Origin of the sequence: Streptomyces sp. NPDC087844 (genome assembly GCF_044742785.1) — a bacterium.
In the GTDB taxonomy this organism is placed as follows: Bacteria; Actinomycetota; Actinomycetes; order Streptomycetales; family Streptomycetaceae; genus Streptomyces.
This window is the reverse complement of record NZ_JBIUVD010000005.1, coordinates 1-115343: the sequence shown is the minus strand read 5'-3', so window position 1 is coordinate 115343 and position 115343 is coordinate 1. Positions and strand designations below refer to the sequence as shown.

Below are 115343 nucleotides of genomic sequence, written 5' to 3'. Positions count from 1 at the left end.
CCCACCGGCACGGCCACCGATCCGCTACGACCTCGCGCCAGGCCTGCCCGACCTGCGGGCGTTTCCCCGCCGTCGCTGGGCGGACGCCGTCCGGACGGTCACCGGCTCGGCCGTCCACTACGACCTCGGCCTGCCCGACCCCGCCGGACACGCGGAACTGCGTACCACCGTCGCGCAGTACCTGCGGCGCTCGCGCGGCGCGGACGCGCACGACGGGTCGGTGTCGGTGTGCGCGAGCGTCACCGACGGTCTGGTACGCACCTGTCGGGCCCTGCGCGCCGAGGGTATCGAGGACCTGGCCGTGGAGGACCCGGGCTGGGGGCGGTTGCGGGACGCCGCGACGAGCGCCGGTCTACGCGTACACCCGGTGCCCGTGGACCATGACGGCCTCCGTGTCGCCGACCTCGCGCGTACGCCCGCCCGGGCCGTCGTCGTCGGCGCGGCACACCAGTTCCCCACCGGGACGGTGCTGTCCCCGGCACGCCGGGCACGTCTGGTGCGCTGGGCCCGCGCGGTGGACGGGTTCGTCGTCGAAGACGACTACGACGCCGAGTTCCGCTACGACCGCCATCCGGTCGCCGTCATGCAGGGGATGGATCCGAGCCGGGTCTTCCTCCTCGGCTCGGTCAGCAAGACGCTGTCGCCGGCCCTCGGCCTGGGCTGGTTGGTCGCGCCCGCCGCGATGACCCCGGTACTCCGGGCGGCGAACCCCGTCGCCGCCGCGCCGCCCGTGCTCGATCAGCTCGCGCTCGCCACCTTCATCGACCGCGGGTGGTACGACGCCCATCTGCGCGCGGCGCGGCGGCGGTTCCGGACCCGCCGCGACCTGCTGGTGCGGACGCTCGGCGAACAGGTGCCGCAGGGCCGGGTCGCAGGCACGGCCGCCGGGCTGCACATCCTGCTGCACCTGCCGGACGACACCGACACCCGCGGGGCGGTCCGGGCCGCCGCCGCCGTGGGACTGCGCCTGGCGGACCTCGACGACTACCGCACGAACCGGCCGGTGGAACGGGCGCTCGTCCTCGGGTACGGCAACATCGGTGACACGGAGATTCCACCGGCCGTCACTCTCCTGCGCGAAGCGCTGCGTGCGCCTACGGCGTCGCGTGCGGGCGCAGGACCATGAGCGAGTCCTCCGAGGCCGCCACCATGGCGAAGGGGAACCGGTCGAGCTCAAGACAGAGCGCGACGTCATCGGGATGGACTCCCTGACGGATGCCCTCCGCCAGTTCGACGGCGGCGCGCGAGGCGGCGGCGCGGCGGAGGAACTCCGCGGGATCCGTCCCGGCCCCGGTGGCCCGTCGGGCGATGTACTGAGCACACGCCAGGTCCTCCTCGGCCCGCCCGTCCTCGCCGGTGACCACGAACGTGACACCGGCGGTGTCGTGCGTCCGCAGGAACTGAGCCGTCGCCTCCGCCACCACGAAGCCGGCGCACAGCACCAGCCGCGCCCCCTTGACCGCGAGGGCGCCGACCGTCCCTGCCGTGGTCTTCTGCACAACGGTCCGTCCGTCGAGGTCGATGGAGCGCAGCAGCCCCGGCGAGTTCACGGCGTCGAACCCGGGCGCGGGCGGGCCGTCCTTGAGCGCCACCCGGTCCGGGTGACGAGCCTTGAGCGCCAGGGCCTCGTCCAGCGACTCGGCGAGGATGATCCTTTCCGCACCCTGGGCGAAGGCCCAGGCGGCCACGGTGTACGCACGCATGACGTCGACCACGACCGCCACGGACGGGGTTTCGACCAGGTCCGCGATGCCGGAGAAACGAGTGTCCATTCCGAGCATGATCGTGCACGCCCGACGCGGAGCCGCCGGAGAGTGAGGGGCATCACATCGACAGCCCGGGGGCCCGGGGAGTCCGGGGCCATGGTGCGGTGACGCTGTCCGGGCTAAGGGCTGTCCCGTAATCCCCGGTGGATCAGCGCGCGGCGTCAGATGCGGTGCATCGCAAGGCGGAGGGTCGTCCTCATACTGGGCGTATTCGGGCGATCCGACAACGCAGCGAGGTGCCGTAGCTGTCGTCGTGCGCCCGCCGGGGATTACGGGACAGCCCTTAGGTGCGCCGGCGCTCCGTGCCCTCTCCCGCTGTCGAGGCCTCGGCCGTTCCCGCGGACTTCGTGATCGTCTCGGAGCGGGGGCCGCCCCGGTCCATGAGGCCTCCGGTGAAGGCGAGCCCCAGGCCCGCCACGGCGAGGGCCGCGCCGATGAGGTTGGGCGAGGCCCAGCCCCAGCCGGCCGAGATGACCAGGCCGCCGAGCCAGGCGCCGCCCGCGTTGGCCAGATTGAAAGCGGAGTGGTTGGAGGCCGCCGCCATGGTCGGAGCGTTCTTCGCCTTGGCCATGAGGAGCATCTGGACGGGTGTGGTGATCAGTGAACCCATCGCGCCGATGAAGGTGATCGTGATCAGGGCGGGCACGGTGCTGTGGACGGTGAAGTAGAACGTCACCAGCGCCGCGGCGAGAAGAGCGAGTCCCCCGTACAGCGTCGGCCGCAGCGCACGGTCCGTGAGTGGGCCCGCGAGCAGTGTGCCGCCGGTCATGCCGACACCGTAGAGCGCGAGAACCAGCGTGGTCGAAGTGTCGGATATGCCCGTCAGGTGCGTGAGCATCGGCACCAGGTAGCTGTAGACGGCGAAGAACCCGCCGAATCCGACGACAGCCGTGGCGAGCCCGATCGCGACCTGCCGGTTGCCCATCGCCCGCAGCTCGTGCCGGATGCCGGACAGCTGCCCGCGTGGCTGGTGAGGGACGAAGAGGGCCAGCGCGACCAGGGCCAGGAGGCCGATGACGGCGACCGTCCAGTAGGCGGAGCGCCAGCCCAACTGCTGCCCGAGGGCCGTGCTGGCCGGTACGCCGACGATGTTCGCGACGGTCAGCCCGAGGAACATCTTCGAGACGGCGCGTGCCGCCCGGTCGGGAGCGACGAGCCGTGAGGCGACAACCGCTCCCACGCCGAACAGAGCTCCGTGCGGCAGGCCCGACAGGAAGCGCGCGGCGAAGAGCAGGCCGAAGTTCGGGGCGAGCGCGGACGCGGCGTTGCCTATCACGAACAATCCGGTCAGGAGCAGCAGCAGCCGTTTGTGGGGGACGCGCGCGCCGATGCCCGTGAGGACGGGGGCGCCGACGACGACCCCGAGCGCGTAGGCGGAGACGAGATTGCCGGCCTGCGGCACGGACACGCCGACCCCGTCGGCGATCTGGGGCAGCAATCCCATGGTGGCGAACTCGGTGGTGCCGATGCCGAACGCGACAACGGCAAGGGCCAGCAGGGCCAGGGGCATGGTGCGGGAGACCTTTCACAGACAGGGTCCGGTGATGGGAGGCGAGGTCGGGCCCGGAGACGTTTCCCCGCTCCCGTGGCCCGTCGCGCTGAGCACCATTGCCCGGCAGCCCCAGAACCGGGCAAGCCTATAAGAAGGTGACAGGGCATCTGACCTAGGCGTTCGGTGCCCTGGGGTGCTCCCCGTGACCCGCCGTTTACGCACTGTTGACTGCCGTGACACCCCGTATCCCAACGTGATCGGGCGTAACCGGATGTGACCGGCGTTGTCCGAACGCGACCGGCGCCAGGGCTAGACTGCAGCAACCGAATGGCCCCTGCCCTGCGTGTAGTTGATAGCTGAGCGCACCTGGGGTGGTGCGGGGTGCCGATCGGGCAGAACATGTCCGGGCGCTCATTCGTTCATTCATGCCCGAAAACAAGGGAGATCGGCCCCGATGGACCATGAGGACGCAGTGTCCCCGGACGCGAGTCCGGAGCGGCTGGTCGCTGATCGCTACCGTCTGCTGTCCACCCTCGGCGAGGGCGGCATGGGAACCGTGTGGCGCGCTCGCGACGAGGTGCTGCGCCGCGAGGTCGCCATCAAGGAGGTGCGCGCCCCCTCCGGGCTGTCCACCGAGAAGATCCAGCGCATGTACACCCGCCTGGAGCGGGAGGCGTGGGCCGCGGCGCGTATCACCGCTCCCAACGTGATCACCGTCCACGACGTGGTCACCGACGGCGACCGCCCGTGGATCGTGATGGAGCTGGTCCGTGGCCGCTCGCTCGCGGAACTGATCAGTACGCAGGGCGCGTTGACCCCGCAGGAGACCGCGCGGATCGGCGTCGAGGTACTGAGCGCGCTGCGTGCCGCACACGCCGCCGATGTGCTGCACCGCGATGTGAAACCGGCCAACGTCCTGCTGGCCGACGACGACAGGGTGATCCTCACCGACTTCGGTATCGCCATGGTGGTCGGCGACACCGCGCTCACCATGACCGGCGAGGTCGTCGGTTCCCCCGAGTACCTCGCGCCGGAACAGGCCCTGGGCCGCGCCCTCGGCCCCGCCACGGACCTGTGGTCCCTCGGCGTCCTGCTCCACACCGCCGTGCAGGGACGTTCGCCCTTCCGGCAGACCAGCGCCCTGGGGACCCTGCGCGCCGTCGTCGACGACGAGCCCCCGTCCCCGCACCGGGCCGGCCCCTTGACCTCTGTCATCGACGGTCTCCTGCGCAAGGACCCCGCCGAGCGGGCCTCCGCCGAACAGACGGCGCGGGACCTGCGGCTGATAGCGGCCGGCGGCACGCCCGACGCCGACGTCACGGCGACGGAATCCACACCGACGGTGACAGTCGCCGCCCAGACCGGTACCGCGCAGACCGTCGCCGTCCAGGCCGGTACCGCGCAGACCGGCGGGGTGAGCCCCGCGGCGCAGTCCTCCTCGACGGACGCCACCTCGGACGCCACCCTCGACGCGCCCACCGAGGACCCCCGCCTCGCGACGCGGGCTCCGTCCTCGGACGTCACAGCGACGCGAGCCGCAGCCACGGAAGCCGCGGCAGCACGAACCGCGGTGACGCACGCCGCGGCGGCGCAGGCCGCGGCGACCGAAGCCACGTCGGCCGCGACCGTCTTCGCGCAGACCGGAGACGTACACACCACGGCGCGGTCCGCCTCCGCGGGCAGCACGTCGGAGACCGTCGTCGACGCGCCCGCCGGGCAGACGCACAGCGCACCGCAGGCCGCGCCCTTCGGTGAGACGACGACGGGCACCACCGGCGCGGCCAGTACAACCGGCACCTTTGGGCCCGCCCATCCGGCAGCGTCGCTCGCACCCCCGCAGGCTCCGCCGGCGTACTCGCTCCCGACGGAGAGCGGCCCGGTCACCGTGGAGACACCCGCCCCGGCCCAGCCGGGGCGCACCCGGCGCACGGGGTACCTGTTGGCGGCGCTGGCGACCGTGTCCGCCCTGCTGCTGGGAGGGCTGGGCTACGCCCTGACGCGTGACGACGAGGACCGGGCGGACGACAAGAGCCCCGGCGCGGAGACGAGTTCCTCCGCGCAGCAGGCACAGAACGGTTCCCCCTCCGCGGAAGGGGACGGCTCGGGCGCCGTGGCGCAGCCGCCGGTGACGGTGGCGGTCACGGGAACGAACACCACGTACACGGGAGCCTGCCCGCCACCGCAGGGGGAGGCTCCCGCGTTCACGGCCACCTTCGAAGTGACGGAGCTGCCCGTGCGGTTCACCTACCGATGGGTCTCGGCCGAAGGGAAGGTGGTCGACAAGACGTGGCGCGCGCTGACCTTCTCGGAAGGCGGCCCTCGCACCCACCAGGAGACGATACGTGTGACGACGTACGCGCACGAGGGGACGCTGGCGAGCGCGATGGGCGTGGAGATCAAGTCGTCGCAGCAGACCGTCTCCGACACGGTGCCGTTCACGCTGACATGCGAGTGACGGCCCGGGCGGCGGCCGTGCACCCTCGGCGCACCGCCGCCCGCTGACCGGACCGGTGCGGCCTGATCGCACCGGGGTTCCCTGCTTGTGATGGTCCAGTTGGCCCTCGTGCCGGACCGGCCGCCCGGTGCGGTCCCGCCCGGCATCGGGGCATGTCTGCAAGGAGTTTGAGTGTCGTCGGTCATCGTGGGACGCACGGGTCCCTTCAGCGGTCAGAGCGTGGTGCTGGGCACCGCCGCCCTGCGGTTCGGTCGCAAGAGCGACAACGATGTGATCATCGTCAGCACGAGCGCCTCCCGGCTGCACGCCGAGATCCTCGTGGAGGACGACACGTTCGTCCTCCACGACCGCAACAGCAGGAACGGCACCTACGTCAACGAACAGCGCGTCACCCGGCACCCGCTGGCCCCGGGTGACGTCATCCGGATCGGCGACGAGACCTTCCTGTTCGAGACGCAGGAGGCGCTGGAGACGGTCATGGACCTCTCCCGGCTCGACGTGCCGCGCCCCACGGCCCTGGCCAACCCCAGCGCGCTGCGCGTCACGATCGCCGGCGGGGGCCCGGTCGGGCTCGCCTTCGCCCTGCTGCTGGAAAACGCCCTGCAGGGACGGGTGTTCATCACCGTCTACGAGGGACGCTGGGTCAAGAACGGTACGACGGTGACCTGGAAGGACGAGGCGCTGGGCAACGTCCGCCGCCAGCAGGTCGTGACCATCCAGAGCCGGCAGTACCTCGCGCTGACCGAGGAGATGCAGTCCGCGCTGTTCGACGAGGGGCAGCACTACTCCGAGATGTGGCCCGTCGGTCCCGACTCCGTCGAAGGCCGGCCTCCCCGCAACATCCGGATCGCCTACGTCGAGGACCGGCTGCTGGAGCTGGCCAACAGCAAGTCGGCGATCCGGCTCGTGCCCAAGCGCTTCGACCTCTCGGAGCACGAGCAGCGGGTCGCCGACGACCATGTCCTGGCGATCTGCGACGGCGGCCGGTCCCGCACCCGCGAGCACTACGCCGACCGCTTCGGCGCGGCCGACGCGTCCATCTACTCCCTCGACGGCGAACACCTCCAGGACGTGGTGCTGGGGCTGCGGGTCAAGTCGCCGCTCACGGACCGGATGAGCGTCCTGCTGACCGTGTCGCAGAACAGGTTCCTGCTCAACTCGCTGCGCGGCGAGGGCTTCCTGAACATGAGGCTCACCCGTGAGGAGACCAAGGCCGTGGTCGGCATCGATCCCGTCCGCCAGGTCTTCGAGGAGTGCATCGCCGCACGCCCCTGTGTCATGAGCCGCCACGAGGACAACGAGTTCGTCTGTCCCACGCACGGCACCCTCTTCCTGCCCGCCCTGCTGCGCGGCTCGCCCCTGTGGAAGCGGATCCGGGAGGGACTCAAGCTGTTCGGTGTGGCCGAGGACGACCTCAGCGCCATCACCTCGTTCCGGCTGGACATGGTGCAGCGCCCCAGGTTCACGGCGCAGCTCACCCGCTCCACCGCGACGACCCCGGGAACGTACGGCTTCCTGCTGGGCGACGCCGCCAACGCCATTCACTTCTGGCCGGGGCGCGGACTCAACAGCGGCCTCGCCTCCGCCGTGTCCCTGACCCGCTCACTCAGCCGCACCTGGCAGGGCCGGCCGTTGCGCGACGCCGACTTCATCCGGCACGAGGCCGCGATGTCCATGCTGCAGTACCGGCACAAGAGCCGCGCGTGGAACGCCATGGTCACCACGGACGAACAGGGTGCCACCCGCGCGATCAAGGACATCATCGCCCGCAGCATGGAGCAGGACGGGACTCCGGTCGCCACCGCGGCCCGGGCCGACGGGCCCGAGGCCGAGGCGGAGCAGCCCGACCTGGACGCGCTGTTCGAGCGCATGCGCGCCATACGCGACCGGCTTGAGACCCGCCTTCCCGGCATGCCCTCCGACGGGGAACTGCGCGAACACCTCGCCACGCTCGCGCCGTCGACCCTGCGGACACTCCAGGAGAGCGGTGCGTGGGACACACTCATCGTCGGTGGTGAGGAGGCCGACATCGACCTCTTCTACCAGGCGGACGCCCCCATCTACGCTCCCCGCCCCGCGGACCCACGCGTGGCGGGACCCGACTCGGGTCCCCAGGCTCCCGTAGCCCTCGACCGGGCCTGACAAGGTCCGCCCGACCGGCGGAGGGGCCTACGGCCGGGCTCAAGGAGAACGAGTACCGCCGCGACTTCCCGCGGCGCCCGGGGCTCCTCGCCCCAGCAGGGCGAGGAGCGGTGCCGCGGGCAGGGGGTGGCGGGTGTGGCCGTACGGCCCCGTGGTCGTGGTGGCGGTGAGCAACGAGTTGAGCACGGCCTCCTCGACGGCGTCGAGGACGGCGACGAAGAGGGGGTCCAGCCGGTCGTCGGGCACCACGGCGGGCCCGGCGGGCGTGCCCAGGGGACGCGTGCCGAAGGCGAGGCCGTAGTCGCCGCTGCCGTGGCCGTACGCGGCCCCGACCCGGGCGAGTCCGTAGACGGCGCGCCGGGCCAGGCGGGTCAACTGGCGGGCGTCCAGCGGCGCGTCGGTGGCGACCACGACCATGCAGGAACCGGCCTCGGGCGCGGGACTCGTGGTGGAGCACGGGTCCGTGGTCGGTACGCCGACGTCGGCCGGCGTGACCACACGGCCCGACACCCGCAGCGTGCCGCCGAAGTTGGCCTGGACGAGCACCCCGAGGATCACGTCGTCCCGGCCGGCCAGTGGTACGCGTCGCGACGAGGTGCCGATGCCGGCCTTGAACCCCAGCGCGGTCATCCCGGTGCCCGCGCCGACGCAGCCCTCCACGACCGGCCCGCCGCACGCGGTGTCGAGCGCGGCCCGGACGTGTTCCTCGCGGACCGGACGTGAGCGGATGTCCGACAGGAGCCCGTCGTTGCATTCGCCCACGACCGGGTTCAGGCTCCGCGCCGCAGCCCCCTCGGGCCGCTCCAGGACCCAGCCGACCAGGGCGTCGGCGACCCTGAAGGCGGACAGGGTCGAGGTGAGCAGCACCGGTGTCTCCAGCGCGCCGAGTTCGGCGAGCTGCGTGGTGCCGAGCAGCTTGCCGTAGCCGTTGCCGGTGAACACCCCGGCGGGCAGCGGGCTGCCGGGCCCCACACCGTCCGGCACGATCGCGGTGACACCGCTGTGCACCCGCGGCGGCCGGACCAGCGTGGTGTGTCCGACGCGGACCCCGGGCACATCGGTCAGGGCGTTGTGCGTTCCCGTGGGCAGGTCACCGACGGAGATCCCCAGCTCACGGGCTCGACGGGAGATGACGGGCGGGGACGGATCGGGCAGTGACTCGCGCATGCCGGCACGCTATCGGGACGGCGTACGTCCCGGGCCGCTCGGCCCCTCGGGTGGTCCGTGCCCCGCTCAGGCGCGACGGCCGCGTGATTTTCGCGGACCGGTGCGTCCGAAAGCCCCGGCAGTCCGGAAACAAGGGTGGGGAGTGCGCCCGACGCCCGCTGACCGCTGGACGGAGCCGGCGGGGGCGGGTGCCGATCCGCACCGGGCGCGGGTACCGCGTGCGACGCGCGCCCGTGAGCAACCGCCCGACAGGAGAACCCGGCACCGATGAGACCGAACAGACCGTCCCGCGTCGACGGACCGCGGGAACGCCTGGGCAGCGGGCTCTCCGCCCGGGTGGCAGGACCGGAGGGCCCCCGCAACCGCGCCCGCATCCACCACACGCCGGGCCCGCACCGGATCGGGCCGGAGCGCCGGGTGCACGGGGACGCGTCGACGTTCATCGGTGGTCTCTCGGCTCTGCTGCGTACCGCACACACCACATGCACCGCACATGCACCGCACACACCACCTTCGCCCACCGCTACGGCCACTGCCCGAGCGACGCACACGAAAGACGGTCACCGTGCTGAGGAACCTGCCTGAGCCCCCTGACGAACTCGTCGGACGACGCCGGGAGCTGGCGCACGTCGCCGACGCGCTGGACCGGCACCGCCTGGTCGTGCTGACCGGCGTGGGCGGCGTGGGCAAGAGCCGGCTCGCGCTGCACGCGGCGGAACAGGTGATGCGTACCGGAACCCGAGGCGTCGCCTGGGCCGACCTGTGGCCGCTGACGAGCGCCCGCCTCCTGCTCGCCACGGTCGCCGACGCCCTCGACTTCGCCGACCACGCGACGGCCGAGCCCTTGGACGTGCTGTGCGCATGGCTGGCGGGCAAGGACGTCCTGCTGGTGCTGGACTCGTGCGAGCACCTTTCGGCGGCCTGCCGCGACCTGCTCGCCCGTCTCCTCGACGACTGCCCGGGACTGACGGTGCTGGCGACCAGCCGGGAGCCGCTGGGCATGGACGGCGAGCACCGCCTCGTCGTGGAGCCGCTGCCACCGGCCTGTGACGCCGTGGAACTCTTCTGCCGTCGTGCTGCCGCGACGGGAACCGGCCCGATGGGCCCGGATGACGTCCTGATCGCCGCCCGGCTGTGCCGAAGGCTGGAAGGGATCCCGCTCGCGCTGGAGCTGGCGGCCGGCCAACTGGCGCATCACACGCTCGAAGAGGTCGAGGAACTGCTGCGTTCACGCCTGGACCTCGCCACACCGAAGTCGAATCTCGCGGCTCGCGTCCACTTCCGGCAGCGGACGCTGCGCACCGCGATCGGCTGGAGCCACGAGCTGTGCGAGCCCGCGGAGCGTCTGCTGTGGGCCCGGTTCTCGGTGTTCCGGGACGCCGTGGACGCCGACGCGGTGCGCGCGGTGTGCGCCGACGAAGCACTGCGCGCCTCGGACGTGGAACGGGCGCTCGCCGGCCTGGAGCGCAAGTCCGTGGTGGCCCGCGTGGACGGCCGCTTCCGGATGCTCGACACCGTGCGTGAGTACGGCCGTATGTGGCTCGGAGAACTGGACGAGACCGAAGTGGTGTCTGGGCGCCACGCCGCGTACTTCCTGCGCCGCGCCCGGCGGGCCCACGCCGACTGGCTGGGCCCGACACAGCTCGACGCGTACCGCTGGATCTCCGCGGCCCACTCCGACCTGTGCGCCGCGCTCGACCGCTTCCTCACCACCCGGCCGCAGCAGGCGCTCGAACTGGCCGGACTGCTGGGCTTCTTCTGGAGCTGCTGCGGTCACCTGCGGGAAGCCACGGGCTATCTGGAGGAGGCCCTGGCACTGACGGCAGAGCCGGGAGCGGTGCGCACCCGGGCCCTGTGGTCCCTGGGCGTCGCCCGGGTGCTCAGCGGTGAGCACGACGCGGCGCAGCGGCTCGCCCTGGCCTGCCAGCGACAGGCCGCGGCCCAGGAGGAGACCGAGGGCGCGCTGCACGCCGCCTATCTGCAGGGGTTGGTCCATCTGCTGCGGGGCCGGCCGATGGCCGCGCGGTTCGTCGTCGACAGGGTCCTGGGCAGCGTGGACGGAGGGCCCTTCGCCTCCGTGGGCCGCGTGCTGTGCCGTCTGGTCCGCGTCTTCGCCATGACGGCCGAGGGACTGCGTGAGGAGGCCCGCCGCGAGGCCGGTGAGCTGCGTCGGGACTGTGTCGTGCGCGGCGAGTGGTGGACCCGGTCGTACGCGGAGTACCAGTTGGCGCTGCTCGCGCTGTTCGAGGACCGTGCCGAGGACGCCGCCGGACACGCGGCGGCCATGCTCGACGGCAAGCGCCGCATCGGTGACAGCTTCGGCATCGCCCTCGGCCTCGACCTGCTCGCCTCGGCGCTCGCCGCGCAGGGCGCCGGCGGACCCGCGGTCGCCGCGTACGGGGCCGGCGAGAACTACTGGGCCGCCGTCGGCCATCCGCAGCGGGGCACTCCGGAACTCGGACCGGTACGGGACCGGTACGAGTCGACGGCCCGCTCCCTGCTGGGCGACTCCGCGTACGACAAGGCCCTGCTCGTCTCGGTGCTCCGCGACCCCGAGTCGGTGCTCCAGGAACTCCTGGACAGAACCGGCTGAGGAACGAAGGCGACGGCGAGGGGCGCCCGCGCAGCGGCTACCGACCGAGGTCCCGGGCCACCTCACGGGCAGCCCGGGCGCCCGATGCCAGCGCCCCCTGTACCGATCCGGTGGCCCGGTGGTCTCCGCACACGTACCGGCCGGGTGCGACCCGGGCGGTCCGGCTGAGGGGCTGCGGAGGCGCCATGACGGGCAGCGCGTCGGGCACGGTACGCACGGTCAGCAGATCCCAGTCACCGGTGTCGGCGCCGTACGCGTCGGCCAGTGCCGTCCGGACCTCACGCTCACGGCCCCGCGTGTCCTCGCCGAGCACCGAGGTCGCGATCAGGGACATGTCGGCGGGCGCGTAGGAGGGGACGACCTCGCTGAGGACACAGGAGTTCAGGAAACGTCTGCGGGTGTCGGTGACAAGGGTGGGCTCGGGGAGCGGGGAACGTGTCGCGGCGTGGTAATACGTCGTCACCACGCGGTACGCGGGCACGTCAAGGCCCGGCAGCAGGCGGGCGGCCGGGCCGGGACCTGTGGCCACCACCACGGCGCGGGCCCGGAGTTCGGTGCCCGTGGCCAGTTCGACTCCGTCGTCCGTGAGTCGGGCGACCGGGGTGCCGAGACGTACGGTCGCCCGGGGGAGCGCGGCGGAAAGCGCGCGCGGGACCGCTCCGATGCCCTCGCCAGGCAGACACAGCGTGCCGCGCAGCATGCTGCGCCAGACGAGGTGGAAGACGCGCTCCGAGGTCTCCAGTTCGTCCTCCAGGAAGACGCCGGAGAGGAAGGGCCGGAAGAAGCGCTCGACGAACTCCTCGGAGAACCCCGCCGCCGCGAGCGCGGTCCGGGTGGTGCGGTCCTCGCCGCGCTCACGTTTCAGCAGCCGTGCGGGCGCGAGCATGTCCCGGGCCGACAGGGCGCCCAGCGCGACGAGATCGCGGGCGCCTGCCGGACGACCGGGTCGCAGGTCGCGGAGACCGCGTGTCAGGTGGGGCGTGCGCGGCCTGCGCGTCGGGTCGCTGAAACGCAGCGGCCCGTCCTCGGTGTGCACGAGGAAGCCGGGGGTGAAGGGCCGCAGCCGTAGTTCGCGCGGCGGCAGCCGTCGGCGGACCTGCGGGTAGGCGGTGTTGAAGACCTGGAAGCCGCGATCGACGACGAAGCCTTCGTGACGGTCCGAGCGCATGCGCCCGCCCACCTCGTCGGACGCCTCCAGGACCTTGACGTCGAGCCCGACATCCACCAGGTCGCGGGCGCAGGCCAGACCGGCGAGACCTCCGCCGACCACCAGGACATCCGGTTCTCCGCGGGTAACGGCCATGAGCACTCTCCTTGTTCGGCATGCGGCGTCCGACCGGCGGCGTGCGACGTCCGGCGTGCGATGTCCGGCGTGTCGCGTGGAATCCGCCGACGTGGCCGTCGTCGGCACCCCGACTCCGCGTACCCGCGTACGCACGTTCCACGACCGATCTTCCGGCCGCGGCGCGCGGACGGACGCGGGACGCGCTGACATGCGTGTCCACCCGCGGGTCGGGCGCGCACTCGGGTGACTCCACCGCGGCGAGGCCGAAGCGGCACCGGCGGCGTGGGCGCGGACGCGTTCGCCTGGAGCATCGTGAGCGGCCGCACCCGATCGTCCGTACGGGGCCAGTATGGGTACGGGGCCAGTTGGGAACGGGTCCGCCGCGGTAGGCATGCTGCGTGCAGACCTTTCTTCCGTACCCCGACTTCACGCAGTCCGCCGCGGTCCTGGACCAGGCGCGCCTGGGCAAGCAGCGGGTCGAGGCCCTTCAGGTGCTGCGCGGCCTGACCGTGCCCGGCTACGGATGGCGGCACCATCCCGCGGTGCGTATGTGGATCGGTTACGAGGAGGCCCTGGTCCGCTACGGCCTGGACGTGTGTGCCATGTGGGTGGCCCAGGGGCGTGCCGACACCTGTGCCACCACGCTCGTCACCGACTTCGGCCTGGCCCGCCCAGGGGCCGCCGTCCGTGTCCAGGAGGAACTCGCCGACGCCGGGGAGCTGCCACCCTGGCTGGGGGACCCCGACTTCCACCGCAGCCACCAGTCGGCCCTGGTGCGCAAGGCGCCCGAGGTCTACACGCCGTTCTTCCCGGACGTTCCCGACGACCTGCCCTACCTCTGGCCCGCCTCCGACCGCGTCACTTCGTAGAGCGAGGCGCGCACATCATCGCCGTGCGTCGGTGCGCAGACCGTCGATGATGACGGTGAGCATTCGCCGACTGCGTTCCGGGCACGGGGACGCGCCCTCCGTCCTCCAGAGGGAGGACCCCAGCAGCAGGATCTCCTCCGTCTCGGCGTCCGGCCGTACCTGCCCCGCCTCCTTGCCCGCACGGAGCAGCAGGTCCAGGGCGGCGGCGATCGGTGGGTGGTGCCGGCCGGCCCGGGTGGCGGCCCGCACGGCCAGAGACGCCCCGCCGGTGACGCGACCGTCGGCGGCGAGGCGCTCGAACCAGCGGCGCAGGGCTTCCAGCGGTCCGTACTCGTGCAGCAGGAGCGGGGCGGCGGCGATGAGCGCGTCGAGTTCCTCGCGGTAGACGGCCAGCAGCAGGGCCTCGCGGTCGGGGAAGTGGCGGTACATCGTTCCCTGGCCGACACCGGCCGCCCTCGCGATCGCCTGAAGGCTCGCAGTGGGGTCGCCGGTGAAGGCGGCGTGTGCGGTCTCGATGATGCGGGCGCGATTCTCCAGGGCGTCGGATCGCGGCGCACGACGAGGGGTTCGCATCATTCGATGCCTCCCGTTTCCGGTCTACTGCATGCCTTCGGGGGCATGCGCCGCCGACAGCGCATTCTTATGTACTTGTTGGTCGTCTGACAAGTTTCTTGTAGAGTCCGTCTCATGACCACCGCCCGCCGCACTCAGAAGCAGCGCCGTGAAGAGGCCGAAACCGCACTCCTCACGGCTGCCGCCGAGTTGGTCGACGCACAGGGCGTACGCGCGCTGACGCTGGCGGGCGTGGGGGAGCGCGCCGGTTACAGCCGCGGACTCGTGACCCACCACTTCGGATCCAAGCAGGCGCTCGTCGAACGCCTGGCACGCTCGGCCCAGGCCGGATTCGTGCCAGGGCTGGAGGGCCTGCCACCCGGACCGGACCGTCTTCTGCGACTGATCGACGGATACATCGGCGGACTCGGCCGCATGGGTGTGCTGAACAGGGTCTTTCTCAAACTCTGGACCGAGGCCGCGACGACAGCGGAACTGACTCCGCTCTTCCGCGAACGGAACGAGGCGTTCCATGCGGACCTGTACGAGGACCTCGCCGCCGGGATCGCCGACGGCACGATCCACCCCGACGTGGCACCCGACGAGACCGCGGTCGCCATCGTCGCGCAGCTCCGGGGGATCGGTATGCAACGGCTGGTCGATCCCGGACGCGTCGACACGGAACGGCTGAGGACCCACGTCACCGGGCTCTGGCGCCGGGCGCTGGAAAAGGTGTGAACGGGAACAGGCCCGACCGGGAACCGGTGGCTCGTGACGTGTCACCCGTCCTCGTCGCCGAACGCCGCGGCGGCGTTCAGCGAACTGCCCGAGCACCGGGCGCGCGCCGAACGGCAACGCGAGGCCATGGTCGGCGACATCGCCCACGGGCTGCGCGCAGGAACAGCTGAGCACGTGTCGTTCCACGAGCGCGAGAGGACTTTCACGCGCGCGACAGGACGCAGAATTCATGGCCCTCCGGGTCGGTCAGGCACGTCCACGGGACGTTCCCCTGACCGACGTCGAGGTCGGTGGCGCCGAGGGCCCGCAGCCGGGCCACCTCCGCCTCCTTGTCGTCACCGGGGCCCGGCACCAGGTCGAGATGGACGCGGTCCGGCACTGTCTTCACGTCGGGCGAGCGGAGGAACTCAAGATACGGACCGACACCTTCGGCGGAGCGCCACACCGCCTGGTCGTCGGTCACCTTGTGCAGGGTCCAGTCCATCGCGGCGTCCCAGAACTCGGCCATGGCCCGCGGATCCGCGCAGTCGACCACCACCGCGGCGACCGGCCCGGTGTCCCGGTAGATCTCCCGGGGTTCCAGCACACAGAACTCGTTGCCCTCCGGGTCGGCGAGGACCGTCCACGGCACATCGCCCTGGCCCACGTCGGCGGGCGTCGCACCGAGAGCCCTGAGGCGTGCGACCAACTCCGCCTGATGGGCCTCGGAGGTGGTGGCGAGATCGAGATGCACACGGTTCTTCGTCGTGGTCCCGGGTTCCGGGACGGCGATGACGTCGACGCAGACGGTGCTCGGGTCCAGCCGGTTGAAGCCGGCGGGTTGAGCGGCGGTCGCGCCGGATCCCCCGCCGGTGACACACCAGCCGAGCGCCTCGGCCCAGAACCGGCCGACCGCCGAGTCGTCAACGGCCTTCATGTTCACCAGAACAGGTCGCAGGGTCATGCGGGCGATCCTATGCACCCGCCTTGCGACGACACGCCTCCGGTGGGGTCGAGTCGAACACGTGGCCAGGTGGTCAAACAGCTATCCTGCGACGGGAGTTGCGGACGACAACGGCGAGCGGACGCAGTCCGGGCCGGAGGCATCGTGATGTGCGCACGCAGGGCAGCGGTCCCGGTCCTCGTCCTGTTGGCAATATTGGCAATGTCGGCGATGTCGACGGGATGTTCCTCGTCCGACGGCAAGGACGAAGAGCGGCTGACCGCGCAGCGGGAGAACTACTGCGCGCAGTTGGGGGCGTGGCAGACGGCGCGGAACGCCGCGCGCACCGACCCATCGGACCCATCGGACCCATCGGACTCGGCAGGGGACGATGAGGCCGGGACTGTCGCTCGGGACACCTTCCTCGCGATGCGACCGCTCCGGGACGAGACCGTCGGCCAGGGCCGCACCTTGGCGGAGGCCACCGTGGCAGCGGTGAGCAACAGTGACTCCGAGGCGGAGCAGCGCATCGTCGAGTACTGCGGAGATATGGGCTTCGAGACGCTCACCCGGTAGTGACGGTCGATGGGCGACTGGGGCGCCGTGACGAGGACGTGCCGTTCCGGGTGCCCGCGACCCAGGCTGGGTTCCCGGGTGGGGCGCACCCAGGATGAGCGCGGCCTGGTTGACGTGGGCGAGGCGCGGCACCTTGGGGATGCGGGGCGGCCAACCCGTTCCGCGGTGACGGACATGCCTGTTTTCGAAACGAGGACCTTTCATGCGCTACACACTTCTGGGCCGTTCCGGCATCCGCGTCTCCGAGTTCGCGCTCGGCACCATGACCTTCGGCGAGGACTGGGGCTGGGGCGCGGCGCCGGAGACCAGTGCGAAACTGCTGGACATCTACGCGGACGCGGGCGGGAACTTCATCGACACCGCGAACGTGTACACGGGGGGATCCTCCGAGTCGATCGTCGGCCGTGCGCTGCGGGGGCGACGCGACCGGTTCGTGCTGAGCACCAAGTACACGGCACAGACCACCCCCGGCGATCTGAACACGGCAGGCAACCACCGCAAGAACCTGGTCACCTCTCTTGAGGCGAGCCTGCGGCGTCTGAACACCGACCATGTCGACGTGCTCTGGGTGCACGCCCGCGACACCCTCACTCCGCTGCCCGAGCTGATGCGCGCGCTGGACGACCAGGTGCGCGCCGGCAAGGTCCTGCACGTCGGCGTCTCGGACTGGTCGGCGTGGGAGATCGCCCAGGCGAACACCCTCGCCGAGCTGCGTGGCTGGTCGCCGTTCGTCGGCGTGCAGTTGCGCTACAACCTGCTGGCCCGTTCGGTCGAGTCCGAGCTGACGCCGATGGCCCAGGCGCACGACCTTGCCGTGTTGGCCTGGGGCCCGCTCGCCGAGGGGCGCCTGACCGGCAAGTACCTGGGCGGCTCCGAAGGCCGGCTCACCCGCGGGGGATGGGACTTCAGCGGCGAGCGGAGCGACCACATCGTCCGCGAGGTCGTCGCCATCGCCGACGCCGGCGGCTGGACCCCCGCGCAGGTCGCCTTCGCATGGCTCCGCTCGCGGTCCGGCACCGTCATCCCGCTGCTCGGGGCGACCGGCGAAGAGCAGTTGACGACCAACCTCGCCACCGTCGACGTCGTCCTCGACGACGACGCGCTGAGCCGGCTCGACGAGATCAGTCGTCCGGAACTGGGCTTCCCCCACGACGTGATGGCGGGCGAGGACATGATCGGCCTCGTCTACGGAGACCAGTGGCGGCAGGTCGTCGACCGCCGCCGCGCCTCGCGCCGCCCCGTCAACGACAACGAACGGCTTGTGTGAGGGGTGACCCCCTCGTATCCCACGCCCCCTCGCCCATGGCGAGGGGGCGATCGGCGTCGGTACGCGAAGGCGGCCGGCGTAGTGGACGGTGTGTCCTGGCGCGGGTGTGCGCGGGTGTGCGCGGTTCTGGCCGGGAAGCGCGGGGCCGCCGTACTGCCCTGAAGCGGAGCGGGTCTGCCGCCGCCCGCCGTTCCGCGACGCCCGTGGCCGCTGTCCTGCAGCCGCTGTCCTGACAGGGACCTCAGAGCGCGAGTCCGCGTACGCGCCAGGGGAGTGCGCCCCCGCGCGCTCCGGGCGGGATTCGGCCGAAGTCGGTGCCGGACCGGCCGGGTGACCGACCGAGCGGGGAGTTCGGTCATCCGGCACGACACCGGACGTCACAGGGTGCGGGCAGTCTTCGAATGAAATGTTCCGCTTTTTTATGTCCATGTCGGCGACGCTGCCGCGGGCAATCTCTGTGCAGGTGAGGGGAGTTGTGGCCGGTGGGTCCTCAAGAGGAGTTCCAGATTCTACGCAATCGGCTGTTTAGCCAACTGCTTCCGGGGCACGCGTCGGGGGCGGTGGAGCAGGCCAGGACCATCGCCGATGTGTTTGGTTCGGGCTGCTCGCACACAATGCGCAATGGCTTGCCGATATACCCTCCACCCGACTTCGGGGGGTTGCCCTTGCTTGACCCACCATGAAGACTGTCGCCGGGTTCGACGGGGTCGAGGGTATTCGCCCCGGTTATGTCCGCTCCGCCCGGCGGCTATGCACAGCCTCGCGTGTGTCGGCAGTACGTCCGGCCCCACCCAAAGGCCCGGCATACGCGAGGTAAAGGCAAGGGGAAGTCGCCGCGCGAACGCTGCGCGGTACGTTCACTCACTGGAGATGTGTGATGTCAGCTACTCGCGCACGACGAGTGCCACCGGTTGTTCAGCGGTGGGCGTGGAGCCGATACGGACCGCGCCGCAGATGTTGACGCGTACGGCCGCAGCCGATGATGCGAGGCACGCGGCTGTACGGGCCGGCATGAGCGACGCCGGTGACCGGTTGCGGTGGTCGGGAACTTCGACCGAGCTGCTCAGCCAACCGCTCAGGGCCGTCGTCGGTCGGGATCACCCCAGGTCGCGACCGGGATCCGCCTCCGAGCCCAGGCTCGACGTCAACCATCCCGCTTGTGGTTTCGCTGTCCCCGCGTACCGCACGAAGGAGAACAGGTGACCGGCAACGCATCGCAACAGGAGCACTTACCCTTCGACGCGCTGAGTGATCGATGGCAGGCCTTACGCGCACTGAGACCGGTGCATTACGACGAACAGCAGAGTGCCTGGCAGGTGGTGGACCACGAGTCGGTGGCCGCGGTTCTGGCGGACCCGGCGACGTTTTCCTCCGACTTCTCGTCCATCGCGCCCACGCAGGAGGACTTCGAGGTCTTCCGGCAAGGCAATTTCGTCGGTATGGATCCGCCGGAGCACCGAAAACTACGAACTCTCGTGAGCCAGGCATTCACCCCCCGCGTGGTGAGCGGATTGCAACCACGCATCGAGAATGTATGCGTCCGCTTGCTGGACGATGTGGCCGACCGTGACCGGTTCGATCTGGTCGACATGCTCGCCTACCCGCTGCCCATCATCGTCATCGCCGAACTGCTCGGCATACCGGCGGCCGACCACAGGCTTTTCCAGGAATGGGCGGCCACCCTCTTCGGTGGCGACGAACTCGGCGAAGCGCCCAACATGGACGACCTGGCCCGCGCTCTCAAAGCCATCGCCCCGACCGTCCGGGAGATGAACGGCTACGTCCTGGACCATATCCGGCGCTGCCGGGCGAATCCGGGGAACGATCTCACCAGCAAACTGCTGGCCGCCGAGGTGGACGGGGTCCGGCTGGAGGACCAGGAGATCGTCGGGTTCGTCGCCCTGCTGCTCGTCGCCGGGCACGTCACCACCACGGCGCTGCTGGGCAACGCGGTCGTCACGTTCGACCGGCACTCCGGCACCTTCCCGTCGCTGCGTGCCGACCCCGGCCGACTGCCGGACGCCATCGAGGAGGTACTGCGCTGGCTGCCTCCGTTCGCCGAACTCGGCCGACGCGCCACACGGCCCGTGGTGATCGGCGAGCAGGACATTCCCGCGGGCGCGATGGTGGTGGCCCATCTGGGCGCCGCCAACCGCGATCCCTCCCGCTTCGAGGCACCGGACGTCTTCGATCCGGCCCGCAGCCCCAATCCCCATCTGACCTTCGGTCACGGCATCCACTTCTGTTTCGGCGCGCCGCTGGCCCGGCTGGAGGCGCGTATCGCGCTCCGGCTGCTGCTTGAACGTTTCTCCGATCTGCGTGTCCCCGACTACGAACAAGTCACCTTCCAGAACCCGGGCGTCATCGTCGGCGTACGTCATCTGCCGGTCGAGGTCGCGAGAAGTTAGCAGGCAAGAACGCATCACCCGCACCGACGCGGGGGCCGTTCCGCTCATCCCCATCGGCCCCTGACGTCACGTTCACACCAAGCATCACTGGGAGTTCCCTACACATGCCTTACCCCACCACCGCTCAAGTGGCCCCCCAACCGTCCCCCTTCGCCCCTCGATCGTCCGCCTTGCGCCGGACACTGCAGGACCGTCTCGACAGCCTCGCGCGGACCCACCGTGTGCCCGGCGCACATCTGGCCGTGGACACCGGGAGGGAGATCGTCAGTGTGCACACCGGCACGGCCGACGCCGTCCGGGGCACCGCGTTCACAGCCGACACAGCCGTGCCGCTGGGCAGCGTCACCAAGTCCTACACGGCCGCCACCGTCATGCTCCTGATCGACGACGAGGATCTCGATCTGGACGAGTCCGTCGCCGATGTCCTGCCGGAGTTCCAGGACTTACCCAAGGTGACCGTGCGTCACCTGCTCTCCCACACGGCCGGTCTGCCCACCGGCCTCGACTCGGACACCGCGGCAGGCATGACGGCCTCCCGCTACCTCTCGGCGGTCTGCGCCGCCGAGGACGCGCTGTTCGCCCCCGGGACGGACTTCTCCTACTCCAACGCCGGTTACGTGGCGGCAGGGCGGCTGATCGAAGCCGTGACGGGCATGACCTGGCACGAAGCCGTACGCGTGCTGTTGCTGGAGCCGCTGGACATCACGCCCGCCTTCCTCGGCGACACCACCCCCGGCCGACCCACCGCTGGCGGACACGCCCTGAACACGGCGACGGGAGCCGTACGGCCGGCCCGGCAGAGCCTGGCCCCCGTCGAGGCCCCGGCCGGCGCCCTGCTGGCGAGCGCCCCCGATCTGCTGGCCCTGGGCAGGACCCTGATCGGCCGGTCCGCTGTCCTCCCGTCCGCCACCGCCGCGCTGATGCGGCGCCCCGAGGAGGGAACCGAAGCCGGCCCCCTGGCGGACGCCTGGGGACTGGGCGCGGCCCTCTACCAGCAGGACGACCGCTGGTGGTGCGGTCACGACGGCAATGCCCAGGGCACCTCCTGCCATCTGCGCGCGGAGCCACGCAGCGGCGTCGTGGTCGCCTTCACCGGCAACGCCGGCGGCGCCACCGCCCTGTGGCGGGATCTGGCCGACCAGCTCACCCGGCTCACCGGCCTGCGGGTGCCGACCACTCCCGCGTGCCCTGACCGGGGCGGACCCATCGCCTTCCCCCAGTGCGCGGGGACCTATCGCAACGGGACGAGCGAGTACCGGATCAGCCTCGGCGCCGACGGCGTGCCCGCGCTGTCCATCGACGGTGACCTGTCGCTGCCCCTGATCTGTTACCCGGATCTGAGCTGCGATCTGGTCGACCCGGCCACCGGCCTGCGGGAACCCGGCGGACGCTTCCACCGGGATCCCGTCGACGGAAGCGTCGACCGCGTACAGATCTCCGGTCGTACGGCCCGCCGCGTCGGCACCGCCTGACGCCGAGTCGTCCCGCCGTACCCCTCCCCGCGCCGAGGAGCCGCCCCCGGGCGGCCCGGCGCGCCCGGGCGCCTCCCCACGCCCGCGCGCACCCGCGTCACCACCGCTTTCGAAGGACCTCCCATGACGGACCTGCACAACGAGCCCGTGTCGATGTCCCCCTCCGCCCGGGCGGAGGGCGTCACCACCGGAGGCGGTACCGACGGCGGTGTGGAGCCGCTGCCGCTCGGTGAACTGTTCGAGTCGTGGGTGCGCCGTACGCCGGACGCGCCGGCGGTGACCGACGGCCGGCGGACCTGGTCCTACCGGGAACTGGCGGAGCGGACCGGCCGCCTGGCCGCCGATCTCGTACGGCGCGGGGCCGGTCCTGAGCGGACGGTGGCGCTGGTCCTGCCGCGTTCGCTGGAGCTGATCGCCGCCGAACTGGCCGCCGCCCGTGCGGGTGCCGCCTTCCTGCCGGTGGATCCCCAGTACCCGCGCGAGAGGCGCGCGTTGATGCTGGAGGACGCGGCGCCGGCCGTCGTCCTCGACGACCCGGCAGCCCTGCGCGCCGTCATGGAGGCCGCCGGACCCGCCCCTGAGTGCCCGGGCCCGCGAGTGGACGCCGACCAGGCCGCGTACGTCATCTACACCTCGGGCTCGACGGGAACGCCCAAGGGAGTGACCGTCACCCACCGGGGCATCGCCGCCTTCACCGCGGGTGCCGCCGGACAGTACGCCGTGGGCCCCGGCGGCCGGGTCCTGCAGTTCTCCTCACCCAGCTTCGACGCCTCCGTGCTGGAGCTGTTCATCTCCGTCCTGTCCGGCGCCACCCTCGTCGTACCGCCCGACGGCCCCTGGCTGGGCGACGAACTCGCCGCGGTGGTGAACGAGCACCGCATCACCCACGCGCTGATCCCGCCGGCCGCCCTCGCCACCGTGCCCGACTCAGCGCGGATCGGCCCCGGCCGACTGAGCACGCTGATCGTGGGAGCCGAGGCATGCCCCGCGGCACTCGTCGACCACTGGGCACCCGGCCGCCGGATGATCAACTCCTACGGTCCCACCGAGACGACCATCGTGGCCTCCTGGACCGGACCGCTGGCCGCGGGCGGCGGCACACCGAGCATCGGCCGGCCCCTCACCGGCACCGGGACACACGTCCTGGACGAGGCCATGCGCCTCGTACCCGAGGGAGCCGACGGGGAACTGTACGTTGGCGGCGCCGGAGTGGCCCGCGGCTACCTCAACCGGCCCGGCCTCACCGCCGGCCGCTTCGTCGCCAGCCCCTTCGGCCCGCCCGGAGCCCGGCTCTACCGCACGGGCGACCGGGCACGCCGGAACGCGAACGGCGATCTGGAGTACCTGGGCCGGGTCGACCGCCAGGTGAAGGTGCGGGGCTTCCGTATCGAGCCCGGGGAGATCGAGACGGCGCTGCGGCGCCACGGCGGGGTACGCGACGCCGTGGTCGTGGTGCGCGAGGACGAGCCCGGACGACGGCGACTCGTCGGCTACGTCACCCCCGCCGACCCGGAACACGCCCCCGACGCGGCCGACCTGAGGGCGGTCACCGCCGCCGTCCTGCCGCCGCACATGGTGCCCTCCGCCGTGGTCGTCCTGGACGCCCTGCCGCTCACCCCGCAGAACAAGATCGACCGGCGTGCGCTGCCCGCGCCCGTCCGCGCGGTCGCCCCGGGGCATGTGGCGCCGCGTACCTCGCAGGAGCGGGCACTCGCCGACGTCTGGGCGGACGTCCTCGGGGCCGGCGCCATCGGCGTCGAGGACGACTTCTTCGACCTGGGCGGTGACTCGATCCTCGCCGCCCGCGCCCTGGCCCGGATCCGTGAGGAACTCGGCGCCCGGCTCTCGATCCGGGACGTGTTCACCGCGCGAACCGTCGCCGCGCTGGCCCGGCTGGTGAGCCCCTCGGCCCTCGTGGCGCCCCCGGAGCCCATCCCGGCCGTCCCGCGCGACCGGCCGCTTCCGCTCTCCGGCGCCCAGCGACGGCTGTGGTTCCTGGACGACCTCACCCCGGGCGGCACCGAGTACAACACCGGCCTGGCGCTGCGGCTGCGCGGCGAACTGGACGCCGGGGCACTGCGCCGGGCCCTGGACCGGCTGTCCGCCCGCCACGACTCCCTGCGCACGACCTTCGCCACGGAGGACGGCCAGGGGGTGCAACACGTCCACGCGCACGCGGAACTGCCGTTGCGCACCGCCGACGTGACCCACCTGCCCGCCGCCGGGCTCGACGAGGCCGTCGAACGGCTTCTCACCGAGGAACTCGGCCGCTCCTTCGACCTGGCCACCGGTCCGCTGACCCGGGCCCTGCTCGTCCGCCGCGGAAGCGACGACCATGTGCTGCTGCTGGCCCAGCACCACATCGTCACCGACGGCTGGTCCGTGGGCGTCCTGACCCGTGACCTGGCGGCGCTGTACCGGGCCGAGACGTCCGGCCTGCCGTCAGGGCTGCCCGAACCCCGCGTGCAGTACCCGGACTTCGCCGTGTGGGAGCGGCAGCAGCGCTCCGGGAACGGCGACGCGTCGGACCTCGCGTACTGGAAGCGGCATCTCGCCGGCATGCCGCAGCTGGATCTGCCGACCGACCGGCCCCGTCCTGTGGTGCGCACCACCGACGGCGAGGCCCACCGGCAGCACCTCCCGGCCGAGCTGGTGTCACGGCTGAGGCACCTGGCCGCAGGCCGCGGCACGACGGTCTTCACCCTGTTCGCGGGGGCCGCGGCGGTGCTGTTCTCCCGGTACTCCGGGCAGCGGGACATCGCCTTCGGCACCGTCACCACCGGGCGGGGACGCCGCGAACTGGAGGACGTGACCGGGTTCTTCGCCAACACCGTCGTGCTGCGCGGCGAGGTGGACGACGCCATGACCGTCGACCGGTTCGTGGAGAGCATGCGGGCGACGGTGCTGGACGCCTTCGCCCATGAAGCGGTGCCGTTCGACCGGGTGGTGGAGGAGCTGGCCCCGACGCGTGACCCGAGCCGTACCCCGCTGGTGCAGGTGCTCGTGGTGCAGCAGACGGCCCTGAGCGACCCGCCGGGGGCGGGCGGGGTACGCATCGAGCAGCAACCGCTGCCCCGTCCGGCCGCGCGGTTCGACCTGGTGCTGGAGTTCGTGCCGCGTATCGACGGCGGCTGCGAGCTGACGGTCGAGTACAACACCGGCCTGTTCGAAGCGCGGACGGTGGCGCGGATGGCCCGCCAGCTGCGCCGGCTGCTGGAGGGCATGGCCGAGGGGCCGCACCGCACGGTGGGCGAACTGGCCCTGCTGTCGGAGGACGAACGGCACACGGTGCTGGAGGTGTGGAACCCGCCGGCCGAGGACGCCCACCACGCGCCGGCCCGTACGCTGCCCGCGCTGTTCGAGGCACAGGTGGCCCGGACACCCGACCGGACCGCCGTGACGTGCGGACCCGAACGTCTGGACTACGCCGAGGTCAACCGGCGTGCCAACCGGCTCGCCCGGCTGCTGGCCGCCCGCGGCGTCGGGCCCGAGACGCTGGTGGCCCTGTGCCTGCCGCGGACAGCCGAGCTGCTGCCGGTGCTGTGGGCCGTACTGAAAGCGGGGGCGGGTTACCTGCCGGTGGACCCCGGCTATCCGGTCGAGCGCGTCCGCCTCATGCTCGCCGACGCGGCTCCCGCCCTGGTCCTGGCCACCCGCGAGACCGCCGCGGCGCTGCCCGAGGACTGCGTCCCGCTGCTCCTGGAGGACTGCCTCGCGCGGGAGGCGACCCCCACCGTCACCGTCACCGTCACCGCCGACGGCGACAGCACCGGCACCGGCACCCACATCGATCTCACCGACGCCGACCGGGTGCGGCCCCTCGATCCGGAGCATCCCGCCTACGTCATCTACACCTCGGGTTCGACCGGACGTCCCAAGGGCGTCGTGATCACCCATCGCAGTGTCGCGGCGCTCGCGGCGTGGGCGGGGGACCGCTTCGGTCCTCGGCGCCTGGCCCACGTGGTGGCGTCCACCTCACTCAACTTCGACGTGTCGGTCTTCGAGATGCTCTGCCCCCTGCTCGTGGGCGGCGCCATCGAGGTGGTCCCCGACCTTCCGGCCCTCGTCGACACCGCCGCTGCCGCGGAGACCCGGCGGGCCGGGCTCATCAGCGGTGTGCCGTCGGTGATCTCCCGGATGCTCGCCGAGGACGGCGCGCCCGTGACGGCGGACACCGTCGTCCTGGCCGGCGAGGCACTCCCCGCGCAGACCGTGCAGGACCTGCGGCGGGCCATGCCGGGCTGCGACATCGCCAACATCTACGGCCCGACCGAGGCCACGGTCTACGCCACCGCCTGGTTCGCCGGTGACGAGGCACCGGACCAGGCGCCGCCGATCGGCAGGCCCGTGGCCCGTACCCGGGCCTATGTCCTGGACCCCTTGCTGTGTCTCCAGCCGCCGGGCGTGACGGGCGAGCTGTACCTGGGCGGCGGGGGCCTGGCGCGCGGTTATCTGGGGCGCCCGGGGCTGACCGCGTCCCGGTTCGTCGCCGACCCCTTCGGCGCGCCGGGGGACCGTATGTACCGCACCGGGGACCTGGTGCGGTGGAGCGCCGACGGCGAGCTGGAGTACGTGGGCCGCACCGACCAGCAGGTCAAGGTGCGCGGCTTCCGTATCGAACTGGGCGAGGTGGAGGAGGCGCTGCGCGGTCTCGACGGTGTGGCCCAGGCGGCGGCCACGGTGTGGGAGCGCGAGGGCCACCGCCGGCTGGTCGGCTATGTCGTTCCCGCCCCGGACGCGCGCGTCGAGCCGGAGGAGGTGCGCCGTACCCTCGGCCACACCCTGCCCGACTACATGGTGCCGACGGCCGTCATGGTCCTGGCGGACCTGCCCCTCAACCCCAACGGCAAGCTGGACAGGGGCCGCCTCCCGGACCCCGGCCCCGCCCGCGGCCGCTCGCACCGCGTGGCCCCGCGTACGCCCACCGAGCGCGTCCTCGCCGCGGTCTGGGCGGACATCCTGCGCGTGGACCGCATCGGGGTGGACGACAACTTCTTCATGCTGGGCGGCGACTCCATCCTCAGCATCCAGGTGGTGGCCCAGGCCCGGCAGGCGGGACTCACACTGACCTCCCGGGACGTCTACCGCCACCAGACGATCGCCGCCCTCGCCCGCTGCGCCGACGCGGCCGGCGGCCGCGAGCCCGCCGCCCCGGCCCCCGTCGACGCCACCGGCGCCGCGCCCCTCACCCCCATCCAGCGCTGGCTGTTCGAAAGCGCCGCCCGCCACGCGGGCCGCTTCGCCCAGACCCTGTCGTTCCAGACCCCCGACACCCTGGACCCGGCGGCGCTGGAGGAGGCCCTCAACGACCTCGTCGCCCACCACGACGCGCTGCGCTCACGTTTCCTCACCGAGGAGACAGAGGGCGCGGGGGCCGCAGGCGCGGACGCCGAACCGCCCGCCGTCTGGCGCATCGAGGACAAGGCGCCCCGCGTCCACCTGACCCGCCACACGGGCCCGGACACCGACTCACCGCACCACGGCGCCTTCGATGTGCGCCAGGGCCCGCTGCTCCGCGCGGTCCTGCACGACCGCGGCCCCGGCCGGTCCCGCGTGCTGCACCTGTCCGTCCATCACCTGGTCGTCGACGGCGTGTCGTGGCGCGTGCTCATGGAGGACCTGGACCGCGCCTACCGCGCCCGCCGACAGGGCCGGGACGGACAGGCGGCGCTGCCCCCGAAGAGCTCACCCCTGCGGCACTGGGCCCGGCGGCTGTCCGCCCACGCGGCCGACGGCGGCTTCGACGACGAGGCCGCGTACTGGACCGATGCCGTCGCCGGCGCCGGAGCCGCCCTGCCCACCGACGGAGACGGCGCCAACACCTACGCCTCCGCCCGCTCGGTGACCGTCCGCCTCACGCCCGAGGACACCTCCACTCTGCTGCGCACCCTGCCGGACACCTACCGCACCAGGGTCAACGACGTGCTGCTGAGCGCGCTCGGCCGGGTGCTGTGCTCGTGGACCGGGCACGAGCGGGTGCTGGTGGACGTCGAGGGACACGGCCGCGAGGACCTGTTCGCCGACGTCGACACCAGCCGTACCGTGGGCTGGTTCACCACCCGCCACCCCGTCGCCCTCGCCGTCCCGCCCGACGCCGACTGGGACGTCGTACTCAAGCAGGTCAAGGAGCAGTTGCGGGAGGTGCCCCGGCACGGCGTCGGGCACGACACCCTGCGACACCTCGGCCGCCCGGGGGCACTGCCCGAGGCGCCGGAAGCACAGGTCAGCTTCAACTACCTGGGCAGGTTCGGCCTCCCGGACACCACCGGAGGCCTGTACGAGGGCCCGTTCCGCACGCTGGAACTGGACGCCGACCCCGCCGCCCTGCGCCCGCACCCGCTGGAGGTCGTGGGCCGACTGGACGGCGACGCACTGGAGTTCAGCTGGTTCTACTCCGACGAACTGCACACGCGGACGACCGTCGCCGAGCTGGCCGCGCACTTCGCCGACGCGCTGGCCGGCATCGCACGGCACGCCGGCCGGCCCGGCAGCGGCGGACGCACCCCTTCGGACTTCCCCCTGGCCCGCCTCGACCAGGCGGCCGTGGACCGCATCGTCGGCGACGATCCGGACGCGGTGGAGGACATCCATCCGCTCACCTCCACCCAGACCGGCATGCTCTTCCACCGGCTCTCCCAGGACGACCTGGGTGTCTACTTCCAGCAGCTGACCTTCGACCTGGACGGCGTACCCGACCCGGCCGCGCTCGCGGCGGCCTGGCAGCGCGTCACCGACCGCACGCCCGTGCTGCGCGCCGGCGTCGTCTGGCAGGACGTACCCGAGCCGCTCCTGGTGGTGCGGCGGCACGCGACCCTGCCCGTGACCCACCTGGACTGGCGCGACCTGGGCGAGGAGGAGCGCGGGCACCGACTGCGGGACCTTCTCGACCGGGACCGCGAGCAGGGCATCGACCTCGACCGGGCCCCGCTCCAGCGGCTGGTGCTCGCCAGGATCTCCGACGGCGGTGTACGGGTGGTGTGGTCGTTCCACCATCTGATCCTGGACGGCTGGAGCCTGTTCCAGGTGCTGTCCGACGTGTTCACCGGCCACGCCACGGGCGGGCGGGAGCCGCTGCCCGACCGGCGACCCTTCCGGGACTACGTGGCCTGGCTGCGCGAGCGCGACGGGGCCGAGGCCGAACGGCACTGGCGACGCCGCCTGGCCGACCTGGCCGAGGCGACCGCGCTGCCGTACGACCGGGAGCCGCGGGAGAGCCACCGGGCCGAGTCCACCGCGGCCGTCCGCACCACCGTGGACACGGCCACCACCCGCGCACTGGAGGAGCTGGCCAGGACGGCCGGGCTGACCGTCAACACCCTCGTGCAGGGTGCCTGGGCGCTGCTGCTGAGCCGTCAGGCCCGCAGGGACGACGTCGTGTTCGGCACGACCGTGTCCGGGCGGCCCCCCGAGCTGCCGGGTGCCGACACCATGACCGGCCTGTTCATCACGACCCTGCCCACGCGGGTGGCGGTGCCGCACGACAGGCCCCTGCTCGACTGGCTGCGCGACCTCCAGCAGGAGCAGAGCGAGGACCGCCGCCACGACCACGTGCCGCTCACCCGGATGAAGGGGTACACCGAACTCCCCGAAGAGGCCGCCCTGTTCGACAGCATCGTCGTCTTCGAGAACTACCCGGTCGACGACGAGTTGGCCGCCGCGCACGGACTGCGGCTGAGCGCCCTGGACGGCATCGAGACCACCAACTACCCGCTGAGCCTGGTGGCCTACCCGGGCGCCGAACTCGGTCTGCGGCTCGGCTACGACCCTCGGCTGTTCGACGCGGACACCGCCGGGCGCATGGTCGAGTACCTCACCGTCCTGCTGACGAACATGGCGGCCACGCCCCAACTGCCGCCCGCACGGGTGCCGTTGCTCACGGACGCCCGCCGCGCCCAGGTGGTCGAGGAGTGGAACGACACGGCCACCGGGACACCCGAGGCCACCGTGGCGGAACTGTTCGCCGCGCAGGTCCGGCGCACACCGGACGCCGTGGCCCTGGAGACGGACGCGGAGCGGCTCACCTACCGGGAACTCGACGCCCGGGCCGCACTGCTGGCCGGCCGGCTCGCCGCGCTCGGTGTGGCCGCCGAGGTCCCGGTCGGCGTGCTGATGGACCGCTCGGCCGACCTCGTGGCCGTACAGCTCGCCCTGGTCCGCACCGGCGGAGTGTTCGTACCGCTGGACAGCAGGGCGCCGCACGAGCGGCTGCGCCGGATGCTCGCCGAGGCGGGGGCGCGGCTGCTGCTCGCGGACGCCGACCGACAGGCCACGGCGGCGGAGGTGCTGCCCGACGGGACCGTACTGCGCGTGGCCGACCTCCTCGCCGCGGACGCACGGGGCGCGGACGGCGAGGTCGCGCGCTTCGGGGAGATCCACCCGGACAACGTCCAGTACCTGATGTTCACTTCCGGCTCCACCGGCACCCCCAAGGGCGTCGCGGTACGCCAGCGGGACGTCGCCGCGCTCGCCCTCGACAGCGCCTTCGCCGGACACGACCGGGTCCTCGTGCACTCCCCGCACGCCTTCGACGCCGCCACCTACGAGGTGTGGGTGCCGCTGCTGCGGGGCGGTACGGCCGTGCTGGCCCCGCCGGCCGACGTGGACGCCGCCGTGGTCCGCCGCGCGATCACCGAGCAGGGAGTGCGGTGCCTGTGGCTGACCGCCGGCCTTTTCCGGCTGCTCGCCCAGGAGGACCCCACCTGTCTGCGCGGCGCCCGTGAGGTGTGGACCGGCGGCGAGGCCGTACCCGGTGCGGTGGTGGGCCGCGTGCTCGACGCCTGCTCCGGCCTCACCGTGGTCGACGGCTACGGACCGACCGAGACCACCACCTTCGCGACCCGGCGGATCTTCCACGCCGGTGACCCGCTGCCGCCCGTGCTGCCCATCGGACGGCCGCTCGACAACACGCGCGTGTACGTGCTGGACGGCACCCTCCAGCCGCAACCGCCGGGTATACCGGGGGAGTTGTACATCGCGGGCGCGGGACTGGCCCGTGGCTATGCCGGCCGCCCCGGTGCGACAGCCGCGCGTTACCTGGCGGATCCGTTCGGTCCGTCCGGCGGGCGGATGTACCGCACCGGAGACATCGTGCGGTGGAGCGCCGACGGCGAACTGCACTTCGTGGGACGCGCGGACGACCAGGTCAAGATCCGGGGATTCCGCGTCGAGCCCACCGAGATCGAGGCCCGGCTCACCGCACATCCGGCCGTCGCCGAGACGGTCGTCTCGGTGTACGAGCACGCCGGACGCAAGCGGCTGGCCGCGCACCTCGTGCCCGCGCCCTCGGCCGTCGTGCCGTCCGCGGAGGAGCTGCGCGCGCACGTCGTCGCCGAACTGCCCGACTACATGGCTCCCGCCGCCTTCGTCACGCTGGCCGAACTGCCTCTGACGGCCAACGGCAAGGTGGACCGGCGCCGGCTGCCCGCACCCGACTGGACGGCGGCCGGCGACGACGGGTACCGCGCGCCGCGCACCGAGGCCGAGCGGACCCTCGCCGGGATCTGGGCGGAGCTGCTCGGAGTGGAACGGGTCGGCGCCGACACCAACTTCTTCACACTGGGCGGCGACTCGATCCTCAGCATCCAGGTCGTCTCCCGCGCCCGCGCCGCCGGACTCGCGCTCACACCGAGGGATCTGTTCCGGCATCCGACGGTCGCCGCTCTGGCCGCCGCGGCGACCACCGGTAGTGCCGTACCGGTCGCGGGGACCGGCCCGGTGAGCGGCGAGGTCCCGCTCACCCCGATCCAGCACTGGTTCCTCGAACCCGGGCCGCTGCGGCCGGAGTTCTTCAACCAGTCCGTCGTCGTGGAGACGCCCGACGACGTCGACCCGGCGGCCCTGCGCCGCGCCCTGGCGGCCGTGTACGCGCACCACGACGCCCTGCGCTGCCGTTTCGTCCGGTCCGCCGACGGCTCCTGGCGCCAGGAGTGCCCGGGAGCCGACGAGGAGAGCCCCGAACTGCTGGCGGTCCACGACCTGCGCGGGCTCGGGGAGACGGCGAGCGAGGAGACCCGAGCCCGGGTGACGGCCGAGGCGCACACCTCCTTCCGGCTCGCAGCCGGACCGCTGCTGACGGCCCGGCTGTTCACCGGCGCCACCGGCGCTACCGGCGGAACCAGCACCACCGGCACCCGCCTGCTCCTGGTCGTGCACCACCTGGTTGTGGACGGCGTCTCCTGGCGCGTCCTGCTGGAGGACCTGGAGACCGCCTACGGGCAGGCCCGTGCCGGTGAGCCCGTACGGCTGCCCGAGCGGACGACCTCCGTCCAGGAGTGGACGCGGCGGCTGCACGCCCACACCGCGTCGGGCGGTTTCGCCGCGCAGCGCGAGCACTGGGAGACGGTGGCCCGGCACTGCGCCGCACCCCTGCCGGTGGACGGCGACGGCGGCAACACCATGGCCGACGTGGACGCCGTGACCGTACGCCTCGACCGGCGGCGCACGGATGCCCTGTTGCGGGAGGTGCCTGGTGTCTACCGCACCCGTGTCGACGACGTCCTGCTGACCGCCCTCGGCCGGGTGCTCGCCGACTGGACCGGACGGCGGACCGTCACCGTCGGCCTGGAGGGACACGGCCGCGAGGACCAGCTCTTCGACGACATCGACCTGTCCCGCACGGTGGGCTGGTTCACCGGCCTGTTCCCCATCGCCCTCGACCTCCCGGACAGGGACGGGGACGGGGACTGGGGTGCCGCCCTGAAGTCCGTCAAGGAGCAGTTGCGGGCGGTGCCCGCGCGGGGCCTGGGTCACGGAGCCCTGCGCCACCTGGCGCGCGACGAGCGCCTGACCGACGCGCCGATGCCCGGCGTCAGCTTCAACTACCTGGGCCGCTTCGACTGGTCGGCCCGGGGCGGCGCGCTGGTGCACTCCGTGCCCGGCGGCCTGGACGGCGCCGAAGCACCGGAGTCCGTACGCCCGCATCTGCTCGACGTGGTCGCCCGTGTCGAGGACGGCGAGCTGGAGATCACCTGGCACTACAGCCGGCACCTGCACCGGCAGGAGACCGTCGACGGCCTCGCGGCGGGCATGCTGCGGGCGCTGCAGGACGTCGTCGCCCACTGCGCCGGGCCGGACGCGGGAGGCCGTACGCCGTCGGACTTCCCGCTGGTCCGGATCGACCAGGCCGCCGTGGACCGGGTCGTGGGCGACGGCCGCACGGTCGATGACCTGTACCCCCTGACGCCGATGCAGGCGGGCATGCTGTTCCACAGCCTGCTCGATTCCGACAGCCGCACCTACGTCAACCAGGTGCAACTGGTGCTGTCGGGCGTCACCGATCCGCGGGCCCTGGCCGAGGCGTGGCAGCGGACGGTGGACGCCAACGCGATGCTGCGCACCCACCCGGTGTGGCAGGAGACCGCCGAGCCCATGCAGGCCGTACGGCGGCGGGCGACCGTGCCCGTCACGCACCACGACTGGTCCGGATGGTCCGCCGAGCGCCGCGAGACGGAACTCGCGCGGCTGGTCGACGAGGACCGGCAGACAGGCATCGACCTGGAGACGGCGCCGCTGATGCGCCTGGCCCTGATCCGGCTGTCGCCCGAACGGGTGCGGATGCTGTGGACCTTCCACCACCTGCTGCTCGACGGGTGGAGCGCGGCCCAGGTCTTCGACGAGGTGTGCGAGCGGTACGCGGCGCTCAGCTCGGGGCGCCGCCCGGACGTGCCCGACCGCGCGCCCTTCGGCGACTACCTCGGCTGGCTGGCCGGGCAGGACACCGGGCGGGCCGAAGCGTACTGGCGCGAGGCCCTGGCCGGTTTCCCCGTCGCCACCGGACTGCCGCGCGACCGGCGGCCCGCCGAGGCGCACCGCACCTCGTCCTGCGGGTCGGTGCGGGTGACGCTCGACGCCGACGTGTCGGCGCGGCTGCGGGAGACGGCACAGGCGGCCGGTCTGACTCTCAACACCGTTCTCCAGGGCGCCTGGGCGCTGCTGCTGTCCCGCTACGGCGGCGGGGACGACGTGGTGTTCGGCACCACCGTCTCCGGGCGGCCCGCCGACCTGCCGGGTGTCACCTCCATGGTCGGCCTGTTCATCAACACCCTGCCCACCCGCGCGCACATCGACGAAGAGCGCCGCCTGCTGGACTGGCTGGGCGAGCTCCAGGCCGCCCAGTCGGAGTCACGGCGCCACGACTTCGTCTCCCTCGCCCAGCTCCAGACCTGGAGCGAAGTACCGGGCGGCACGTCCCTGTTCGACAGCATCGTGGTCTTCGAGAACTATCCGTTCGACGCGGACGCCCTGGCCCGGCACGGCCTCGCCATGGAGCAGGAACGCGATGTGGAACCGACCAACTACCCGCTCAGCGTGGTGGTCGCGCCCGGCGACACCCTCACCGTCACCCTGGACTACGATCCCGCCGCCTTCGACGCCGCCACCGTCGACGGCATCGGCGCGAGCCTGCGCACGCTGTTGACCGAGATGGCCACAGGACCGGACCGCTCGCTGGCCGACCTGCCCCTGGTGTCCGCCCAGGAGGGCCGCCGACTGCTGGACCGCTTCGGCGGCCCGGTGGCCGAGGCCCCGTACCGCACGCTGCCGGAGGCGTTCGGCGCCCAGGTCGCGCGGACCCCCGACGCCCCGGCCGTGCTCGGCGGCGGCCGGGAACAGCTCACCTACCGGCAGCTCGACGAGCGCGCCAACCGGATGGCCCGACTGCTCATCGAGGCCGGGGCCGGGCCCGAACGCTTCGTCGCGCTCGCCCTGCCGCGCACCCCTGACCTGATCGTGGCGCTCCTGGCGGTCCTCAAGAGCGGCGCCGCCTATCTGCCCGTCGACCCGGGCCACCCGGCCGAGCGCATCGCCTTCCTCTTCGACGACGTGCGGCCCGAAGCGGTCGTCACCTGCGCGGAGACGGGCGGACGGCTGCCGGACGGGCCGTTCACCCGGATCGCCCTCGACGACCCCGCCTGCGCCGCGCGCCTGGCCGCCCTGCCCGGCGACGGCATCACCGACGACGAGCGGCACGGACGGCTGCTGCCGGACCATCCCGCCTACGTCATCCACACCTCCGGCTCGACCGGCCGGCCCAAGGGCGTCGTCGTCGCCCAGGCGTCGGTACTGGCCCTGACCGACTGGGCCGCCGCCGAGTTCGGCGGTCGCGGCCTTGAGCACGTGGTGGCTTCCACCTCGCTCAACTTCGACGTGTCGGTGTTCGAGATCTTCTCGCCCCTGCTGGCGGGTGGCCGCGTCGAGATCGTCCATGACCTGCTGGCTCTCGCCGAACGCGAGGAGCCCTGGCGGGCGGGACTGCTCAGCGCGGTGCCCTCCGCGCTCGGGCGGCTGCTGGCGGAGGACACCGTCCACGTCAGCGCCGACACCGTCGTCCTCGCCGGCGAGGCGCTGCCCGAACGGACCGTGCGCCAGGTCCGCTCGGCGGTCCCCGGCTGCCGGGTGATGAACATCTACGGCCCCACCGAGGCCACCGTCTACGCCACCGCCTTCACCTGCGACCCGGCCGAACCCGACCGCGTACCGCCCATCGGCAGGCCCGTCGGCGGAGCCCGCGCCTACGCCCTGGACGCGCGGCTGCGCCCGGTGCCCGCCGGAGTGCCTGGCGAGCTGTACCTGGCCGGAACCGGGGTGGCCCGCGGTTACCTCGACCGTCCGGGCCTGACCGCGTCCCGCTTCCCGGCCGACCCGTTCGGCCCGCCCGGCGGCCGCATGTACCGCACCGGAGACCTCGTACGGTGGACGGCCGACGGCGAGCTGGTGTACCTCGGCCGCTCGGACGACCAGGTGAAGGTCCGCGGCTTCCGCATCGAACTCGGAGAGGTGGAGGCCGCGTTGACCCGGCACCCCGAGGTGTCCGCGGCGGCGGCCCGCGTGGTCGAGCACGACGGTCACAAGCGTCTGGTGGCGTACGCGGTCCCCGAGGGTCCCGGGCTTCCAGACTCCGCCGAGCTGCGGGCCTTCCTCGCGCGTACGCTCCCCGACCACCTGGTCCCCGCGCTCGTCGTGCCGCTGGAGCGGCTGCCCCTGGGGGCCACCGGAAAGCTGGACCGGCGGGCGCTGCCCGACCCCGTGTGGTCGGCGTCGGGCGGGAGCGGCGACCGCCCGCCGCGCACCGGGGCCGAGCGGGTGCTCGCCGCGATCTGGTCCGAGGTGCTGGGCGTGCCCGACGTGGGCGCGCGGGACAACTACTTCGCGCTCGGCGGCGACTCCGTCCTCGGCATCCAGATCGTCTCCGCCGCCCGCAGGGCCGGTCTCGCACTGACACCCCGGCACCTGTTCCGCCACCAGACCGTGGCCGAACTGGCCGCCGCGGCCGAGGACCCGGCGGTCCCGCGGACCGCGGCGGAACAGGGCCCGGTCGTCGGGGACGTACCGCTGACCCCGGTCCAGCACTGGCTGTTCGACGATCTCACCGGCGACCCCGCCCGGTTGACCCAGGCGGTCTCCTTCCACCTCGCAGCCGACACCGACGAGACGCTGCTGCGGGCCGCCCTGGCGGTCGTCCTGGAACACCACGACGCCCTGCGTCTGCGCTTCGAGCCGGTCGGTGACGGACGGTGGCGGCAGTACGGGACCGCGCCGGGGGAGGCCCCGCCCCTGGAGGCGCACGACCTCACCGACGGCCTCGACACGGGGGCTCAGCCGCGAGAGCCGTCCGCAGCCTCCGCGGCGGGCGAATCGGCCGGGGCCGCCGAGGTCCGGGCGTCGGCGGCGGGCGAGGGTTCCGAGGGTTCTGAGGGTTCTGAGGGTTCTGAGGTTCGGGCGGCGAACAAGCAGCCCGAGGGCCACGATGTCTTCGCCTCGGCGGCAGGCGACCCGGCCGACCCGGCCGACGCCTCCGACCCGGCCGACGCCTCCGACGCGGCGATACGCGCCCTCGCCGACCGCCTGTGCGCCGGGTTCGACCTCGCCGAAGGGCCCCTGCTGCGGGCCGCCCTGTGCCGGCGCGGCGACGACCGGCGCCCCGTCCTGCTGCTGGCCGCCCACCACCTGGTCGTGGACGCGGTCTCCTGGCGCCTGATCCTGGAGGACCTGGAGACCGCCTACCGGGCACTGCGCGCCGGCGAGCGGGCCGACCTCGGCCCGAAGAGCACCTCCTTCCGGACGTGGGCCCAGCGCCTGGCCGCCCACACCGCCTCCGGCGGCTTCGACGACGAACTCGCCCACTGGCAGGGCCTGTCCGCCGACGCCACACCGCTGCCGACCGACCTCACCGGTGCCAACACGGCCGCCTGCGAGGAGACGGTGACGGTGAGCCTGGACGCCGACGAGACCCGGCGGCTGCTCCAGGACGTACCGGACGTCTACCGCACCCGCGTCAACGACGTCCTGCTGAGCGCCCTGGGACGGGTCCTGGGCCGCTGGACCGGACGGGACCGGGTCATGGTGGCGCTGGAGGGCCACGGCCGTGAGGACCTGTTCGAGGACGTCGACCTGGCCCGTACCGTCGGCTGGTTCACCACCATGTTCCCCGTCGCGCTGGACGTGCCCGGGGACGCGGGCACCGGGGCGGCGCTCAAGTCCGTCAAGGAGGGCCTGCGGGCCGTTCCGAGGAGCGGACTGGGCTACGGCGCCCTGCGCCACCTGCACCCCGACCGCGACCGGCTCGGCCTGCCGGGACTCCCGCAGGTCGGCTTCAACTACCTGGGTCAGCAGGACCGGAGCACCACCACGGACGGCCTGCTGCACACCCCGTACGCCGGACTCGCCGGCGGCCTCGACCCCGCGGCGGAACGGCCGCACCTGCTCGACCTGCTCGGTCGGGTCACCGACAAGCGGCTGGAGTTCACCTGGTCGTACTCGCGCGAGGTGCACCGGCGGGACACGGTGACCCGGCTCGCGACCGAACTGGCCGACGAACTGCGGCACATCGTGCGGCACTGCGCCGAACCCGGCGCCGGAGGCCGTAGCCCGTCCGACTTCCCGCTGGTGGCGCTGGACCAGACGACGGTGGACCGACTGGTGGGCACCGGCCGCGACATCGTGGACCTCTATCCGCTCACCCCCACCCAGACCGGCATGGTCGTGCACGGCCTGGACGAGCCCGGCCGGGGCATGTACGTCGAGCAGATCACGTTCGTCGCGGACGGGGTGCGCGACCCGCGCCTGCTCGCCGCCGCCTGGCAGCACGTGGTCGACCGCACACCCGTCCTGCGCACCACCGTGGTGCTGAACGGCGTCCCCGCCCCGCTCCAGGCCGTGCACCGCACCGCCGCGCTGCCGGTCACCGAGCTCGACTGGAGCGCCCTGACCTCGGACGCGCGCGACACCGCATTGGAACGGCTGCTCGCCGAGGACAAGACCCGCGGCCTGGCCCTGGACCACGCCCCGCTGCTGCGCCTGGCCCTGATCCGGCTCGGCCCGGACCAGGTGCGGGTCGTGTGGACCTTCCACCACGTCCTGCTGGACGGCTGGAGCGTCTTCCACGTCCTGGCCGACGTCATGGCCGCGCACGAGGCGCTCGTTGGGGGCGAGGAGCCCCGGCTGCCGGACCGCCGTCCGTTCGGCGACTACGCGGCCTGGCTCGCGGCCCGGGAGACCGCACCCGCCGAGGAGCACTGGAGGACCGCCCTCGCGGACCTCGTCGCCCCCACGCCGCTGCCCTACGACCGCAGGCCGGCCCAGAGCTCCGCGGCCCGCTCCGACACCTGGCTGTCCCAGTGGCTGGACACGGAGGAGACCAAGCGGCTGGAGGACTTCGCCCGCCGCAACCGCCTGACCCTCAACACCGTCGCGCAGGGCGCCTGGGCGCTGCTGCTGTCGCGGTGGAGCGGCGAACGGGAGGTGTGCTTCGGCACCACCGTCTCAGGACGGCCCGCAGACCTGACCGGCGCCGACACCATCACCGGCCTGTTCATCACCACCCTGCCCGCCCGGGTCACCGTGGACGGGAACGCGGCCTGCGACACCTGGCTGCGGGACACCCAGGCCGTACGGGCCGAGGACCGCCGCTTCGATCACGTTCCCCTGACCGACCTCCAGGCGTGGAGCGGGCTGCCCGCCGGGACGCCGATGTTCGACAGTCTCCTGGTCTTCGAGAACTACCCGGTCGGCGACGCCACGGCCGGCGCCCACGGCGTCCACGTACACGACCTCGACGCCCGGGAGGCGACCAACTACCCCCTCACCGTGGTGATCTCGCCCGGCGAGCGGCTCGGCGTCGAACTCGGCTACGACCCGCGCCACTTCGACGCGGCCACGGCCGCCTCCCTCGCCGCCCAACTCCTGCACACGCTGGGTGAACTGGCCGCCGCCCAGGACACCGACCGCCTGGACGCCGACCGCCTGGACGCGATCGACATCCTGCCGCCCGGGGAACGGGCCCGGCTGCTGCGCGGCCCCGCCCGCCCGCGGCTCGCACCGGTGGCCCCGGCGACCCTGCCCGCCCTGATCGAGGCAGCGGTGGACCGCCGTCCCACGGCCACGGCACTGAGCGGGCCCGGCCTGTCCCTGACCTTCGCCGAGACGGAGGAACGGGCCAACCGCCTGGCGCACCGGCTCATCGCGCGCGGCGCGGGCCCCGGCACCCTCGTCGCCCTGGTCCTGCCGCGCTCGGCGGACATGGTCCTCGCCCAGCTCGCGGTCACGAAGGCCGGCGCCGCCTTCCTGCCGGTGGATCCCGACTACCCGCCGGAGCGGGTGGCGTTCATGCTGCGGGACGCGGCGCCCGCCGTCACGCTCGACGCCGCCGAGGTGTCCGCGCTGCTCGCGGACGAGCACGGTGGGTCCGAAGCCTCCGAGGGGCATGGCGCGCCGGACGGTACGCCCGGCCGCCGGCCCACCGACGCCGACCGCGGCCGTCCGCTGGACCTGGACGATCCGGCCTACGTCATCTACACCTCCGGCTCCACCGGCACCCCCAAGGGAGTGGTGGTCACCCACCGGGGCCTGGCCGCCTTCGCCGCCGCCGAGGCCGCGCACTACCAGGTGGCGCCGGACGACCGGGTGCTGGCGTTCGCCACACCCAGCTTCGACGCCTCGGTGCTGGAGCTGTGCATGTCCCTGCCGCAGGGCGCCCGCCTGGTCGTCCCACGGCCCGGTCCGCTGCTCGGGGCCGAACTCGCCGACGTGCTGCGCGCCGAGCGCATCACCCACACCCTGCTGCCCCCGGCCGCACTCGCCACCCTGCCGCCGGACACCCCCGGCACCCTGCCCGACCTCAAGACCCTCACCGTGGGCGCCGACGCGTGCGGCGCCGACCTGGTCGCCCGCTGGGCCCCGCACCACCGACTGGTCAACTCCTACGGCCCGACCGAGGCCACCGTCGTCGCCACCTGGTCGGACCCCTTGGAGGCGAACGGCAGCGCCCCGCCCATCGGCCGCCCACTGCCCGCCACCGGGGCCTACGTCCTGGACGCCCGCCGACGGCCGGTCCCCGACGGCGTGGCGGGCGAACTGTGGCTGAGCGGACCGCCACTGGCCCGCGGCTACCTGGGCCGTCCCGGTCTGACCGCGACCCGCTTCACCGCCGACCCGTTCGGGCCGCCCGGCACCCGTATGTACCGCACCGGCGACCTCGTACGACGCGACGCCCGCGGTGAACTGCACTACCTGGGCCGCACCGACCACCAGCTCAAGCTGCGCGGCCACCGCATCGAGGCGGGCGAGGTCGAGGCCACGCTCGTACGCCACCCGGCGGTGCTGGACGCCCTGGTGAGCGTCCGGGAGGACGAACCGGGCCTGCCGCGTCTGGTCGCCCACCTGCTGCGCGCGCCGGACGCGGGGACCCCCACCGCCGCGGAACTTCGGGCGCTGGCCGCCGCGAGCCTGCCGGGCCCGATGGTGCCTTCCGCGTACGTCGTCCTTGAGCGCTTCCCGCTCACCGAGAACGGCAAGACCGACCGGGCCGCCCTGCCCGCGCCCGCACCGGACGCGCCGCGGACCGCGGAGCACGTCGCTCCGCGCACCCCCACCGAGGAGATCCTGGCCGCCCTGTGGGAGGAGGCGCTGCACACGCGTGTCGGCGCCGAGGACGACTACTTCGATCTGGGCGGTGACTCCCTGCGCGCCCTCCACATCTCCTCGCGTGCCAACGACGCCTTCGGCGTGCACCTCACACCCCGTGACGTCCTGGTGCACCGCACGGTCGCCGCCCTGGCCGACCTGGTGGAGGAACACGTACTCAGCGAACTCGAAGACGCCGCACGCGGCGACAGCGACCACGACGAACGGTGAGGACCGGCAGACCATGACGTCTTCGAAGCGAGACCGCACCAAGGCCCTGCCCCAGGACCTCCAGGAAGCGATGCGCCGCCGCCTCGCCGGCCGGGCCGCCGCCCGGCAGGGCATCCCGCACGCCGACCGCACCCGGCCGCTGCCCCTGTCCTTCGCCCAGCAGCGGCTGTGGTTCCTGGACCGGCTGCGCCCCGGCGACGCCCGCTACAACAGCGCCGTCGCCCTGCGTCTGACCGGCCCGCTGGACCACACCGCCCTCTCCCGCGCCCTGGACAGCGTCGTCGAGCGGCACGAGGCGCTGCGCACCACCTTCGAGGAGAGCGACGGACGGCCCGCGCAGACGGTACGGCCGGCGGCTCCGGTGCCCCTGCCGGTGGCCGACACGCCGTCGTACGCGCTGGAGGCGGCGCTGCTCGCGGAGTACGAGCGCCCCTTCGACCTGGGCGCCGGTCCGCTGCTGCGGGCCCTGCTCCTGCGTGAGTCGGACACCTCGCACACCCTGCTGCTGACGGCCCATCACATCATCACCGACGGCTGGTCGATGGGGATCGTGCTGGAGGAACTGTGCGCCGTCTACGACGCCCTGGCCCGGGGCGCGGTGCCGGAGCCGGGGCCGGTGGCGACGCAGTACCCGGACTTCGCGGCATGGCAGCGCGAACAGCTCTCCGGTCCACGGCTGGAGCGCGAACTCGGCCACTGGACAGCGCAGTTGTCGGGTGCCGTCGCGTCGCGGCTGCCGTTGGACCACCCCCGTGACGGTGCGGAGTCCGGTGGGGGCGCCGTACGCACCTTCGCCGTGCCCGCGGCGACCACCGCACGGCTGCGGGAGCTGGCGGCCGAGCAGCACACCACGCTGTTCACCTCCCTGGTCGCCGCCTGCCAGGCCCTGCTGGCCCGCTGGTCCGGGCAGGACGACATCACCGTCGGCTCCCTCACCCCGGGCCGCTCCCGCACCGACCTGGAACGTACCGTCGGCTTCTTCGCCAACACCGTCGTCCTGCGCACCCCCGTCGACGCGAACGGCTCCTTCCGCGACCTGCTCGGGGTGGCCGCGACCACCGTCAACGACGCCTTCGCGCACGGCGACACGCCGTTCGAGCGGCTGGTGGAGGCCGTGGGCGTGACCCGCGAGGCGGGCCGCAACCCCCTGTTCGACGTGATGGTCCTCCTCCATCCGGCGCCGCCCGCCGCCCCCGCCCTGCGCGACCTGACCGCCTCCCCGGTCGCGGTGCCCCGGCAGGCGGCCACCTTCGATCTCAGCGTCGAGTTCGTCCCCGACGGGGACGGGCTGACCGGCCTGCTGGAATACCGCACGGACCTCTTCGACACGGCCACCGCGGAACGGATGACCGACCAGCTGTCACGTGCCCTGGAGGGCGCCGCCACCGCGCCGGACCGCCCGCTCGGCTCGCTGCCCCTGCTCGGCCCGGACGAGGCCCGGCGGATCACTGAGGAGTGGAACGCCACCGCGCCTGCGGTTCCCGCCGTCACCTGCCCCGAACTCCTCACCCGGCAGGTGCAGCGCGCGCCGCACGCCACCGCGCTGGTCGCCGGGGAGGAGCGCCTCGACTACGCGACGCTCAACACCCGGGCCGAGCGGCTCGCCCACCACCTCGTCGCCCGGGGTGCCGGCCCCGAACGCCTGGTCGCGCTGCGGCTGCCGCGTACCGCCGACATGATCGTGGCGATCCTCGCCGTCTGGAAGTCCGGCGCCGGTTATCTGCCCCTGGACCTCGCCCTGCCGGAGGAGCGGGTCCGCTTCCTGCTGGACGACGCCCGACCCATGCTGGTGCTGGACGAGACGGCGCTGCGGGCGGTGCCGGGGGCGGGACCCTCGGCCGGCTCCGGGCCCGGGTCCGCGAAAGCGACTCCACCGGAGGCCGACCCGGGCGGGCGCCGGGGGTCGGCCACTGGTCCGGGCGTGCCTTCCGGCTGGGGTGCGGACCGGGTGGTGCCGCCGGGCACGGCCACGGGTCCGGGCGTGCCGCCGGACCCGGACGTCCAGCCCGGCGCGCCTTCGGACCCGGACGCGCTCTCGGACCCGGGCGCCGACGCGGGCGCCGTACCCCCCGACCCGGACACCACCGCGTACGTCATCTACACCTCCGGCTCCACCGGGCGTCCCAAGGGTGTCGCCGTGACGCACCGGTCGCTCGCGCGTCTGCTGGCCGCGCACCGGGAGGGTTTCGTCGCGGACGCGGGAGGCGGTCCGCTGCGGGTGGCGCTGACCGCGTCGTTCTCCTTCGACACCTCGCTGGAGGGCGTGCTGCTGATGGCCGACGGCCACCCGCTGCACCTGGTCGACGAGGCGACCCGGCTCGACGCCGCCGCGCTGGTCGAGTACGTCGTCGAGCACCGCGTCGACTTCCTCGACCTGACCCCGTCCTACCTGCGCCAACTGCTGCCCGCCGGACTGCTCACCGACCCGTGCCACCACCCCCGCGTCCTGATGCTCGGCGGCGAGGCGATCGGCCCCGGTCTCTGGCGCGAGCTGGCCGGACACCGGGGCGTGGCCGCGTACAACTTCTACGGCCCCACCGAGTGCACGGTCGACGCCCTGGCCTGCCGTATCGAGGGGGAGGGGCGCCCCCTGGTGGGCAGGTCGCTGCCCAACGTCCGCGCGTACGTCCTCGACGGCCTCCTCCAGCCGGTGCCGCCCGGCGTAGGCGGGGAGCTGTACCTGGCGGGCGAGCAGGTGGCCCGCGGATACGCCGGCCGGCCCGGGCTGACCGCCGCGCGCTTCCTCGCCGACCCGTTCGGCCCGCCCGGAACCCGTATGTACCGCACGGGCGACCTGGCCCGCTGGACCGCCGACGGACGCCTCGACTACCTCGGGCGGGCCGACGACCAGGTGAAGGTACGCGGCCATCGCATCGAGCCGGGAGAGGTGGAGGCGGCCCTCCTGGACCTGCCGGACCTCACCGGCGCCGCGGTCGTCGCGCTCCCCGACACGCACGGTCAGCTGCGGCTCGCCGCCTATGTCGTACCGGCCGAGGGCGCCGAACCGCCCACCGCCACGCGGCTGCGGGCCGACTGCCGACGCGTCCTGCCGGACCACATGGTGCCGTCGTCGTTCACCGTGCTCGACGCGCTGCCGATGACCACCAGCGGCAAGCTGGACCGCCGTGCCCTGCCCGCGCCCGACCTGGAAGCGGCCCCGCACGAGCGGGAGTTCGTCGCACCGCGCACCCCGGACGAGGAGACGCTGGCCGGTGTCTGGGCGGAGGTGCTGGGTGTCACGCGAGTGGGCGTCGCCGACAACTTCTTCGAACTCGGCGGCGACTCCATCCTCAGCATCCAGGCCGTCTCCCGCGCCCGCGCGGCCGGCCTGCACCTGACCTCGCGGGACGTGTTCCGCCACCAGACCGTCGCCGACCTGGCCGCCGCCGCGTCCCTGCGCACCGCGGAGACCCCCGCGCCCCGCCGGCCGAGCGAGGACGGGCCCGCCCCGCTGACCCCGGTTCAGGAGTGGTACGCCGCCACACACGGCGACCGGGACGGCCGGCTGCGGCCCTTCAGCATGTCGATGCTGCTCGACCTGCCGTACGACGTCGACGAACCGGCCCTGGAACGCGCCGTGGAAGCGCTGGCCGCCCACCACCCGGCGCTGCGCACCCGCTTCGCCCGCAGCGGCGGGACCGGCGGGACCGGCGGGACCGGCCGGCCAGGAGAGACCGGTGACAGCGGTGACAGCGGTGACAGCGGTGACACCGGTGACGTCTGGCGGCAGCACCCGGGCGAAGGACCTGCCACCGGGTTGCTGACCCGTCACGACCTGTCCGGCGCCGCGGACCCCGCACAGGCCCGCCTCGCGGCCGCCGACACCGCCCGCGCCGCCCTCGACCCGGCGACCGGCGCCCTGCTGCGCGCCGCCCTGTTCCTGCCCCCACCCGGCGAACGCCCCCAACTGCTTCTCGCAGCACACCACTTGGCCGTGGACAGCGTGTCCTGGCGGATCCTGCTCGGCGACCTGCGGCAGGCCTACCGGCAGACGGCAGCGGGCGAGGCGATCCAACTGGAGCCCGTCGCGACGGCGTTCACCGACTGGGCCGCGCACCTCGCCCGCCTGGTGCGGGCCGGCGACCTGGACGACGACCTGCCGTACTGGACCACGGAGGCCGCCCGGCCCCGTACCCCGCTGCCGGTGGACCGCCGAGGAACCCCGCTCGCCGGAACCGTGCGCACCGTCCGTACCCGAGTGGACCGCGCCACCACCGAGGCGTTGTTGCGCCGGGTGCCCGCCGCCTACCGCACGCAGGTCAACGACGTCCTGCTCAGCGCGTTGAGCAGAGTCCTCGCCGACTGGACGGGCACCGGGCAGGTGACCGTCGCCCTGGAGGGCCACGGGCGCGAGGACCTGATACCGGGGGACGTGGACCTGTCCCGCACGGTGGGCTGGTTCACCTCCCAGTACCCCGTCACCCTCACCCCGGCCGGAACGCCGGCCGCACCCGACTGGGGCGGCACCCTGAAAGCAGTCAAGGAACGCCTGCGGGCCGTGCCCCGGCGTGGAGTGAGCTACGAGGCGCTGGCACGCCTGGGTTCACCCGACCCGGCCGCCCGTGCCCTGCGCGAGCTGCCGCTGCCCCAGGTGTGCTTCAACTACCACGGGCAGTGGGACACCACCGCCGGAGCGGACTTCGCGCCGGCCGCCGAAGTGCCCGGCCGGGACATGGCCGCCGACGAACCCCTCGACCACCTGCTCGACATCTCCGCCGTGGTCGCCGACGGCGAGCTGGAGATCACCTGGCACTACAGCGACCAGACCCATGAAGCGGACACCGTCGGGGAGTTGGCGCGGGACATGGTGGCGGCGCTCGCCGCGATCGCCGAGCATTGCGGCCGTCCCGGCGCGGGCGGTCGCACCCCCTCCGACTTCCCCCTCGCCCGCCTGGACCAGGCCGCCGTGGACCGCCTCGTCGGTGACGGCCGCGCGGTGGAGGACCTGCTGCCGCTCACCCCGCTCCAGGAGGGCATGCTCTTCCACCGCCTGGTCGGCGGCGCGGACGACGTGTACGTGGACCAGGCCGCCCTGCTCCTCGACGGCGTGGCCGACCCGCACACGTTCGGCCTGGCCTGGCAGCGGGTCACCGACCGCACACCGGCGCTGCGGACCTCGGTCGTGTGGCAGGACGTGCCCGCGCCCCTCCAGATCGTGCACCGGAACGTGCGGGTGCCCCTCACGCGGCTCGACTGGCGGGACGCGGACCCGCGCGAGCGCGCCGACCGCTTCGACCGGCTCCGCGCCGACGACCTCGCACACGGCATCGACCTCGCCTCGGCACCGCTGATGCGGCTGACCCTCGTGCGGCTGCCCGACGCCCGGCTGCACCTGCTGTGGACCTCCCACCACCTCATCCTCGACGGCTGGAGTCTGGCCCAGGTGCTGACGGAGGTGTGCGAGGAGTACGCGGCGCTCACCGTCGGCGCTGAACCGAGCCCGCCCGTGCGCCGGTCCTTCGCCGACTACGTGCGCTGGCTGGCCGACCAGGACGCCGAGGCCGCGCGTGCGCACTGGCGGGAAACCCTCGGCGGCTTCGCCTCTCCCACGCCGCTGCCCGTCGACCGGCCCCTGACCGGCACGCACGAGAGCCGGTCGGCGGACGTCCACACGGCCGAGCTGTCCGACGCGGTGTCCGCGACGCTGGCCCGCACCGCGCGCGACGCCGGACTGACCGTGAACACAGTGGTGCAGGGCGCCTGGGCGCTGCTGCTGGCCCGCCACAGCGCCGAGCCGGACGTGGTGTTCGGCACGACCGTCTCCGGCCGCCCCGAGGAACTGCCCGGCGTGGAGTCGATGGTGGGCATGTTCATCAACACCGTGCCCACCCGCGTCCACGTCGACGGCCACCGCCCGGCCGCCGCCTGGCTACGCGAACTCCAGGACGTACAGGCCGAGTCACGGCGGTTCGCCGCCGCCTCCCTGGCCGAGCTGACCGCCCTGAGCGGCGTGCCGTCCGGCACCCCGCTCTTCCACAGCATGGTCGCCTTCGAGAACTACCCCTTCGACGCGGCCCGCACCTCCGGCTCCGGAGTGCGGCTGGTGGACGTCGCCTCCCGGGACGCCACCAACTATCCGCTGGTGCTGCGCGCCTACCAGGGTGAGCGGCTCGGCTTCGACCTGGCCTACGACCCGGACCTCTTCGACGCCGACACCGTCCGGGCGCTCGCCGACCGCCTCCGGCTGCTCCTCACGCAGATCGCCGAGCATCCCGACCGCCCGCTGCGCGCCCTGGCCTGGACGACCGCCGAAGAACGCCGCCGCATGCTGGTCGACTTCAACGGCACCGAGCACGGCCGGCCGGCGGACACCCTGGTGGACCTGTTCGAGGCCCAGGCCGCCCGCACCCCCGACGCCGTCGCCGTCACCTGCGGCGAAGACCGCCGCGACTACGCCACGCTCGACGCGGCGGCCGGCCGCCTCGCCCACCGGCTGGCCGAGGCCGGCGCCGGGCCCGAGCGGTTCGTGGCCCTCGCCCTGCCCCGCTCGACCGACCTCGTCGTGGCGATCCTGGCCGTGCTCAAGACGGGCGCCGCCTATCTGCCCATCGACCCGAAGCTGCCCGCCGAGCGCGTCGCCCAGCTGCTGGACGACGCCGCTCCGGTGACCCTGGTGACGACCACGGAGGCCGCCGGACGCGTGCGGGCCACCGGGGTCCCGCTCCTCGTACCGGACGCCCCCGACGTACGGGCCGACCTCGCCCGGCGCCCCGCCACCGGACCCGCGCAGGACCGCCGCCCCCTGCCGGAGAGCCCCGCCTACGCCATCTACACCTCCGGCTCCACAGGCCGCCCCAAGGGCGTGGTCGTCCCGCACGCCAACGTCGTGCGCCTGTTCAGCCGCACGCGTCACTGGTTCGGCTTCGACGAGTCGGACGTGTGGACCCTGTTCCACTCCTACGCCTTCGACTTCTCGGTCTGGGAACTGTGGGGCGCCCTGCTGCACGGCGGCCGGCTCGTCGTCGTCCCCGACGACACCGCCCGCTCCCCGGAGGACTTCCTGCGGCTGCTCGCCGACGAGCGGGTCACCGTCCTCAACCAGACCCCGTCCGCCTTCTACCCACTGGCCCGCGCCGACGCCGAACACCCCGAACTCAGCGCCCGACTCGCCCTGCGCACCGTGGTCTTCGGCGGCGAGGCCCTGGACGTCGACCGCCTCGCCGAGTGGTACGCGCACCACCCCGACACCGCGCCACGCCTGGTCAACATGTACGGCATCACCGAGACCACCGTGCACGTCACCTACGAGCCGCTGGAGCGCACCACGGCCCGCACAGGCGCCGCGAGCCCCATCGGCACCGGCATACCCGACCTGCGGATCCACGTCCTCGACGGCGACCTCGCCCCCGTACCGCCCGGAGCCGTGGGCGAGATGTACGTGGCGGGGGAGGGCCTGGCACGCGGCTACCTGAGAAGGCCCGGCCTGACCGCGACGCGCTTCCTCGCCGACCCCTTCGGCGTACCGGGGGAGCGGATGTACCGCACCGGCGACCGGGCCCGCCGGCGGGCCGACGGCACGCTGGAGTACCTGGGCCGCGCCGACCAGCAGGTGAAGATCCGCGGCTACCGCATCGAACCCGGCGAGATCGAGGCCGTCCTGCACACCCACGCGGGCGTCGGCGACGCGGCGGTGGGCGTGTACGAGGACGGCTCGGGCACGCGCCGGCTGGTGGCCCACGTCGTCGGCCGGGGCGGCGCCGAACCGCAGGCCGCCACCGAACCGCCGCCCGCCGCCGAACTCCGCGCCCACCTGGAGCGGCTGCTGCCCGCGCACATGGTGCCCGCCGCCTACGTGCCGATGGCGGCCCTGCCGCTGACCGTCAACGGCAAACTCGACCGGCGCGCGCTGCCCGCCCCCGGACCGGACGGCTTCGCCACGGACACCGAGCGCGTCGCGCCGCGCACGCCCGCCGAGCGTGCGGTCGCCGCCGCCTGGGCGGACGTCCTCGACACCGACGAGGTGGGAGCCGACGACGACTTCTTCGCCCTCGGCGGCGACTCGATCCTCGCCGTCCGGGTCGTCTCACGGCTGCGCGCCGCCTTCGGCTCGGAGGTCTCACCCCGACTGCTGTTCACCCACCCGACGCTGTCCGCCCTGGCCGCCGAACTCGGCGACCGCGCGCGGAACGGCACCGCACCGGCCGACGTCATCCCGGCCGTGGACCTCGACGCCCCCGCGCCCCTGTCGTACGCGCAGCAGCGGCTGTGGTTCCTCGACCGCTTCGAGCCGGGCAGCACCGAGTACACGACCCTGTCCGTGCTGCGCCTGCGCGGCACGCTCCATGCCGACGCCCTGCGTGCCGCCCTCGACGGACTGGTCGCCCGGCACGAGGCGTTGCGCACCACGTTCGCCGAAGCCGGGCAGGACGGCCGGGCCCGGCAGATCGTCCACCGGCCGTACCCGGTGGACCTGCCGCTGGACGACCTCACCGGCGCCCGCGACCGCCTGGACGCCCTCGTGGAACACGAGGCGTCCGTCCCCTTCGACCTGGGCGCCGGGCCTCTTCTACGGGCCCGCCTCGTGCGCCTGGCCGAGGACGAGCACGTCCTGGTCCTGGCCGTCCACCACATCGTCACCGACGGCTGGTCGGCCGGTGTGCTGGGCCGGGACCTGGGCGAGCTGTACACGGCCGCCCGCGAGAGCCGCGCGCCCCGGCTGCCGCACCTGCCCGTGCGGTACGCGGACTACGCGGCCTGGCAGCGCGCCCGCACCGACGAGGTGGACGAACAACTCACCTACTGGCGACGCACCTTGAACGGGATCACCCCGCTGGAGCCGCCCACCGACCGGCCGCGTCCCGCCGTACGCGACCGGGAAGGCGCCCTGGTGACCTTCACCCTCCCCGCCGCGCTCACCGAGCGGCTGCGGAAGACGGGCCGCGAGGCCGACGCCACCCTCTACATGACACTGCTGACGGCCTGCACGGTCCTGCTCTCGCGCTGGACCGACCAGGAGGACATCACCGTCGGCACGGTCACGGCGGGCCGTGAACGGCCCGAACTCCACGACGTGGTCGGCATGTTCGTCAACACCCTGGTGCTGCGCAACCGGGTGGAGCCGGGACTGTCGTTCCGTGCGCTGCTGGAACGGGTGCGCACCAACGTCCTGGACGCGTTCGCCCACCAGGACGTGCCCTTCGAGAAACTGGTGGACGCCCTCCAGCCCGAGCGGGACACCAGCCGCACCCCGCTGTTCCAGGTGATGGTGGCGCTGCACAACCTGGGCGCCGGGACCCTCGACCTGCCGGGCCTGGACGTCGAACCGCTCACGCCCCCGATCCGGTACGCCGCCTACGACCTCGCCTTCGACTTCGTCGAGAATGCCGCGAGTGACGGTGGCGTGAGGGGCTATCTGGAGTACGACACCACTCTGTTCGACGCGGACACCGCCGAACGACTCGCCGTCCGGCTGCGGTTGCTGCTGGAAGCGGCGGTGGAGGACCCGCACCGGGACGCCCGCGCGCTGCCGTCGCTCACGACCGCCGAACAGCGGCAGGTCCTCGACGAGTGGCAGGGCGGGCGACTGCCCGTGCCGGACAGCGACTTCCCCGCCCTGTTCGAGGCCCAGGCGGCCCGCACCCCGTACGCCACCGCCCTGGTGGCCCGGGACGACACGCTCACCTTCGCGGCCCTGAACGAGCGGGCCAACCGGCTGGCCCATCACCTGATCACACTGGGCGTCGGCCCGGAGCGCGTGGTCGCCGTCCGGCTGCCGCGTACCTCGGAGCTGCTGGTGGCCGTGTTCGCCGTGCTCAAGGCGGGCGGCACCCTGCTCTGCCTCGACCCGGACCTGCCCGGGGAACGTGTCGCGTTCCTCGTCGAGGACGCCGCGCCGCACACGGTCCTGACATCCGACACCCTGCGCGGGACGCCCTGGGACGAACTGCCCGCCCACGACCCCACCGACGCCGACCGGCTCGCTCCGCTGCACCCGGACAACGCGGCCTACATCATCTACACCTCCGGCTCCACCGGCCGCCCCAAGGGCGTCACGGTGGAACACCGCCACCTGGCCAACCTCTGCCACGACCACCGGGAAGGACTCGTCGCCCCGCACACCGCCGACGGACGTCGGCTCAAGGCCGCGCTCAGCGCCTCCTTCTCCTTCGACACCTCCTGGGAGGGCCCGCTGCTGCTCGCCCTCGGCCAGGAGGTCCACCTCGTCGACGAGGACGTACGCCTGGACCCGGAGGCGTTCTGCGCCCAGGTCGACGAGCGGGAACTGGACCTGGTGAACGTCACCCCGTCCTTCCTCCGTGAACTCACCGCCGCCGGACTGCTCGCCCCCGGCCGCCACCACCCGCGGGTGCTGCTGGTGGGCGGCGAGGCGGTCGGCCCCGACACCTGGGCCGCACTGTGCGCGGCCCAGGACGACTTCGGCGTCACCGCGTACAACATGTACGGCCCCACGGAGACGACCGTGGACGCCGTCTACGGCCGCTGCGCGGACCACCGCGAACGTCCGGTCATCGGCCGGCCGGGCCGCAACCTGCGCGCCTACGTCCTCGATCGCGCCCTGAGCCCGGTCCCGCCCGGCGTACCGGGCGAGCTGTATCTCGCCGGGGCGCAGGTCGCGCGCGGCTACCTGAACCGGCCGGGCCTCACCGCCGCCCGCTTCATCGCCGATCCGTTCGGAGCGTCCGATCCGGCCGGGGCGCCCGACCCGTCCAGGGCGTCCGACCCGGTCACGGCGCCGGGGGAGCGGATGTACCGCACCGGCGACCGGGCCCGGTGGACCGCGTCGGGGTCGCTGGAGTTCCTGGGGCGGGTCGACGAGCAGGTCAAGGTCCGTGGATTCCGCATCGAGCCCGGCGAGGTGGAGGCCGCGCTGCTCGCGCTGCCGGACGTCACCGACGCCGCCGTGACCGCCCGCGAACACGCCGGGCGCACCATGCTCGTGGCGTACCTCGTGCCCGGCGGGCGGCACGCCCCCTCCGCCGACGAGCTGCGGGTGCGGCTGCGGCGGACCCTGCCGGACCACCTGGTGCCCACCGCGTTCGTGCCGCTGACCCGCATACCGCGCACCAGCGGCGGCAAGACCGACCGCCGCGCACTGCCCGCACCGCCGGCCCAGCCCGACAGCGGCACCCCGTACGTGGCACCCCGCCCAGGCACCGAGGAACGGCTGGCCGCCATCTGGGCCGAGGTGCTCGGCGTGGAGCGGGTCGGCGCCCGGGACAACTTCTTCGCGCTCGGCGGCGACTCCATCCTCAGCATCCAGATCGTCTCCCGCGCCCGCCGGACGGGCCTCGCCCTGACCACCAAGGACGTCTTCCGCCACCAGACCGTCGCCGAACTCGCCCTGCGCGTCGCCGAGTCGGCGCCCCGGCCGACGGACGGTACGGACGACACCCCGCCCGCCGAGGCCCCGCTGACACCGATCCAGCGCTGGTACCTCGACCACCGGCGCCCCGGTGACGCGTTGCGGTTCACCATGACCCAGCGGCTGGAACTGGCCGTCGGCACCGACCTGTCGGCGCTGGAGCGGGCGGTCGACGCCCTCGTGGGCCGTCACCCGGCCCTGCGGACCCGCTTCCGGCACACCGAGGACGGCTGGCACCAGCAGGTGCTGCCGCAGGCACCGCACGCCGTGTTCACGAGCTACGACATATCCCACCTGGACACCCCGGATCTGGAGGCGCAGGTACAGCGCGCGGCGGACGCCGCACAGGGGGCGCTCGATCCCACCGCCGGCCGGGTCGTACGCGTCCTGCTGTTCGACCGGGGCCCGGAGCGCCCGGCCCAACTGCTGTTCACCGTGCACCACCTGGTCGTCGACGGCGTCTCCTGGCGCATCCTGCTCACCGACCTGGAGACCGCCCACCGAGCCGCCGGAGCCGGGCAGCCCGTCGAACTTCCCCCTACGGGCACCTCGTACGGCCGCTGGGCGCAGCGGCTGGAGCAGCACACGCGGTCCGGTGCCCTGGACGCCGGCCTGGCGCACTGGACCCGTACCGCCGCCGCCCCCGCCGACCTGCCCGCCGGGAAGCCGGGCCCCAACACCCACAGCGCCGCCGCCACCGTCACCGTGACGCTGGCGGAAGAGGAGACCGAGGCGCTGCTGCGCCGGGTGCCCGAGGTCTACCGCACGCAGGTCAACGACGTGCTGCTCAGCGCGCTCGGCCGCACGCTGGCCCGCTGGTGCGGGCGCGACACCGTCCTGGTCGGGGTGGAGGGGCACGGCCGGGAGGACCTGTTCGACGACGTGGACCTGTCCCGGACCGTCGGCTGGTTCACCGCCGAGTTCCCCCTCGCCCTGACCGTCGCACCCGGCGCCGACTGGCGCGCCACCCTGCGCTCGGTCAAGGAGCAGCTGCGCGCGGTGCCGCTGCACGGCCTGAGCCACGGCGCCCTGCGCCACCTCCTGCCGGACAGCCCGCTCGCCGACGCCTCCCACCCGCGGGTCGGCTTCAACTACCACGGGCGCTGGGACGCGGGCAGTGGTACCGAGGACGGTCTGTACCGAAGGGCGGCGCTCCCGTCGGCCGGCCGCGACGCCGACCCGGACGAGACCCGCCCCTACCTGCTGGACATCACGGGCGTGGTCCAGGAGGGACGGCTCGAACTCGGCTGGACCTACCCGGCGGCCGTCTACGACGAGTCCACCGTGCGGCACCTGGCCGAGCAGATGTGCGCGGCGCTCCGCGACATCGTGGCCCACTGCGCGCAGCCGGACGCGGGCGGCCGTACCCCCTCGGACTTCCCCCTGGCCGGTCTCTCCCAGCGGCAGCTCGACCGGCTGGTGGGCGACGGACGGCAGGTGGCCGACGTCCTGCCGCTGACGCCCCTGCAGTCCGGCATGCTCTTCCACGGACTGGTCGACACCGCCGGGGCCTACTTCGACCGTACGGCCGTACGGCTGACGGGAGTCGCTGACCCGAAGGCGTTCGCGGCGGCGTGGCAACAGGTCGCCGACCGCACCCCGGTCCTGCGCACCGACGTCCACTGGCAGGGCCTGCCCCACCCCGTCCAGGTCGTCCACCACCGCGCGGAACTGCCCGTCACCCACCTGGACTGGCGGACCCTGACCGGCGAGCAGCGTGCCGCCGCCACGGAGCGGCTGCTCGCGGCGGACCGGGCGGCGGGCATGGAGCTGACCAGCGCACCGCTCACCCGGATCACCCTGGCCGCGCTGCCCGGTGACGAGGTCCTGCTGCTGTGGTCCTCCCACCACCTCATCCTCGACGGCTGGAGCACCGGGCAGCTGCTCACCGAGGTGTGTGAGCGGTACGCCGCGCTCACCGGCGGCCAGGACTCCGCACCGCCCGTGCGGCGGCCGTTCGCGGACTTCGTACGCTGGCTGCGGGAACAGGACGAGGACGCGGCCGAACGCCACTGGGCCGACACCCTCACCGGTGTCACCGAACGCACCCCGCTGCCGTACGACCGCACCCCCGCCGAGGCACACCGGGCGCGTTCCGCCAGGTCCGTCCACCACGAACTGGACGGGGACGTGTCACAGCGGCTGCGGGAGACGGCGGCCCGCGCCGGACTGACCGTCAACACCGTCGTACAGGCGGCCTGGGCGCTGCTGCTGGCCCGCTACAGCGGGCGCGACGACGTCGTCTTCGGTACGACCGTCTCCGGACGGCCCGCCGAACTGCCCGGCGTCGACACCATGATCGGCATGTTCATCAACACCGTGCCCACTCGGGTACGGGTCCGGGGCGACGGCGTCCTGCCCTGGCTGCGGGGTCTGCAGGAGGCGCAGAGCGAGGACCGGCGCTTCGACTTCCTCTCCCTCGCCCGGATCCAGGCGCTGACCGAAGTCCCGGCCGGCCAGCCCCTGTTCGACAGCATGGTCGTGTTCGAGAACTACCCGGTCGACGAGTCGGCCGCCGCCCGGACGGGTGTGGGCGTGGCCGAGGTACGCGCCGACGACGCGACCACCTTCCCGCTGTGCCTGCGCGCCCACCTGAGCGACCGGCTCGGCTTCGACCTGGCCTACGACCCCGCCTTCTTCGACCGCACCACGGTGGAACGGGCGACAGTCCGCCTGGCCACCCTGCTCACCCGGTTCGCCGACGGCGTCGACGGCGCGGTCGGCGATCTCGATCCGCTCACCGCCGGGGACCGGCGACTGCTGGAAGCGTGGAACACCACCGCCCGCCGGGTGGAGCCGCGCAGCCCGGTGGACCTGTTCGCCGAGCAGGCCCGCCGCACCCCGGACGCGCTCGCCCTGGACGACGGCGACCGGCGGCTGACCTACCGCGAACTCGCCGACTGGTCCGACCGGGTGGCGTCCCGGCTGCTCGCCGGCGGCCTCGCCCCCGAGGACGGGGTGGCCCTGCTCATGGACCGCTGCGCCGAACTCGTCGTCGCCCAGCTCGCGGTCCTCAAAGCGGGCGGCGCCTACGTGCCGGTCGACGGCCGCGCCCCCGAGGAGCGGCGCCGGACCATGCTCGCGCAGGCGAACGTCAGGTCCCGGCTCAGTGCCGAGGACGTCGCCGCGGTTCGCCACGCCCCTCGGACGGGAACAACACCCGAACCGGCCCCCGTTGCGGGAGCGGTGACCGTGCCGGCGGATCCCGACCGGCTGGCCTACGTCATGTTCACCTCCGGATCCACCGGCCTGCCCAAGGCCGTGGCGGTACGCCACCGCGACGTGGCGTCGCTGGCCACCGACAGCCGCTTCACCGACGGCGTGTGCGCCCGTGTGCTGCTGCACTCGCCGGTCGCGTTCGACGCCGCCACCTTCGAGGTGTGGGCGCCCCTGCTGACCGGCGGCTGCGTGGTCGTGGCCCCCGGGGAGACGGTGGACGCGGCCCTGCTGCGGAGGCTGATCGGTACGGGCCCGCGAGGCGCGGGCGACGAACAGGCCGGCCCTGACGGCATCGGCCGTTCCGGCGCTGGTGGGCGTGCCGAGACCATCGGGCGCTCCGGTGCCGGCCTGCGCGCCGAGACGATGGGAACGTCCAAGGACGGCGGGCGCGTCGGCGGGGTCGGGCGTTCCTGCGACGGCCTGCGAGACGCGCGCCTCGGGCGGGCCGAGGATGTCGAGTGCTCGGACGGTGGCGGGCGTGTCGCCGAGGTCGGGCGTTCAAGTGACGGCCCGCGCGGCGCGGATCTCCGGCGGCCCGTGGAGATCGGGCGCTCCGGCGACGCCGGCCTGACCGCCGTGTGGCTGACAGCCGGTCTCTTCCGGCTGCTGGCGCAGGACGCGCCCGACGCCTTCGCCGGCCTTCGCCAGGTGTGGACCGGCGGCGACGTGGTCCCCGCGGCGGCCGTACGACGCGTCCTGACCGCCTGCCCCGGCCTGACCGTGGTGGACGGCTACGGACCGACCGAGACCACCACCTTCGCCACCTCCCACGCGCTCGCCGACGCCGCGGCCGTCCCCGACACCGTTCCCGTCGGCAGGCCGCTCGACGACAAACGGGTCCACGTCCTGGACGCGCGGATGCGCCCCGTCCCGCCGGGCTGCGCGGGCGAGCTGTACATCGCCGGCGAGGGCGTGGCACGCGGCTACCTGGGCCGCCCCGGTGAGAGCGCGCGCCGCTTCCTCGCGGACCCCCTGGGCCCGCCCGGCACCCGGATGTACCGCACCGGCGACCTGGCCCGGCGCCGCCCGGACGGCACGGTCGAGTTCATGGGCCGCGCCGACGACCAGGTGAAGATCCGCGGCTTCCGGGTGGAGCCGGGCGAGGTGGCCGCCGCGCTGGCGCCCCACCCCGGTGTCGCGGACGTGGCGGTGGTGGCCCGCGAGGACCGGCCCGGCGCCCGCCGCCTGGTCGCCTACGTCGTCGGCCCGGCAGGGGACGACCCGGACGAGCTGCGCGCGTACGCCCGCCGCTCGCTGCCCGACTACCTGGTGCCCTCCGCTTTCGTCGCGCTGACGGCCCTCCCGCTGAGCGGCAACGGCAAGGTGGACCACGCCGCCCTCCCGGCTCCGGAAGGGGACACCGGCCCGGGACAGGGCACGCGGACCGCACCGCGCACGGAGGCCGAACGCCGTACCGCCGAGGTCTTCGCCGACGTACTGGGCGGACGACCGCCGGGCGTGGAGGACGACTTCTTCGCGCTGGGCGGCGACTCCATCCTCAGCATCCGCCTGGCCTCCCGCCTCGCCGAGGAGTTCGGCACCACCCTCTCGCCGCGGGTCGTCTTCACCCACCCGACGCCCGCCGCGCTCGCCGAACTGCTCACCGGGGACCGGACCGCGGACGAGGAGCGTGCCGTCATCACGCCGGTGGCCCGGGACGCGACGGCACCGATGTCGTACGCGCAACAACGCCTATGGTTCCTGGAGGAGTTCGCACCCGGCGGCACCGAGTACGTCACCGCCCTGGCACTGCGCCTGCGCGGCCGGCTCGACGCACGGGCGCTCGCGGCGGCCCTGCGGAAGCTGGTGACACGGCACGAGTCGCTGCGTACCACCTTCGACGCGGTGGACGGCAGGGGCGTACAGATCGTCCAGCCGCCGCAGGAGGTACCGCTGCCGCTCCACGACCTGTCCGAGCTGCCGGAGGGCGAGGGCACGGCCCACCTTGAGAAGCGGCTCGCGGCCGACCGCGCGCTCCCCTTCGACCTGCGCGAAGGCCCCCTGCTGCGCACCGGCCTGATCCGGCTGGCCGACGACGAGCACGTCCTGACGCTCACGCTGCACCACATCGTCACCGACGGCTGGTCGACCGCCGTCCTCACCGGCGATCTCGCCCACCTCTACCGGGCCGAACTGGACGCGGCCACCGGGCCGTTGCCACCGCTGCCGGTCCAGTACGCCGACTACGCCCACTGGCAGCGCACCACCAGCGGACATGACCGGCAACTGAGCTACTGGAAGGAGCAGTTGGCGGACATCGAGCCGCTGGACCTGCCCACCGACCGGCCCCGCCCGCCCCTCCGCACCCGGTCCGGTGCGACCGCCCGGCTGACCCTGCCGTCCGGCGTCGCTCGCCGCCTCGGACAGGTGGGACGGGACCGGGGAACGACCCTCTTCACCACGCTGGTCGCCGCCGCCCAGACCTTCCTGGCCCGGCTGTGCGGCAGCCAGGACGTCACCGTCGGCACTGTCACCTCGGGCCGGGACCAGGCCGAGATACAGCACCTGATCGGCTTCTTCGTCAACACCCTGGTGCTGCGCTCGCGGGTCGACGCCGAACGTCCCTTCGCCGAGTTCCTCGACGACGTCCGGCGGACCGTGCTGGACGCCTTCGCCCACCAGGAGGTGCCGTTCGAGCAGGTGGTCGACGAGGTGCGTCCGGTACGCGACACCAGCCGGACCCCGCTGTTCCAGGTGATGGTCGTCCTGCAGAACACCCCGGCCGCCGGCCTCGATGTGCCGGATCTGGAGGTGTCCGCCGTCGAGACGGAGCTCCAGCACGCGGCGTTCGACCTCACCCTGGAGTTCGCCGAGACGGACTCCGGCGCGCTGGAGGGCCTGCTCACCTACAACACCGACCTGTTCGACGCGGCCACGGCCGAGCACCTCGCCGATCAGCTGGCCACCCTGCTGACCGCCGTGGCGGACGACCCGCACCGCTCACTCGGCGCCCTGCCGCTCGCCTCCGACGAGGAACTGAAGTCCCTGCTGGAGCAGGGACGTGGCACGGCCCGGCCGGTACCGGTGGCGACGCTGCCCGAGCTGTTCGAGCGGCAGGTGGCCGCCACCCCCGACGCCGTGGCGTTGGAGGACGCCGGACGGCAGCTGTCGTACGCCGAACTCGACCGTGCCGCCGGCCGGCTCGCGCACCGGCTGATCGCCCGCGGGGTCGGCCCCGAGGACGTCGTGGCCCTCGCCCTGCCCCGCGCCGCCGAGACGGTGGTGGCGCAGCTCGCCGTCGCCAAGGCGGGCGCCGCCTTCCTGCCCGTCGACCCGAACTACCCGGAACAGCGGCGGGAGTTCATGGTCCGCGACGCGGGCGCCCGGGTGATCCTCGACGATCCGTCGGAGATAGCGGAGACAGCGGGGATATGGAGGGCGGACGACTCGGACAGCACGCCCGGCGACGCGGTCCGCGCCACCGCCCTCACGCCCGACCATCCCGCGTACGTCATCTACACCTCCGGGTCCACCGGGACCCCGAAGGGCGTCACGGTGACACACCGGGGCCTGGCGGGCTTCGCCGCGGCCGCCGCCGAGCGGTACGCGGCGGGCCCCGGCGACCGGGTCCTGCAGTTCGCCTCACCCAGCTTCGACGCCTCCGTCCTCGAACTGTGCGTCTCCCTGCTCAGCGGCGCCACCCTCGTCACAGGGGAGGAAGGGCCGCTGATCGGCGAGCGGCTGGCCCAGGTGCTCGCCGAGCGCCGCATCAGCCACACCCTCGTCCCACCGGCCGCGCTCGCCACCGTGGCACCGGAGACCGCCGGGCACCTGCCGCATCTGCGCACCCTGATCGTCGGCGCCGAGGCCTGCCCGGCCGACCTCGTGGAGCGGTGGGCGCCCGGCCGCCGGATGATCAACTCCTACGGGCCCACCGAGGCCACCGTCGTCGCCACCTGGACCGGCCCGCTGAGCCCGGCGGGCGGCGCACCGCCGATCGGCCGCCCGGCCGGCGCCACCCGCGTGTACGTCCTCGACGCCGCCCTGCGACCCGTCCCGCCCTGCGTGACCGGGGAACTGTACGTGGCGGGCCCGGGACTGGCCCGCGGCTACCTCCACCGGCCGGGCCTGACCGCCCGGCGGTTCGTCGCCGACCCGTTCGGTGCGGCGGGGGAACGCATGTACCGGACCGGCGACCTGGTGCGCTGGGGCGCCGACGGCGAACTGCGATTCGTCGGCCGCGCGGACGACCAGATCAAGCTGCGCGGCTTCCGTATCGAACCGGGCGAGACGGAGAGCGCGCTGCGCCGCAGCCCGTACGTGCGCGACGCGGTGGTCATGGTCCGCACCGACGGCCCGGACGGGCAACCGTCGGACGGTCACGGGCGGTTGGTGGCGTACGTCGTCCCAGCAGGCGGTGACGAAGGCGCTGGAGCTGGAGCTGGAGCTGGAGCTGGGTCTGGAGCAGGCGCCGATGCCGATGTCGTCGCGCAGGGGCTGCCTGTCGCCGCGCTGCGCGAAGACCTCGCCGCGCTGCTGCCCCCGCACATGGTGCCGTCCGTGTTCGTGCCGCTGGAGCGGCTCCCGCTGACCCCCAACGGCAAGACGGACCGGCGGGCCCTGCCCGCACCCGGCCCCGAGCACACCGCCGTCGCGGCCGGCCCGCGCACCGCGCCCCGTACCAGCACCGAACGCCGCATCGCGCAGGTCTGGACCGACGTCCTCGGCGTGGAGGACATCGGCGTGGACGACAACTTCTTCGTCCTCGGCGGCGACTCGATCCTGAGCATGCAGGTGGTCTCCCGGCTCCGGCGCGAGGGCCTGCACCTGGCCACCCGGGACCTGTTCACCCACCAGACCGTCGCCGAGCTGGCCACCGTCGTCGGCACCGCCGCCCAGCACACCGGCGACGGCCCGGCGACCGGCGCGGTGCCCCTCACTCCGATCCAGGAGTGGTTCCTGAGCACACCGCGCGCCGACCACACCCACTTCAACCAGTCGGCACTGCTGGAACTCGACGCCGCACCCGACCCCGCCGTCCTGGGCATCGCCCTGGACGCGCTGATGGAACACCACGACGCGCTGCGCATGCGCTTCACCGAGGAGGCCGACGGCTGGCACCAGTTCAACCCGCCGCCGCGAGAAAGCGAGGAACTCCTCGTCAGGTACGACCTGTCGGGCCTGCCGTCGAAGGAGGCGGACGCGGCCATGAAGGAGGCCGCCGACGATCTGCACACCGGTTTCGATTTGGGCCGGGGACCGCTGCTGCGGGCAGCCCTGTTCACCGGCGCGGGCGCGGAGGGGACGGCCTTCCTCCTCCTGGTCGCCCACCACCTGGTCGTGGACGCCGTGTCCTGGCGCATCCTCACTGACGACCTGGAGGCCGCCTACCGGCAGGCCGCGCGCGGCGAGCCCGTCCGCCTGGGGGAGCGCACCACCTCGTTCCGCGACTGGGCCCGCAAACTCGCAGGGCACGTCGCCGACGGCGGCCTGGACCACGAACTGGCCTACTGGGAGGAGGCCGTGAGCGTCGGACACCTCCCGGTCGCCGCCGCACCCGATCCAGCCGCGCAGGAGGCCGGATCGTTCACCGTCGAACTGGGGGAGGAGGACACGGAGGCACTGCTGCGTGCCGCGCCGGCCGCCTACCGCACCCGCGTCAACGACGTCCTGCTGGCCGCGCTGGCCCTGGCGCTGGCACGCTGGACCGGAAGCGAACGCGTCCGCCTGGACCTCGAAGGGCACGGCCGCGAGGACCTGCTCGACGACGTGGATCTCTCCCGCACGGTCGGCTGGTTCACCACCATCCACCCGGTCGTCCTCCAGGTGTCCGAACCGGACCGCCCCGGGCCCGCCCGGAACTGGCGCTCCCTGGTGAAGTCGGTACGCCGCCAACTGCGCTCCGTACCCGGCAACGGGCTGGGCTTCGGCGCCCTGCGCACCTTCGGGCCGCCCGAGGTACGCGAACGGCTCGGCGCAGCCGCACACGGGCAGGTGGTCTTCAACTACCTCGGCCAGTGGGACGCCCGCCCCGCCGCCTCGGACGGCGGTCTCGTACGTACCGAGCACGGCTCCTTCGGCCAGGACCACGACCCGCGGGACAGCGGTTCGCATCCGCTGGAGGTGGTCGGCGCGGTACGGGACGGACGCTTCGCCTTCACCTGGCACCACCACTCGGGGACATCCGACCCGGCGACCGTGCGCCGCGTCGCCGGGGACTTCGCCGAGGCACTGAGCCACATCGCCCGGCATGCCAGGCGGAGCCTGTGACCTCACCACGACCGGCTCCGTCACGACCGAATCCACCACGACCGGCTCCACCCACGACAGGAGAGAACGACATGGACGAGAACACCCGCTACCAGGTGCTGCGCAACGACGAGGACCAGTACTCCCTCTGGCCGGTCGACGTCGAGGTGCCCGCGGGCTGGCAGCCCGTCGGGAAGGAGGGCACCGAAGAGGAGTGCTCCGCCCACGTCGACGAGGTGTGGACCGACATGCGTCCGCGCAGCCTGCGTGAGCGGATGGAGAACACAGAGGCCTGACCCCTCCGTGGCCTTGTCGCTACGCTCCGCGAGACGAGGCCACTTCGCCACCCCACCCCAGGAGTCCACCGATGACACCCGTCCTGAAGACCGAACGGCTGGAGTTCACGCCCTACCGCCCCGAGGACGAGTCCCACTTCGTCGCCCTGCTGCGCAACGAGGACGTGTGCCACTGGATGGGCCAGGACATGGTGCCCGAGGCCGACCTGCGTACGGCCTTCCGCACCATCCTCACCGATGTCTATCCCACGCAACGGTTCGATGTGTGGGGGGTGTGGTGGCAGGGGACGTACATCGGCCACGCGGAGGTGAAGAGGACCGGCAACGTCGACGGTCACGAACTCATCGTCGCCCTCGCCCCCGACTACTGGGGGCGGGGCATCGGCACCGAAGCCGTGCACGGCCTGCTCCGCCATGCCTCCGACAACCTCGGGCTGACGGAGGCCTACGGCATGGTGGGCGCCGGAAACACGGCGAGTCTCGCCCTGTGCCGACGCCTGGGCTTCCGGCACGTACGCGATGTGGTCGGCGAGGACGGCACGGTGAACCGGATGGTCGTCATCTCCGTACCCGGTACCTGAGGTTCACCGCGGTGAGGTACCTGAGGTTCACCGCGGTGACGCGGTCGCCGGCGACGCGACAGGCTCCAGGCGGACCACGATCGCCTTCGACGTCGGCTGGTTGCTCGTGTCGGCCACGCTGTCCAGCGGCACCAGGACGTTCGTCTCGGGGTAGTAGGCGGCGGCGCAACCCCGGGTGGTGGGGTAGGGGACCACGCGGAAGTCCCCGGCGCGCCGCTCGGGGTCGTCGCCCCACACACTGACCAGGTCGACGTGCTGCCCGGCGGAGAGGCCCAGTCCGGCCACGTCCTCCGGGTTGACGAGCACCACCCGACGACTTCCGTGAATGCCCCGGTAGCGGTCGTTGGACGTGTACGGGACGGTGTTCCACTGGTCGTGGGAGCGCAGGGTCTGCAGCAGCAGGTGACCCTCGGGGGCCTGCAGCATCGCGAAGTCGTTGGCGGTGAACAGCGCCTTGCCGACATCGTTGTGGTAGACGCCCTCGTTGACCGGGTTCGGCAACTGGATGCCACCGGGTCGTGTCACGCGCCGGTTGAAGTCGTGCAGTCCCGGGACGATACGTGAGATGTGGTCCCGGATCGCGCCGTAGTCGGCTTCGAACTGCTCCCAGGGGATGCCGGCCGCGCCGTCGAGGGTGCGGCGGGCGAGCCGGCACAGAATGGAGATCTCGCTGAGCAGCAGGGGCGAGGCCGGCTGCAGCCGCCCCTGAGAGGTGTGCACCTCGCTCATCGAGTTCTCGACGGTGACGAACTGCTCCCCGTCGGCCTGGATGTCCACTTCCGTGCGGCCGAGGGTCGGCAGGATGAGCGCGGTCTCGCCGCACACGGTGTGGGACCGGTTGAGCTTGGTGGAGATGTGGGCCGTCAGACGGCAGGTGCGCATGGCCTGTTCGGTGACCTCGCTGTCCGGAGCGGCCCGGACGAAGTTGCCGGCCAGCGCGAGGAAGAACTTGACACGGCCTTCACGCATCGCCCTGATCGAGTTCACGGAGTCCAGCCCGTGGGCACGCGGCGGATCGAAGCCGAACTCCTCCCGGAGGGCGTCGAGGAAGTCGTCCGGCATCTGCTCCCAGATGCCCATCGTGCGGTCGCCCTGTACGTTGCTGTGCCCGCGCACCGGACAGGCGCCGGTGCCGGCCCGGCCGACGTTCCCGCGCAGCAGCAGGAAGTTCACGATCTCCCGGATGGTGGGGACCGCGTGTTTGTGCTGGGTGATGCCCATCGCCCAGCAGACGATGACGCGCTGACTGCGCAGCACCTCGTCCCGGACCTGCTCGATCTCCTCGCGCGCCAGACCGGTCGCGGCGAGGATGTCGTTCCACTCGATGGTGCGGGCGTGCTGGGCGAACTCCTCGAAGCCCTTGGTGTCGCTCTCGATGAAGTCGCGGGCGAGCACCTCGCCCGGCCGGGCGTCCTCGGCCTCCAGCAGCAACCGGTTGATCGCCTGGAACAGGGCCAGGTCGCCACCGTTGCGGATGTGGAGGAACCGGTCGGCTATCTGGGTGCCCTTGCCGATCACCCCGCTGGGTTTCTGCGGGTTCTTGAACCGCAGCAGCCCGGCTTCCGGCAGGGGGTTCACCGCGATGATGCGGGCGCCGTTGCGCTTCGCCTCCTCCAGCGCTGACAACTGGCGCGGATGGTTGGTCCCGGGGTTCTGTCCCACCACGAGGATCAGGTCGGCATGGTGCAGGTCGTCAAGACTGACCGTCCCCTTGCCCGTACCCAGCGTCTCGTGCAGCGCGAAGCCGCTGGACTCGTGGCACATGTTGCTGCAGTCGGGCAGGTTGTTGGTGCCCAGCGCCCTGGCGAACAGCTGCAGCACGAACGCGGCCTCGTTGCTGGCCCTGCCGGAGGTGTAGAACACCGCCTCGTCGGGAGAGTCGAGTGACGTCAGCTCCGAAGCCAGCAGGTCGAAGGCGTCGTGCCAGCTGATCGGCTCGTACGAGTCGGAGCCCGGCCGCTTGACCATCGGCTCGGTGAGCCGCCCTTGCTGGTTCAGCCATTTGTCGGAGCGCCGTCCCAGCTCGGAGACCGTGTGCTCACGGAAGAAGTCAGCGCCGATGCGCCGTGACGTCGCCTCGTCGTTGATGTGCTTGGCGCCGTTCTCGCAGTACTCGTTGCGATGCCGGTTGCCCGGCGAGGGATCCGCCCACGCGCACCCGGGACAGTCGATGCCGCCCACCTGGTTCATGGTCAGCAGCGTCTCCCCGGTGCGCCGTACGGAGGTCTCCTCCAGGGAGTACTCCAACGCGTGTGCCACCGCGGGTACGCCCGCGGCCCACTTCTTCGGCGGGCTGACACTCAGAGCCTCGTTCGATTCCTCGCCGGGCGCCTTCTTCATCACGTTGCCTTTCACATGCTCTGATGTGGCTCGCGGCGTCAGCCGACGGGCCAGTGGGGCACACGGCTCCGGTGCGGCTCGGGTTCCTCGGGCCGTACGCGTCCGCCGCGGATGGTGCCCCGCCAGGCTCCGCTCTCCGCGCCGAGCCCCTCGATGTACGCCTTGAAGTGCCGCAGCTCCCGCTGTACGGTGCGGCCGACCACCTCGGGGAGGCCGCCGAACAGGGCAGTGGCGCCGGGTGAGTCGACCTCGATCCGGACGGTGACACTCGTACCGTCCGTCGTGCCGCCCGTCGCGGTGGGCCGGAACGACACCTCACCCCGGTGGACGAAGTGACGTTCGAGGCTTCGCCACGTCAGATGGGAGTCGGGTTCCTGTTCAACGATCTCGGCCTGGAACTCACGGCGCAGGGGTCCGACCGCGAGCGTCCAGGAGAGGAGCGCCGGCCGCACCTGCTCGACCTTCTTCACCACGGTCATGAACCGGGGAAAGCTCTTGAACTGCGTCCACTGGTTGTACGCGGCACTCACCGGGACCGCGACCTCGATCGTTTCCTCAACGCTGAACATGCTCCACCCATCGTCAGGCGCTGCTCGCCCCAGTCTCGCCGCGGGCCCAGCGGGCCGCCACACGTCGCCGCTGCTGCCGGGCGGCCGGGTACCCGTCATCCGGGCCGCCTAACGCACGGATCGCCAGAGCGGAAGTTAATATTCCGTTATTGCGTGGAGCGTGTTCACGCTACAAGGTGGATAACCTGTCCCTGCTGCCCAGCTATTCGTGACGTAAACGAGGTCCGAGGTAATTCAGGGGTATCTTTTCCGCGGCTCGGCCTCTCTGTCGTCGCGGTGCCTCAGGTGTGTCGTTGCCGCCGCTGTCCGACCAGGTGACGTGCGAAAGATCGCCGACCGCTGCCTGCGTCCCGGGACTTCGGCAGGAGCGTGCGGCCTGTTAACGGCACATCACGTTTTGGTTGCCGGTGCCGCTGGGCGGCTGATACGGTCGCTTTGTCTTGGAACTGCTGTTGACTAAAAGGTGGAATGGCAACTCTTTCACCGTCCTTGATCGCGCCCGAGATGATCTCTGCTGTGTCTCTGGTGTGCTCTTCGGGCGACTGCGTGGTGTTGCGCCTCGTCGGTGCCCCGAGCGGAGCCGGTGGGGTCGGCGTTCCACCGGACCGACGGGACAACTGGCCGAAATACACGGGGGTGTGCTTTGAGTCGATCAGCCTGTTACCTACGCGCTCATGCGGCTGGAGAATTTCTCGTCCGCGTGCCTCCACGGGCGGACGCCCTCCGATGTCTCTTGCCATCGTTGTCATCCCGTAAAGCTCCAGCTCGCCCCAGGGGGATAAAGTCATGAACGGTCAGCGATTAGCTGACGCCTCTGCACTCGTTTCACGTCCTTCCACCGAAATGGTGTCGTTGAGCGAGCTGACGCGTTTCGATTCGCCCCGGCTTTCGGGCGCGGACGATGAGCACGTGCGCCTCCTCGCCGAATCGGACACCGAACTCCCGCCCATTCTCGTGAACCGCCGGACGATGAGTGTCGTGGACGGAATGCATCGAGTGCGCGCGGCGGAACTGCGTGGTCAGGAGAAGATCGAGGCTGTCTTCTGCGAGTGCGACGACGAGGAAGCATTCGTACTCGCGGTGAAGGCGAACGTCTCCCACGGCCTCCCCTTGCCGCGCTCCGACAGAAACGCCGCAGCCGAACGTATCGTCAGCTCCCACCCCGAGTGGAGCGATCGGGCGATCGCCTCCGTCACCGGCCTCTCCCACAAGACCGTCGGCGCGATCCGGCGGCGTGCGAGTGGGGAAATTCCCCACTCGCACACCCGGATGGGGCGTGACGGCCGGGAGCGGCCGGTCGATGCCGCCGAGGGGCGCGAACAGGCAGGCAGGATCCTCGCCGAGCGTCCCGGCGTCTCGCTGCGCGAGGTCGCCAGGGAGGCCGGGGTCTGCACCGCCACCGTGAGAGACGTCCGGGACCGGCTGCGGCGCGGCGAGGCACCCGCCGGCCCCACGCGGCGTGGGCAGGGGACGGGACCTCCTCACATGGCCCCCGAGGCGGCCCCCGAGGTGGCGGGAGCACTGCCGCGGCCGAAGGCACTGGCCCGTATCGACGGTGGCGCCGACAGCGACGTCGACCTCTCGGGGCTGATCCACAACCTGCGCAAGGACCCCTCGCTGCGGTTCTCCGAATCGGGCCGCACCCTGCTTCGGCTCCTGGACGTCTGCACGGTGGGCCCGCAAGAGTGGAGCCGGATCAGCGAAAACGTTCCGCCGCACCGCGTGGAGATCATCGTTTCGGCGGCCCGCGCGTGCAGCCGGGCATGGCAGGACTTCGCGACGGAGCTGGAACGACGCTCCGATCGGCAGGCATCAGGCTGACCGCTCCTGTCCCTCTGCTCCCTCCTCTCTGTTCCGCCTCAACGGACCGACGCCCGTCGCCTTGTGCGGCCTACTTCACGGCGCCCAGGAAAGGCAGGCATGACGATCAGCACTGTCCGGGACTCCCGCGAGACGTGCGCTCGGGACCTCCTCAACTCCCTGCTGACGCCCGACCCACCCCCGTTCGCACTCCTGCGCAGAGCCGGTGCGCGGACCCCCGAGGTGGAGGTACTTACGGGGGAGGTGCGGGAGGTGACGACGCTCGCCGACGTGCCGTTGCCCGGCCCTGCGCACAGGAGCGGGGCCGGGAGCGGGACCGAAGGCGGGGCCGGGGCCGGGGGACCGGCGGAGGTGCTGGCGGCCATCCCCTTCCGCCAGATCACCGAACGCGGGTACGCCTGCAACGACGACGGCGAACCCATCCTGACGCTGGCCGTGCGGCAGCGAGCCGCGCTGCCCGTGCGGGAGGCGCTTGAGCTGCTGCCCGACGCCGAAGTCGCCCTGTCCGACGGCGCGTTCGACGTCGGGGACGACGAGTACGAGAAGGTCGTGCAGAAGGTCCTCGACGAGGAGATCCGGTCCGGCGAGGGATCGAACTTCGTCGTCAGCCGGTCCTTCCGGGCGACCCTGCGCGACTACCGGCCCGAGGTCGCCCTGACCGTCTTCAGACGGCTGCTGACCATGGAGTCCGGCGCCCACTGGACGTTCGTGGTGCACACCGGGGACCGCACCTTCGTCGGCGCCTCCCCGGAGTTGCACGTCCAGGTGGCCGAAGGCGTGGCGCGGATGAATCCGATCAGCGGCACCTACCGCTACCCGCCCGCCGGAGCGGACGTGGACGGCGTACTGGAATTCCTCGGCGACCGGAAGGAGACCGACGAGCTCTTCATGGTGGTGGACGAGGAGCTGAAGATGCTCGCCAGGGTCTGCGACGGCGGCGCCCGGGCCCGCGGCCCCTACCTGCGGCAGATGGCCAGGCTGGCGCACACCGAATACCTGCTGGAAGGCCCTACGTCCCTGGACGTACGCGAGGTGCTGCGCGAGACGATGTTCGCGCCGACCATCATCGGCAGCCCTCTGGAGAACGCCTGCCGCGTGATCGCCCGGCACGAGGAGAACGGCCGCGGCTACTACGGCGGGGCCCTCGCCCTGCTCGGCCGGGACACGGCGGGCCGCGCCACCCTGGACTCGGCGATCCTGATCCGTACCGCCGAGATCCCCCCGGAGGGCACCTTACGGATCGACGTGGGTGCCACGCTCGTGCGCGACTCACGGCCCACCGCCGAGGTCGCCGAGACGTGGGCCAAGGCCGACGCGCTGCTGGCCGCCACCGGTCTGACGGGGCGGCCCAGGACCCCAGGACCCTCCGCGCCGGGCGACAAGCCCCCGCAGTCGGAGGAATGGTCGGAACGGGCGTCGGAGCGGCTGCCGCAAGCGCTGGCGGACGACCCCCGCGTGACGGACGCCCTGGACCGCCGCAACGTGGGGCTGTCGGCGTTCTGGCTCGGCAAGGAGGACGACCGCCCCGTACGCGCACACGCGCCCGACGCGGGACGAGTGCTGATCGTGGACGCCGAGGACAAGTTCACCGACATGCTCGGCCACCAGACCCGGGCCCTGGGACTGGACGCCACCGTCCGCCCGTGGTGGTCGGTGCGCTCCTCGGACCTGGACGCGTACGACTGCGTCCTGCTGGGCCCAGGCCCCGGCGACCCCCGGGCCACCACCGACCCGAAGGTCCGCGGGATCACCGGGATGATCAGCCGTCTCCTCGCCAGGGGTACCCCGTTCGTCGGTGAATGTCTGAGCCACCAGGCGCTGTGCACGCTGCTCGGGCTTCCGCTCTTCCGCCGCGAGCGGCCCAACCAGGGCACGCAGCGCCGTATCGACCTCTTCGGGCGTCCCGAAGCGGTCGGCTTCTACAACTCCTACGCGGCCCGCCACACCGAGGACGTCCTGCGCTCACCACTCGCGCGCGGAGCCGTGCACCTCTGCCGGGACCCCGCCACCGGGGAGGTGCACGCCCTGCGCGGTGAGCGGTTCGCCGCCGTCCAGTTCCATCTGGAGTCGGTGCTGACCGAACACGGCACCGGCCTGCTGGCGGATCTGCTGGGCCGGGTGCTGCGCCGTCCGGCGGACCGCGACGAACCCGGCGCCCACCGATGACCGGCGACAAAGCGCGAGGCACCCCCCGGCAGCCGTGGCCGGTGGACGCCGAGGCGGCCCAGCAGCCGGACTGGGCGACGCACCCCGCCTACGAGCCCAGCTGCACCGCGCTGGCGTCCGCGCCCGCGCTGGTGACCCCGGAGGAGCTGGCCCGGCTGCGGCGGGCCCTCGCGGTGGTGGCCGCGGGCGGCGCGGTGATGCTGCAACTCGGCGACTGCGCGGAGAGTTTCGAGGAGACCGACGCCGACCAGGTCCGGGCCAAGACGGCGGTGCTGCACGCCCTCGCCGACGAGGTGGCCGACGGCACGGGCCTGCCGGTGCTGCGAGTCGGCCGGATCGGCGGTCAGTTCGCCAAGCCCCGCACGCGGCCGCACGAAGAGGTCGACGGGGTGCTTCTGCCGGCCTTCAGGGGCCACATGGTGAACGGCGAGAGCCCCACCCCCGAGGCACGGGTGCACGACCCGCGCCGGATGGTCCGGGCCTACGAGGCGAGCGCCGACGTCCTGCGCGCCCTGGCCCGCGAACGGGACCAACGGGCCCGCCGCTTCCACAGGTCACCGGGGTACCGGGAGTTCGAGGACGGTCCGTGGGCCAGCCATGACGCGCTGGTCCTCGACTACGAGGCCCGGCTCGTCCGTACGGAGGACGGGCGACGGTTGCTCGGTTCCACGCATCTGCCCTGGCTCGGCGACCGCACCAGAGCTCTCCACTCGGCCCATGTGCGGCTGCTGGCATCCGTCGTGAACCCGGTGGCCCTCAAGCTCGGACCGTCCACCGCGCCCGCCGAACTGCGGGAGGTGTGCGCGCTGTTGGACCCGCACCGGCTTCCCGGCCGGCTCACCCTGATCGTGCGGATGGGCGCGGAGCGGGTGACCGGACTGTTGCCGCCGCTCGTGGCCGCCGTACGGGACGCGGGGCACCGGCCGGTCTGGCTGAGCGATCCGATGCACGGCAACACGGTGCGGGAAGCCGGACGCAAGACCCGGCGCCTCACGGACATCGTGGACGAGGCGAGCCGCTGCAAACGCGTGCTGGAACGGGCGGGTGAGCACCCCGGCGGACTGCATCTGGAAGTGGCCGCGTCGGACGTCACCGAATGCCTGGGCGGAAAGGTCGACGGGGTCGACCGCCTGGCCGAGCGGTATACGACGCTGTGCGATCCACGACTGAATCCGGACCAGGCCGCCGAATTGACGCGCGCCTGGGTCCGGGCCTAAGGGCTGTCCCGTAATCCCCGGCGGGCGCACGACGACAGCTACGGCACCTCGCCGCGTTGTCGGATCGCCTTGCGATGCACCGCATCTGACGCCGCGCGCTGATCCACCGGGGATTACGGGACAGCCCTTAAGCCCCGCGTACAGGCCCGCACCTGCATCTGGGCACAGGAATCCGTAGACTCGCGATATCCCGCCGTAGCCCTGCGCCATGGCCGGCGGACGCCCTTCTTCATAGAGCTTTTCTGGAGATTTTCTGGAAGGCGGGAATGTGACCGAGCACAGTGGAATCGTCTGCCGGGTCGCGCTGGTGACAGGAGCGGCGGGCGGAATCGGGACCGCCGTGGTGCGCGCTCTCGCAAGCCGCGGAGCCGTGGTGGCGGCCGTCGACAAGGACTCCGCGGGACTCGCCGATCTGGTGGAGAAGTCGGCCGCGGACGGACTGAAGGCCGTCGCGTTTCCCGCCGACATCACCGACAGCGGCCGGACCGAGGAAGCGGTCGAGCGGATCGAGAACGAACTCGGTGCCATAGACCTGCTGGTGAACGGGGCCGGAGTAATGCGATCCGGATCCTTGGTGGACATGTCCGACGCGGACTGGCGGGCGATCTTCTCGACCAATCTCGACGGTCTCTTCCATTGTTCCCGGGCTGTCGCCGCACGGATGAGGGAACGCGGAGAGGGCGCGATCGTGACCATCGCCTCCAACGCCGGTCGGATACCCCGGATGCAGATGGCCGCGTACGGCGCCTCGAAGGCAGCCGCGTCCCTCTTCACGAAATCACTCGGGCTGGAACTGGCGGAACACGGAATTCGCTGCAACGTGGTGTCGCCCGGCTCCACCGACACCGAGATGCTGCGTGCGCTGTGGACGGCGGAATCGGGCCGCCAGTCGACGATCGACGGTTCGACGGACGCGTACAGGACCGGAATTCCGCTGCGTCGGATCGCCGAGCCGGGTGACATCGCGGACGCCGTCGTCTTCCTCGCCTCCGACCGGGCCCGGCACATCACCATGCAGGACCTGTGCGTCGACGGCGGCGCCGTCCTGGGGGTGTGAGCAGCGGACATGAGCATCCCCGCCATCCCGCCCTATCCCATGCCCACCGCCGCCGAGCTGCCGACGAACCGGGTCGGCTGGCGGCCGGACGCCGACCGGGCGGTCCTCTTCCTGCACGACCTGCAGGCGTACTTCCTCGCTCCCTTCGACCCCGACGGTTCTCCGTACGCGGAGCTGCTGGCCCACATCGGCGCCCTGCGCGAGCGTGCCGTGGCCCTCGGGATACCGGTGGTCTACTCGGCCCAGCCCGGCGACATGGACCGCGAACAGCGCGGCCTGCTGCACGACTTCTGGGGCCCCGGCATGTCCGCGCGGGAGCACGACACCGCGATCGTCGAGGCTCTGAAGCCGGCCGACGGGGACCTGGTGCTCACCAAATGGCGCTACAGCGCGTTCGTCCGCTCCGAACTCCGTGACGTGATGGAGAAGTCGGGACGGGACCAGCTCATCGTGTGCGGGGTGTACGCCCACGTCGGCTGTCTGATCACCGCGGTCGACGCCTTCAGTTCCGACATCCAGCCGTTCCTCGTCGCGGACGCGGTCGCCGATTTCACCGCCGAACACCACCGCTCCGCACTCGACTACGCCGTCAGGTGCTGTGCGGCTGTGTACACGACCGCGCGAATACTCGATCTGCTTGACGTGCCGAACGCAGGAGGGGTGACGCAGTCATGAGCTCCACCGAGACTTTCCGCGTCGACGTGACGACCGACGTGCGGGCCGATCCCGCGACGGTGTTCGCCTACGTCAGCGACCTCACCCGGAGCGGTGAGTGGAGTCCCGAATGCCGGGGTGGCGAATGGACCTCGGGAGATCCGGCGACGGTCGGTTCCGTCTTCACCGCACGCAATCACCGCGAGCCGGAAGTCGTCGCCTGGGCACCGGTCGTGCGCGGCGGATGGACCACCGCGTGCGAGGTCGTGGAGGCCGTTCCGCCAAGGGTGTTCAGCTGGGCCATGAGGGACAGCGGCGGGCGCGCCCAGGAAAGCGTATGGTCGTTCACGGTCGCGCCGACGGCGGAGGGCAGTGCACTCACCCACGCCTTCTGGATGGGCGAACCGACCGAGGGCATGCGGGGAATTCTCGCCGACATGAATGACGACGAGGTGAAGAGGTTCCTCGTCGACTGGGCGGACAAAATCCAGGGCGACATGCGCCAATCACTCGCGCGTATCAAGTCCCAAGTGGAATCCGCCTCCTGACGCCAGAACGACGAACGCCAGGACAGCGAACGGCAGAACAGTGAAAGGCACGGCTGGACGCGGACGCCCGTGGAAGGTGGCACCACCGTGATTCTGCAACGCATCGGGAACAGGGGACTGTTCCTGGGCTCCTTCTTCGACGGCGCCGCCAAGAAGAGCCCGTACCAGCGCATCACCCTCGACCACGAACTCGACATCGCGCCGGAGTTGGGCAGTGACCTCACCGTCTACGCCTGTGCGAACCTCGTCGCCGAAATGGCGTCCGCCCTGCGCGACCAGAACGTGCGCCCGGGCGACAAGGTCGCCGTCTACAAGCAGGACTGCTTCGACATCTTCCTGCTCATGTGCGCGGTGGCCCGTATCGGCGCCGTCCCCGTCGCGCTCTCACCGAGCCTCGACGGCGAGACCGTGACGCGGCTGCTGGAGCGCTGCGCGTGGCCGCATCTGGTCACCGACGAGAAGAAGCTGCGGGAGGAGCTGTCCGCCGAGGTGGCCGGCCGCTGCGCCCGCGTCCTGCTGGTGACCGGCGAGGCCGAGGGCGCCCACGCGCTCCGGCGGAACCCCGCGACGCACCCGCGCCCCTTCGCCAGGCCCCGGGCGGACCGCCCCGCGCTGCTCACCCACACCTCCGGCACCACCGACGTACCCAAACTCGTCGTCCACACGGCCCGTTCCCTGCGTGCCCGCTACCGCCCGCAGGCACTCGGCGCCCGGTTGCTGATTCGCGGACGCGAAACCCTCGCCGTACAGGTTTCGTTCGTCCACTCGCGTCTGGTCACCGCACTCGCCATCGCGCTGGCTCGCGGCTTCCCGATCGTCATCACCAAGGACGCCGCACCCCAGCGGATCGCCGACATCTTCGCCGCGGTCAAACCCGGCGTCCTGGAGGCCCACCCCAACACGTTCGTCGCCTGGGAGACGCTGGCCGACGACCCGCGCGGCCCCCTGTCCAACGTGTTGGCCCTCAGCTCCACGTTCGACGCCATCCACCCGCGGACCGTGCAGCGGATCCTGGCCGCCTCCCGCCGCCGGCGCCCCTTCCACCTGCAGCTGTACGGGCAGAGCGAGATCGGGCCGACCGTCGGCCGGGCCACCTCCCGGCGGCGCGCGATGTCCGCCGACGGCCGGTGTGTCGGCTTCCCGTTCCCCGGGATGACCGCGGTGCGGGTCGTCGACCGCGACGGCCGTACGCCCGGCCCCGGCACACCCGGTTTCATCGAGGTGCGCTCGGACGGCCGGGCGCTCACCTACTTCGGCGAGGACGCGCGCTTCCGGCGCCAGCTCGACGACGGCTGGTGGCGCATGGGCGACGTCGGCCACCGCACCCGGTGGGGCTGTCTGCACGTCTCCGACCGCGAGGTCGACGTCATCCCCGGCTTCGGCAGCGCTCTGGAGGCCGAGGACACGCTCATGTCGCGGCTCGACGCGCTGCTGGAGGTCGTGGTCGTCCCCGGCGAGGAGGGCGCGCCGACCCCGGTCGTCGTCACGCGGGACGACGCCCCGCTGGACCCCGCCCACTGGGCCGCGGCCATCGCGGGGCTCCCCGCCATGCGACCACCCGTCCAGTTGCGCCTCGCCGAACTGCCGCGCACCGCGACCGCGAAGGTGCGACGGCTGGAACTGGCCCGCCGGTTGTGGGCCCCGGACCCCGGCGCCCAGCCGGCCACGTGAAGGGGGAAGGTCACCTTGTCGCAGCGTAAGACGGCCGACCACGAGCGGCTGCTCGGCTGGCTGGACGCCCCGTCCGACGAACGGGGGATGCGGTTCCGGCTGGACGACGGCTCCTGGCAGCGGCTCACCTACCGCGAACTGGCCCGCCGGACCCTGGGTGCCGGCGCCGCGCTCGCCGACGCCGGGGTGCGTCCCGGCGACGTGGTGCCGCTGGTGGTGCCGGGCGGGGAGGACTTCGTCACGCAGTTCTTCGGGCTGCTGGCGATCGGCGCCACCCCGTCCGTACTGCCCCTGCCGCTCGCCCTGCGGGCGGGGGAGGGCTACCAGAGCCAGCTGAAGGCCATCACCGCCCGCATCCATCCGCGTCACGCCGTCGCGGACCCGCGTTACCACGACATCGTCGCGGAGAACGTGGCCCGGATCGGCGGCGGCACCGAGGTGATCGCACCGCGGTACGCCGACCGCCCCGACGAGGCGCCGCGCGCCTGGGGCGACCTCGCCGTCCTCCAGTTCACCTCCGGCTCCCGCGGCTCCCCGCGCGCACTGCGCGTCTCGGTCGCCAACCTGGCCGCCAACCTCCGCATGATCGGGAGCTGGATGGACCCGGTCGGCCACGGCGCGGTCACCTGGCTGCCGCTCTACCACGACATGGGCCTGGTCGGCGGACTGCTGGGCGCGCTGACCCTCCAGGTGGAGCACGCCCTGATGCGCCCCGAGCAGTTCGTCCGCGACACCCCCGGCTGGCTCGCCGAGTACGGCCGCACCCCGTACACCTGCATGTGCATGCCCAACTTCGGCTTCGAGCGGGTGCTGGCCACGGTCCGACCCCAGCATCTGGAGGGCCTCGACTTCTCCGCGCTGACCGCCGTGGTCAGCGGCGCCGAGCGGATCGACCCCGCGGTGCTGGCCCGGTTCGCCGCGCTGCTCGGCCCGTACGGCTTCGACGTCCGGGCGCTGATGCCCGCGTACGGCCTGGCCGAGGGGACCCTCGCGGTCACGGGCGTCGGCAAGGGGGACCTGCCCCGGCTGGTGCGCGTCGGCGGTCTTGAGCGGCGCCTCGGCGAGAAGCTGGACGTGCGCGAGAGCGCCGCACTCAGCACCGAGCCGGTCGCCGAACCCTGGAACTGGCAGGTCAGTTGCGGTCCGCCGCTGGAGAGCGCGCGCGTGGAGATCCTGGACGAGGAGGGCAGCCCGCAACCGGAAGGCGTCCTCGGTGAGATCTTCGTCCAGGGCCCCTCGGTCGCCGAGGGCTACGTGGACGCCACCCCCGAGGACCTGGCCAGGCTGGGCGACGGAAAGCTGTACACCGGCGACGCCGGATTCCTGCTGGACGGCGAGCTGTATGTGATCGGCCGGCTCGGCGACAGCGTGAAGATCAACGGCCAGAACGTCTTCGTCGAGGACATCGAACTGGAACTCGTCGCCTCCGGAGCCGTCTCCAAGCGCTACGCCACCGTCGTCGCCGGAGTCGTACGCGGCGAGCCGCGGGTCCTGGTGATCACCGAACGCCCCCTGGGTGACCGGCTGGACGACGTGCTGTCGGTCGTCACGTCGTTCACCGGTGACGCGGGACGCGCCGAGGTGCTGTCCGTCAAGCGGGGGACCATCCCCCTGACCTCCAGCCGCAAACCCCGCCGCCGTTCACTGTGGCTGGCGTACCTGGCGGGCGAACTGAAGGAGCGCGGCGACTCGTGAGTGTGGTGGACACACCGGCGGACACACCGGCGCGGACCTCCCGCCTGTTCGCGGCGGGACCCTTCGGCGAACGCGTGGAGGAGGCCCGCGAACGGGTCGCGGGACTACTGCGGCGGACCTTCGAACCCGTCGCCCGGCAGGCCGAGACCGAGGGCCTGTTCCCCCGGGAACTGCTGGCCGGACTCGGCGCCGCCGGGCTCTTCAGGGAGCGCTGGGCGCAGGCCGACGCCGCCGAACCGTACGGCGATCCCGGACTCGCGGTGATCATCGCCGAGGAGAGCGGCCGGCTCGGGCACGCGGGCCTGTCGGTCGGGCTCAGCCTGCACTGCGAGACGGTCCTGTCGGTCCTCACCCGCTACGGCGACACCCCGCTGCTCGCCGAGTACCGGGCACGGGCACTGGAGGGACGGCTCGTGGGCTGCCTCGGCGCCTCGGAGCCGACCGGCGGCTCGGACCTCAACGGGGTGCGCACCGTGGCCCGCAGAACCCCGGGCGGCTGGCACGTGACGGGCGAGAAGAAGTACCTGTCACTCGGCCTCGTGTGCGACATCGCCCTGCTGCTGTGCCGCCTCGACGAGGGCGCGGGACCGGTCGCCGGACGCCTCGGGCTGCTCGCCGTCCCCGCCTGTGGCCTCACCCCCCGCAAGCGGCTCAGCAAGGCCGGCACCGCCGCGCTCGACACCACCTGGATGCTGGTCGACGCCGAGGTGCCCGAGGAGGCACTGGTCGGCCGGCCGGGCAGCGGACTGCTGGTCGCGACCTGGGGGCTCAACCACGAACGGCTCTCCATCGCCGCCCAGGCCGTCGGCGGCGCCGCCCGCGCCATCGGCCTCGCCACCGCCCACCTCCAGCGCCGCGAGCAGTTCGGCGGACCGCTCATGGAGCAGCAGGCCCTGCGCCTGCGGCTGGCCGAACTGTCCTCCCGGCTCGTGACGTTGCGCTTCGCCGTCTACGCCGCCGCCCAGGGCGTACCGGTGCCGGGAGCGTGCGGCACCCGGGAGATCGCGGCGCTCAAGACCACCGCGGCCCGGTTCGTCGCCGAGGCGACGAGCGAGTGCATGCACCTGTTCGGCGGCCCCGGCTATCTGGAGGACGAGACACCGATGTCCCGCATGTGGCGCGACTCCCGGCTGGCCCGGATCGGCGGCGGGACCGACGAGATGCTGTGGGAACTGGTCGCCGGCGGACTGGTCCCCGACGACGCCGCCTACGACGAGAGTGTCGACCTCGGATGAAACTGCTGCTCACCGGAGTAACCGGACAACTCGGCACGGCGGTCGCCGAGATCGCGCCCGAGCGCGGTGTCGCGCTCGTGCCCCTGGTGCGTCCCGCCCGCCCCGGCCAGGTCCCCTTCGAGCGGGCGTTCCCGTCACTGGCAGCCGCCAGGGTCACCGGCGACGTCCGCGAACCCCTCTGGGGCCTCGGCGAAGCCGACCTGGACGACCTCGCTGCCGACGTCGACGCCGTCGTCAACCTCGCCGGGGACACCAACTGGGCGGGCAGCGGCCGGGACCTGTACGCCGTCAACGTGCTGGGTGCCCGCAACGGCTACGACGTGGCCCGTGAACTGCAACGCCGCTCCGGCCGCCGCGTGGCCTACGTCCAGGCGTCCTCGATCTACGTCGTGGGCGGCACCCTCGGCCGCATCGCCGAGACCCCGCTCGCCCCCGACCGCCACCGCACCGCGTACGAGCACAGCAAGTGGCTCGCCGAACGGGAACTGGAGCGCCAGCACGGTCCCGGCGACCCCGACATCCTCATCAGCCGGATCGCCGCGCTGCTCGGCGACTCCCGCACCGGCGCCACCCGCAAGCGCAACTCCCTCTACCTGCTGGCCGAACGGTGGGACGAACTGCCCGGCCGGGTCCTGCCCGCCATGCGCGGAGCCAAGGTCGACGTCCTCCCGCGCGACCTGGCCGCCGGGACGCTGCTGGACGCGGTGGCCGGCTTGCGCGGTTCGGGACCGCACCCCGAGCCCGTCATCACCCACCTCTCGGCCGGGGAACGGGCCCCGACCCTGCGTGCCCTGCTGGAGACGGCGCGCGCCCTGTCACCCCTGGCCTTCGGGAAATGGGTCCGGCTCGTGCCCGCCTCCGCCGAACAGGTGCTGTGGATCTCGGCCAACGCCGAACGCTTCCTGCCCCTGTCCCCGGCCTGGCGCAACAGCCTCATCGGACTGCGCTACATCGGCCTGGACCGCGTGATGGAACGCGGACGGCTGGCCCAACTCGTCGACGGACACCTGCCCGAACCCTCCACGGAACTGCTCGCACGGCTGCTGTTCGATCTGCCGGAGCCCCAGCGGCCCCTGGCCCCCGCCGACCGCGGATTGTCGAGGTTCCTGGCATGAACGTGTTGATCCTGGGCGGTTCCGGATTCCTCGGCACGGCCGTGGCGCAGGCCTGCGTCCGGTCCGGCGCCACGGTCCGGGTCCTGTCACGCACAGGCCGCACCACCGAGGGCGAAGGCGTACGCGGCGACGTACGGCTGCCGCGGCTCGGCCTGTCCGCCGCGGACCTGGCCCGGGTCCGGGCGGAGACCACCCACGTCGTCCTCTGCTTCGGCTCGGTCTCCTGGACCTCCGGACCCGGCGAGGTACTGGAGACCCACAGCTCCGGGACCCGCTCGGCGCTGGCCTTCCTGCGCGAACTCCCGGAACTGCGGCAGGCCGTGCACATCTCCTCACTGCTCGCGCTCGGCCGGTCCGAGGGCCGGATCACCAACCGCGAGCTGTACACCGGCCAGCGGTTCCGCAACTGGTACGAATACGGCAAATACTGCGCCGAACGCCTAGTGCGGGACGCGCCCGAGCTGCCCGTCGGCGTCGTCCGCTTCGGCCCGGTGCTGGGACCCGACCCGCGCGGCGGACGCCCCGACACCCGGCACGGACTGCCGATGGCGTTCCCGCACCTGCTCGCGGGCTACCCGGTGCATCTGGCCCGCCGCGGCGACTTCCCCTGCTGGGTCACCGACGTGTCCTCGGCGGCAAAGATCGTGCTCAAGGCCCTCGACACCCCCATCGGGCGGGCCACCTGGACCTGGTTCGACCCGGCGCTGCCCACCCTCGGCGAGGTCTTCACCGAGGTGTGCCGGCCCTGGGGCGTCGTACCGAAGATCGTGGAGGCCGCGCCGCTGGGCCGGCTCACCCGCCTGTTCGGCGAACGCGTGGGCACCCCGCGGGAACTGGCCGACTACGCCGAGCCCTGGCTCGACCTGGACGCGGACGTCCTGAAGGAGATACCCGAGCCCTGGCCGGTACCCGACCCCGACTACCTGGGCGCGACCGGCGAGGCACTACGGGCAGGCACGGAGAGGAGGGCCCTGACATGACCGGGCGACCCGCGTCGGTGGACACCGATCCGCATCCGTACTTCACCGTCTACTCGGCGGGCAACTTCGGCGAGGTGGCCCCCCAGCGGCTCTCGCCCATGTCCTGGTCGCTGGTGGGCGATCCGATGGAACGCGGCACCCGCGCCCTGGCACGACGGCTGTGGGGCCGCCCCGCGTGGGCCGAGGGCGGCCACTACGTCTTCGTCGGCTACTTCGGCTGCCGCCCGTACCACAATCTCGCCGCGTACTGTCATCTGTCCGCGTCCATCCCGGGACTGCGGCCCAGCGATGTCACCGACGCCTACTTCGAGGGCGTCGACTCCCCGGCGGAACTCACCGCCCTGCGCTCCGGCCGGACCCGCCAGTGGGCGGGCTCCGCCCGGCTGCTGCGGGAGACGCGGGACGCCGGACCGCGGCTGCGCGCCCTGGAGGAACAGGTCGCCGAACTGGAATGGGGCCTGCGCGCCGCGACCACCGCGAACAGCCCGATCGCCCTGGCCGGGGTGCTGCGGGACGCGCGGCCCGTGCTGGAGGAGGCATGGGCGGTGCACATCCTCACCACCTCCGGTCTCGTACCGGTGCGCGCGCTGCAACGCCGGGTCTACGGCAAACTGCTGCGGCACGGCGAGGAGATCGCGCACTGGCTGACCCGGCCCCGGGAACTGGTGTGGGACCGGCTGCACACCGCCGCCTCCACCCTCGACCCCTACGGGCCGGGCGACTTCCTGTCCTCGTCCTTCTACGAGGTCGCCGACGGACTGGCCCCCTGGCAGGACTACGCGGTGCGGCACAAGCAGGTGGCGAGCGGCGGCGCCGAGGCGGCCGTCGCCCCGATCGACCCGGCCGAGGCGCTGGCCGGGATGGTGTCCCCGTGGCGCAGCCGCACCGTACGGGCCCTGGCGGTCGCGGTCGGCGAGATGATGGCCGGGCGCGAGCACTCCAAGTCGCTGGCGATGCGCACCCTGCACGTGTACCGAAGGCTGCTCCCGGCGCTGGCGACCGCACTCGGCGAGGACGCCGAGCGGCTGTGGCCGTATCTGACACTGCGGGAGTTCACGGACCTGGCGACCTCTCCGGGACGGATCGAACGGGCCCGGCCACGGGTCGATGCCTGCCGGGCGGCGCTCGCCACCCCGATGCCCGAACACCTCGACCTGAGCGCCGGCGACGACGTCATGCGGCCGTGGCTCAGCACGACACCCCAGGAACAGCGCGGCGTGGCGCCGGGCATCGGCACCGGCACGGTGATGGCCCCGCAGGACGACCTCCCCGACGAACCGGTGATCATCGTCTGCTCGTCGGCGGACGCGGACATCGCCCCCTTGCTGCCCTTCGCCGAAGGCGTGCTCAGCGAGCGCGGCAGCGACCTGTCGCACATCGCCATCCTCGCCCGCGAGTACGGGATCCCGTGCGTCGTGGGCTATCCCGGAGCGGCCTCCCTGCCTGCGGGCACGGCCGTCTCCATCAATGGCAGTACCGGAGAGGTGAACATCTTTGACCGTTCCTGACCGCACTTCGACGCCCAGCGAGACGCTCACGGCACTGGAGGAGATCTACGCCAAAGTCAAACGTGTCCAGCGGGATCTGCGCCCGTCCGACCGGATCGTCCAGGACCTGGGGGTCGACTCGCTGGCCACCCTGGAGATCCTGCTCGCCCTGGAGGAGCGCTTCGGTGTGGCCCTGGTGGACAACCCCCGCACCGCCGGGATCGTGACCGTCGAAGACCTCGTCGGACTCCTCGACGAACTGCGCGCCGGCCGCGCCTCCTGACGCCCGTGCCCGACGACCGCCCGACCACGACGACGGGAGATGCCGTGCTTCCCGACACCGCCGCGTTCGATGTGCTGCACGTGTTGGCCCTCAAGGGGATGGCCGCCACCGACCCGCTGGTGACGGGCAGCCGGTACGCGCGCGAGGACGTGCTCGCCGAACTGGAGAAGCTGCGGGCCCACGGGCTCGCATCCCATCTGGAGCGGCGCGGTCTGTGGCGCGTCACGCCCGAGGGACGCGAGCGGCACGCCGCACTGCTCGACGAAGACCTCACCGGCGAGGACGTCACAGGTGACGCCCGCGACCGCCTACGACCGGGGTACGAGCTCTTCCTGCCCCTGAACGACCGGTTCAAGGAGCTGTGCACCCGCTGGCAGCTCCGCGACGGCGTGACCAACGACCACACCGATACCGCGTACGACCGGGCACGGTTCGGCGAACTCGGCGCGCTGCACGAGGAGACCGTGCCGGTCGTGGACCTGCTCACCGCCGTGCGCCCCCGGTTCGGGCGCTACAGGCTAGGGCTCACCCGCGCACTGACGCGCCTGCGCACGGGCGAGCAACAGGCGTTCACCGGTGTGCGGTGCGACTCGTACCACGACGTCTGGATGGAGCTCCACCGCGATCTGCTGGTTTCGCTGAGGATCGAGCGGGAGACCGAGGAACGTACCAGGACGTCACCATGAGCGGCGACGACGCGCTGCTGCGGCTCACCGGCGACCTGGGGGACCGTGACCGCGGTGCGCTGGGCGGCAAGGCCGTGGGGCTCGCCGCGCTGCTTCGGGTCGGGGCAGTGATCCCCGACACCTGGGTGGTGCCGGTCGGCGCGGACCCCACCTCCGCCGCACTGGCGCGGCTCACCGCCGTGGCGCCGCGCTGGGCGGTGCGCAGCTCGGCCACGGTCGAGGACGGCACCGGCCTGAGTTACGCCGGCCTGTTCCGCAGCGAACTCGACGTCCCGACAGCCGAGTTGGCGCAGGCGATCGCCGCCGTCCGGGCCTCGGCGCACAGCGGCCGGGTCGCCGCGTACCGGGAACGGACGGCCGCCGGATCCCTCGCCGTGGAGATGGCGGTGCTGCTCCAGCCGTTCCGTCCTCCGGTACGCAGCGGGCTCTGGCTCGGCCGCGGGCCCGGCCGGGGACGTCTGGAGTGGACCGGGGGCAGCGGGGAGACGCTGGTGTCCGGTGCCGTCACCCCCGCCTGGGAGGAGTGGAGGCCCGAGGGCCGTACCGCCGGGTCGGAGCGTGACGCGTGGGAGAGCGGCGGACAGCCCGTCGGCAGGGCGTGCGCGATGCTGCAGGAAGCGCTCGGCGTCCCAGCCGACCTGGAGTTCGCGCAGCTCGACGGGGCGCTGGTGTGGCTCCAGTTCCGCCCGATGACGGCCGCGCTCGGCGAGGCGCCGGGCGAGCGGGCCGACCGGCGCGCCGACGAGGGTGAGCAGGTCGTGCGCGGCATCGCGGCCTCCGGCGGTCTCGCCACCGCGCGGGGCCTGCGGCTGCGGGACGTGGACGATCCGCGCTGGGAGCCAGGCGCGGTGCTGCTGACTGAGCACACCGACCCGGACTGGGTCCCGCTGATGGCGGAGGCGGCCGCACTGGTCACCGCCGAGGGCGGCATGCTGTGCCACGCGGCCATCGTCGCCCGCGAGTTGGGGGTGCCCTGTGTGACCGGGGTGGGCGCCGCGGCGCTGGCGCGCCTGGGCTCGGGGCGCCCCCTCGCGGTCGACGGCTCGGCGGGGACGGTGGCGGTGCTGTGATCCCCGTACGGGAGGCACTGGCCGATCTGGCCGACGAGCAGCGGGAGTTCGCCGCACTGCTGGGGGCCCTTCAGGACGCGGACTGGCAGCGGCCCTCGGCGGCGGACGGCTGGACCGTCGCCGACCAGGTGGCGCATCTGGCCGACACTGAGGAGGTCGCCGCGGACACCCTGGCCGACGGGCCCCGCGCGTTCGCGAAGGCCGTGCCCCGGTACGCGACGGCCGAGGACTTCACCGCCGCCGGCTGCCGCCGGGGTGACGGACTCCCGCCCGGTGACCTGACCGCATGGTGGGACCGCGCCGCCGTGAGAACCCGTCGGCTGCTGGCCGAGCGCGCCCCCGAGGACCGCGTGGCCTGGGGCTTCGGCATGACTGCCGAGACCTTCGCGGGTGCCCGGCTCATGGAGCACTGGGCGCACGGCCTCGACATCCGTGACGCGCTGGGACTTCCGGTGGACGAGACACCGCGGCTGCGCAGGATCGCCGTCCTCGGCCACTCCACCCTGAACTACGCCCTGGCCGTGGCCCGCGTGCACCGGCCGCAAGGGCGCGGTCTGCGGCTGGAGTTGACCGAGCGCGACGGCACCGGACACGTGGTCGGCCCGCCCGATGCCACCGATGTGCTGCGCGGCCCGCTGCTGGCATGGTGCCGGGTCGCGACCCGGCGCGTGCGCGGCAGCCCGGCCGCGTCGAGCGCACTGACCGCGGAAGGTGAACTGGCCGAACTGGCCGTGCTGCACGCCCGGGCCTATCTATGACGCCTGTGACGCGATCTTTTCGGTCGACGGGAACGAGTGGAAGCATGCGGAAGGAGCGGAAGCTGTCAAGCCGGTAGTGTGACGGCATGGTCAAGGTGGAGAAAGAACAGACAATCGCCTGTACACCGGAAGCCTTTCTCGGCTTTGTGCTGGACGTCGAGCGGTACATCGAAGTCGACGACAAGATCGGCGCGATCTCCTGGGTGCGCAGGGACGGCAATCTCACCGAGTTCAAGTTCCAGCCACGACTGCCCGGTCTGCCCCTGCCGGAGCCGAAAGCAGTTGCCCAGATGCGGCTCACTCCAGGCAAAAGCATCGACATCCAGCTGGCCCCGCTGCCCCTCAACAAGTTCAACCACCGCATGGCGGAATTCGGCGCACGGTTCTCCTGCGAGCCCGTGGACGGCGGGATCCGGGCCACCCGGATGATTTCCTTCCGCTTCAATCCCCTCACCCGGTGGATGCTCGACCCGGTGCTCAGGCGCACACTGCCCAGGTCCGTCGAGCGGGAACTGCGGTTGAGCAAGGCGATTCTGGAACGCGGCGAAACCGGATAGCCTCGGGAATGCGATCCGCGCACAGGTCGACGACAAGGGGAAACCCATGCCCGTATCGGCGAACAACGCGCCCCCGGATGGGAATCCGGAAGCCAATCCGGGCGCGACCCCGGATCCGGCCGGGGAACGATACGCGCATGTCATCGTGATCGGCGCGGGATTATCGGGAATCGCCGCAGCGGTCAAACTGCGGCGCGGCGGCATCACGGACTTCTTGATCCTGGAGAAGGCCGACCGGGTCGGCGGGACCTGGCGGGAGAACACCTATCCGGGCTGTGCCGTCGACATTCCCTCACCGATCTACTCCTTCTCCTTCAACCCCAATCCCGAGTGGAGCAGGAACTTCGTCGGCCAGCCCGAGCTGCTGTCCTACATCGAGGCCACGGTCGAGAAGTTCCGCCTGGCCCCGCACCTGCTCCTCGGCACCGAACTCCTCGAAGCCTCCTGGTCCCAGGAGCGCCGGCGCTGGGTGCTGGAGACCAGCCGGGGACGCCGTACCGCCCAGCACGTCGTCTTCGCCTCGGGCCTCCTCCACGAGCCGATCGTCCCGGACCTGCCAGGGCTGGCCGCCTTTCCCGGCCCCATGTTCCACTCGGCCCGCTGGAACCACGACGTGGACCTGACCGGCAAGCGCGTGGCCGTCATCGGCACCGGCTGCTCGGCCGTCCAACTCGTCCCCGAGATACAGCCGCAGGTGCACAGGCTGTACGTCTTCCAGCGCACTGCCGCCTGGGTCATGCCCCGGCTGGACTTCCGGGTCCCGCGGACCGTCCAACGGCTGTTCCGGCACGTACCGTTCACGCAACGGGTGTTCCGCGGGATCTGCGACGCCGTCCTCAAGACGCTCGCGCTCGTCATGCGCCGCGCGAGTGTCGCACGGCTGCTCACCCCTGTGGGGAAACGCGTCCTCAAACGCCAGGTGCCCGACCCGGAGCTGCGTGCCCGGCTCACCCCGGACTTCACCATCGGCTGCAAGCGGCTGCTGCTCTCCAACACCTATCTGCCCGCCATGTCCCGGCCCAACGTCCAGCTCGTCCCACACGCCCTCGTCGCCGTCGAGGGCAGTGAACTCGTCGCCGCGAACGGCGAGCGCGCCGAAGCGGACGTCATCGTCCTCGGCTCCGGTTTCGAGCTGCGCCACCCGCCGATCGCCGAACGGATCCGGGGACGCGACGGCAGAACGCTCGCCGACACCTGGGCCGTCGACAGCCCCGAGGCCTACCGGGCGACCACCCTGCCGGCCCTTCCCAACGCCTATCTGCTGCTCGGCCCGAACATCGTGATGTACAACTCGCTGCTCGCGCTCGCCGAAGCCCAGCTCGACTACATCGTCGACGCGATACGCACCGCACGCGACCGCGGTCTCGACGCCCTGGAGATCCGGCCCGAGCCGTTCCGCTCGTTCAACGACGAGGTGCAGCACGCTCTCGCCTCGACCGTCTACAACAACGGCGGATGCACCAGCGTCTACCTCGACGAGAAGGGCAAGAACTTCGTCACCTGGCCGTGGTCGACCAAGAGGCTGCGCAAGGACCTGGCCCGCTTCGACATCGAGAACTACGCCACCACTCCCGCGGAGCGCTGAATGTACGACTACACCCAGCCCCTCATGCGCAGCGAAGCCAGCCGGGCGAAGGTACGCCGGCAGACGGACATCGAGCTGCGCGGCCGACACTGGACCCTGCTGCCTGACGTGTTCTCCCCGGCCGACTCCAGGTCCAGCCTGGTCCATCTCGACCTGCTGAAGTTCCCGGTCGGCGGAACCTTCCTGGAGATCGGATCCGGCACCGGACTGATAGCCGTCAGCGCCGCGCTCGCCGGCTGCCGCGCCGTCCACGCCACCGACCTCAACCCCGCCGCCGTCCGGAACACCGCGCTCAACGCGGAGCGCTTCGGCGTCGCGGACAAGGTGACCAGCGTCGAGAGCGACCTCTTCGACGGCCTGCGCGACACACCCGCCTTCGACATCGTCTACTGGCACTCCAACAATGTGTGGGCCCCGCCCGAACTCGACATCAACGTCCACGAGCTGGCCTATGTCGACCCCGGGTACGAGGCGCACCGACGGTACTTCCGTGAGGCCCGGCGTCATGTGGCGCCCGGAGGGCGGGTGTTGATCGCGCTGAGCAGCCGCGCCGGCCGCGCCGAACTGGAAGAGCTGGCGGCGGCCGAGGGACAGGGTCTGCGGACGATCGACACCACGACCGTGGAGGAACCGGAGGGCCCGGTGGTCTACGAACTGCTGGAGGTCGTACCCCTGTGACCCCGACCTGCCACCGGACGCGCCCTCGTCGTGAGGCCGCCACCCGTCGCTCGTCCCACCACCGCCCGAGAAGAGGCCACCCTTGATCTTCGACAAGCTGCTGGCTCTGCCCAGCGACGCCGAGCCCTGGATCGTCGACCATCAGCCGATCATCGTCGCCGCCCAGGACGAGCGGATCGCCCCGAGCGAGATAGCGGACGCCGCCGCGCGGGCCGCCACCGCGCTCCGCTCCCGCGGAGTCGTCCCGGGGGAGCGGTGCGTCGTCTGGCTGGAGTCCCCGACCGACATCATCGTCGCCTACGCGGCCATCACCGCGCTCGACGCCGTGCCCATCCTCCTCAGCCCGACCCTCCCTGGCCCCGTCGCCGCCTCGATGGTGGAGAACGTCTCCCGGATCACCGCCGTGATCGCCACCGACGACCGTCTCGCGACCAGCGAGAAGACCTTCCCGGACATCGGCCGCCTCGTCGACTGGCGTGACATCGCCGCCGAACTCCCGGGCCACCGACGGATTTCCCGACGCCGCGAGGTGGTCTCCGACGCGCCGTACGTCATCGTCCACACCTCCGGCACCACCGGCACCCCCAAACTGGCCGAGTGCTCCAGCGCCAGCATCCGGTTCAACGCACGGGTGCAGGCGGTCATCCACTGGCTGTCCCGCCTGGACGGACATCTCGCCCTGGTCATCTCCCCGGTGCACGGCCGGACCGTGGTCGGCATCCTCGCCGCGCTCATGCGGCGGGCGCCCCTCCTGCTGCTGCAGGACGACTCACCGGACAACGTGGACCGGATGCTCAAGCGCCACCGGCCCGTCTACCTGGAGACCCACCCCAACACCTTCCGCGCCTGGCAGCACCTCGCGCCCGGCGGCGCGTTCCGCTCGATCCGCTTCTTCGGCGCCGGATTCGACGTCATCCACCCCGACACGGTCGGCGCACTGCTCGCGGGCTCGGCCCACCGGTTCGCCGTCTGCGTAGAGGTCTACGGACAGAACGAGACCGGCCCCATCGCCATCCGAAGCCATCTGAAGGGCATGCAGAGGGCGACACGCGCACTGCGCCGGATCCAGCGGTCCAAGCTGCTGCGCGGGCACCCCGCCGGCCAGCACTTCCCGTTCTGCCGGGTCCGTATCGTCGACGACTCGGGGCGCACGGTACCGGCCGGCACCCCTGGCAGGATGGTGGTCAACACCCCCGGTGTCTTCTCCGGCTACATCAACCGGCCGGACCTGACCTCCCGGAACTACCCCGACAACCGCTGGTGGGACACCGGCGACTGGGGAACGAAGTCGCGCACCGGCCGCATCACCCTCATCGACCGCCAGGTCGACAAGGTCTCCGGCGCCATCAGCGGCATCGGCATCGAGGACATCCTGCTGGAGAAGTTCCCCGAGTTCCTGGAACTGGTCGTCCTGGAGATGGACGGAACCCTCCAGCCCGTCCTCTCGCTGCGCCCCGGCACCGAGTTCCGGCAGCGCGCCTGGGCGTCCGCGGCAGGCCGGCTGCCGAAGATGGCCGAGCCCGTCGTCGTCCCCGACAGCGACTTCCCCCGGACCGTCACCGGGAAAATCCAGCGGGAGCAGCTGAAGAAGACGCTGGCCGATCAGAGCCCGGCCGTCCAGAGCCGTTCCGTACGCCTTTGAGGGAGCGTTCCTATGACCGCCACCAGCGCGTCCGGGGCCACCAAGAACTCAACGGCCTCGAAGGCCATGGGATACGTCCGGCTGGGCAAGGTCCGGATCTATCACCACGCCTACGGTTGGATCCTCGCCCTGCTCCTGCTGCGCCTGGACGGCCACGTGGGAAGAGACACCGCGCCCGCGCTCGCCCTGCTCCTGCTGATGGTGCTCGCCACCCAGTGGAGCGGGGGAGCCGCCGACGACCTCGGCGGATTCCGGGACGGCAGCGACGCCCGTAACTACGCGGGCCGGCCACCCGGCACCGTCGCCAAGAAGCCCCTGCTGACCGGGGCGCTGACGGAGGCGGAGGCGGTCCGGTTCGGAGTCGTGATGTGGGTGATCGCCGTCGCGGCGGGGCTCATCGCCGTGTTCACCCTGGACGGCAGGGCGCCACTGGCAGCCGTGCTCGTGATGCTCGTGGGCCAGATCGCCTCGGTGCAGTACTCGACAGGACTGAAGCTCAGCTATCTGCCGGGCGGCCTCGAAGTCACCATCTTCTACGTGATCGGCTGCATCGGCCTGGTGCCGTACTGGCTGGTCGCCGGCCATGTCACCGCCGAGGCCCTGTTCACCGCGGCCCTCGTGGGGGTGTGGTTCCTGCTGATCGTGTCCTACGGCAACGCCTCCGACAAAGAGGGTGACTCCGAGGTGTCCCGGCACACCATGGCCGTGCTGCTGCCGCTCGGCGGCTTCAAGGTCTTCCTGTCCCTGCTCTTCGTCGCCAGCGTCACCCTGCTGACCTTGCTGTTCACCATCACCCGGTTCGACCCGCTGCTCGCACTGACGGTCGTGCCGGTCGTCGTCCTGCACGCCGTGCAGCTCTACTTCGGCGCCGGAAAGGAAGAGTGGCGCAAGGCGCGGTTCATCGGGCTCAGCTCGGTCGACCTGGGCTGCCTGGGACTGGCACTCGCCTTCGTACTGGCATGAGGGAAGCAGCGAACGCCGACATGACGGCGGCCTACATCACGGGCATCGGCGGGGCGGACACGATCCGGGTGGGCCGGCTGGCCAGGCCCGTCCCCGGCCCGGACGAAGCGCTCGTCCGCGTCGACGCGGTGGCCGCCAATCACGTCGACACCTTCGTCCGCTCCGGTGCGTACGCGACCGACGTGCCCTTTCCCTTCGTGATCGGACGGGACCTGGTCGGCACCGTCGCGGTGCCCGCCGGTCCCTTCGCCGCCGGCGACCGGGTGTGGTGCAACAGCCTCGGCCACGACGGCAGACAGGGCTCGTTCGCCCAGTACGCCGCCGTGCCGGTGGACCGGCTGTATCCACTGCCCGCCGGAGTCGACCCGCAGCGCGCGGTGGCCGTACTGCACACGGCGGCCACCGCGCACCTCGGCCTGTTCCGCACCGCCCGCCTCCGGGAGGGCGAGACGATCCTCGTCCAGGGCGGCGGAGGCGGAGTCGGCAGTGCCGTGGTCCGGCTCGCGGCCACGGCCGGTGCGCGGGTCGTCGTCGTCGACCGTGCCGAGAACGCCGAGTGGTGCCGCGCCCGCGGAGCCGACCAGGTGCTCGACCGCGACGACCCGAAAACACCCGAGGCCGTCCGTGACCTGGCGCCCGGCGGAGTGGACGTGCTGTGGGACTGCTCCGGGCACCACGACTTCGAGACGACCGTCCCGTTGCTCGCACGCGGCGGTCGCGTCGTGCTCACGGCCGGGCTCCGGGTACGCGCCGTCCTGCCCGTCGGCGCCGTGTACACCCGGGACATCAGCGTGCGCGGCTTCGTCATCAGCAACGCGTCCGCGGCCGAACTGGCCGAAGCCGCCGAGGACATCAACCGCGAACTGGCGCGAGGCCGCCTCAAGGGCAGGGTCCGGGCCACGCTTCCGCTGACCGAGGCCGCCCGCGCCCACCGCATGCTGGAGGGCCGCGAGGGCGCGGGCGCCCCGGGCCGCGTGGTGCTGCTCCCCGAAGACCCGGGCGACAGCGTCTGAACAGGGCCGACAAGGAAGGAAGGCACACGTGCCGCGTCTGCTGAGCAAGGAATGGTGGGAAGAGCGGGTCCTGCGCATGTACGACTCGTGGCGGGACCCGGTGACCTGGCATGTCACCGAGACGCCCGACGGCCCGCAGGACCTGCGGCAGTTCAAGAGGCGCCGCTTCGCCCTGCTCGTCACCTACAAGCGCGACGGTGACGCCGTACCGTCGGCGATGTGGTTCGGGCTCAAGGACGGCCGGGCCTATCTGCGGACCGGCTGCGACTCCTGGAAGGTGCGGCGCATGCGGAACAACCCGCAGGTCCTGTTCGCGCCGTCCAACATCCGGGGCAAGCCGAAGGGCGCGGTCCTCGCGTGCACGGCGCGCATCCTTCCGGCCGAGGAGAAACCGGCAGCCGCGCGGATCATCGCGGGCGCCTACGGCACCGGCCGCAAGCTCTACGACCGTACGGTCGCCACGGTCTACGAGGAGGCGGCCTACATCGAGATCACACCCAACGCCCTGCTGAGGGCGGAGGCGCAGGCGCGGGCGGAGGAAGAGGCAGCCGAGCGGCGGGTGGAACAGGCACGGGACTGACTGAGCGGCGTCCGCAGGCGTATGTCGGGCGTGTCCGGGGGGTGTCTCCTTCCCCGGTCACTCCCGACGGCCGCGCAGCTCCTGGTGTTCGCGCAGGCCGGCCTTGGCGTGCAGTGCCCGCAGCGGCTTCGGCGCCCACCAGTTGCCCTTCCCGAACAACCGCATGAACGCGGGCACCAGGATGCCCCGCACCAGAGTGGCGTCCATCAGGACCGCCAGCGCCAGCCCGAGTCCGATCGCCTTGAGATAGACGATGCCCGAGATGAGGAAGCCCAGGAACACGATGGAGATCAGCACCGCCGCGGCCGTGATCATCGAGCCGGTACGTTCGAGCCCGCGGGCCACCGACGCCGTGTTGTCGCCGGTTCTGTCGTACTCCTCCTTGATACGGGACAGCAGGAACACCTCGTAGTCCATCGACAGCCCGAACGCGAGGCAGAACAGCAGCAGCGGCACGGTCCAGGTGATCGAGTCCGTCACCACGAAGTCCCCGACGACGCCCCGCAGATGGCCTTCCTGGAACCCCCACACCAGTACGCCCAGCGTGGCGCTCAGGCTCAGGCAGTTGAGGACCAGCGCCTTGAGGGGGAGCAGCAGACTGCCGGTGAAGAGGAACAGCGCCACGAAGGAGCTGACCGCGATCACGGCGAGGGCGGCGGGCAGTCGGGCCTTCATCGAGTCGATGGAGTCGGTGAGTTCCGCCGCGGGTCCGCCCACCTGCACGGCGTACGGGGCCGGGAGGCTTCGCAGGTGTTCCACCAACTGCCGGCCCTGCTCCGACATCGACTGCTCGCGCGGCACCACGGACAGGTAGGTGCTGTCCTGGGCGCCGAACCGCGCGGAGTGGGCCGACGGCCGTTGCACGAGCCGGCCTCCGGCGAAGGTCCCGGCCTCGCTGTCCACCCGCGCCACCCCGTCGAGCCCGGACAGCCGCTCGGCGTACGGGGCCACCTCGCGGACGCCGGGTGCCGGCGTGCCGCTGAGGACCACGTTGAGCGCCTGGGTCTCCTGCGCCCGGAAGTTGTCCCGGATGACGCCACCGACCTGCCGGGCCTGGCTGTCGGCCGGGAGCACCCGCTCGTCCGGCAGGCTCAGCCGCAGGCCGAGGAAGGGTGCGCCGAGCAGCAGCAGGAGCGCGACGACGGCGCCGGCGACCGGCAGCGGGAACCGCATGACACCCATCGCGAGCCGGTGCCAGAATCCCTCCTCGGCCGGGCGTTCCCCGGCCGCCTGTCCGTCGCCCCCCTGTGCCGCGGCCTTCGCGGAGCGACGGCCGGGGAGCCGCCCCTTCTCGATGCGGTGGTCCAGCACCTTCAGCAGCGCGGGCAGGAAGGTGAGCGAGACGAGGGCGGCGAGCAGGGCGGTCGGGATCCCGGCGTACGCGAACGAGCGCAGGTAGTAGAACGGGAACACCAGCAGCGCGGCGAGTGCCAGGGTGACCGTCACCGAGGAGAACAGCACGGTACGGCCCGCCGTGCGCAGCATCAGAGTGATCGCCTGGTCGGTCCCGGCACCTCGGTCCCGTTCCTCCCGGTAGCGCTTGATGAGGATCAGGCTGTAGTCGATGGCGAGGCCGAGACCCAGTCCGGTGGCGACGTTGCTCGCCAGCGCGGAGACCTCGGTGAACAGGGTCAGGACACGGATGACCAGGAGGACGGACAGGATCGTCAGCCCGCTGACCAGCAGCGGCACCAGGGCGGCGACCACACTGCGGAACACGAACAGCATCACGACGAGCAGGACCGGGAAGGTCACCGCCTCGATCTTGATGAGGTCCTTCTCCGTGGTCTCGGACATCTCCTTGTCGGCCAGGGCGTTGCCGCCCACCCGGACGTCCAGCCCTTGGGGTGTGTGCCGGTAGCGGTCTTCCAGCCGTTCGAAGGTGTCCTGCACCTGGTCCTCGTCGCCGGAGATCCGCGCCATCACCAGGGCTCGGCGCCCGTCCTTCCCGCGCAGCGGCTCGGCCCTGCCCAACGACCAGTAGGAGACGGCCTGTTCGACCCCTTCTTCACGGGCCACCCGGGTGGTGAGCCGCGCGCCCGCTGCGGCGACGGCGGGGGAGTCCACACCTCGCTCGTCCGAGACCAGGAGGACGAGGTCCGGGGCGCCCGCCCCGAAGCGGTCGTCCATCGCCTTCGCGGTTCTCGCCGACTCCGTCGAGTCGTCGACGAACCCTCCGGCGGACAGTTCCTGGAGCACGCTCCCACCGAACGCACCCGCGACGACGAGCAGGACTCCGGAGAGGTACAGCACGAGTCTGCCGCGGCGGCAGGCGAGTCGGGCCAGTGAGGCGAACACTTCGGCTAACTCCTCCCGCGCCGTGACGTCCTGGCCGAGCGGTTCACCCTCAGTGCGCGCAGCAGCGTGGCGGGAGCGGCCAGGGAACGGGGATGGCTGCGCATATAGGTCACGGAGTTGAACCGCACGGCGACTTCCCGGTCCGTGAGGGAAGCCTCGGCGATCTGCTCGGCGAACCACTTCGTGAGGCGGTAGCCGCGCGGGTAGGGGCCGTGCACGTCGGGGCGGGCCAGGTCGGCGGCGGTCGATATCTGCCAGGCCGCGTCCACCACGACACGCTGGTCGGTCAAGAAGGCGCGGGCGGGCCCGCGCAGGTCCGGCGCCGACCGCAGGTGGTGCGAGAGGGCGGACGCGTGCAGGGCCGCCGACGACATGCCCTGTCCGTAGATCGGGTTGAACGAGGCGACCGCGTCACCGACGCTGATCAGCCGCGCCGGGAACCGTTTCAGCAGGTGGTAGTCGCGGCGGCGGCTGTCGGCCTGGTGGTAGGTGAGGATGTCGCCGAGCTGTTCGCCCTCGACCGCCTCGCGGTACACGGGCGGCAGCTCGCCGCACAGCTTCCGGAACTCGTCCACGTCCCGGATCGGGGGTTGTTTCCCGTAGTTGGCCAGGGTGATCAGCCAGCGGTCGTCCTCGATGGCGGTGATCGCGCCGCTCGCCACCCGGGGAGGGACCGCGGTGGGGGTGCGGTAGGCGATGGCCGCGGCCAGTTCGGGGTCGCCCGTGGTGCGCCGGAAGTAGCCGGTGGCGTAATCGATGTCGATGGCCATCCTGCGCATCGTGGGCCGTTCCCAGCCCGCCTTCTCCAGCCAGTCGCCCAGTTTGCTCGCCCGCCCCATCGCGTCGACGACGAAGTCGGCGTCCTCGACCCACTCTCCGCCTCCGCCTCCGCCGCCGGCCCCGGCATCGGGGCGGGTGACCGGGCCGCACCGCACTCCACTGACGGCAGCACCGCGGAACTCCAGGCCCGTGGCACGGCAGGTGAGCACCTTTACGTTCGGCAGGGCCAGGGTGCGGCGGCGTACCAGCGCCTCCAGGAACGGCCTGCTGCTCGAAATCAGCCCCATCGCGCCGTCGCTGACCTTCGGGACGCCGTCCGCGTAGGCCCGGATGGTGTACGGCGACGACACGATCGCGCCGCCCGCCCTGGCCTCTTCCTCGAAGCCCGGGAACAGTCGCTGGAGTTGCATCCGGCCGCCGTGCATCAGGGTGTGCAACTGCCCGTCGTGCGGGGTGCCCGGCCGTGCGGCGGCGGCCGGGGGCAGGGAGTCCCGCTCGATGATCACCACGCTCTCGGCGTGGTCGGAGAGCACCCGTGCCGCCAGCAGCCCGGCGAGACTCCCGCCGAGCACCACGGCCTTGCCCATCAGCGTCCGTGTTCTCACGAGGGGCTCGTCGGTACTGAGGCGGGCGAACACTCGGGCGGCAGACTCGGACACGAGAACCTCCAGACAGATCGCCGGCACCATCCGGCCGCTTCGGGGCGCGCACGCATGTGTCCGACGAAGGGAGTGAGGTGTGCCCGTCCGCCCGATTCCAACGTTCCGCCGCAGCCCGGTCACCCATGTTTCATCGCGCCTCGGAACGGCGCAAGAACCATCTGCCGCGGGTGGACCACGACTTGCCTTTGGCGGAAAAACATCTTCCGGGGCGGCTGTTGCTTGACGAACGGGAACGCGCGAGCCCATCGCCCGCCGCTCCTTCCTCAACACGGGGCCCGCAACGGACTGCCCACGAGCCGGCCCGCCATCGCTCCGAGCGAGTCGGCGTCGGGCGTTTCCGGTACTCCGCGTTCTGGACGAGGGGGCGGTCAGTGGCCTCCTCGGTTCTCGACACAGGGCCCAGTTCCGGGCTGCGGCTCGGCGTAGGCGCCGTGCACCTCGCTCTGTCCGAAGGCAAGCGCGCCCAAGGAGAAGTCTCGGCCGGGCTCATCCGGAGGGAACTGGAGAAGGTCCGGGAGGAGGGTGGTTCCGGCGCGTACGGCGTCTTCGGCGAGCAGCGGATCGCGGCGGCGCTGAAGCGTCTCGGCTGCGGCAAGGAGCACGGTGTCTACATCGGGAACGGGTTCTACAGCGTCCACACGGGAGTCGTGTGCGTGTCCGGGTATGTGAAGAAGGACGAGCGGAGGTACTCATGCGGCGGCGGGCTCCATGAAGGGCAGCGAAACCACCGGCCCACGCCTCCCGGTCGAGAGGCGTGGGCCGGCGAACGTACGGAGTCCTGCCTGTCCTACTTGAGAGTGAGCGCGTAGACCTGCACCCGAGGATCGTTCTGCAGGCCGATGGAACGCACCGTCTTCGACGCGTCGAGGTCCGCCGAGGCACCGAACAGACGCACCGGCGGACCGTCCACACCCTGCCCGCGCTTGATCCGGTGCGGCATCTCCAGCACCACGGAGCTGCCCTGTGGCGTCGATCCCGCCCAGTCACCCACGGGGACGGGCACTTCGGCGGTGGTTCCGTCGGTGTAGCGGACGGTCAGCGCGGTCGTCACCGGGCCGTGGTGGGCCACGGCGACCACGCGCAGCGCGCCGTACGACCCGGCCGGGAGCAGCATGGACTGACCGCGGGCCTCGACGAAGTTCTCGGCCGTGCCGGACGGATCGGGAGCGTCGTAGGTCACGCCGCCCCAGCCGACCGGACCCGCCGCGGGCAGCAGGTCACCGTCGAAGCTCCATCCGCCCCCGTCGAAGTCGCCCTGGTCGGACGCCGCGACGGTCGCGGTTCCGTCGTGGTTCGCCTCCTTGCCGAGGTCCACGGCGCACTGATCGTCGATGTCCGGCGCGCAGCGGGCCGCGGCGCGTACCTCGATGGTCGCGACCCGTTCCACGCTCTTCACGCCCTTCGCCGCCGCCGTGATCCGCACGGTGTACGAACCCGGAGCGGTCCCGGCCGGCACGCTCACGTCCACTGTCGCGGTCCGCTGGACCGGAAGGCGGTGGGACGTGAGGGAGAAGGGCTCCGAGGCCTTCGCGGTCCAGTCGCCGGGAGCCTTCGCGCCGACGGCCACCCGCAGTGTGCCGGGGGACTGGCCCAGCACGTCCAGCTTCAGGCGGACGTTCTGCGCGCTGTCGGACGTCGGCAGGACGTCGGAGACGGTACGGAGCGACGCGTCGAGGTTCCGGCGGGAATCGGCTGCCGCGCGGTTCACGGACGGTGGCTCGGCGCCCTTGCCCGTGCCCCATGCTGACGGCTTGCCGGTCATCTCGAAGGCGAGGTTTCCGCCCTTGGCGACCGCGTCCCAGTCCAGCCAGGTGGCGCGCAGGTTCTTCCCGCCGAACTTCGCCTGCTGCACATAGCGTTGGGTGTCGCTCGTACCCGGTGCCTTGACGGTCAGGGTGCCGCCCTGCTCGTTCCCGTAGGCGCCGATGCGAATCTCCGCGGAGGGGAACTGCGGGCTGGAGACGGCGAGGAAGTCACCGCCGTTCGTCGTCGGGTACAGGCCCAGCGAGGAGAAGACGTACCAGGCCGACATGGTGCCCAGGTCGTCATTGCCGGTCATGCCGTCGGGCCCGTCGGTGAAGAGCGTCATCGCGGCGCGGACCACGGTGGCGGTCTTGGCGGGTGCGCCTGCCCACAGATACATGTACGGGGCGTGCAGGTCCGGCTCGTTGTTCGGGTTGTAGGTCGGCTTCCCGTAGTAGTCGTACGGTGCCGAGATCCAGTCCTCGCGAGCGGTCTTGGCGGGGTCCGCGAGGAGTTTGTCGTAGGCGAAGAAGGAGTCGAGCCGCTTCTCGGTCTCGCGCTTGCCGCCCATCAGGGAGACGAGCCCGGCCGGGTCCTGGGGCGCCAGCCACTGGTACTGGTAGGCGCCGCCCTCATGGAACTGGTGGCCCGCCTCGACGGGGTCGTAGGGCGTCAGCCAGGTGCCGTCGGTCGTACGCGGCCGGAACTGCTGGATGGAGGAGTCCCACAGGTTCCGGTACCACTGGCCGCGCGCCGCGAACATCCGGGCGTCCGCACGGTGTCCCAGCCCCTTGGCCATCAGCGCCAGCGACGCGTCCGCAGCCGCGTACTCCATGGTCGCCGAGGCGGGATGGCGGCAGTCGTTGTCACCGCCCTTGTCCGCGCAGTCCTTCCCCGGCTCCAGCCCGCTGGGTAGGTAGCCACGCTTCTGGTACGCGTCCACTCCCGCACGGCCGTTGTAGGGGGAGTCGGCCGGTGGCGTACTGACCGCGTTCTTCCTCAGAAGCGCGTACGCCTCCTTCTCGTGGCCCGCCAGCAGGCCCTTGGACCACGCCTCGACCAGGAAGGGGGTCACCGGGTCGCCGGTCATGATGTTGGTCTCGCTGTTGGCGAGCGACCAGCGCGGCAGCCAGCCGCCGTCCCGCCCGATCGCGACGACCGACAGCGCGACATCACGGGCGACCTTCGGCTGCAGCATCTGGAGCAGTTGGTTCTGCGGCCGGTGGGTGTCCCACAGTGACAGGTTCTGGTAGGGCGTGAACCCCGACGCCAGATGGTTCTTCCCGTCGAAGCCCGCGTATCGGCCGTCGACGTCTCCCGCGAGGTTGGGGTGCAGCTGCGCGTGATAGAGGGCGGTGTAGAACGCGCGTTGCCGCTCGGCCGACCCGCCGCCGATCTTGACGGCGTCGAGCTGCCGCTCCCAGGTCGCGTGCAGCGCCGCACGCGTGGCGTCGAAGTCGTACGAGTCCTGCGTCTCCGCGGTCAGGTTCGTGCGCGCGCCTTCGATGCCCGTGTAGGAGAGCCCCACCTTGACGACGACGTCACGATCGGCGTCGGCGTCGAAGGTCACCCAGGCGCCGTTCTCGCCCTCACCGGCGGCGTCCCGTTCACCGGGCGTGGGAGTGGTCCCGCGCCAGGCGCCGTGCGAGGCGAACGGCCTGTCGAAGGTCGCGGTGAAGTAGACGGTGTGCTTGTCCTTGCCCGCGCAGAAGTTGCCCGCCTCGACACGGCCCTCGACGGTCCGGTCGCCGACGACATGCACTTCGGAGCTGTAGACCTTCTGGTTGGCCCTGCCCGTGTTGAACAGGACGTTGGCGCGGTCGGTCGACGGGAAGGTGTAGCGCTGCCATCCCGTGCGGGAGGTGGCGGTCAGCTCGGCGTCGATGTCGTACGACTTCAACCCGACGCGGTAGTAACCGGGTTCGGCGTCCTCGTCGTCGTGCGAGAACGTCGACCGGTAGGAGTTCGGGTCGACGCTGTCGACCGCTCCGGTCGTCGGCATGATCGGCAGCTCACCCATGACGGAGCAGCCGACACCGGAGAGGTGGGTCTGGCTGAACCCGTGGATCTTGTCCTGCTGGTAGTCGTAGCCGCCCTGGCCGCCGGTGTCCGGGCTGACCTGGACCATGCCGAACGGAGCGCTCGCGCCGGGGAAGGTGTTGCCGAAGTTCTGCGTGCCGATGAACGGGTTGACCAGGGAGATCGGTTGAGCGGCGGCCGCTGGTGACTGGGCGACGGCAGGCGCCGGGGCCAGGGCGCCCCCGGCAACGAGCAGTGCGGCGAGGACTGTCGATGCGCGGTTACGCAATCGGTGGAGGGGTCTGTGCATGGAAGCGGTCTCCTGTTCCTCACTCTTCAGGTGCTGCGCACGGAAAGAAGCGCCGGCCCGAAGGGGCCGGCGCTCGTGTATGTGTGTGCCTCTGGCGCGGGGATTCGGCACGGGGAAGGAAGCGGTGTGCAGGTCATCGCGTCGAGCCCCCCTCGCAGCGCAATCAACGGCATCCGGCTGGCTGGAAGCGGACTAGATCATGCGTCTGACATCGTTGTCAAGACTTCCGACACGGACCGGTGGCGGTACATCGGATCGTGGTCGCACGCGAGCGGTCGCGGACCGGACATCGACCGGTGGGCGGCTGGTGAGCGGTCGGCCGTGGCCTGCCCGGCGAGCGCTCCGAGGTACGCGGCGGGCGGCCCGTGTCGGGCGGTGGGCGGTGGCTGGGCGCGGTGGCTGGGCGGGGCGGGCGCCGGGGGTGCGGCGTCCCGCTCGTACCCACCCCTCCCAAGGGATCAGGTCTGCGGGCAGGTGACGCGCTCCGGGGTGCGACGGGAGCGGAGCCACTGGGCGAGCAGTGCGAGGCCGGCGAGGAAGGCGACCGTGGCGGCGTAGGCGACGGACGTCTCGTGGAGCCCCGTATGGGTGGCGGCGATCCCGGCGACGACCGCGGGCACGCTGAAGGACAGGTAGGAGATCACGAAGGCCACGGAGAACAGTTCGCCGCGTTCGGAGGGCGCGGCCATACGGGCAAGCGTGCCGAAACTGGCGAGCGAGGAGGCGCCGAAACCGACCCCGGCGACCACCGTGCCGAGTGCCGCGGTGAGCAGCGAGTCCTCCTCGACCCCGGTCAGGGCGACGACCGTGCCGGTGAGCAGGAGGGCGGCGCCGAGAGCGAGGGTGCGGGCGACGGGCCAGCCGCGCAGCGCTATCGCGGTCAGGCAGGCCGGGACGGTCAGCAGGGTGACCACCAGACCGCCGACGACATGACTGGAGAGGCCGAAGAGGCCCACGGCGACCGACGGTCCGAGCGAGAGGTACAGGCCGCCCAGCGCCCAGCTCGCGACGAGGATCGGCACCAGGCGCAGCAGGTCCGCCCGCAGGTGGGGTGCCACCTTGAGGCGGGGCTGGAGCGAGCGGGCGGCGCCGGGCCGCCGCAGCGAGGTCTCGGGCAGAGCGGTGACCACGGCCGCGGCCAGGACGAGGCCCGCCAGCAGCAGCACGTACACGAGCCGGGTGGGGTGTGGCCCGTACTCGACGAGGAAGCCGCATCCCAGAGCGCCGAGGCCCAGCCCGAAGGTGGGTGCGGCGCCGGTGACGACGCCGGCGCGGTGCGGCGCGTGGGTGGGGTTCAGGTCGGCCAGAGCCGCACCGAGAGCCGTCATGGCGGCCCCGGTGGCGACGCCCTGGACCAGTCGCGCGGTCAGCAGCATCGACACGCTGTCCGCGACGAGGAAGAGCGCCATCGACGCGGCTTCCAGCGCGATCGCGGAAAGCAGTACCGGCCGGCGGCCGAGATGGTCGGACAGGGAGCCGAGCACCAGCAGCGCCGCGATCATTCCCAGCACGTAGACGGCGAACACCGTGGTGAGGGTGGTCGCGGAGAAGTCCCAGCGCTGCTGGTAGACGACGTAGAGGGGGGACGGCGCGCTGGACGCGGCCATGAAGAGCACGAAGACGACGGCGATGGCGGCGAAGGCGGTCGGGCGGTTGAGCTCGCGGCGGCTTCGACGGCGCGGGGCGGTATCGGGCGGGGGCGGTATCTGGTTGTCGGGCAGGGCGGAGACGGACACGACTCTCTCCAAACGCAGTGATCGATGCGTTAAGGACGCTACCACTAACGCAACGATCAGTGCGATAATTTCCCCATGGTTGACGCTCAAGCTCAGGTACGCCCCGGTGGTCGCTCGGCGAAGGTCCGCGCGGCCGTACACCACGCCGTCGCGCAGCTCCTCGCGGAGGAGCCCGTGGAAGCCCTGACGATTCCCGCCATCGCCGCCCGCGCGGGCGTGCACCCGACCACGGTGTACCGGCGCTGGGGCTCAGCCGCTCAGCTCCTGGGCGACGTGGCCACCAGCCGGTTCAGCGGTGACGTCGTCGTGCCCGACACCGGGACTCTCACCGGTGACCTGGAGCGCTGGCTGGGGGACGTGGCCACCGACCTCGCGGACCCCGACACCCTCGCCCTCATGCGCGCCACCATCGGCTCCGGGCCGGAAGGCGGCTGCGCCTGCATCGGGGAGCGCCACGAGCAGCTGAGCGCCATGATCGAGCGCGAACGCTCCCGCGGCGGCCGTACCCCCGAGGTGGAGAACGCCGCCGACCTCCTGCTCGGACCGCTGTACTACCGCGCCATCTTCAGTGCTCAGCCGGCCTCCGGCGACTGGGCGCGAGAACTGGTGGCCACCTTCCTCGCGGCGTCCAAGGCGCTGGCCTGAACTCGACGCGAGGGCCGTGCGGCGAACCCGTACGACGCGTCGGCGGTCAGTGTTCGGCACCGGCCGCCGCGAGGGCGATCAGGGGCGCGCGGCGCGCGCCGGTCCGCCCTCTGGGCCGCCGTACGGGCGCCGGCGCCCCGGCTGTAATCGGTCCGTGTCTGGCCGGTGAGGTGGTGTTTTCTGGGTAAGCGACATCTGGTAAGAGCGCTTCGGCAGTGAGGCGGAACGTATGAATCTGGCTGGGCAGGAAAAAGGCCGGCAGCGACCGACGGACACGTCCGCAGCGGTCACGGCTGTGGTGGAGGGCACCGCGGGGATCGCTGATGCCCGTGACGCGGCCCGCGGATTTTTGGAGTCCTTGCAGGCCGAGCAGGGAATTCCGGTGTCGTCGCGGGCGATCGGAATGGTCCAGCTGGTGGTGTCCGAGCTGGTGACCAACGCCCGCAAACACGCTCCGGGTCCCTGCGTGATGACCCTGGAGGCCGACGGGGAGACCGTCGCCGTGACGGTGTGGGACAGCGGCACCACGTTGCCGCAGATCCTGGCGCCGGACCCCGCTCGGGTCGGACAGCACGGTCTGGAGATCGTCATGGCGGTGTGCCGGAGCTTCGAGGTCCATCGTGAACCGGTCGGCAAGCGCATCCGGGCCTCGGTCGTCCTCGCCGACGACCCGGGCGGGGACGCGGCCGGCCGTCAGTCGATGTGACCACCACCATGTGCCGGAGCCGGCCGCACGCGGCCGGCGCGCACGCACGCACGCCCAGCGCACCGGCTCGCGCTTGGCGCAACTCGCGAACGTGACCACCTGCAGCACGTCGCTGCCACCGTTCGCGCTCCGCAAGGAGACAGCACCGTCTCGCACGCCAAGTGCGCCGCCGAGCCCATGACCCTCGCCGAGCACGAGACCGCCACGGGCGCCTGAATCCGAATCCGCTACAGCCAGGATGCGGGACGAGCCGGGCGAGGCGGACACCTGCGTCCACACGCTCATGAGCGTGGTACGCCCCGGAGCGGCCGTGCGAGCCTGCTCCGGTCATCCCTCTGTACACCACAGCAGTGCGACGGACGGGATGTGGCTCAGAGATAGTAGCCATGGACATTATGTCTATGTACTGTATTCAGTATGAGCAAGGGTTCACCGGGCCCCACGCCCGGCTTTCTGGTGTGGCGGCTCGCCAACAAGTGGCGCGTCGCCGTCGATCGCGCGGTGGCTCCACTGGGTCTCACCCACGCGCAGTACTCGCTGGTCGCGTCACTGCACGGCATGCAGCGCACCGGTGAGCGGCCCAGTCAGCGCCGCCTCGCCGACCACACCGGCCTGGAGGCTCTGTACGTCTCGAAGCTGGCGCGCGCACTGGAGTCGGCCGGTCTGATCGAGCGCACCCGCGATCCCCGCGACCCGCGCGCCGTACAGCTGGCGCTCACCGAGCAGGGCGATGCCGTCACGCGGCAGGCCGTCGCGGTGGTCCAGGAGCTGCTCCAGCAGTTGCTGGAACCCCTCGGCGGCCTCGACGCCCCGCGGACGCGTGCGTTCACCGCCGAGCTGACGACCCTGCTCGACGCACCTCTCGCTCCACCCGTACCGAACGACGAGAGTGCTTGACGCAAGTAATCGACGAGAGAAATCAGGGGGACGACAACAAGATGACCACCGCATCCACGACCACCCCATCCACCGCCGGCGCACCCGTCGCCAACGCCCGCGACCTCGCCCTGGCCCACTACGCCGCACGCGGCGTCCTTGAGCACGTCCTGACCCGGCACGGCGCCACGTTCCAGCAGCAGATCGCCCTGCGCGCCGCCGTCACCTCCGATGCCCCGCAGACACCGGATGATCTCCTCGCCCGCGTCCATGAGTCGCTCAAGGCGGATCCGGCCGACATCCGCGCCACGCTCGACGAACTGCTGGCCAGGAATCTGCTCGTCGACGACGGGGTTCACCTCCGCCCCACCGACGCCGGGCGCGAGCTGATCGCCGCCGTGGGTGCGGAGACCGCCCCCTTCTCCGCCCGCATCTGGGGCGGGATACCTACGGAGGACCTGGCCGCCGCCGGCCGCGTCCTGGCCGTCGTCACCGAGCGCGCCAACGCGGAGCTGGCGGTGCTGAACGGGTGACCGACCGATGCGAACCCCACCTGCCCTTGCCCGGAGCACCGTCCCGGACGAGTTCCTGAGCGAGCGCGGTTTCGGGCCGGTGGCCGCCGACCCGAAACCGCGCCGACGAGCTCGACCGTCACGACACCGGCTCGGATCGCCCCCTCCGGCTTGCTCCACCCCTGAGGCCTGCCCTGTCCGGAACGGCCCAGCGCGCACATGCTCGAACGACCGAGTCGTACGCTGGTTTCGATATTGGTTCGGACTTCTCGTTGTCGTCTGCCGAGTACTCATCCGTATATCTCCTGGATGGCGGGACTGGTCTGGCGGAAGCGAGCCGTCCCTGTTCGACAGGTGATCGGCATGACTTCGTATGAGGACCGTGCCCGTATGCTCCACGCTCTGTTACGGGCCAGTCACTTGTCCGCTTTCGAGGAGATGCCGGACCTGGTGGCACAGCACGCGCATGCGGCCGGGTTGCACGAGGCGCGTATCTACGTGGCCGACATCCAGGAGCTGATGCTGCGGGAAGCGACCGGTCGCGGCCCGGACGCCGGAGCGGGCGGACAGGAGTTGCGGGTCGACGCCACACTGGCGGGCCGGACCTTCCGCAGCGGGCACGCGCATTCCGCGCCCGTGAACGGGCGCGTGCAGCACTGGCTGCCCGTCCTGGACGGCACCGAACGCCTGGGCGCCCTGCGGGTGGAGACAGACGGCGAACCGGACGGGACGACGCAGGCGGCGATGGAGGATCTGGCGTCGCTGGTGGGTCTGTTCCTGATCTCCAAACGCCACCACAGCGACTCCTACGCCCGCCTCACCCGCGTACGCCCGATGTCGGTGTCCGCGGAGATGCAGTGGAGGCTGATGCCACCGCGGACGTTCGCCAACAAGCGGGTCACCATCGCCGCGGCGATGGAACCGGCCTACGTCACCGCGGGCGACGCCTTCGACTACGCCCTGGCCGGCGACACGGCCCACCTGGCGGTCTTCGACGCCATGGGCCATGACACCTCGGCCGGGCTGACGGCCAACCTCGCCATGGCCACGTGCCGCAGCCAGCGGCGCCGGGGCAAGGGCCTCGCCGCGGTCCGCGACGCCATCGAGGCCACCCTGATCGAGCAGTTCGCGCGTTCCCGCTACACGACCGCGGTACTGGCCGACCTGGACCTGGAGACAGGGATACTGACCTGGATCAACTGCGGCCACCATCTCCCCGTCCTGATCCGCGGCAGGCGCTGGACCACCCACCTCGGCTGCGCGCCGACCCATCCGCTGGGAACGGACCTGGGCCTTCCTGTGACCTTGTGCCGTGAACAGCTGGAGCCCGGTGACCAGTTGCTGCTCTACACCGACGGCATCGTGGAGGCCCAGGACGCCAGGGGGAACGAGTTCGGCCGCGAGCGCTTCGTCGACTTCGTGATCCGGCACCAGGCTGACGGCCTGGCCGCGCCCGAAACGCTGCGCAGGCTCATCGGCGCCGTGCTGAAGCACCACGACGGACGCCTCATCGACGACGCCACCGTCCTGCTGTGTGCATGGCACGGCGGAACCGGGACAGCTCCGCCCGTGCTGGACGAAGGCGTCTCGGGCCCGGGGTCGCCGGTGAGTGCGGAGTGACGACCGGCCGTTCTCCGGAGTGAGCGCGACCGGCCTGGGTACTCGCCGCTCTCCACGGATCGAGAGGAAGGCCGTCCATGAGTGAGCAGACCCCGTCCCAGGCCGAGGGAGAACAGCAGCAGAAGAGCTCGCCGGACGACACGGCGCAGACCCCCGAACATCCTGACGTACCGCGGACGACACCTTCACAGGCGGAGGGCGAGGAGCCGCAGGACGAGGAGGAGACCGAGGCGTGGGAGAGCGGCTGGTCCGGTCCGTGAGGGTCGTCGAAGCACCGTCCGCCGGCTCGACGGTCACCGGTCGGCGAGGGCGGAGACCGTCGGCCCCTTGGCTTCTCGGCACGATCCGGGCCGGATTCCGTCAGCTCGCCCAGTTGCGCCGGGGGCCGGCACTGCATCCGTACGGGCTGACCTGCGCGGCCGAGCTGGAGGTCGTGGACGACGGAGGAGGACTCTGGGGCGTGCCGTGGCTGGACGAGCCCGGCCGGTACGAGACCACGGTCCGCCTCTCCCGAGCGGCCGGTCTGCCCGGCCGGCTGCCCGACGGACTGGGGCTCGCTCTGCGCGTGGAGGGGGCCGCGGGCCCCGGCCGTCCCTTTGACCTGCTCCTCACCAGCAGTGGGCGCGGCCGGGTCGGCCGGCATCTGCCCCAGCCCCGCACGGACGTGCTGAGCGGCCCGTACTCCAGCCTCCTGCCGTACCGGGTAGGAGGCCACAGCAGTCTCCTGGCCGCCTTTCCGCGTCGTACGCGGCGGGAACCGGTCCGTGGCGACCTGACGAGTCTGCGTGAGGTGCTCACCGCCGGAACTCTCGTCTTCGACCTGTGCGCCGAGACCTCCGGCCGGGCGTGGCGCGCTTTCGCCGTGCTGACCGTGGGCGCTCCGCTGCCCGTACCGCCGACGGAGAGCCTGGACTCCGACATCTACACGCACAGTGGGCGCGGCTTCCGCCCGGGCAGCGCCCTGGCCGCGATCCGGCGCGCCGCCTACCGGGGCTCGCAGGCCGACCGCCGCGAAAAGGGCCGCCCCGGACGAATCCCGGACGGTCGTTAAATGGCCATTACTCAATTCTTTCGGTGTCTCGGCGACTGATCCCCCCCGGCCTGGGGGACTGCGTATCTCACCGTCGACTGCCCCGGAGGCACAGGTGACCTTCAACCCCCTGGAACAACGCGGCTTACCACTGGACCGTCAGCTCAGGAACTGGCGCGAGCTGAACGTCGCTCCCATCGATCCCGACCACTGCGATCCCTACACCCGCTGCCGCATCATCACGATGAACGGCATCGAGGTCGAGGCGATCATGTTCAGCCACCAGATGGCTCGCCACACCCCCGATCCCGAGGTGAAACGCCAACTGGCCCAGACGCGCTACGTCGAGGCCCAGCAGCAGAAAGTGGTGAACTGGCTGCTACCCGGCGTGTCGTCGGTGCTGGAGACGACGATCGCCTACGAGCAGGTGGCCGTGGACCTCACCGCCTGGGTCGCCCGCATGGAGCCGGACCCGTACCTGAAGCAGGCGTACCAGTTCGGTGTGCTGGAGGACTTCGATCACCTCTACCGGTACGCGAACCTGTACGAGATGATCGAGCACCGCAAGGCGGACTCGATCGTCGACGGACTGACCGAGGTCATGCCGGGCAGGCCCACCCGTTTCCATCACCGCGACCCGGTGGACAACGTCCGCGATCCGTACGCGAAGGACGAGACGAATCCGCTGTCGAAGCTGCACGCCCTGACGATCATGTCGGCGGAGCAGCAGACGATGAACTTCTACATGAACACCGGCCCCACCTACATGGAGCCGATCGCCCGCCAGCTCTACCAGGAGATCGGGCTCATCGAGGAGGAGCACGTAACCCACTACGAGTCCCTGGTCGACCCGGGCGAGACGTGGTGGGAGCAGCTGGTCAACCATGAGTACAACGAGTGTTACCTGTACTACTCCTTCATGGAGCAGGAGAGCGATCCCAGGGTGAAGGCGATCTGGGAGCTGCACCTGAACATGGAGCTGGAGCACCTGCACATCGCCTGTGACCTGATGCGCCGCCACGACGGACGCGACCCCGAGTCGGTGCTGGCACCGCAGCTGCCCAACGTCCTGACCTTCGAGCCGAACAAGGCCTATCTGCGCGAGCTGCTGGACACACAGATGGACCTGACCACGCTGGGCGCAGGTTATGTGCGTGAGGCGCACGAGCGGTTCGAGAGGATGCAGGAGGCGATCCACGGCGGCGAGGCGCCTCCGAGCGATCGGGTGATGGTCGAGCACGACGAGATGTTCGGGCGGGAGTACCGCGTGCAGACCGAGGGCGAGCATCCCGACCCCTCCCAGCGGGAGAAGTGAGGCCGGCATGTCCACTCTTCACACACCCCCCGCCGGTGACGACCGCGGCGAGGACACTGACGTCGTCGCTCTGCTGATGCGCCAGCACGGCGACATCCGCAACCTCTTCGACGAGGTCGAGGCCGCTTCCGGTGAGGAGCGCCGGGACGCGTTCCGCCGTCTGGTGCGCCTGCTGGCCGTGCACGAGACCGCGGAGGAAGAGGTCGTCCATCCCTTCGCCCGGCGCGGACTCGCCGGCGGCAGGCAGGTGGTCGAAGACCGGCTCGCCGAGGAGAAGGCGGCCAAGGAAACCCTGGCCGAACTCGACGACTACGACACCGACGACCCGAAGTTCATGCCGCAACTGCTCAAGCTGCGCAAGGACGTCCAGGAACACGCACGCGCCGAGGAACGCTACGAGTTCACCCATATCCGCCGCAGCACCGACACCGCGGGACTCGCCGCGCTCGCCAAGGGTGTCAAGGCGGCCGAAGCCATGGCGCCCACCCGTCCTCATCCGGGCGTGGAGTCCGGAGCGGCCAATATGGCGCTCGGACCGGTCGCGGCCCTGATGGACCGCACCCGCGATGCCGTCCGCAAGGCCATGGGCCCCGGCTGAGCGGTTGCCGTCAGGCACATCGGTCATGTGGGTACTGCCACGGGCCCACGGCAGTACCCACACGACGGCTCCGCCGCTCTGCGGCGGGGCCGTCCCGCGCGTACCGTGGGCCGCCCCTCATCGACACCGACCTGCCCGGATGCCGGTACCGCAGAGAGGCAAACGCCCATGACACCGCCCGACCGGCCGGTCACCGCCTCGGACAGGCATATCGAAACCCGCACCTCATTGGTCGTGTGCGCACTGATCGGGGTGGCCGTGATGGCCGCGGTCGACGAGATCGTCTTCCACCAGATCCTGCACTGGCACCACTTCTACGATCGTTCGACCACCGCCGTCGGCCTGCTGTCCGACGGTCTGCTGCACACCGCCGAACTCCTGCTCCTCGTCGCCGGCTTCTTCCTCTACGCCGACCTGCGCCGTCGTCACGCCCTGGCGCCCGCACACGCACGGGCAGGTTTCTTCCTGGGCCTGGGGACCTTTCAGCTGTTCGACGGCATCGTGGATCACAAGCTGCTGCGCCTGCACCAGATCCGCTACGGCGTGGATGTCACCCCGTACGACTGGGCATGGAACATCTCCGCCGTCATTCTGCTGCTGACCGGAGCGGTTCTCGCGCTGCGCGCGGTCCGCGCCTCCGGGGCCGGACCGCTGCCGTGACGCTCGCGCACGGCCGACCCGCCATTGTCGCAGCCGAGTTGGTGGCCCTGTCGGTGCTGGTCGCCGTCTATCTGATGGCGGCGAGCCGTCTGCGGCGCCGCGGGGATGTCTGGCCCGGATGGCGGGACGGGACATTCGCGGCCGGTGGTGTCGCCACGGCCTGGGCGACGGCGGGAGGGCTGCCCGCGGAACCGTTCACCGCGCACATGGTCCGGCATGTCGTCCTCGGCATGCTGGCACCACTGCTCCTCGTGCTCGCCCACCCGCTCACCCTCGTGCTGCGCTCCCTCGCACCCGGCCCCGCACGCCGGGGCCTGCTCTCCCTCGCCCGCTCCCGTCCGATCAGCCTGCTGCTCTTCCCTCCCCTGGCGGGGCTGCTGAATGTGGGAGGCATATGGCTGCTCTACCGCACGGAACTCTTCGCGGTCACATGGCACCATCCCCTAACGCACAGCCTGGTCCACGCGCATGTGCTGGCCGCCGGGCTGCTGTTCACGTTCGCCGTGTGCCCGCTGGATCCGGTGCGCCGGCGCTGGGGCCTTGCCGTGCGCGGGGGCACTCTGCTGGCCGTCGGCGCCGCGCACGGCGTACTGTCCAAGACGCTGTACGCGGCGCCCCCGCCCGGTATCCGGGTAGCCGCGGCCGACCTGCACCAAGGGGCGCGATGGATGTACTACGGCGGCGACTTGGCCGAAGCGGCGCTGGCCGTGGTCCTGGGGGTCGGCTGGTACACCTCCACCGGCCGTGCACGGGCCCGCCGAGTGCGCCGCGAGCCGAAGACCCTGGCTGGGTAGCTGGGAGTGTCCGGGGTCAGCCGCCCGGCCGGATGACGGCGCGCACGCAGCCGTCGGTCTTCTGCTTGAACAGGTCGTACGCCCTCGGTGCCTCGTCCAGTGTGACGGTGTGGGTCGCCAGGTGAGCCGTGCTCAGCTCTCCCGCCGCCATCCGGTCCAGCAGCATCGGGATGTACCGCTGGCCGTGCATCTGAGCACCGCGCACGGTCAGACCCTTGTTGATCACCGCACCCAGCGGAAACTTGTCCACGGCTCCGGCGAAGACGCCGAGGATGAAGACCGTGCCGGCCTTACGGCAGGCGTGGACGGCCTGCCGGACGGCGGTGGGGCGGTCCGTCTGCAGGCGCAGCTGCTGTTTCACCTGGTCGTAGAGGTGGACCGGACTGTCACTGTGCGCCTCCATGCCGACCGCTTCGATACACACGTCCGGGCCCCGGCCACCGGTGCGTTCCCGGAGCTCCGCGCCGACGTCGGTCGCCGTGTAGTCGATCACCTCACTGCCGATGTGCCGCTCGGTCATCGCCAGGCGCTCCGGAACGCGGTCGATGGAGATGACCCGTTCGGCACCCTTCAGCATCGCGGCGCGCGCCGCCATCTGGCCGACGGCCCCGCAGCCCCACACCGCGACCACGTCACCCGGTTTCACGCCCCCAGGTCGGCGCCCATCCATCCAGTGGGCACCGAGTCCGACACGAACAGGGCGCTGATGTCGTCGATGCCGTCCGGCACGGGAAAGGCGCCGTGGTCGGCGAAGGGCACACGGACGTACTCGGCGTGGCTGCCGCGCAGTCCGCCCATGGCGTGCGAGTAGCCGAAGATCCCGCCGGTGTCGGCTCCGAAGAGGGCCTGTCCGATGCCGGGGTTGGTGTTGGTGTTGTCGCACAGCGACCACAGGTCGTTGGCGCAGTACCAGCACCGGCCGCAGCCGACGAACGAGCAGACGACCACCCGGTCGCCCACGGCGTGCCGGCGGACCCCCGCACCGACCTCGACGACCTCCCCGATGAACTCGTGCCCGATGACGTCACCGGACCGCATGAAGGGGATGTAGCCGCCGATGAGGTGCAGGTCGGAGCCGCACGTGGTACCCGCGATCAGCCGTACGATCACGTCCTGGTCGTTGTGCAGGACCGGATCCGACACCTCTTCGACGGCGAGTTTGTTCACGCCCTCCCAGCACAGCGCCTTCACAGCACTCCCTCCCCGCCCGCCCGCCGGCTGAGCAGGCCGACGAGCTTCCCGCCGGGCGTGGAACGCGTGGTGGGTTCGTCGGGGCGCATGACCTCTCCGGCCTCCAGCAGGGATTTGGCGTCACGCAGGGCACGCCGCAGCTCCTGGCGCGGATCGGCCCCGGCCGACCGCGCGAATACCGACCGTGTGGCGTCCGGCTGCGGTTCCCTGAAACGCACGGCCAGTTCGGTGCCACGGCCTCCCGGCGCCGCGTCGATACGCGTTTCGATCCGGTCGCCGTACTCCTGCAGCGGCGACGGCAGTTTGTCGGCCTGTACATCACCCGGCGGACGGTTGACCGTCACCACCAGCCACCTGTGGGGGGCGGTGGGAGCCGACCGGTTCGTCCGCGCCCTGCGCGCGACGACGACCGCTCCGGCGAGTCCCGCGGCGATTGCCCCGCGCGTCTTCCAGGAGACCATCGCAGCTCACCTTCCCCTGGTGGTGCGGGAGCGGGTGAGGAGCGCGCCCAGCGCAATCATGCCGAGGGCGAGGAAGAAGTGCAGCCAGTCGTCAGCGGTGTTGAGCGGTACGAAGTTGGCTCCGCTGTCGTGACCGACGAACAGGCCGTACAGCCACAGCACCAGATAGACGGCGCCGCCCGCCAGCAGGTACGTACGGGCTCCGGAGGCGGTACGGGACGGCCGCGACCCGATCCACGATCCCTCCATTTGCCATGTCGAAAACTCACCGCACCGGGTACCCGGCGCTACGTGCACACTCCCCGTACCGCGCCCCGGACGTCGGAAGCTCCCACGGCGCTCAAGAAGGCTCTGACCACCCCGCTGCTGTACTTCTTCATCCTCGGCGACGTTCTCGGCGCGGGCGTGTACGTCCTGGTCGGGCAGGTCGCGGCCGATGCCGGTGGCGCCGTGTGGGCCCCGCTCCTCGTGGCCCTGTGCCTGGCGCTGCTGACGGCCGCCTCGTACGCGGAACTGGTCACGAAGTATCCGCGCGCGGGCGGGGCCTCCCACTACGCCACGTTGGCCTACGGGCCCTTCGCCGGATTCCTCGCCGGTTTCTGCATGCTCGCCGCCGGCGTCGTGTCGGTGGGCGCCCTGGCCCGCGGGTTCGGCGGCGACTACCTGTCCGAGTTCGTCTCGCTCCCGGTGGTGCTCGTCACGATCGTCTTCCTGGCCGCGCTGGCGTCGCTGAACGCTCGGGGCATCAGCGAGTCGACGAGGGCCAACGCCGTCGCGACGGTCGTCGAGGTCGGCGGACTGGTGCTGGTGATCGGGCTCGGTGCCTGGATCGTGCTCCGCGGCGACGGAGACGTGGGACGGCTCACGGACCTCGGGACCACGAGCAAGGGCCCTGCCGCCGCCGTGCTCAGCGGGGCGGTACTCGCCTACTACTCGTTCGTCGGGTTCGAGACGTCCGTCAACGTGGCCGAGGAGACCCGCGATCCCCGGCACACGTATCCCAGGGCGCTCTTCGGCGCGCTGGTCACCGCGGGCGCGGTGTACGTCCTGGTCGGAGCAGCCGCCGCGGCGGCCGTGCCGACAGAGAAGCTGGCCGAGTCCAGCGGGCCGCTCCTCGAAGTCGTCCGTGCGGCCGGCGGGGTCCCCACGGAACTCTTCAGCGCCATCGCCCTGGTCGCGGTCGCCAATGGCGCTCTGCTCACCGGCATCATGTCGTCGCGGCTGGCTTACGGCATGGCCCGGGACGGCCTGCTGCCGAGCTTCCTGACGAAGGTACTGCCCGGCCGGCGTACGCCGTGGGCCGCGATCGCCACCACCACGGCGCTCTCGCTGCTGCTCGCGCTGACCGGCGACGTGAGCACACTCGCCTCGACCCTGGTCCTGCTCCTTCTCGTGGTGTTCTTCCTCGTCAACACAGCTGTCCTCGTGCTGCGTCGCGACGTCACCGACCACGATCACTTCAGGGCCCCGTCCGCGGTGCCGGTCCTTGGGGCGGCCTCCTGCGTGGTGCTCGCGACCCAGATCGAACGCGAGGTCTGGCTGAAGGGACTGGTCGTACTCGCGGCGGGTGTGGTGTTGGGTGTTGTCGCCGCGGTGCGGCTGCGGCGCACCCGCTGAACCGGGCCGGGCGCCCAGGGGGAGGGGTCGCGGTTCCCGTCCTCAGGAGGCGGTTCCTCAGGAGGCGGTGCCGTCGCGGCCGCCACGGGCCTGACGGAGTCGGTCCGTGTGGTGACTGATGGAGTCGATGCGCGCCGCGAGGGCGGGGTGACCGGCCTTGAGGTGTGCGTGCGCTTCGGTCAGGGGGCCGATGAGGTGGGTGGCGTCGTCGGCGGCGAGGGCGTCGGCGAGCCGGGCCAGGGGGGTGTGCGCCTGGGCGGGTAGGTCCGTGAGAGCGGTGACCTGTCCGGCGAGCTGGCGCAGTTCGGCGGCGTTGGCCCGTGCCCAGGCGGAGACGGTGCGGTCGGCGGCGCGGTGGTCCCGGGTCGCCTGTACGCGTTGTTCGCCGGTGCTGCCGGAGGTCCCGGGGCGTACGCGCAGGTAGCGGCGCTCGGCGGCCTGGCGGCTGGCGACGCCCAGGGGCTGGGCGAGCTCCGCCCAGCTGGAGCCCGCTGCCCGGGCTGCCTCGATGAGTCCCGGCTCCCACCCTGCGAGCTGTTCGCGCAGTTCACGCAACAGCACGAGTGCCGCCAAGGCCTGGTCGGCGGCGGCCTGCCCGTCCTCCGGAGGCGGTTCCGGCTGCTCGGTCCTGGCGGTGCGGACGGCTTCGCCGATCGCGTCGAGCGCCGCTTTGGCGGCGAGGAGCGAGGCGGGGTCATGGGGTTCGGGAGCAGGGGGCATGCAGATCCTTTTGGGCGTCGTCCTGAGTGTCACCCTTCGGACGACATTAGAGTTGTCATCGTTTGGATGACATGCTACAACAGTGTCGGACCGAGCGCATTGGCAGTTACTGCCAGACCTGTGGAGGTGTTTTCGCGATGTTGATGCGCACCGACCCGTTCCGCGAACTCGACCGACTCGCCCAGCAGTTGACGGGCGTGACGGGCACATCGTCCAGGCCGTCGGTGCTGCCGATGGACGCCTACCGGGAGGGCGAGGAGTACGTGATCGCTCTCGACCTGCCCGGTGTGGACAAGGACGCGGTCGAGGTCGATGTCGAGCGGAACATGCTCACTGTCAAGGCCGAGCGCCGCCCGGCCGCGGAGGCCGACAACGTGCAGATGGAGCTCTCCGAGCGGCCAGTCGGCGTCTTCTCGCGCCAGTTGGTGCTGGCCGACACCCTTGACACCGAGCGCATCACGGCCGACTACGAGGCGGGAGTGCTGACCCTGCGCATCCCGATCGCCGAGCGCGCCAAGCCGCGCAAGGTCTCGATCGGCGGAGGGTCCGAGCACAGGCAGATCCGCGGCTGAGGACTCGTCTCCTTTGAGCGGGGCCGACCAGGACCCACCGGGCCGGCCCCTCCTACTGGCACCACGCCCGACGGGCGAGAAAGGCAATGATCTCCGATGATTCCGCTGCGTGAACCGGCTCCTGCTCGGCCTGGCACGACGTTTCACCGGATGCTGGAAAAGATCCGGTACGAGGGCGCGTACTCCACCAGGGAGCGGGCCGAGGAAGTGACGTATGCCGTGCTGGCGGCGCTGGGCCGTCAGCTCACCGGCGAGGAGCGCAGCGATCTCGCCGCCTGCCTGCCTGCCGAGGCCGCCCGTGTCCTGAACGGCCAGAGCGCTGATCCCCGGCCGCTCACGGGCTGGGGCTTCGTCAAGGACCTCGCCACCCGTACGGGCGGCACACCTGCCACCGCACGCTGGGACACCGGAGCCGTCCTCGCCGCTGTGGCGGACCTCGCGGGTCGTGACCTCCTCGACCGCGTCCTCGCCCGACTCCCGTCCGGATACGCGCTGCTGTTCGGGCGCGCGGAACTCGTCCAGGCCGCCTGACCTTTCCAGGCCGGCACCGAGCCGGAACAGCACCGCGGCGGCCCGAGCCGCAGCCCCGGCGCCCATCCGACACTCGGCTGCGATCCATGGGCGTACGAGTCCGCTGCCCGGGTACGCGCGGGCAGGATCGTAAACGGCAGCCATGCCTGAGGTACAAGGAGCGAGACCCAATGACCATCGTGACGGCGCAGGGAGACACCGCGGCCGGTGTCCGGGCCACCGGGGTGCGGCAGGACCTCGTCGAGCGCGCGTACGCGGCCCCTTCCTCCATCGCGCCCAGAGACGCGCGGGAAGTGGGCAGGCGGTTCTTCGACCGTCTCACGCAGCTTGAGGAGGGCACGCACGAGTATCAGTACGTGCGCAACTGCCTGATAGAGATGAACCTCTCCCTCGTGCAGTACGCGGCTTCCCGGTTCAAGCACCGTGGCCCGCAGGAGATGGAGGACATCGTCCAGGTCGGGACCATCGGCCTGATCAAGGCGATCGACCGGTTCGAACTGTCCCGCGAGGTCGAGTTCACGTCCTTCGCCGTTCCTTACATCACCGGCGAGATCAAGCGGTTCTTCCGCGACACGAGCTGGGCCGTACACGTTCCGCGCCGTCTTCAGGAAGCGCGGCTGGAACTGTCCAAGGCCACCGAGGAGTTGCGCACACGCCTGGGGAGGTCACCCTCGACGGCGGAGCTCGCGGAGCTGATGCAGCTGGAGTCCTCCGAGGTCGTCCAGGCGCAGATGGCGTCCAACGGCTACAACGCCGCCTCGCTGGACGCCGCCGTGATGAACCAGGACGAGGAGTCCGACACCGCGCTCGCCGACTTCATAGGCTTCGAGGAGAGCTCCTACGACCTGATCGACAACTTCCACTCCCTGGCCCCGCTGGTCGCCGGACTCGACGAGCGTGACCGCAGGATCATCCACCTCCGCTTCGTCGACGAACTCACCCAGCAGCAGATCGCCGACGAGCTCGGCTACTCGCAGATGCACGTGTCACGGCTGATCACCCGCGTCCTCGGCAAGCTCCGCGCCGGCCTGCTGGCCGCCGACTAGGGCCTGTGTGATGTCGTGATCAGTCAGTTGCCTTCAGCAGGTCGTTGATCCAGATCATGGAGGCGCGGAGGTGGAGGCCTGCGAGGTAGCT

69 protein-coding genes and 2 pseudogenes (1 of these 71 running past the window's edge) are annotated in these 115343 nt (G+C 72.0%); 54 read left to right on the top strand and 17 right to left on the bottom strand.

Features of this window, described 5'->3' with window-relative positions; translation table 11 throughout:
• A protein-coding gene (locus ACIOKD_RS12425) for a PLP-dependent aminotransferase family protein (protein WP_402081925.1) crosses the window boundary here: on the top strand, positions 1-1126 show its 3' portion. The gene continues 311 nt to the left of window position 1, outside the view; 1126 of the gene's 1437 nt are visible here — the last part of the coding sequence; the start codon falls outside the window, past its left edge; its stop codon occupies positions 1124-1126.
• Here ACIOKD_RS12425 and ACIOKD_RS12420 read toward each other — a convergent pair.
• Together ACIOKD_RS12420 and ACIOKD_RS12415 are read right to left on the bottom strand one after the other, a co-directional pair.
• Complete coding sequence (locus ACIOKD_RS12420; RefSeq protein WP_402081922.1) at positions 1095-1772, bottom strand: 2-phosphosulfolactate phosphatase; 678 nt, start codon at positions 1770-1772, stop codon at positions 1095-1097. The two genes, ACIOKD_RS12425 and ACIOKD_RS12420, sit on opposite strands and share 32 nt — an antisense overlap.
• 277 nt (positions 1773-2049) lie before the next feature.
• Positions 2050-3276 (bottom strand): MFS transporter, encoded by a 1227-nt coding sequence (locus tag ACIOKD_RS12415; protein WP_402081919.1) that lies wholly within the window; start codon positions 3274-3276, stop codon positions 2050-2052.
• A 436-nt stretch (positions 3277-3712) separates the two neighbouring features.
• On the opposite strand from ACIOKD_RS12415, the gene ACIOKD_RS12410 reads away from it, so the two are divergent.
• Positions 3713-5713 (top strand): protein kinase, encoded by a 2001-nt coding sequence (locus ACIOKD_RS12410; RefSeq protein ID WP_402081917.1) that lies wholly within the window; start codon positions 3713-3715, stop codon positions 5711-5713.
• A 171-nt stretch (positions 5714-5884) separates the two neighbouring features.
• Positions 5885-7855, top strand: a complete 1971-nt coding sequence (locus ACIOKD_RS12405; RefSeq protein ID WP_402081914.1) for an FHA domain-containing protein — start codon at positions 5885-5887, stop codon at positions 7853-7855.
• 39 nt (positions 7856-7894) lie between these two features.
• Here ACIOKD_RS12405 and ACIOKD_RS12400 read toward each other — a convergent pair whose 3' ends face one another.
• The gene (locus tag ACIOKD_RS12400; protein ID WP_402081911.1) at positions 7895-9022 is read right to left on the bottom strand and encodes a P1 family peptidase; all 1128 of its coding nucleotides are present in this window, start codon (positions 9020-9022) and stop codon (positions 7895-7897) included.
• Positions 9023-9289: 267 nt separating this feature from the next.
• On the opposite strand from ACIOKD_RS12400, the pseudogene ACIOKD_RS12395 reads away from it, so the two are divergent.
• Together ACIOKD_RS12395 and ACIOKD_RS12390 are read left to right on the top strand one after the other, a co-directional pair.
• Positions 9290-9487, top strand: a pseudogene (locus ACIOKD_RS12395) (DUF2236 domain-containing protein); the annotation flags it as partial.
• A 100-nt stretch (positions 9488-9587) separates the two neighbouring features.
• On the top strand, positions 9588-11615 hold the full coding sequence (locus ACIOKD_RS12390) for an ATP-binding protein (protein WP_402081909.1): 2028 nt from the start codon (positions 9588-9590) through the stop codon (positions 11613-11615).
• A gap of 37 nt (positions 11616-11652) precedes the next feature.
• Here ACIOKD_RS12390 and ACIOKD_RS12385 read toward each other — a convergent pair whose 3' ends face one another.
• On the bottom strand, positions 11653-12918 hold the full coding sequence (locus ACIOKD_RS12385) for an NAD(P)/FAD-dependent oxidoreductase (RefSeq protein WP_402081906.1): 1266 nt from the start codon (positions 12916-12918) through the stop codon (positions 11653-11655).
• A gap of 380 nt (positions 12919-13298) precedes the next feature.
• Here ACIOKD_RS12385 and ACIOKD_RS12380 point away from each other — a divergent pair, with 380 nt between their 5' ends.
• The gene (locus tag ACIOKD_RS12380; protein WP_402081904.1) at positions 13299-13769 is read left to right on the top strand and encodes an MSMEG_6728 family protein; all 471 of its coding nucleotides are present in this window, start codon (positions 13299-13301) and stop codon (positions 13767-13769) included.
• A gap of 15 nt (positions 13770-13784) precedes the next feature.
• Here the strand turns inward: ACIOKD_RS12380 and ACIOKD_RS12375 are convergent, their stop codons facing one another.
• Positions 13785-14345 (bottom strand): TetR/AcrR family transcriptional regulator, encoded by a 561-nt coding sequence (locus ACIOKD_RS12375; RefSeq protein WP_402081902.1) that lies wholly within the window; start codon positions 14343-14345, stop codon positions 13785-13787.
• Between the two features lie 111 nt (positions 14346-14456).
• Between ACIOKD_RS12375 and ACIOKD_RS12370 the strand changes: the two genes are divergently transcribed.
• Positions 14457-15059, top strand: a complete 603-nt coding sequence (locus ACIOKD_RS12370; protein ID WP_402081899.1) for a TetR/AcrR family transcriptional regulator — start codon at positions 14457-14459, stop codon at positions 15057-15059.
• A 202-nt stretch (positions 15060-15261) separates the two neighbouring features.
• Here ACIOKD_RS12370 and ACIOKD_RS12365 read toward each other — a convergent pair whose 3' ends face one another.
• The gene (locus tag ACIOKD_RS12365) at positions 15262-16002 is read right to left on the bottom strand and encodes a VOC family protein (RefSeq protein ID WP_402081897.1); all 741 of its coding nucleotides are present in this window, start codon (positions 16000-16002) and stop codon (positions 15262-15264) included.
• Between the two features lie 201 nt (positions 16003-16203).
• Here ACIOKD_RS12365 and ACIOKD_RS12360 point away from each other — a divergent pair, with 201 nt between their 5' ends.
• The 8 genes from ACIOKD_RS12360 to ACIOKD_RS12325 all read left to right on the top strand — a co-directional run bounded on the left by ACIOKD_RS12360 (position 16204) and on the right by ACIOKD_RS12325 (position 62440).
• On the top strand, positions 16204-16557 hold the full coding sequence (locus ACIOKD_RS12360) for a hypothetical protein (protein ID WP_402081894.1): 354 nt from the start codon (positions 16204-16206) through the stop codon (positions 16555-16557).
• A 202-nt stretch (positions 16558-16759) separates the two neighbouring features.
• A complete protein-coding gene (locus tag ACIOKD_RS12355; protein WP_402081891.1) occupies positions 16760-17824 on the top strand; it encodes an aldo/keto reductase in 1065 nt (354 codons plus the stop codon).
• A 1283-nt stretch (positions 17825-19107) separates the two neighbouring features.
• Positions 19108-20232 (top strand): cytochrome P450, encoded by a 1125-nt coding sequence (locus ACIOKD_RS12350; RefSeq protein WP_402081888.1) that lies wholly within the window; start codon positions 19108-19110, stop codon positions 20230-20232.
• A gap of 170 nt (positions 20233-20402) precedes the next feature.
• Entirely contained in the window at positions 20403-21704 is a 1302-nt protein-coding gene (locus ACIOKD_RS12345) for a serine hydrolase domain-containing protein (RefSeq protein WP_402081885.1), read from the top strand.
• A gap of 123 nt (positions 21705-21827) precedes the next feature.
• Positions 21828-40832 (top strand): non-ribosomal peptide synthase/polyketide synthase, encoded by a 19005-nt coding sequence (locus tag ACIOKD_RS12340; RefSeq protein ID WP_402081883.1) that lies wholly within the window; start codon positions 21828-21830, stop codon positions 40830-40832.
• A gap of 13 nt (positions 40833-40845) precedes the next feature.
• Entirely contained in the window at positions 40846-61584 is a 20739-nt protein-coding gene (locus ACIOKD_RS12335) for a non-ribosomal peptide synthase/polyketide synthase (protein ID WP_402081880.1), read from the top strand.
• 71 nt (positions 61585-61655) lie between these two features.
• On the top strand, positions 61656-61859 hold the full coding sequence (locus ACIOKD_RS12330) for an MbtH family protein (protein ID WP_402081878.1): 204 nt from the start codon (positions 61656-61658) through the stop codon (positions 61857-61859).
• A 71-nt stretch (positions 61860-61930) separates the two neighbouring features.
• The gene (locus ACIOKD_RS12325; RefSeq protein WP_402081875.1) at positions 61931-62440 is read left to right on the top strand and encodes a GNAT family N-acetyltransferase; all 510 of its coding nucleotides are present in this window, start codon (positions 61931-61933) and stop codon (positions 62438-62440) included.
• Positions 62441-62467: 27 nt separating this feature from the next.
• On the opposite strand, the gene ACIOKD_RS12320 is transcribed toward ACIOKD_RS12325, so the two are convergent.
• The gene (locus ACIOKD_RS12320) at positions 62468-64780 is read right to left on the bottom strand and encodes an FdhF/YdeP family oxidoreductase (protein ID WP_402082558.1); all 2313 of its coding nucleotides are present in this window, start codon (positions 64778-64780) and stop codon (positions 62468-62470) included.
• A 38-nt stretch (positions 64781-64818) separates the two neighbouring features.
• A complete protein-coding gene (locus ACIOKD_RS12315) occupies positions 64819-65349 on the bottom strand; it encodes an SRPBCC family protein (protein WP_402081872.1) in 531 nt (176 codons plus the stop codon).
• An 843-nt stretch (positions 65350-66192) separates the two neighbouring features.
• On the opposite strand from ACIOKD_RS12315, the gene ACIOKD_RS12310 reads away from it, so the two are divergent.
• The 23 genes from ACIOKD_RS12310 to ACIOKD_RS12200 all read left to right on the top strand — a co-directional run bounded on the left by ACIOKD_RS12310 (position 66193) and on the right by ACIOKD_RS12200 (position 90810).
• The gene (locus ACIOKD_RS12310) at positions 66193-67170 is read left to right on the top strand and encodes a ParB/RepB/Spo0J family partition protein (protein ID WP_402082556.1); all 978 of its coding nucleotides are present in this window, start codon (positions 66193-66195) and stop codon (positions 67168-67170) included.
• Between the two features lie 99 nt (positions 67171-67269).
• On the top strand, positions 67270-69336 hold the full coding sequence (locus ACIOKD_RS12305) for an anthranilate synthase family protein (protein WP_402081869.1): 2067 nt from the start codon (positions 67270-67272) through the stop codon (positions 69334-69336).
• Positions 69333-70553: a 3-deoxy-7-phosphoheptulonate synthase gene (locus tag ACIOKD_RS12300; RefSeq protein WP_402081866.1), complete on the top strand. Its 1221-nt coding sequence runs from the start codon at positions 69333-69335 to the stop codon at positions 70551-70553. Before ACIOKD_RS12305 ends, ACIOKD_RS12300 begins: the two co-directional genes overlap by 4 nt.
• A gap of 268 nt (positions 70554-70821) precedes the next feature.
• Complete coding sequence (locus ACIOKD_RS12295) at positions 70822-71610, top strand: 2,3-dihydro-2,3-dihydroxybenzoate dehydrogenase (RefSeq protein ID WP_402081863.1); 789 nt, start codon at positions 70822-70824, stop codon at positions 71608-71610.
• 9 nt (positions 71611-71619) lie between these two features.
• Entirely contained in the window at positions 71620-72285 is a 666-nt protein-coding gene (locus ACIOKD_RS12290; protein WP_402081861.1) for an isochorismatase family protein, read from the top strand.
• Positions 72282-72812 (top strand): SRPBCC family protein, encoded by a 531-nt coding sequence (locus ACIOKD_RS12285; protein ID WP_402081858.1) that lies wholly within the window; start codon positions 72282-72284, stop codon positions 72810-72812. Before ACIOKD_RS12290 ends, ACIOKD_RS12285 begins: the two co-directional genes overlap by 4 nt.
• Positions 72813-72899: 87 nt before the next feature.
• Positions 72900-74483, top strand: coding sequence for a class I adenylate-forming enzyme family protein (locus ACIOKD_RS12280; RefSeq protein ID WP_402081855.1), 1584 nt, complete (start codon positions 72900-72902; stop codon positions 74481-74483).
• 15 nt (positions 74484-74498) lie between these two features.
• Positions 74499-76178, top strand: a complete 1680-nt coding sequence (locus tag ACIOKD_RS12275) for an AMP-binding protein (RefSeq protein ID WP_402081852.1) — start codon at positions 74499-74501, stop codon at positions 76176-76178.
• Entirely contained in the window at positions 76175-77413 is a 1239-nt protein-coding gene (locus ACIOKD_RS12270) for an acyl-CoA dehydrogenase family protein (protein ID WP_402081850.1), read from the top strand. Before ACIOKD_RS12275 ends, ACIOKD_RS12270 begins: the two co-directional genes overlap by 4 nt.
• Positions 77410-78528 (top strand): SDR family oxidoreductase, encoded by a 1119-nt coding sequence (locus ACIOKD_RS12265; protein WP_402081847.1) that lies wholly within the window; start codon positions 77410-77412, stop codon positions 78526-78528. Before ACIOKD_RS12270 ends, ACIOKD_RS12265 begins: the two co-directional genes overlap by 4 nt.
• Positions 78525-79508 (top strand): SDR family oxidoreductase, encoded by a 984-nt coding sequence (locus ACIOKD_RS12260; protein ID WP_402081845.1) that lies wholly within the window; start codon positions 78525-78527, stop codon positions 79506-79508. Before ACIOKD_RS12265 ends, ACIOKD_RS12260 begins: the two co-directional genes overlap by 4 nt.
• Positions 79505-81016: a PEP-utilizing enzyme gene (locus ACIOKD_RS12255; protein ID WP_402081840.1), complete on the top strand. Its 1512-nt coding sequence runs from the start codon at positions 79505-79507 to the stop codon at positions 81014-81016. Before ACIOKD_RS12260 ends, ACIOKD_RS12255 begins: the two co-directional genes overlap by 4 nt.
• Positions 81003-81278 (top strand): acyl carrier protein, encoded by a 276-nt coding sequence (locus tag ACIOKD_RS12250; RefSeq protein WP_402081838.1) that lies wholly within the window; start codon positions 81003-81005, stop codon positions 81276-81278. The genes ACIOKD_RS12255 and ACIOKD_RS12250 overlap by 14 nt, the downstream gene beginning before the upstream one ends.
• A 5-nt stretch (positions 81279-81283) precedes the next feature.
• Complete coding sequence (locus tag ACIOKD_RS12245) at positions 81284-81964, top strand: hypothetical protein (protein WP_402081835.1); 681 nt, start codon at positions 81284-81286, stop codon at positions 81962-81964.
• Entirely contained in the window at positions 81961-83034 is a 1074-nt protein-coding gene (locus tag ACIOKD_RS12240; protein ID WP_402081833.1) for a PEP-utilizing enzyme, read from the top strand. The genes ACIOKD_RS12245 and ACIOKD_RS12240 overlap by 4 nt, the downstream gene beginning before the upstream one ends.
• Entirely contained in the window at positions 83031-83792 is a 762-nt protein-coding gene (locus ACIOKD_RS12235; RefSeq protein ID WP_402081829.1) for a maleylpyruvate isomerase family mycothiol-dependent enzyme, read from the top strand. The genes ACIOKD_RS12240 and ACIOKD_RS12235 overlap by 4 nt, the downstream gene beginning before the upstream one ends.
• Positions 83793-83878: 86 nt before the next feature.
• Positions 83879-84349, top strand: coding sequence for an SRPBCC family protein (locus ACIOKD_RS12230; RefSeq protein ID WP_402081827.1), 471 nt, complete (start codon positions 83879-83881; stop codon positions 84347-84349).
• A gap of 46 nt (positions 84350-84395) precedes the next feature.
• Positions 84396-85934, top strand: a complete 1539-nt coding sequence (locus ACIOKD_RS12225; protein WP_402081825.1) for a flavin-containing monooxygenase — start codon at positions 84396-84398, stop codon at positions 85932-85934.
• On the top strand, positions 85935-86612 hold the full coding sequence (locus ACIOKD_RS12220; protein ID WP_402081823.1) for a methyltransferase domain-containing protein: 678 nt from the start codon (positions 85935-85937) through the stop codon (positions 86610-86612).
• An 82-nt stretch (positions 86613-86694) separates the two neighbouring features.
• Positions 86695-88254, top strand: a complete 1560-nt coding sequence (locus ACIOKD_RS12215; RefSeq protein ID WP_402081820.1) for a class I adenylate-forming enzyme family protein — start codon at positions 86695-86697, stop codon at positions 88252-88254.
• A 12-nt stretch (positions 88255-88266) separates the two neighbouring features.
• Positions 88267-89217 carry a UbiA family prenyltransferase gene (locus tag ACIOKD_RS12210; protein ID WP_402081818.1) on the top strand — a complete coding sequence of 317 codons (951 nt, stop codon included), beginning with the start codon at positions 88267-88269 and terminating at the stop codon, positions 89215-89217.
• Complete coding sequence (locus ACIOKD_RS12205) at positions 89214-90230, top strand: NADPH:quinone reductase (protein ID WP_402081815.1); 1017 nt, start codon at positions 89214-89216, stop codon at positions 90228-90230. The genes ACIOKD_RS12210 and ACIOKD_RS12205 overlap by 4 nt, the downstream gene beginning before the upstream one ends.
• A 28-nt stretch (positions 90231-90258) precedes the next feature.
• The gene (locus ACIOKD_RS12200; RefSeq protein WP_402081813.1) at positions 90259-90810 is read left to right on the top strand and encodes a PPOX class F420-dependent oxidoreductase; all 552 of its coding nucleotides are present in this window, start codon (positions 90259-90261) and stop codon (positions 90808-90810) included.
• Positions 90811-90867: 57 nt separating this feature from the next.
• Here ACIOKD_RS12200 and ACIOKD_RS12195 read toward each other — a convergent pair whose 3' ends face one another.
• Positions 90868-93108, bottom strand: a complete 2241-nt coding sequence (locus ACIOKD_RS12195) for an MMPL family transporter (protein ID WP_402081810.1) — start codon at positions 93106-93108, stop codon at positions 90868-90870.
• Positions 93109-93113: 5 nt separating this feature from the next.
• A complete protein-coding gene (locus tag ACIOKD_RS12190) occupies positions 93114-94547 on the bottom strand; it encodes an FAD-dependent oxidoreductase (protein ID WP_402081808.1) in 1434 nt (477 codons plus the stop codon).
• 374 nt (positions 94548-94921) lie between these two features.
• Between ACIOKD_RS12190 and ACIOKD_RS12185 the strand changes: the two genes are divergently transcribed.
• A complete protein-coding gene (locus tag ACIOKD_RS12185) occupies positions 94922-95359 on the top strand; it encodes a hypothetical protein (protein WP_402081806.1) in 438 nt (145 codons plus the stop codon).
• Here ACIOKD_RS12185 and ACIOKD_RS12180 read toward each other — a convergent pair.
• Positions 95338-98622, bottom strand: coding sequence for a GH92 family glycosyl hydrolase (locus ACIOKD_RS12180; RefSeq protein ID WP_402081804.1), 3285 nt, complete (start codon positions 98620-98622; stop codon positions 95338-95340). The genes ACIOKD_RS12185 and ACIOKD_RS12180 overlap by 22 nt on opposite strands.
• 458 nt (positions 98623-99080) lie before the next feature.
• Positions 99081-100358, bottom strand: coding sequence for an MFS transporter (locus tag ACIOKD_RS12175; protein WP_402081800.1), 1278 nt, complete (start codon positions 100356-100358; stop codon positions 99081-99083).
• Positions 100359-100433: 75 nt separating this feature from the next.
• Between ACIOKD_RS12175 and ACIOKD_RS12170 the strand changes: the two genes are divergently transcribed.
• From ACIOKD_RS12170 to ACIOKD_RS12120, 11 genes are all read left to right on the top strand, one after another.
• Positions 100434-101003 carry a TetR/AcrR family transcriptional regulator gene (locus ACIOKD_RS12170; protein WP_402081797.1) on the top strand — a complete coding sequence of 190 codons (570 nt, stop codon included), beginning with the start codon at positions 100434-100436 and terminating at the stop codon, positions 101001-101003.
• A gap of 229 nt (positions 101004-101232) precedes the next feature.
• Entirely contained in the window at positions 101233-101709 is a 477-nt protein-coding gene (locus tag ACIOKD_RS12165; protein ID WP_402081794.1) for an ATP-binding protein, read from the top strand.
• A 417-nt stretch (positions 101710-102126) separates the two neighbouring features.
• Positions 102127-102606 (top strand): MarR family winged helix-turn-helix transcriptional regulator, encoded by a 480-nt coding sequence (locus ACIOKD_RS12160; RefSeq protein ID WP_402081792.1) that lies wholly within the window; start codon positions 102127-102129, stop codon positions 102604-102606.
• A 41-nt stretch (positions 102607-102647) separates the two neighbouring features.
• Positions 102648-103118 carry a MarR family transcriptional regulator gene (locus tag ACIOKD_RS12155; RefSeq protein ID WP_402081789.1) on the top strand — a complete coding sequence of 157 codons (471 nt, stop codon included), beginning with the start codon at positions 102648-102650 and terminating at the stop codon, positions 103116-103118.
• A gap of 342 nt (positions 103119-103460) precedes the next feature.
• A complete protein-coding gene (locus tag ACIOKD_RS12150) occupies positions 103461-104717 on the top strand; it encodes a PP2C family protein-serine/threonine phosphatase (RefSeq protein WP_402081786.1) in 1257 nt (418 codons plus the stop codon).
• Positions 104718-104794: 77 nt separating this feature from the next.
• Positions 104795-104977, top strand: a complete 183-nt coding sequence (locus ACIOKD_RS12145; RefSeq protein WP_402081783.1) for a hypothetical protein — start codon at positions 104795-104797, stop codon at positions 104975-104977.
• A complete protein-coding gene (locus ACIOKD_RS12140; protein ID WP_402081780.1) occupies positions 104950-105768 on the top strand; it encodes a phosphodiesterase in 819 nt (272 codons plus the stop codon). Before ACIOKD_RS12145 ends, ACIOKD_RS12140 begins: the two co-directional genes overlap by 28 nt.
• Positions 105769-105862: 94 nt before the next feature.
• The gene (locus ACIOKD_RS12135; RefSeq protein ID WP_402081777.1) at positions 105863-107062 is read left to right on the top strand and encodes a hypothetical protein; all 1200 of its coding nucleotides are present in this window, start codon (positions 105863-105865) and stop codon (positions 107060-107062) included.
• Positions 107063-107069: 7 nt separating this feature from the next.
• Complete coding sequence (locus ACIOKD_RS12130; RefSeq protein ID WP_402081775.1) at positions 107070-107660, top strand: hemerythrin domain-containing protein; 591 nt, start codon at positions 107070-107072, stop codon at positions 107658-107660.
• A gap of 168 nt (positions 107661-107828) precedes the next feature.
• Positions 107829-108320, top strand: coding sequence for a DUF2243 domain-containing protein (locus tag ACIOKD_RS12125; RefSeq protein WP_402081772.1), 492 nt, complete (start codon positions 107829-107831; stop codon positions 108318-108320).
• Positions 108317-109114 carry a cytochrome c oxidase assembly protein gene (locus ACIOKD_RS12120; RefSeq protein ID WP_402081770.1) on the top strand — a complete coding sequence of 266 codons (798 nt, stop codon included), beginning with the start codon at positions 108317-108319 and terminating at the stop codon, positions 109112-109114. Before ACIOKD_RS12125 ends, ACIOKD_RS12120 begins: the two co-directional genes overlap by 4 nt.
• 16 nt (positions 109115-109130) lie before the next feature.
• Here the strand turns inward: ACIOKD_RS12120 and ACIOKD_RS12115 are convergent, their stop codons facing one another.
• From ACIOKD_RS12115 to ACIOKD_RS12100, 4 genes and pseudogenes are all read right to left on the bottom strand, one after another.
• The gene (locus ACIOKD_RS12115) at positions 109131-109760 is read right to left on the bottom strand and encodes a zinc-binding dehydrogenase (protein WP_402081769.1); all 630 of its coding nucleotides are present in this window, start codon (positions 109758-109760) and stop codon (positions 109131-109133) included.
• Positions 109757-110305, bottom strand: a complete 549-nt coding sequence (locus ACIOKD_RS12110; protein WP_402081767.1) for an alcohol dehydrogenase catalytic domain-containing protein — start codon at positions 110303-110305, stop codon at positions 109757-109759. Before ACIOKD_RS12110 ends, ACIOKD_RS12115 begins: the two co-directional genes overlap by 4 nt.
• Complete coding sequence (locus ACIOKD_RS12105; RefSeq protein WP_402081765.1) at positions 110302-110766, bottom strand: hypothetical protein; 465 nt, start codon at positions 110764-110766, stop codon at positions 110302-110304. Before ACIOKD_RS12105 ends, ACIOKD_RS12110 begins: the two co-directional genes overlap by 4 nt.
• Positions 110767-110772: 6 nt before the next feature.
• A pseudogene (locus ACIOKD_RS12100) lies at positions 110773-110985 on the bottom strand (DUF4383 domain-containing protein); the annotation flags it as partial.
• Positions 110986-111057: 72 nt separating this feature from the next.
• Here ACIOKD_RS12100 and ACIOKD_RS12095 point away from each other — a divergent pair.
• Positions 111058-112383 (top strand): APC family permease, encoded by a 1326-nt coding sequence (locus tag ACIOKD_RS12095; protein WP_402081763.1) that lies wholly within the window; start codon positions 111058-111060, stop codon positions 112381-112383.
• 57 nt (positions 112384-112440) lie between these two features.
• Here ACIOKD_RS12095 and ACIOKD_RS12090 read toward each other — a convergent pair whose 3' ends face one another.
• Positions 112441-113103 (bottom strand): type III effector protein, encoded by a 663-nt coding sequence (locus ACIOKD_RS12090; protein ID WP_402081761.1) that lies wholly within the window; start codon positions 113101-113103, stop codon positions 112441-112443.
• A 137-nt stretch (positions 113104-113240) separates the two neighbouring features.
• Between ACIOKD_RS12090 and ACIOKD_RS12085 the strand changes: the two genes are divergently transcribed.
• The 3 genes from ACIOKD_RS12085 (at position 113241) to ACIOKD_RS12075 (ending at position 115252) form a co-directional block, all read left to right on the top strand.
• Positions 113241-113675 carry an Hsp20/alpha crystallin family protein gene (locus ACIOKD_RS12085; RefSeq protein WP_402081759.1) on the top strand — a complete coding sequence of 145 codons (435 nt, stop codon included), beginning with the start codon at positions 113241-113243 and terminating at the stop codon, positions 113673-113675.
• A gap of 96 nt (positions 113676-113771) precedes the next feature.
• On the top strand, positions 113772-114206 hold the full coding sequence (locus ACIOKD_RS12080) for a DUF2267 domain-containing protein (RefSeq protein ID WP_402081757.1): 435 nt from the start codon (positions 113772-113774) through the stop codon (positions 114204-114206).
• 170 nt (positions 114207-114376) lie between these two features.
• The gene (locus tag ACIOKD_RS12075; protein WP_402081755.1) at positions 114377-115252 is read left to right on the top strand and encodes a SigB/SigF/SigG family RNA polymerase sigma factor; all 876 of its coding nucleotides are present in this window, start codon (positions 114377-114379) and stop codon (positions 115250-115252) included.
• Positions 115253-115343 lie beyond the last annotated feature (91 nt).

What these genes read in the sequence shown, in the direction of transcription:
- ACIOKD_RS12320 (WP_402082558.1), bottom strand. Translation starts at nt 64,780, where the DNA reads ATGAAGAAGGCGCCCGGCGAGGAATCGAACGAGGCTCTGAGTGTCAGC.
- ACIOKD_RS12365 (WP_402081897.1), bottom strand. Translation starts at nt 16,002, where the DNA reads ATGACCCTGCGACCTGTTCTGGTGAACATGAAGGCCGTTGACGACTCG.
- ACIOKD_RS12085 (WP_402081759.1), top strand. Translation starts at nt 113,241, where the DNA reads ATGTTGATGCGCACCGACCCGTTCCGCGAACTCGACCGACTCGCCCAG.
- ACIOKD_RS12225 (WP_402081825.1), top strand. Translation starts at nt 84,396, where the DNA reads ATGCCCGTATCGGCGAACAACGCGCCCCCGGATGGGAATCCGGAAGCC.
- ACIOKD_RS12170 (WP_402081797.1), top strand. Translation starts at nt 100,434, where the DNA reads ATGGTTGACGCTCAAGCTCAGGTACGCCCCGGTGGTCGCTCGGCGAAG.
- ACIOKD_RS12375 (WP_402081902.1), bottom strand. Translation starts at nt 14,345, where the DNA reads ATGATGCGAACCCCTCGTCGTGCGCCGCGATCCGACGCCCTGGAGAAT.
- ACIOKD_RS12310 (WP_402082556.1), top strand. Translation starts at nt 66,193, where the DNA reads ATGGTGTCGTTGAGCGAGCTGACGCGTTTCGATTCGCCCCGGCTTTCG.
- ACIOKD_RS12075 (WP_402081755.1), top strand. Translation starts at nt 114,377, where the DNA reads ATGACCATCGTGACGGCGCAGGGAGACACCGCGGCCGGTGTCCGGGCC.
- ACIOKD_RS12385 (WP_402081906.1), bottom strand. Translation starts at nt 12,918, where the DNA reads ATGGCCGTTACCCGCGGAGAACCGGATGTCCTGGTGGTCGGCGGAGGT.
- ACIOKD_RS12155 (WP_402081789.1), top strand. Translation starts at nt 102,648, where the DNA reads ATGACCACCGCATCCACGACCACCCCATCCACCGCCGGCGCACCCGTC.
- ACIOKD_RS12150 (WP_402081786.1), top strand. Translation starts at nt 103,461, where the DNA reads ATGACTTCGTATGAGGACCGTGCCCGTATGCTCCACGCTCTGTTACGG.
- ACIOKD_RS12315 (WP_402081872.1), bottom strand. Translation starts at nt 65,349, where the DNA reads ATGTTCAGCGTTGAGGAAACGATCGAGGTCGCGGTCCCGGTGAGTGCC.
- ACIOKD_RS12285 (WP_402081858.1), top strand. Translation starts at nt 72,282, where the DNA reads ATGAGCTCCACCGAGACTTTCCGCGTCGACGTGACGACCGACGTGCGG.
- ACIOKD_RS12370 (WP_402081899.1), top strand. Translation starts at nt 14,457, where the DNA reads ATGACCACCGCCCGCCGCACTCAGAAGCAGCGCCGTGAAGAGGCCGAA.
- ACIOKD_RS12410 (WP_402081917.1), top strand. Translation starts at nt 3,713, where the DNA reads ATGGACCATGAGGACGCAGTGTCCCCGGACGCGAGTCCGGAGCGGCTG.
- ACIOKD_RS12220 (WP_402081823.1), top strand. Translation starts at nt 85,935, where the DNA reads ATGTACGACTACACCCAGCCCCTCATGCGCAGCGAAGCCAGCCGGGCG.
- ACIOKD_RS12125 (WP_402081772.1), top strand. Translation starts at nt 107,829, where the DNA reads ATGACACCGCCCGACCGGCCGGTCACCGCCTCGGACAGGCATATCGAA.
- ACIOKD_RS12300 (WP_402081866.1), top strand. Translation starts at nt 69,333, where the DNA reads ATGACCGGCGACAAAGCGCGAGGCACCCCCCGGCAGCCGTGGCCGGTG.
- ACIOKD_RS12305 (WP_402081869.1), top strand. Translation starts at nt 67,270, where the DNA reads ATGACGATCAGCACTGTCCGGGACTCCCGCGAGACGTGCGCTCGGGAC.
- ACIOKD_RS12130 (WP_402081775.1), top strand. Translation starts at nt 107,070, where the DNA reads ATGTCCACTCTTCACACACCCCCCGCCGGTGACGACCGCGGCGAGGAC.
- ACIOKD_RS12165 (WP_402081794.1), top strand. Translation starts at nt 101,233, where the DNA reads ATGAATCTGGCTGGGCAGGAAAAAGGCCGGCAGCGACCGACGGACACG.
- ACIOKD_RS12420 (WP_402081922.1), bottom strand. Translation starts at nt 1,772, where the DNA reads ATGGACACTCGTTTCTCCGGCATCGCGGACCTGGTCGAAACCCCGTCC.
- ACIOKD_RS12340 (WP_402081883.1), top strand. Translation starts at nt 21,828, where the DNA reads ATGACGGACCTGCACAACGAGCCCGTGTCGATGTCCCCCTCCGCCCGG.
- ACIOKD_RS12180 (WP_402081804.1), bottom strand. Translation starts at nt 98,622, where the DNA reads ATGCACAGACCCCTCCACCGATTGCGTAACCGCGCATCGACAGTCCTC.
- ACIOKD_RS12160 (WP_402081792.1), top strand. Translation starts at nt 102,127, where the DNA reads ATGAGCAAGGGTTCACCGGGCCCCACGCCCGGCTTTCTGGTGTGGCGG.
- ACIOKD_RS12205 (WP_402081815.1), top strand. Translation starts at nt 89,214, where the DNA reads ATGAGGGAAGCAGCGAACGCCGACATGACGGCGGCCTACATCACGGGC.
- ACIOKD_RS12105 (WP_402081765.1), bottom strand. Translation starts at nt 110,766, where the DNA reads ATGGTCTCCTGGAAGACGCGCGGGGCAATCGCCGCGGGACTCGCCGGA.
- ACIOKD_RS12265 (WP_402081847.1), top strand. Translation starts at nt 77,410, where the DNA reads ATGAAACTGCTGCTCACCGGAGTAACCGGACAACTCGGCACGGCGGTC.
- ACIOKD_RS12330 (WP_402081878.1), top strand. Translation starts at nt 61,656, where the DNA reads ATGGACGAGAACACCCGCTACCAGGTGCTGCGCAACGACGAGGACCAG.
- ACIOKD_RS12360 (WP_402081894.1), top strand. Translation starts at nt 16,204, where the DNA reads ATGTCGGCGATGTCGACGGGATGTTCCTCGTCCGACGGCAAGGACGAA.
- ACIOKD_RS12255 (WP_402081840.1), top strand. Translation starts at nt 79,505, where the DNA reads ATGACCGGGCGACCCGCGTCGGTGGACACCGATCCGCATCCGTACTTC.
- ACIOKD_RS12415 (WP_402081919.1), bottom strand. Translation starts at nt 3,276, where the DNA reads ATGCCCCTGGCCCTGCTGGCCCTTGCCGTTGTCGCGTTCGGCATCGGC.
- ACIOKD_RS12240 (WP_402081833.1), top strand. Translation starts at nt 81,961, where the DNA reads ATGAGCGGCGACGACGCGCTGCTGCGGCTCACCGGCGACCTGGGGGAC.
- ACIOKD_RS12090 (WP_402081761.1), bottom strand. Translation starts at nt 113,103, where the DNA reads ATGCCCCCTGCTCCCGAACCCCATGACCCCGCCTCGCTCCTCGCCGCC.
- ACIOKD_RS12210 (WP_402081818.1), top strand. Translation starts at nt 88,267, where the DNA reads ATGACCGCCACCAGCGCGTCCGGGGCCACCAAGAACTCAACGGCCTCG.
- ACIOKD_RS12355 (WP_402081891.1), top strand. Translation starts at nt 16,760, where the DNA reads ATGCGCTACACACTTCTGGGCCGTTCCGGCATCCGCGTCTCCGAGTTC.
- ACIOKD_RS12400 (WP_402081911.1), bottom strand. Translation starts at nt 9,022, where the DNA reads ATGCGCGAGTCACTGCCCGATCCGTCCCCGCCCGTCATCTCCCGTCGA.
- ACIOKD_RS12290 (WP_402081861.1), top strand. Translation starts at nt 71,620, where the DNA reads ATGAGCATCCCCGCCATCCCGCCCTATCCCATGCCCACCGCCGCCGAG.
- ACIOKD_RS12325 (WP_402081875.1), top strand. Translation starts at nt 61,931, where the DNA reads ATGACACCCGTCCTGAAGACCGAACGGCTGGAGTTCACGCCCTACCGC.
- ACIOKD_RS12230 (WP_402081827.1), top strand. Translation starts at nt 83,879, where the DNA reads ATGGTCAAGGTGGAGAAAGAACAGACAATCGCCTGTACACCGGAAGCC.
- ACIOKD_RS12260 (WP_402081845.1), top strand. Translation starts at nt 78,525, where the DNA reads ATGAACGTGTTGATCCTGGGCGGTTCCGGATTCCTCGGCACGGCCGTG.
- ACIOKD_RS12335 (WP_402081880.1), top strand. Translation starts at nt 40,846, where the DNA reads ATGACGTCTTCGAAGCGAGACCGCACCAAGGCCCTGCCCCAGGACCTC.
- ACIOKD_RS12080 (WP_402081757.1), top strand. Translation starts at nt 113,772, where the DNA reads ATGATTCCGCTGCGTGAACCGGCTCCTGCTCGGCCTGGCACGACGTTT.
- ACIOKD_RS12145 (WP_402081783.1), top strand. Translation starts at nt 104,795, where the DNA reads ATGAGTGAGCAGACCCCGTCCCAGGCCGAGGGAGAACAGCAGCAGAAG.